The 114,938-nt window shown below is 67.1% G+C and carries 99 protein-coding genes, 1 tRNA gene, 1 rRNA gene and 1 pseudogene; 33 read left to right on the plus strand and 69 right to left on the minus strand.

Annotated elements, in window-relative coordinates:
* The 3 genes and pseudogenes from C9424_RS14355 to C9424_RS14370 form a co-directional block, all read left to right on the plus strand.
* A pseudogene (locus tag C9424_RS14355) lies at positions 1-260 on the plus strand (lipoyl synthase); the annotation flags it as partial.
* Between the two features lie 91 nt (positions 261-351).
* Positions 352-1,101, plus strand: a complete 750-nt coding sequence (locus C9424_RS14360; RefSeq protein WP_091255175.1) for a DUF4191 domain-containing protein — start codon at positions 352-354, stop codon at positions 1,099-1,101.
* A gap of 174 nt (positions 1,102-1,275) precedes the next feature.
* Positions 1,276-1,638 carry a DUF3817 domain-containing protein gene (locus tag C9424_RS14370; protein ID WP_116767485.1) on the plus strand — a complete coding sequence of 121 codons (363 nt, stop codon included), beginning with the start codon at positions 1,276-1,278 and terminating at the stop codon, positions 1,636-1,638.
* A gap of 202 nt (positions 1,639-1,840) precedes the next feature.
* On the opposite strand, the gene C9424_RS14375 is transcribed toward C9424_RS14370, so the two are convergent.
* Positions 1,841-2,278: an RDD family protein gene (locus tag C9424_RS14375; RefSeq protein WP_091255170.1), complete on the minus strand. Its 438-nt coding sequence runs from the start codon at positions 2,276-2,278 to the stop codon at positions 1,841-1,843.
* 283 nt (positions 2,279-2,561) lie between these two features.
* On the opposite strand from C9424_RS14375, the gene glnA (C9424_RS14380) reads away from it, so the two are divergent.
* The gene (glnA, locus tag C9424_RS14380; RefSeq protein WP_091255168.1) at positions 2,562-3,986 is read left to right on the plus strand and encodes a type I glutamate--ammonia ligase; all 1,425 of its coding nucleotides are present in this window, start codon (positions 2,562-2,564) and stop codon (positions 3,984-3,986) included.
* Positions 3,987-4,259: 273 nt separating this feature from the next.
* Positions 4,260-5,372: a sialate O-acetylesterase gene (locus tag C9424_RS14385; RefSeq protein WP_161958235.1), complete on the plus strand. Its 1,113-nt coding sequence runs from the start codon at positions 4,260-4,262 to the stop codon at positions 5,370-5,372.
* Between the two features lie 82 nt (positions 5,373-5,454).
* Here the strand turns inward: C9424_RS14385 and C9424_RS14390 are convergent, their stop codons facing one another.
* From C9424_RS14390 to glnA (C9424_RS14405), 4 genes are all read right to left on the minus strand, one after another.
* A complete protein-coding gene (locus C9424_RS14390) occupies positions 5,455-5,970 on the minus strand; it encodes a GNAT family N-acetyltransferase (RefSeq protein WP_116767487.1) in 516 nt (171 codons plus the stop codon).
* A 61-nt stretch (positions 5,971-6,031) separates the two neighbouring features.
* Positions 6,032-6,448, minus strand: coding sequence for a VOC family protein (locus tag C9424_RS14395; RefSeq protein WP_116767488.1), 417 nt, complete (start codon positions 6,446-6,448; stop codon positions 6,032-6,034).
* A gap of 77 nt (positions 6,449-6,525) precedes the next feature.
* Positions 6,526-9,537, minus strand: a complete 3,012-nt coding sequence (locus tag C9424_RS14400) for a bifunctional [glutamine synthetase] adenylyltransferase/[glutamine synthetase]-adenylyl-L-tyrosine phosphorylase (RefSeq protein ID WP_116767489.1) — start codon at positions 9,535-9,537, stop codon at positions 6,526-6,528.
* A gap of 9 nt (positions 9,538-9,546) precedes the next feature.
* Positions 9,547-10,887 carry a type I glutamate--ammonia ligase gene (gene glnA, locus C9424_RS14405; protein ID WP_018772372.1) on the minus strand — a complete coding sequence of 447 codons (1,341 nt, stop codon included), beginning with the start codon at positions 10,885-10,887 and terminating at the stop codon, positions 9,547-9,549.
* 263 nt (positions 10,888-11,150) lie between these two features.
* On the opposite strand from glnA (C9424_RS14405), the gene panB reads away from it, so the two are divergent.
* The 3 genes from panB (at position 11,151) to C9424_RS14420 (ending at position 13,449) form a co-directional block, all read left to right on the plus strand.
* Positions 11,151-12,077 (plus strand): 3-methyl-2-oxobutanoate hydroxymethyltransferase, encoded by a 927-nt coding sequence (panB, locus tag C9424_RS14410; protein ID WP_116767490.1) that lies wholly within the window; start codon positions 11,151-11,153, stop codon positions 12,075-12,077.
* A 170-nt stretch (positions 12,078-12,247) separates the two neighbouring features.
* Entirely contained in the window at positions 12,248-12,637 is a 390-nt protein-coding gene (locus C9424_RS14415) for an SHOCT domain-containing protein (RefSeq protein WP_116767491.1), read from the plus strand.
* 53 nt (positions 12,638-12,690) lie between these two features.
* The gene (locus tag C9424_RS14420; RefSeq protein WP_116767492.1) at positions 12,691-13,449 is read left to right on the plus strand and encodes an MBL fold metallo-hydrolase; all 759 of its coding nucleotides are present in this window, start codon (positions 12,691-12,693) and stop codon (positions 13,447-13,449) included.
* A 94-nt stretch (positions 13,450-13,543) separates the two neighbouring features.
* Here C9424_RS14420 and C9424_RS14425 read toward each other — a convergent pair whose 3' ends face one another.
* Positions 13,544-15,577, minus strand: a complete 2,034-nt coding sequence (locus C9424_RS14425) for a phage holin family protein (protein ID WP_116767493.1) — start codon at positions 15,575-15,577, stop codon at positions 13,544-13,546.
* A gap of 185 nt (positions 15,578-15,762) precedes the next feature.
* Positions 15,763-15,927 carry an SPOR domain-containing protein gene (locus C9424_RS14430; protein ID WP_116767494.1) on the minus strand — a complete coding sequence of 55 codons (165 nt, stop codon included), beginning with the start codon at positions 15,925-15,927 and terminating at the stop codon, positions 15,763-15,765.
* A gap of 180 nt (positions 15,928-16,107) precedes the next feature.
* On the opposite strand from C9424_RS14430, the gene map reads away from it, so the two are divergent.
* Both map and ppgK read left to right on the plus strand, forming a co-directional pair.
* On the plus strand, positions 16,108-16,986 hold the full coding sequence (gene map, locus C9424_RS14435) for a type I methionyl aminopeptidase (protein ID WP_116767495.1): 879 nt from the start codon (positions 16,108-16,110) through the stop codon (positions 16,984-16,986).
* A gap of 95 nt (positions 16,987-17,081) precedes the next feature.
* On the plus strand, positions 17,082-17,885 hold the full coding sequence (gene ppgK, locus C9424_RS14440) for a polyphosphate--glucose phosphotransferase (RefSeq protein WP_116767496.1): 804 nt from the start codon (positions 17,082-17,084) through the stop codon (positions 17,883-17,885).
* A gap of 199 nt (positions 17,886-18,084) precedes the next feature.
* Here ppgK and nrdR read toward each other — a convergent pair whose 3' ends face one another.
* The 3 genes from nrdR to C9424_RS14455 form a co-directional block, all read right to left on the minus strand.
* Positions 18,085-18,588, minus strand: a complete 504-nt coding sequence (gene nrdR, locus C9424_RS14445; protein WP_091255145.1) for a transcriptional regulator NrdR — start codon at positions 18,586-18,588, stop codon at positions 18,085-18,087.
* Between the two features lie 126 nt (positions 18,589-18,714).
* A complete protein-coding gene (gene hisD / locus C9424_RS14450) occupies positions 18,715-20,100 on the minus strand; it encodes a histidinol dehydrogenase (protein WP_116767497.1) in 1,386 nt (461 codons plus the stop codon).
* Positions 20,101-20,207: 107 nt separating this feature from the next.
* On the minus strand, positions 20,208-20,789 hold the full coding sequence (locus C9424_RS14455) for a hypothetical protein (protein WP_116767498.1): 582 nt from the start codon (positions 20,787-20,789) through the stop codon (positions 20,208-20,210).
* A gap of 196 nt (positions 20,790-20,985) precedes the next feature.
* Here C9424_RS14455 and C9424_RS14460 point away from each other — a divergent pair, with 196 nt between their 5' ends.
* The 5 genes from C9424_RS14460 to C9424_RS21935 all read left to right on the plus strand — a co-directional run bounded on the left by C9424_RS14460 (position 20,986) and on the right by C9424_RS21935 (position 23,868).
* Positions 20,986-21,444, plus strand: coding sequence for a flavin reductase family protein (locus C9424_RS14460; protein ID WP_202615888.1), 459 nt, complete (start codon positions 20,986-20,988; stop codon positions 21,442-21,444).
* Between the two features lie 126 nt (positions 21,445-21,570).
* A complete protein-coding gene (locus tag C9424_RS14465; RefSeq protein ID WP_116767500.1) occupies positions 21,571-22,287 on the plus strand; it encodes a DUF4397 domain-containing protein in 717 nt (238 codons plus the stop codon).
* Positions 22,288-22,467: 180 nt separating this feature from the next.
* Positions 22,468-23,040 carry an RNA polymerase sigma factor gene (locus tag C9424_RS14470; RefSeq protein ID WP_116767501.1) on the plus strand — a complete coding sequence of 191 codons (573 nt, stop codon included), beginning with the start codon at positions 22,468-22,470 and terminating at the stop codon, positions 23,038-23,040.
* A complete protein-coding gene (locus C9424_RS21930; RefSeq protein ID WP_237563472.1) occupies positions 23,027-23,335 on the plus strand; it encodes a hypothetical protein in 309 nt (102 codons plus the stop codon). Before C9424_RS14470 ends, C9424_RS21930 begins: the two co-directional genes overlap by 14 nt.
* Before the next feature lie 260 nt (positions 23,336-23,595).
* The gene (locus C9424_RS21935; protein ID WP_237563473.1) at positions 23,596-23,868 is read left to right on the plus strand and encodes an anti-sigma factor; all 273 of its coding nucleotides are present in this window, start codon (positions 23,596-23,598) and stop codon (positions 23,866-23,868) included.
* 95 nt (positions 23,869-23,963) lie between these two features.
* Here the strand turns inward: C9424_RS21935 and dnaE are convergent, their stop codons facing one another.
* The 23 genes from dnaE to dinB all read right to left on the minus strand — a co-directional run bounded on the left by dnaE (position 23,964) and on the right by dinB (position 52,065).
* On the minus strand, positions 23,964-27,521 hold the full coding sequence (gene dnaE, locus C9424_RS14480) for a DNA polymerase III subunit alpha (RefSeq protein ID WP_116767502.1): 3,558 nt from the start codon (positions 27,519-27,521) through the stop codon (positions 23,964-23,966).
* A 54-nt stretch (positions 27,522-27,575) separates the two neighbouring features.
* Positions 27,576-28,550 (minus strand): RluA family pseudouridine synthase, encoded by a 975-nt coding sequence (locus C9424_RS14485; protein WP_272914151.1) that lies wholly within the window; start codon positions 28,548-28,550, stop codon positions 27,576-27,578.
* Between the two features lie 7 nt (positions 28,551-28,557).
* The gene (lspA, locus tag C9424_RS14490) at positions 28,558-29,136 is read right to left on the minus strand and encodes a signal peptidase II (protein WP_116767503.1); all 579 of its coding nucleotides are present in this window, start codon (positions 29,134-29,136) and stop codon (positions 28,558-28,560) included.
* A gap of 182 nt (positions 29,137-29,318) precedes the next feature.
* Positions 29,319-30,023 carry a DivIVA domain-containing protein gene (locus C9424_RS14495; RefSeq protein WP_116767504.1) on the minus strand — a complete coding sequence of 235 codons (705 nt, stop codon included), beginning with the start codon at positions 30,021-30,023 and terminating at the stop codon, positions 29,319-29,321.
* 187 nt (positions 30,024-30,210) lie between these two features.
* Positions 30,211-30,498, minus strand: a complete 288-nt coding sequence (locus C9424_RS14500) for a YggT family protein (RefSeq protein ID WP_116767505.1) — start codon at positions 30,496-30,498, stop codon at positions 30,211-30,213.
* Between the two features lie 137 nt (positions 30,499-30,635).
* Positions 30,636-31,166, minus strand: coding sequence for a cell division protein SepF (locus C9424_RS14505; RefSeq protein WP_091255134.1), 531 nt, complete (start codon positions 31,164-31,166; stop codon positions 30,636-30,638).
* Between the two features lie 87 nt (positions 31,167-31,253).
* On the minus strand, positions 31,254-32,066 hold the full coding sequence (locus C9424_RS14510) for a YggS family pyridoxal phosphate-dependent enzyme (RefSeq protein ID WP_116767506.1): 813 nt from the start codon (positions 32,064-32,066) through the stop codon (positions 31,254-31,256).
* Positions 32,059-32,844 (minus strand): polyphenol oxidase family protein, encoded by a 786-nt coding sequence (locus C9424_RS14515; RefSeq protein ID WP_116767507.1) that lies wholly within the window; start codon positions 32,842-32,844, stop codon positions 32,059-32,061. The genes C9424_RS14510 and C9424_RS14515 overlap by 8 nt, the downstream gene beginning before the upstream one ends.
* A 114-nt stretch (positions 32,845-32,958) precedes the next feature.
* The gene (gene ftsZ / locus C9424_RS14520) at positions 32,959-34,176 is read right to left on the minus strand and encodes a cell division protein FtsZ (protein ID WP_091255129.1); all 1,218 of its coding nucleotides are present in this window, start codon (positions 34,174-34,176) and stop codon (positions 32,959-32,961) included.
* Positions 34,177-34,398: 222 nt separating this feature from the next.
* Positions 34,399-35,361, minus strand: coding sequence for a cell division protein FtsQ/DivIB (locus C9424_RS14525; protein ID WP_116767508.1), 963 nt, complete (start codon positions 35,359-35,361; stop codon positions 34,399-34,401).
* Entirely contained in the window at positions 35,354-36,754 is a 1,401-nt protein-coding gene (gene murC, locus C9424_RS14530) for a UDP-N-acetylmuramate--L-alanine ligase (protein WP_116767509.1), read from the minus strand. The genes C9424_RS14525 and murC overlap by 8 nt, the downstream gene beginning before the upstream one ends.
* A gap of 4 nt (positions 36,755-36,758) precedes the next feature.
* Entirely contained in the window at positions 36,759-37,928 is a 1,170-nt protein-coding gene (gene murG, locus C9424_RS14535) for an undecaprenyldiphospho-muramoylpentapeptide beta-N-acetylglucosaminyltransferase (protein WP_116767510.1), read from the minus strand.
* Positions 37,929-37,937: 9 nt separating this feature from the next.
* The gene (gene ftsW / locus C9424_RS14540) at positions 37,938-39,482 is read right to left on the minus strand and encodes a putative lipid II flippase FtsW (RefSeq protein WP_116767511.1); all 1,545 of its coding nucleotides are present in this window, start codon (positions 39,480-39,482) and stop codon (positions 37,938-37,940) included.
* Positions 39,483-39,484: 2 nt separating this feature from the next.
* The gene (murD, locus tag C9424_RS14545; RefSeq protein ID WP_116767512.1) at positions 39,485-41,086 is read right to left on the minus strand and encodes a UDP-N-acetylmuramoyl-L-alanine--D-glutamate ligase; all 1,602 of its coding nucleotides are present in this window, start codon (positions 41,084-41,086) and stop codon (positions 39,485-39,487) included.
* Positions 41,068-42,177, minus strand: a complete 1,110-nt coding sequence (gene mraY, locus C9424_RS14550) for a phospho-N-acetylmuramoyl-pentapeptide-transferase (RefSeq protein WP_116767513.1) — start codon at positions 42,175-42,177, stop codon at positions 41,068-41,070. The genes murD and mraY overlap by 19 nt, the downstream gene beginning before the upstream one ends.
* A complete protein-coding gene (locus C9424_RS14555) occupies positions 42,174-43,784 on the minus strand; it encodes a UDP-N-acetylmuramoyl-tripeptide--D-alanyl-D-alanine ligase (RefSeq protein WP_116767514.1) in 1,611 nt (536 codons plus the stop codon). The genes mraY and C9424_RS14555 overlap by 4 nt, the downstream gene beginning before the upstream one ends.
* A gap of 6 nt (positions 43,785-43,790) precedes the next feature.
* A complete protein-coding gene (locus tag C9424_RS14560; protein ID WP_116767515.1) occupies positions 43,791-45,464 on the minus strand; it encodes a UDP-N-acetylmuramoyl-L-alanyl-D-glutamate--2,6-diaminopimelate ligase in 1,674 nt (557 codons plus the stop codon).
* A gap of 132 nt (positions 45,465-45,596) precedes the next feature.
* The gene (locus C9424_RS14565) at positions 45,597-47,399 is read right to left on the minus strand and encodes a peptidoglycan D,D-transpeptidase FtsI family protein (protein WP_116767516.1); all 1,803 of its coding nucleotides are present in this window, start codon (positions 47,397-47,399) and stop codon (positions 45,597-45,599) included.
* Between the two features lie 41 nt (positions 47,400-47,440).
* Positions 47,441-48,151, minus strand: coding sequence for a hypothetical protein (locus tag C9424_RS14570; RefSeq protein ID WP_116767518.1), 711 nt, complete (start codon positions 48,149-48,151; stop codon positions 47,441-47,443).
* Entirely contained in the window at positions 48,148-49,146 is a 999-nt protein-coding gene (gene rsmH, locus C9424_RS14575) for a 16S rRNA (cytosine(1402)-N(4))-methyltransferase RsmH (protein ID WP_116767519.1), read from the minus strand. Before rsmH ends, C9424_RS14570 begins: the two co-directional genes overlap by 4 nt.
* A 209-nt stretch (positions 49,147-49,355) precedes the next feature.
* Positions 49,356-49,784 carry a division/cell wall cluster transcriptional repressor MraZ gene (mraZ, locus tag C9424_RS14580; protein ID WP_116767521.1) on the minus strand — a complete coding sequence of 143 codons (429 nt, stop codon included), beginning with the start codon at positions 49,782-49,784 and terminating at the stop codon, positions 49,356-49,358.
* A gap of 402 nt (positions 49,785-50,186) precedes the next feature.
* Entirely contained in the window at positions 50,187-50,552 is a 366-nt protein-coding gene (locus C9424_RS14585) for a DUF3040 domain-containing protein (protein ID WP_116767583.1), read from the minus strand.
* 292 nt (positions 50,553-50,844) lie between these two features.
* Complete coding sequence (dinB, locus tag C9424_RS14590) at positions 50,845-52,065, minus strand: DNA polymerase IV (protein WP_116767522.1); 1,221 nt, start codon at positions 52,063-52,065, stop codon at positions 50,845-50,847.
* Between the two features lie 139 nt (positions 52,066-52,204).
* On the opposite strand from dinB, the gene C9424_RS14595 reads away from it, so the two are divergent.
* Positions 52,205-52,738: a hypothetical protein gene (locus C9424_RS14595; protein ID WP_116767524.1), complete on the plus strand. Its 534-nt coding sequence runs from the start codon at positions 52,205-52,207 to the stop codon at positions 52,736-52,738.
* Entirely contained in the window at positions 52,735-53,829 is a 1,095-nt protein-coding gene (locus C9424_RS14600) for a polyprenyl synthetase family protein (RefSeq protein WP_116767526.1), read from the plus strand. Before C9424_RS14595 ends, C9424_RS14600 begins: the two co-directional genes overlap by 4 nt.
* A 205-nt stretch (positions 53,830-54,034) precedes the next feature.
* Here C9424_RS14600 and C9424_RS14605 read toward each other — a convergent pair whose 3' ends face one another.
* Complete coding sequence (locus C9424_RS14605; protein ID WP_091255100.1) at positions 54,035-54,388, minus strand: Rv2175c family DNA-binding protein; 354 nt, start codon at positions 54,386-54,388, stop codon at positions 54,035-54,037.
* Positions 54,389-54,800: 412 nt separating this feature from the next.
* Between C9424_RS14605 and C9424_RS14610 the strand changes: the two genes are divergently transcribed.
* Both C9424_RS14610 and C9424_RS14615 read left to right on the plus strand, forming a co-directional pair.
* Entirely contained in the window at positions 54,801-56,204 is a 1,404-nt protein-coding gene (locus C9424_RS14610; RefSeq protein WP_116767528.1) for a lytic transglycosylase domain-containing protein, read from the plus strand.
* A 106-nt stretch (positions 56,205-56,310) separates the two neighbouring features.
* Positions 56,311-58,479 (plus strand): Stk1 family PASTA domain-containing Ser/Thr kinase, encoded by a 2,169-nt coding sequence (locus C9424_RS14615; protein ID WP_116767529.1) that lies wholly within the window; start codon positions 56,311-56,313, stop codon positions 58,477-58,479.
* A gap of 125 nt (positions 58,480-58,604) precedes the next feature.
* Here C9424_RS14615 and C9424_RS14620 read toward each other — a convergent pair whose 3' ends face one another.
* Together C9424_RS14620 and C9424_RS14625 are read right to left on the minus strand one after the other, a co-directional pair.
* Positions 58,605-59,999, minus strand: a complete 1,395-nt coding sequence (locus tag C9424_RS14620; RefSeq protein WP_116767531.1) for a class II 3-deoxy-7-phosphoheptulonate synthase — start codon at positions 59,997-59,999, stop codon at positions 58,605-58,607.
* An 84-nt stretch (positions 60,000-60,083) separates the two neighbouring features.
* Positions 60,084-60,902, minus strand: coding sequence for a lysophospholipid acyltransferase family protein (locus tag C9424_RS14625; protein ID WP_116767532.1), 819 nt, complete (start codon positions 60,900-60,902; stop codon positions 60,084-60,086).
* A 113-nt stretch (positions 60,903-61,015) separates the two neighbouring features.
* On the opposite strand from C9424_RS14625, the gene C9424_RS14630 reads away from it, so the two are divergent.
* The 3 genes from C9424_RS14630 (at position 61,016) to C9424_RS14640 (ending at position 63,415) form a co-directional block, all read left to right on the plus strand.
* Positions 61,016-61,816, plus strand: a complete 801-nt coding sequence (locus C9424_RS14630; RefSeq protein WP_116767534.1) for an alpha/beta hydrolase — start codon at positions 61,016-61,018, stop codon at positions 61,814-61,816.
* Positions 61,813-62,616 carry an alpha/beta hydrolase gene (locus C9424_RS14635; RefSeq protein WP_116767536.1) on the plus strand — a complete coding sequence of 268 codons (804 nt, stop codon included), beginning with the start codon at positions 61,813-61,815 and terminating at the stop codon, positions 62,614-62,616. The genes C9424_RS14630 and C9424_RS14635 overlap by 4 nt, the downstream gene beginning before the upstream one ends.
* A 196-nt stretch (positions 62,617-62,812) precedes the next feature.
* Complete coding sequence (locus C9424_RS14640; RefSeq protein WP_202615884.1) at positions 62,813-63,415, plus strand: hypothetical protein; 603 nt, start codon at positions 62,813-62,815, stop codon at positions 63,413-63,415.
* Positions 63,416-63,465: 50 nt separating this feature from the next.
* Here the strand turns inward: C9424_RS14640 and C9424_RS14645 are convergent, their stop codons facing one another.
* Positions 63,466-64,557 carry an ROK family glucokinase gene (locus tag C9424_RS14645; RefSeq protein WP_091255093.1) on the minus strand — a complete coding sequence of 364 codons (1,092 nt, stop codon included), beginning with the start codon at positions 64,555-64,557 and terminating at the stop codon, positions 63,466-63,468.
* 210 nt (positions 64,558-64,767) lie between these two features.
* Between C9424_RS14645 and C9424_RS14650 the strand changes: the two genes are divergently transcribed.
* Positions 64,768-66,588: an AMP-dependent synthetase/ligase gene (locus C9424_RS14650; RefSeq protein WP_116767538.1), complete on the plus strand. Its 1,821-nt coding sequence runs from the start codon at positions 64,768-64,770 to the stop codon at positions 66,586-66,588.
* A gap of 68 nt (positions 66,589-66,656) precedes the next feature.
* Here the strand turns inward: C9424_RS14650 and C9424_RS14655 are convergent, their stop codons facing one another.
* A complete protein-coding gene (locus C9424_RS14655) occupies positions 66,657-70,052 on the minus strand; it encodes a pyruvate carboxylase (protein ID WP_116767539.1) in 3,396 nt (1,131 codons plus the stop codon).
* 321 nt (positions 70,053-70,373) lie between these two features.
* Here C9424_RS14655 and C9424_RS14660 point away from each other — a divergent pair, with 321 nt between their 5' ends.
* Positions 70,374-71,252: a ParA family protein gene (locus tag C9424_RS14660; protein WP_116767541.1), complete on the plus strand. Its 879-nt coding sequence runs from the start codon at positions 70,374-70,376 to the stop codon at positions 71,250-71,252.
* 99 nt (positions 71,253-71,351) lie between these two features.
* Here C9424_RS14660 and C9424_RS14665 read toward each other — a convergent pair whose 3' ends face one another.
* The 16 genes from C9424_RS14665 to C9424_RS14740 form a co-directional block, all read right to left on the minus strand.
* Positions 71,352-71,948 (minus strand): MerR family transcriptional regulator, encoded by a 597-nt coding sequence (locus C9424_RS14665; protein ID WP_090583557.1) that lies wholly within the window; start codon positions 71,946-71,948, stop codon positions 71,352-71,354.
* Positions 71,949-72,299: 351 nt separating this feature from the next.
* Positions 72,300-72,803, minus strand: coding sequence for a bifunctional nuclease family protein (locus C9424_RS14670; protein ID WP_091255089.1), 504 nt, complete (start codon positions 72,801-72,803; stop codon positions 72,300-72,302).
* Positions 72,803-73,525, minus strand: a complete 723-nt coding sequence (gene ftsR / locus C9424_RS14675; protein ID WP_026266235.1) for a transcriptional regulator FtsR — start codon at positions 73,523-73,525, stop codon at positions 72,803-72,805. Before ftsR ends, C9424_RS14670 begins: the two co-directional genes overlap by 1 nt.
* Positions 73,526-73,542: 17 nt before the next feature.
* Complete coding sequence (locus C9424_RS14680; protein WP_091255088.1) at positions 73,543-74,019, minus strand: FHA domain-containing protein; 477 nt, start codon at positions 74,017-74,019, stop codon at positions 73,543-73,545.
* 158 nt (positions 74,020-74,177) lie between these two features.
* Positions 74,178-74,564, minus strand: a complete 387-nt coding sequence (gcvH, locus tag C9424_RS14685; RefSeq protein ID WP_091255083.1) for a glycine cleavage system protein GcvH — start codon at positions 74,562-74,564, stop codon at positions 74,178-74,180.
* Between the two features lie 158 nt (positions 74,565-74,722).
* The gene (locus C9424_RS21690; protein WP_202615885.1) at positions 74,723-76,582 is read right to left on the minus strand and encodes a hypothetical protein; all 1,860 of its coding nucleotides are present in this window, start codon (positions 76,580-76,582) and stop codon (positions 74,723-74,725) included.
* A gap of 255 nt (positions 76,583-76,837) precedes the next feature.
* Positions 76,838-76,914 (minus strand) — tRNA-Pro (locus C9424_RS14695).
* A gap of 148 nt (positions 76,915-77,062) precedes the next feature.
* Entirely contained in the window at positions 77,063-78,613 is a 1,551-nt protein-coding gene (der, locus tag C9424_RS14700; RefSeq protein ID WP_116767542.1) for a ribosome biogenesis GTPase Der, read from the minus strand.
* Complete coding sequence (locus C9424_RS14705; protein WP_116767544.1) at positions 78,610-79,290, minus strand: lysophospholipid acyltransferase family protein; 681 nt, start codon at positions 79,288-79,290, stop codon at positions 78,610-78,612. Before C9424_RS14705 ends, der begins: the two co-directional genes overlap by 4 nt.
* A gap of 73 nt (positions 79,291-79,363) precedes the next feature.
* The gene (cmk, locus tag C9424_RS14710) at positions 79,364-80,137 is read right to left on the minus strand and encodes a (d)CMP kinase (RefSeq protein WP_237563474.1); all 774 of its coding nucleotides are present in this window, start codon (positions 80,135-80,137) and stop codon (positions 79,364-79,366) included.
* A complete protein-coding gene (locus C9424_RS14715; protein WP_116767546.1) occupies positions 80,137-81,246 on the minus strand; it encodes a prephenate dehydrogenase in 1,110 nt (369 codons plus the stop codon). Before C9424_RS14715 ends, cmk begins: the two co-directional genes overlap by 1 nt.
* Before the next feature lie 2 nt (positions 81,247-81,248).
* On the minus strand, positions 81,249-82,514 hold the full coding sequence (locus tag C9424_RS14720; RefSeq protein ID WP_116767547.1) for a pseudouridine synthase: 1,266 nt from the start codon (positions 82,512-82,514) through the stop codon (positions 81,249-81,251).
* Between the two features lie 117 nt (positions 82,515-82,631).
* A complete protein-coding gene (gene scpB / locus C9424_RS14725) occupies positions 82,632-83,366 on the minus strand; it encodes an SMC-Scp complex subunit ScpB (RefSeq protein WP_442862045.1) in 735 nt (244 codons plus the stop codon).
* Positions 83,363-84,259: a segregation and condensation protein A gene (locus tag C9424_RS14730; RefSeq protein WP_237563475.1), complete on the minus strand. Its 897-nt coding sequence runs from the start codon at positions 84,257-84,259 to the stop codon at positions 83,363-83,365. The genes scpB and C9424_RS14730 overlap by 4 nt, the downstream gene beginning before the upstream one ends.
* A 44-nt stretch (positions 84,260-84,303) precedes the next feature.
* Positions 84,304-85,203, minus strand: a complete 900-nt coding sequence (locus tag C9424_RS14735; RefSeq protein ID WP_018772307.1) for a ParA family protein — start codon at positions 85,201-85,203, stop codon at positions 84,304-84,306.
* A gap of 323 nt (positions 85,204-85,526) precedes the next feature.
* Positions 85,527-86,885: a cation:dicarboxylate symporter family transporter gene (locus C9424_RS14740; protein WP_116767548.1), complete on the minus strand. Its 1,359-nt coding sequence runs from the start codon at positions 86,883-86,885 to the stop codon at positions 85,527-85,529.
* Between the two features lie 136 nt (positions 86,886-87,021).
* On the opposite strand from C9424_RS14740, the gene C9424_RS14745 reads away from it, so the two are divergent.
* Together C9424_RS14745 and C9424_RS14750 are read left to right on the plus strand one after the other, a co-directional pair.
* Positions 87,022-88,719, plus strand: coding sequence for a sensor histidine kinase (locus C9424_RS14745; protein WP_116767549.1), 1,698 nt, complete (start codon positions 87,022-87,024; stop codon positions 88,717-88,719).
* Positions 88,716-89,447 (plus strand): response regulator, encoded by a 732-nt coding sequence (locus C9424_RS14750; RefSeq protein WP_116767550.1) that lies wholly within the window; start codon positions 88,716-88,718, stop codon positions 89,445-89,447. The genes C9424_RS14745 and C9424_RS14750 overlap by 4 nt, the downstream gene beginning before the upstream one ends.
* A gap of 156 nt (positions 89,448-89,603) precedes the next feature.
* Here the strand turns inward: C9424_RS14750 and C9424_RS14755 are convergent, their stop codons facing one another.
* Positions 89,604-91,502, minus strand: a complete 1,899-nt coding sequence (locus tag C9424_RS14755; RefSeq protein ID WP_116767551.1) for a propionyl-CoA synthetase — start codon at positions 91,500-91,502, stop codon at positions 89,604-89,606.
* 189 nt (positions 91,503-91,691) lie between these two features.
* Between C9424_RS14755 and C9424_RS14760 the strand changes: the two genes are divergently transcribed.
* From C9424_RS14760 to C9424_RS14775, 4 genes are all read left to right on the plus strand, one after another.
* A complete protein-coding gene (locus tag C9424_RS14760; protein WP_116767553.1) occupies positions 91,692-92,333 on the plus strand; it encodes a GntR family transcriptional regulator in 642 nt (213 codons plus the stop codon).
* Positions 92,334-92,343: 10 nt separating this feature from the next.
* A complete protein-coding gene (locus C9424_RS14765; protein ID WP_116767554.1) occupies positions 92,344-93,864 on the plus strand; it encodes an MmgE/PrpD family protein in 1,521 nt (506 codons plus the stop codon).
* Positions 93,864-94,766: a methylisocitrate lyase gene (gene prpB / locus C9424_RS14770; protein ID WP_091255778.1), complete on the plus strand. Its 903-nt coding sequence runs from the start codon at positions 93,864-93,866 to the stop codon at positions 94,764-94,766. The genes C9424_RS14765 and prpB overlap by 1 nt, the downstream gene beginning before the upstream one ends.
* Before the next feature lie 62 nt (positions 94,767-94,828).
* On the plus strand, positions 94,829-95,968 hold the full coding sequence (locus tag C9424_RS14775) for a bifunctional 2-methylcitrate synthase/citrate synthase (protein ID WP_116767556.1): 1,140 nt from the start codon (positions 94,829-94,831) through the stop codon (positions 95,966-95,968).
* A gap of 76 nt (positions 95,969-96,044) precedes the next feature.
* Here C9424_RS14775 and C9424_RS21695 read toward each other — a convergent pair whose 3' ends face one another.
* The 12 genes from C9424_RS21695 to C9424_RS14835 form a co-directional block, all read right to left on the minus strand.
* Positions 96,045-97,379: a hypothetical protein gene (locus C9424_RS21695; protein ID WP_202615886.1), complete on the minus strand. Its 1,335-nt coding sequence runs from the start codon at positions 97,377-97,379 to the stop codon at positions 96,045-96,047.
* Positions 97,372-97,881, minus strand: coding sequence for an RNA polymerase sigma factor (locus tag C9424_RS14785; protein ID WP_116767558.1), 510 nt, complete (start codon positions 97,879-97,881; stop codon positions 97,372-97,374). The genes C9424_RS21695 and C9424_RS14785 overlap by 8 nt, the downstream gene beginning before the upstream one ends.
* A 68-nt stretch (positions 97,882-97,949) precedes the next feature.
* On the minus strand, positions 97,950-98,438 hold the full coding sequence (locus C9424_RS14790) for an 8-oxo-dGTP diphosphatase (RefSeq protein WP_116767560.1): 489 nt from the start codon (positions 98,436-98,438) through the stop codon (positions 97,950-97,952).
* A gap of 67 nt (positions 98,439-98,505) precedes the next feature.
* On the minus strand, positions 98,506-99,525 hold the full coding sequence (xerD, locus tag C9424_RS14795; protein WP_272914152.1) for a site-specific tyrosine recombinase XerD: 1,020 nt from the start codon (positions 99,523-99,525) through the stop codon (positions 98,506-98,508).
* Positions 99,522-100,187 (minus strand): NUDIX domain-containing protein, encoded by a 666-nt coding sequence (locus C9424_RS14800; RefSeq protein ID WP_116767563.1) that lies wholly within the window; start codon positions 100,185-100,187, stop codon positions 99,522-99,524. The genes xerD and C9424_RS14800 overlap by 4 nt, the downstream gene beginning before the upstream one ends.
* Before the next feature lie 27 nt (positions 100,188-100,214).
* Positions 100,215-102,020 carry a CTP synthase gene (locus C9424_RS14805; RefSeq protein WP_116767565.1) on the minus strand — a complete coding sequence of 602 codons (1,806 nt, stop codon included), beginning with the start codon at positions 102,018-102,020 and terminating at the stop codon, positions 100,215-100,217.
* Positions 102,021-102,107: 87 nt separating this feature from the next.
* Entirely contained in the window at positions 102,108-103,844 is a 1,737-nt protein-coding gene (recN, locus tag C9424_RS14810; RefSeq protein WP_116767566.1) for a DNA repair protein RecN, read from the minus strand.
* Positions 103,845-103,847: 3 nt separating this feature from the next.
* Entirely contained in the window at positions 103,848-104,885 is a 1,038-nt protein-coding gene (locus C9424_RS14815) for an NAD kinase (protein WP_116767568.1), read from the minus strand.
* Between the two features lie 22 nt (positions 104,886-104,907).
* A complete protein-coding gene (locus C9424_RS14820) occupies positions 104,908-105,720 on the minus strand; it encodes a TlyA family RNA methyltransferase (RefSeq protein WP_237563476.1) in 813 nt (270 codons plus the stop codon).
* Complete coding sequence (locus tag C9424_RS14825) at positions 105,717-106,091, minus strand: hypothetical protein (RefSeq protein ID WP_116767572.1); 375 nt, start codon at positions 106,089-106,091, stop codon at positions 105,717-105,719. Before C9424_RS14825 ends, C9424_RS14820 begins: the two co-directional genes overlap by 4 nt.
* 9 nt (positions 106,092-106,100) lie before the next feature.
* Positions 106,101-107,090 carry an HAD-IIA family hydrolase gene (locus C9424_RS14830; RefSeq protein WP_116767574.1) on the minus strand — a complete coding sequence of 330 codons (990 nt, stop codon included), beginning with the start codon at positions 107,088-107,090 and terminating at the stop codon, positions 106,101-106,103.
* Positions 107,091-107,094: 4 nt separating this feature from the next.
* Positions 107,095-109,194, minus strand: coding sequence for a hypothetical protein (locus tag C9424_RS14835; RefSeq protein WP_116767590.1), 2,100 nt, complete (start codon positions 109,192-109,194; stop codon positions 107,095-107,097).
* Between the two features lie 359 nt (positions 109,195-109,553).
* Here C9424_RS14835 and C9424_RS14840 point away from each other — a divergent pair, with 359 nt between their 5' ends.
* Together C9424_RS14840 and C9424_RS14845 are read left to right on the plus strand one after the other, a co-directional pair.
* Positions 109,554-110,846 carry an MFS transporter gene (locus C9424_RS14840; RefSeq protein ID WP_202615887.1) on the plus strand — a complete coding sequence of 431 codons (1,293 nt, stop codon included), beginning with the start codon at positions 109,554-109,556 and terminating at the stop codon, positions 110,844-110,846.
* A gap of 3 nt (positions 110,847-110,849) precedes the next feature.
* Positions 110,850-113,246: an alpha-L-rhamnosidase gene (locus C9424_RS14845; protein WP_116767576.1), complete on the plus strand. Its 2,397-nt coding sequence runs from the start codon at positions 110,850-110,852 to the stop codon at positions 113,244-113,246.
* Positions 113,247-113,323: 77 nt separating this feature from the next.
* Here the strand turns inward: C9424_RS14845 and C9424_RS14850 are convergent, their stop codons facing one another.
* Positions 113,324-113,938, minus strand: a complete 615-nt coding sequence (locus C9424_RS14850) for a TetR/AcrR family transcriptional regulator (RefSeq protein ID WP_116767578.1) — start codon at positions 113,936-113,938, stop codon at positions 113,324-113,326.
* Positions 113,939-114,155: 217 nt separating this feature from the next.
* Between C9424_RS14850 and C9424_RS14855 the strand changes: the two genes are divergently transcribed.
* Entirely contained in the window at positions 114,156-114,737 is a 582-nt protein-coding gene (locus C9424_RS14855) for a dihydrofolate reductase family protein (RefSeq protein WP_116767580.1), read from the plus strand.
* A 130-nt stretch (positions 114,738-114,867) separates the two neighbouring features.
* Here the strand turns inward: C9424_RS14855 and rrf are convergent.
* Positions 114,868-114,938 (minus strand): 5S ribosomal RNA (rrf, locus tag C9424_RS22230); the annotation flags it as partial.

The raw sequence follows: 114,938 nt of genomic DNA on the forward strand, positions 1-114,938 counted from the left end.
TGCGCCCGTCCGAACGGCACCTGCCGGTGGACCGCTGGGTCAAGCCGCAGGAATTCGTGGACCTGCAGCAGGAAGCGGACGAGATCGGCTTCCTGGGCGTCATGTCCGGACCCCTGGTGCGCTCCTCGTACCGCGCCGGCCGGCTCTGGGCCACCGCGATGCGCAAGAAAGGCTGGGAAATCCCGGCCCAACTCGCCCACATCGAAAGCTCCGGCAGCACCCGCCAGGAAGCCAGCTCGTTGCTCGCGGCGCATTCCTGAATCCTGTTCCAGAACCCTTCCACTTAGGGGCCGGCACCGGATGATTCCGGCGTCCGGCCCTTAGCCATGAATCACGTAGAATTAAGGCACTATGGCGAATTCCCCTGACTCCAGCAGCTCCAGCCCGGCTTCCGATGCTCCGAAGCGCGGTCTTTTCTCCCGCAAGCCCAAGGAAGCAAAGGCCAAGAAGCCGAGCCGGCTGAAGCAGATCGGCGAGGTCTTCCAGATGACGCGCCGCCACGATCCCATGGTTCCGTGGCTCATGCTGCTGGCGTTCCTGGGCGTTGTCGCCGCCAGCCTCCTGGTCGGCTTCCTGCTCGATAACTGGATCACCGGCCTGATCATCGGCATCGCGCTGGGCGCCATTGCCGCAACCTTGATCCTGTCCCGCCGCGCCGAGCGCGCCGCGTTCGCGCAGATCGAGGGCCAGCCGGGCGCCTCAGGTGCCGCGCTGGGCACGCTCAAGCGCGGCTGGATCACCGAGGATCAGCCCGTTGCTGTCAACCCCCGCACGCAGGACGCCGTCTTCCGCGCCATCGGCCGTCCCGGCGTCGTGCTTGTCAGCGAAGGTCCCAGCAACCGGGTCAAGCCGCTGGTCGACGCCGAACGCAAGCGGCTCTCACGCATCCTGCCCAACGTCACAATCCACGTGATCGAAAGTGGCCGCGGCGAGGGCCAGGTGCCGCTCAGCCAGCTCGCCAAGAAGATGAACAAGCTCAAGGGCGAACTGACAAAGACTGAGGTCAGTGCCGTGTCCAAGCGTATTTCCTCGCTCGGCGGCCGCCTCCCCATCCCGAAGGGCATCGATCCTTACAAGGCCCGCCCGACCCGCGGACGCTAGGCCCTGCCCGCAGCCTCATAGGCAGCACTGCACGCCGGCTGTACAGGATCGCCCCGGTTCGCGCCCCCTTCAGGCCGCCAGCCGGGGCTTTTCCATGACCGCCCGACGGCGACCGGCCACGACGCCCGCACCACGACCGTCAGCACCAAGAACTTCAGGAACCAGGAGACCCGCATGAAACTTCCATCGACCGCCGCCATGATCCGCGTTTTCCGGTGGCTGGCGGTTGCCGAAGCGTTCAGCTGGGCCGCACTGCTGACGGGCATGGTCCTCAAGTGGGTGACGCGGACGACGGAACTGGGCGTGGAGGTTGCTGGTCCGATCCACGGGGCGTTCTTCATCGGCTATGCCATCGCGGTGTTGAGTCTGTGGGCGATGCTTCGCTGGCCGTTCAAGGTTGCCGTGCTCGCGGGCGTCTCCGCCGTCTTCCCCTTCGCGACGGTCTGGTTTGAACGCTGGGCCGGGCGCGGCGGCCACCTGGGGGTGCAGGTCGGCGAGGCTGCGCGGACGCCGGCCCAGGAGACGGCGGGCGTCTAGTTCCGCCCGGGACCTCGGGTTCTGTGCGCCCTGGCAACATCGCTGCGCCCATCTGACGCATATGACCGCTATCCCGGGACGTTTGACGGCCATTCGTGGAGAACCGCAGCCAAGAGGTGGCGGCCGACCGGCCATACGTCGCAAACGACGAGGGAACGCCCCGCACTGACAGCCTGGGACCGCCGTCGGACGCGGGCAGGAGCTACATCCGGACGAGCACGGTATTCATGGCTTTGTCGTGCAGTCCGCGCTGGTCCGGGTCGAAGATGACGGCCGGAATGACGAGGCACAGCAGAAGGGTGCGCACCAAGGCCGCGAGCGGGCCCGCCGGGCCGCCGCCCAAGCGCAGCACGTGGATGCTTACGATCCGGTGGCCGATGCTGTAGCCGAGGGTGCCGACGAGGAGGATCTGTTCGACGGCAAACACGGCCAGCGTGGCCCAGGAGTCGCCAGCGAAGGCGAAATTGCTGATCAGCAGCGCGATGCCCCAGTCGATGCAGATCGCCAAAATGCGGCGGCCCGCGCGGGCGATCGAGCCTGGCCCGGCCTCGGGCAGTCCAAGCCGTTCCCCCGGGTACTTGGAGATGCCGGATGTGTCCGGCCCGCTGAGCCATGAACCGATGTCTTTGCGATCTACCACCGTCCAAGCTTATCGGGTCAGGGCCGTCCACAGTGTGGGCGGCCCTGTGTCACACTGTGGAACTGGATAGGTCACACTGTGGACCGGCGACTAGCGTTTACCTGTCAGGGCGTTCTGTAACCTCCCCGAAACAATACGGACACTGCGGGGAAACCCCATGTCCTTAGGGTGGTAACAGTTGCTAGCGGTTCAGAAGCGGGGATGCTTTTTTGCCTTCCCGCTGTTGGACTGCCCTGGACCAATGTGCCTGACGGCCAGATCTTTCATATGCGTAAGGAGCATAATGTTCAAGACTGCGGACGAAGTCCTCAAGTTCATCAAAGACGAAGACATCAAATTCGTCGACATCCGCTTCACCGATCTTCCTGGCGTTCAGCAGCACTTCAACGTGCCCGCCAAGAGCGTTGATGCCGACTTCTTCGTCAATGGCCAGCTCTTCGACGGGTCTTCGATCCGCGGCTTCCAGGGCATCGCCGAGTCTGACATGCAGCTCATCCCGGACGTGACCACGGCATTCCTCGACACGTTCCGCATGGAAAAGACCCTTGCGCTGAACTTCTCGATCGTGAACCCCCGCACTGGCGATCCGTACCACCGCGACCCCCGCGGCGTGGCCGAGAAGGCCGAAGCCTACCTCGCCTCCACCGGCATCGCCGACACCGCCTTCTTCGCCCCCGAGGCCGAGTTCTTCGTCTTCGACAACGTCCAGTACCAGTCCTCCCCGCAGGGCAGCTTCTACAAGATCGACTCCGAGGAAGCTCACTGGAACACCGGCCGTGAGGAAGAGGGCGGCAACCTCGGCTACAAGACCCCGGTCAAGGGCGGCTACTTCCCCGTCTCCCCCACCGACAAGCAGGCCGACCTCCGCGACGCCATGTGTGTTGCGCTGGATGAGGCCGGCCTTGAGGTCGAGCGCAGCCACCACGAGGTCGGTTCCGCCGGCCAGGCTGAAATCAACTACAAGTTCACCACCCTGACCCACGCGGCTGATGACCTGCAGAAGTTCAAGTACGTCATCAAGAACACTGCCGACGCCTGGGGCAAGTCCGTGACCTTCATGCCCAAGCCGGTCTTCGGTGACAACGGCTCGGGCATGCACTGCCACCAGTCGCTGTGGACCGGTGGCGAGCCGCTGTTCTACGACGAGAAGGGCTACGCCGGCCTGTCCGACACGGCCCGCTGGTACATCGGTGGCCTGCTGAAGCACTCCTCCGCAGTGCTCGCCTTCACCAACCCGACGGTTAACTCCTACCGCCGCCTCGTCAAGGGCTTCGAGGCCCCGGTCAACATGGTCTACTCGCAGGGCAACCGCTCCGCCGGTATCCGCATCCCGATCACGGGCTCCAACCCGAAGGCCAAGCGCATCGAGTTCCGCGCTCCGGACCCCTCCTCCAACCCGTACCTGGCATTCGCTGCCCAGCTGATGGCCGGCATTGACGGCATCCGCAACCGGATCGAACCCCCGGCTCCGATCGACAAGGACCTCTACGAGCTCCCCGCCGAAGAAGCCAAGGACATCCCCAAGGCTCCGGGCACCCTCGAGGAAGCCCTGGAGGCACTGGCCGAGGACAACGAGTTCCTCCAGGCCGGCGGCGTCTTCACCCAGGACCTGATCGACACCTGGATCGAGTACAAGTACGAGAACGAGATCCGTCCGCTCTCGCTGCGCCCGAACCCGTACGAGTTCGAGCTCTACTACGGCGTCTAGCCAGATCACAGGGCTAGACAGCGTTTAGCCCGCAAGGGGTCCTCAAGACCCTGGACACATCAAAGGCCGGCACCAGGTTCACCACCTGGGGCCGGCCTTTTGTTGCGTGAGTTCTGCGGCTGTCCATAGTCCGCATGGCCGGGAGGTTCAAGGAAAGCCGAAGGTTCTTGGGCCACAATGGCCTTCCCGGCTGGCCCGGGTCGCGTCGCTGTTGCCGAACAGTGGCTAGTTGTCGGTGCTGGCCCTCCCTGCCTAGCGTGGGAAGTGAGATCCGTGAAAAGACTTACAACCTGGATTCAAGGACTACTGGTCGGCCTCACGGTTTCTGCCCTTATGCTCGCGGGCGTGACGCCGGCGCAGGCAGCGACCAAGGTCACCGTCCTGGATGTGTTCTTAGCTGTCGGGCAGTCAAATATGTCCGGCCGCGGCCTCCCCAGCGGCACCACAGATGATCCGGCGGACCCGAGGATATTCCAGTACGGCGCGAAGCTACGCACATTCCGGAATGCCACTATCCCCTTGGACATGCTCGACGTCGCCAAAGGCATCTCCCCCGCCACGACCTTTGCCCGCGGGTACGTGAAAAACCAGCCCGCCAACGTCGGAGTTCTCATCATCCCCGCGGCGCGCGGCGCCACTGCGTTTACCAACAGCGTGGGAACCCCGACCTGGAATGTGGGCACCGCCTCCGCCCCGGAATTCGACCTCCCCGCGCTGGCAGTCACACAGACCCGCGAAGGGATCGCGGCGGCCGTGGCGGCGGGCTACACCGTGAAGCTCAAGGGCATCCTCTGGCACCAAGGCGAAGGCAACTGGTGGATGTCGACCTCGGCATACAGTGCGAAGCTTGACGAGCTCATAGGGTACTTCCGATCCCAACTGGCCGCCCCTCAACTGCCCTTTGTGGTGGGGGGCCTGGCGCCGGAGGGAATCGCGGCCCAGCCGGGTTTAGCCAACGTTGACAAGTCACACAAGGGAACCCCCTCACGAGTCGCTTACACCGCGTTCGCACCGTCCATGGCCGGGGGTGTGAACGACGGTGACGCGTTCCATTTCTCCCGGACCGGCGACGAGTTCCTGGGGAGAACGTACCTCACCGCCTTTTGGCGGGCAGCCAAAATCACCTACGGCCCGGTACCGATCATCACCGGTACCGCGAAGGTCGGTTCCACCCTCACCGCCGTGCCCGGCGCTTGGGCCGTGTCCCCGGTTACCCTGAGCTACCAGTGGTACCACTCGGGGACTGCGGTCGTTGGCGCCACGGCTGCCACCTATGTGGTCCCCTCCGGCGATCTGGGACGGACCATCACCGTCAAGGTCACCGGCTCCAAGACCGGCTACACCACGACCTCCAGGACCTCCGCCGGCACCAAGGTGGCGCAGTAGCATCGTGCGGGGTGCCCACTCCCCAAATCAGCGCTTGAGATCAACTGACGCACCCGGCGTACCGGTCAAGGTGCGCTTCCGGTCAGAACGCCCGGTACATGATGCGTTGCGGGCCGGCGTCGCCGCCGTCGTAGCGGCCGCGGTCCTCGAAGCCGGCCTTGCGGTAGGCGGCGAGGCCGCCGGGGTTCCCTTCGTTGACGGAGAGCACGACGCCGGCCTGGCCGGTTCCGAGGCCGGCCGTCAGTTTGGCTGCCTCCCGCACGGCGGCCTCGGCTGCGAGGGTGCCCAGCCCCCGGCCCTGATGTTGCTGGCCAATCAGGAAGCCCCGCAGGAGCCAGACAGAGTCGTCGTCGGGCCAGCCCGCCAGGGTCGCGGCGCCCCGCTGGAGCGTGAGCACGCCCACGGCTGTTCCGTTGACGTCCACGGCGAACGGGTACCGGGACTCTTCTTCCAGCGCAATCAGCATCATCCGCAACGGGTCGCCAACAAACTTCCGCTGGCCTTCGCCGAGTTCCAGCAGCGCGATCTCCCCCAGCTTGACGGCCCGGGCGTCGTCATCGAGGTTCTTGATGGGCAGCAGCCACACGTGTTCAGCCATGTAGCCAGCGTACCCATGCCGGCAGCGCCTGCCGCCGCGAGCGGCCTGCGGCTGAAGTCAGCTACAGCGCGGCGTCCTTCGGCGGGCCGGCCGGATCCATCCAGAAGACCTCCCAGAGGTGGCCGTCCGGGTCCTGGAAGCTGTGCGTGTACATGAAGCCGTAGTCCTGGGCCTCCTCCGATGCCTTGCCTCCGGAGGTCAGCGCCGTCCGGATGACCGCATCCACGGCCTCACGGCTCTCCAAGGAAAAGGACATGATGACCTCGGCGGCGTCCGCCGTGGGGGCCACCGACTTGGAGGTGAAGGTCTTGAAGTAGGACTCGACGAGCAACATCACGTACGCGCCGTCGTTGACGATCATGCAGGTGGCGTTCTCATCGGTGAAGTCCGGGTTAAAGGAGAAACCCAGTGCGGTGAAGAACTCAACAGTGGTATCGAGATTCCGGACGGGGAGGTTCACAAACAGTTGCCTGGCCATCCGCCCAAGGTAGCACCGGGCGGCGGCATCTGTCAGTCCGGAGTGTGTCAGTGACTCGCGGGCCGCGCCGATCGGCGCTACTGGCCGTAGAAGGTCCGTTCGAAAACCGACCGTGCACGCCGGCTCAGCCGCAGGTAATCCTCTTCGAGTTCCGCGGCGTTGCCTTGCCCATAGCCGCACCACCGTGCCACGGCTTCGAGGTCGCGGCGGGAGGAGGGCAGCAGGTCCGAGGTCCGGCCGGTCCAGATGACATTGGCCGAACGGATCCGACTCGCCAGCCGCCACGCCCGGAGCAAAATCACGACGTCGCCGGCGTCGATCAGGTCCAGGGCCGCGGCCGCTTCGAGGGCCTCCACGGTGGAGGTGGTCCGCAGTTCCGGGTGTTTGCCGGCGTGCCGAAGCTGGAGCAGCTGGGCCAGCCATTCGACGTCGCTCAGGCCGCCGCGGCCCAGCTTCAGGTGGCGGGCCGGGTCGGCGCCGCGCGGCAGGCGCTCCGCCTCGACCCTGGCCTTGACCCGCCGGACCTCCCGCACGTCCTGGTCCGACAACGATTCCGGGTAGCGGATCGGATCGATCAGGGCGATGAAGTCCTCCGCCAGGGCGTCGTCGCCGGCCATCGGGCGCGCCCGCAGCAACGCCTGGGCCTCCCAGACGAGAGACCACCGGCGGTAGTACTCGGCATAGGACTCCAGGGAACGCACCATGGGCCCGCTCTTGCCCTCCGGGCGCAGGTCCGCGTCGACGGACAGCACGCGTTCGGCCAAGATCGCCGGTTTGAGCGGCTGGGTCAGCAAGCTTGAGAGCTTGCCCACGATCTGCGAGGCCTGCGCCTGCGCTTCCTCTTCCGGGACGCCGGGCAATCCCCGGTGTACGTACATGACGTCGGCGTCTGAGCCGTAGCCGATCTCCCGGCCGCCCTGCCGGCCCATCGCCACCACCAGCACGTGCGTCTTGAGCGGTTCCTCGGCGGTGATGATCGTCTCCGCCACGCGCAGCGCCCCCAGGACGGCTGCCCGGTCGGTGTCGGCGAGGGCTTCGCCCACCTGGTCCTGATCCAGCAGTCCGGCACTGTCCGCGATGGCGATGCGGAGGATTTCGCGGCGCCGGATCAGCCGGATCAGCCGCATGGCGCTCTCCGGGTCCGCGTGCCGGGACATCTTCGAGGCGATCTCGAGCCACTGGGATTCGAAGCTAAGCGGGACAAGCTCTTTGTCGGTACCGAGCCACGCCACAGACTCCGGCGAGACCTCCAGCAGGTCCGCGATCAACCGGGAGTTGGCGAGCACATGGCAGAGCCGCTCTGCCGCCGCCGTCGAATCGCGGAGCATGCCCAGGTACCAGTGCGTCGTGCCGAGCGCCTCGCTGACGCGCCGGAAGGCGAGCAGACCGCCGTCGGGATCCACGCCGTCGGCGAGCCAGTCCAGCAGGATCGGCAGCAGTTGGCGCTGGAGCGCCGCGCGGCGACTGACCCCGGCCGTGAGGGCCTCGATGTGCCGCATGGCGCCGCGGGGATCGAGGTAGCCCAGGGCCGCGAGCCGGCCTTGGGCGGCTTCCGGAGTGAGGCGGGCCTCTTCGCTGCTCAGCGTCGCAACCGTGTTGAGCAGGGGGCGGTAGAAGATGCGTTCGTGGAGTTCGCGGACGGAGCGCTTGGTCTTTCGCCACGCGCCTACGAGGGCGTCCGGTTTGGGCCGCTCGGTGGAGAACGGACCCAACACGGCCTTGGCAAGGGAGCGCAGGGACGCTTCATTGACCGGCATGAGGTGTGTCCGGCGCAGCTGGAAGAGCTGGATCCGGTGCTCGAGGAGTCGCAAGTAGCGGTAGTCGCGGTCGAATTCCGCGGCGTCCGAGCGGCCGATGTACCCGCCGGCGGACAGCGCGGCGATGGCGGACGTGGTGTCCCGGCAGCGCAACGATTCATCGGACTTGCCGTGCACAAGCTGCAGAAGCTGCACCGTGAATTCGACGTCGCGCAGTCCCCCGCGGCCCAGCTTGATCTGCCGCTGTTCTTCATCGGCCGGAATGTGCTCGGTGACGCGGCGGCGCATGGCACGGACGGATTCGACAAAGCCTTCCCGGCCGGCCGAGGACCAGATCAACGGCGTCACGGCGGCCTCATAGCGTGCCCCCAGCGCGGCGTCGCCGGCGATGGTCCGGGCCTTCAGCAGGGCCTGGAATTCCCAGCTCTCGGCCCAGCGCGCATAGTAGCTCTCGTGCGAGGCCAGGGTCCGGACCAGTGGGCCGGACTTGCCCTCGGGCCGCAGATTCGCGTCCACTTCCCACAGCCCTGGTTCGCGGCTCGTGGACATGATCGCCCGCGAAATACCCGAGGCGAGGGCCGTGCCGATCATGGTTGCCCGGACGTCCTCCAAAGTGCCGGAATCGATCACGTAGATGACGTCGACGTCGGAAATATAGTTCAGTTCGCGGGCGCCGCACTTGCCCATGCCGATCACGGCAAGCCCGACGTCGGCGACCTCCTTGGCGTCGAACTTCTCCGCCGCCTCGGCCCGGGACACGGCGAGGGCCGCCTCCAGGGCGGCGCCGGCAAGGTCCGCCAGTTCCGCACCGGCAGCCGGCATGAAATCGAGGGGATCGGCCGCGCACAGGTCCTTGATGGCGAGTTCCACGAGCCCGCGCCGGTATGCCGTCCGCAGGGCGGCGTAGGCTTCCTGCCCGCTGAGGGCCGCCACCGGCCGGGCAGACTTCGGATCCGCCCGCACTGACTGCAGCAGCCGGGCCCGGAGGGCTGCCGGGTCCGCGGCCAGCGGTTCCGGGCTGACACGGGCGGCGAAGGCGTCAAGGTGCTCGGGGTGGCGGATGAGAAATTCGCCCAGCGCCTCGGAGGCACCCAGCACCCGGTACAGCGGTTCGCTGGCTTCCGGATCCGCGACGGCGAGCTTGCGCAGCTGCGGGTGCTTCTCGATCAGCCGGACCAGGGACTGCAGGGCCGTGTCCGGGTTAGCCGCCAGCTGCAGCCCGGCAAAGAGGGCGTCCTGGTCGAGCCCCTCCAGTTCCCGGGCTGCCAGGAACCGTTCCCCCTTGTCGAGATCACTGAAGCCGGCGGCTATGAGGCGTCGTGCCAGGCTCACCGGGGCCGCCTACAGAATGCCGAGATTGCGCTGCAGCTCGTAGGGCGTGACCTGGAGGCGGTAGTCCTGCCATTCCGCACGCTTGTTGCGCAGGAAGTGCTCGAAGACCTGCTCGCCGAGGATCTGCGGCATGAGTTCGGAGTCTTCCATGGTCCGGATGGCGTCGTGCAGGCTCGCCGGCAGCGGATCGTGCCCCATGGCGCGGCGCTCGGCCGAGCTCAGCGACCAGATGTCGTCCTCCGCCGCGGCGGGGAGCTGGTAGCCCTCTTCGATGCCCTTGAGGCCGGCGCCGAGGAGCACGGCGTAGGCCAGGTAGGGGTTGGCGGCGGAGTCGATGCCACGGTATTCGATCCGCGCGGACTGGCCCTTGCCGGGCTTGTACAACGGGACGCGGACCAGCGCGGAGCGGTTGTTGTGGCCCCAGCTCAGGTAGCTCGGCGCCTCACCCCCGCCCCACAGCCGCTTGTAGGAGTTCACGAACTGGTTGGTGACGGCCGTGAATTCGGGCGCGTGCTTGAGGATGCCGGCAATGAACTGGCGCGCGGTCTCGGAGAGCTGGAACTCGGAACCGGCCTCGTAAAAGGCGTTCGTGTCGCCTTCGAAGAGCGAGAAGTGCGTGTGCATGCCAGAGCCCGGGTGGGCCGTGAACGGCTTGGGCATGAAGGTGGCATAGGTGCCCTGCTGCAACGCGACTTCCTTGATTACCGTCCGGAACGTCATGATGTTGTCCGCGGTCTGCAGGGCGTCCGCGTAGCGGAGGTCGATCTCGTTCTGGCCCGGGCCGGCCTCGTGATGGCTGAATTCCACCGAGATGCCCACGGATTCGAGCATGGTCACGGCGGTCCGGCGGAAGTCCTGGGCGACGCCGCCCGGGACATGGTCGAAGTACCCGCCCTCATCCACCGGGACGGGAGAGCCATCGGGGCCCGGTTCCTGGGACTTGAGCAGGTAGAACTCGATTTCGGGGTGGGTGTAGCAGGTGAAGCCCATGTCCGCGGCCTTGGCGAGGGTGCGCTTGAGGACGTTGCGCGGATCCGCGGCGGAGGGCTCGCCGTCGGGCGTCAGGATGTCGCAGAACATCCGCGAGGTCGCCTCCGTCTCACCGCGCCAGGGCAGGATCTGGAACGTGGCCGGATCAGGCTGGGCGAGCATGTCCGATTCAAAGACGCGGGCCAGGCCCTCGATCGAGGACCCGTCAAAGCCGAGTCCTTCTTCGAAGGCGCCTTCCACCTCGGCCGGGGCAAGAGCCACGGACTTGAGCGATCCCACGACGTCGGTAAACCACAGACGCACAAACCGCACATCGCGCTCTTCGATCGTCCGCAGGACAAACTCTTGCTGGCGGTCCATACTGGCCTCTTTCCGGTTCTTCCATCCGTGCCCCAGGCCCGCCTTTCATGGGCCCCGCGGCTGCTCACGGTTCACTTTACTAAGCATTGGCACCGATTGCTGAAGGCGGCCCTCCGCGTAACACACCGTTAACACAAAGTCGGAGAATTTCGCGCCGCCTGGCGGGAGTGCGCAGTCGCCACGGCGGCCCGTGTGACGTGATTCACCGGCGACGGCCGGTTGCCCGGTAGCTGTGGTGCCCGGTATCGCATTACGCTCGTGGCATGGCCACCAGCAACAGCTCCGATTCCAGCACGCCCGCAGAACTTCCCGCCCCTTACGGCAGCGGCCCGACGGCGGCTTCCGCGGGCGCCGCGGCCGGCGTTGCCGGGGCACCGGAGGTTTCGCGGAAGCCGGTGGCACGGATCCGCACCCACCATCTGCACCAGGCCAAGGCCAACGGCGAGCACTTCGCCATGCTCACCGCCTACGACCAGTACACCGCGGAGATCTTTGACCAGGCGGGCATCGAGGTCCTGCTGGTGGGCGATTCGGCCTCCAACAACGTCTTCGGCAACGAGACCAGCCTGCCCGTGACTGTGGACGAACTCCTGCCGCTGTGCCGGGCCGTGGCCCGCTCCGCGCGGCGCGCCCTGGTGGTCGCGGACCTGCCCTTCGGCAGCTACGAGGTCTCCGCCCAGCAGGCCGTCGCCACCGGCGTGCGGTTCCTCAAGGAAGGCCTGGCCCATGCCGTCAAGATTGAAGGCGGAAAGTTCTACGCCGACACCGTCCGCGCCATGGTCCAGGCGGGGATCCCGGTCATGGCCCACATCGGCTTCACCCCGCAGAGCGAGCACGCCCTCGGCGGCTACCGGGTCCAGGGCCGCGGCGACGACGCCGCACGCCTGATCGAGGACGCCGTCGCGCTGGCCGACGCCGGCGCGTTCTGCGTGCTCATGGAAATGGTCCCCGCCGCCACGGCGGCCGCCGTCGACGCCGCCGTCGACGTCCCCACCGTCGGCATCGGCGCCGGCAACGCCACCACCGGGCAGGTCCTGGTCTGGCAGGACATGGCGGGCCTGCGCGGCGGAAAGATGGCGAAATTCGTCAAGCAGTACGCCGACCTTCGGACCTCGCTCACCAACGCCGCCAAGGCCTACGGCGAGGACGTGCGCTCCGGCCACTTCCCCGGCCCCGAACACTCCTTCTAGGCGGCTGCAGCCGACACCTCATCCTTCGCAGGTGATGTGTCGCGTCTCCACTCCGGGCAGGCTGACCATTGAGGTCTGCATCAGACCTCAGTGGATGTTCCGCCGTTCCGGCCGTAGTCGTGCCGGAGGAGCTGCGTCAGGCTCCGGCGGACACGATGGGAGGAGTATCGATGGGCACCACTAGCTTCTGGGACATTCTGGTGTGGAGTTTCTGGTTCTTCATCTGGATCGCCGCACTGACGGTGTATTTCCGCTGCTTGTTTGATATGTTCGGCGACCACTCGCTCAGCGGCTGGGCCAAGGCCGGCTGGGCGATCTTGATGATCTTCTTGCCCTGGCTCGGCGCCTTCATCTACCTGATCGCCAGGGGGCGCAGCATGGCGGAGCGGCAGATGGCGCGAATGGCCGAGCAACAAGCTGCCCAGCAGGAGTACATCAAGCAGGCCGCAGGCACAACATCCACCCCGGCCGCCCAGATCGCAGATGCCAAGGCGCTGTTCGATTCCGGTGCCATCAACCAGACCGAGTTTGACTCCCTTAAGGCAAAGGCTCTGGCCTGAGGCGACCAGACCTAGCCTGATAACGCACTACGCCGGGGTGGGGGCCGATCCGTGTGAGAATCACCTGGCTGGGTCACTCCTCGGTGGTTCTGGATCTCGACGGGGTTCGGGTCCTGACGGATCCGTTGCTCCGCCCTCATGCCGGGTTGTTACGACGCCTGGCACCGCGGCCGGACCCGGTGTCGTGGAGCCACCCGGACGTGGTGCTGGTCTCGCACCTGCACCACGACCACGCCGAGTTGGGCTCCCTCCGCATGCTGCGCGGGGCAACGTTGATGAGCGCCCCGGCGAATGTCGCCTGGTTGCGTCGCCGGAGGCTGCCTGACACGGCTCCCTTGGGGGACGGCTGGACCCCGGTGGGCGCCGGTGTCGAGATTCGCCAGGTCCCCGCCGAGCACCGCAGCCGTCCCATGCCGCATCGTCCCAACGACGCCAACGGCCAGCTGGTTCGAGGGCCGTCCGGCAGTGTCTGGATAGCCGGTGACACCGGGCTATATCCGGAGATGGCCGCGATGTCCGCCATGGCGGGCGGGACGATCGACGTCGCCCTGTTGCCGGTCTGGGGGTGGGGACCGAGGCTCTCGGCGGGACACCTGTCTCCGGAGACTGCCGCCCGGGCCGTCGCTATGAGCGGCGCGAGATTCGCCGTGCCGGTCCACTGGGGAACGCTGCACCCTCCGTTGATCGCACACTTTGCCCGGAACTGGCTCGAACAGCCCGGGCTCCGGTTTGCGGCCGCCGTGGCGGAGCAGGCTCCCGACTGCACAGCGGTGGTCCTCGCCCCTGGCGAGTCCTGGGTGGAGCCCGTGTGAGCCGAGGACCCGAAACTGCGCCCACCCCCAACGGGGCGTCCTCAGCGATGCGGCATGTGCCACTCACCCAGTCCAGGTGCTTAATTCCAGTCGCTCAACCGCGGGACGCCGTCGTGGCACGCTGCCCACAGGACTCGAGCATCGCCACCAGCAACCGATGGAGTTCATCGGCACCTTCTATCCGCTCCGGCAGCGTCGCCATGAGATCGGCCGGGCCGAGCAGCACGGCCCGGTCCTGCCAACCGCCGAGGCCCCCGTGGGATCCGACGAGTCCTTCGAACGCCGCGACGTCGTCGGTCACGGGGCTGATCGTGCTGTTGACGTAGAGATCCGGTGCCTCGGGATGCTTCAACGCCCGTCGGAGCACCAGCGCCGCGTGCGGCCCGAAGGGTGCCAGCGGATCGGTGCCGTGCACTGCGCCGCTGGCCAGGTTGAGGCGCCCGCCGCTACCGATCGCCCATGCCCGGCCGTCTTCATCGACGCCGGCGACGAACCCGACGCCGGGATGGCCCGCCAGACCCGGGACCAGGGCCGGCCACCGACTCTCGAGGGCCTCGAGAGTCCATCGCCGGTCGCCCCGGACGTAAACCAAGCCCAGATTCCCCGAGCCCAGCACCACAACCGGCTCCTCGGCGGCGTCGCCGGGCGCCGAAGTCTGCTGTGCCTTGGTTAGAACCTCGTCGGCACGGCCGGCGAGCTTCCCGGTCATCCCCCGGGCCGAGATGTCGCCGGCGATGGAGTCCGCGCGCCCCAGCCCTTCGACCGAAGTGTCCACGCTCTGGACGTTGGCATGGATGAGGTCTGCACACAGGTCACCGAGCGTCTGGCCATACCGGTCGGCGAACGGGGTGCCCTGGGACTGGCCATGGTCCGAGAGCACGATCAGCCGGTAGCGGCGGGGAGCGGACCCGGCGAGCTGAGCCAACGATCCCAGCGTGCGGTCCAAGCCATCCAAGGCGGCGAGCGATTCGGGCCTGAACATGCCTGCGTGGTGCGCGATCTCGTCGTAGTCGACGTAGTCGACATAGATGCTCCTCGTGCCTCTCCGCAACTCCTCTGCCACCAACGCCGTGTTCAGGTCACGCAACAGACTGTTAGTGACTGCCCGCAGCAGGGCGAAGGTCCAGTCCCGATGCACTCGCGGGTCAAGGTCCCGCTTGACCTGTCGTCGGGCCTGCCAACGCTCCTTAAGAATCTCCCCGACCGTTCGTGTGAAGCTGCGCATAAACCCGCTCGGCGAGGTGAAAAACCAGGCGAACGCCCGGCGGGTCTGGGCGGAGCCGCGCCCGACCCCTACCCGGCTCATCGTCAATAGCGATCGGGGCGCGTCCCCGGTGAACAGGTTTGAAATGGAGACGCCGTCGTCGTAGAGCAGGCCCTTGCCGGTGCTGTGCCTCTCCTCGATCACCCGGGCGTCTGCCGGGCGGTTGGCCACCAGGACCCGGTTAAGCTCACGGTCGTACCACCGGAAGGCCGGGATCCCGTCCACGGTGCCGTGCAGAATGCCCAGCTGGCTGGCCGGCGTGGTGCACGGCAGCTGGGGCGTCCATTCGCGGAGCTGGTAATCCCCCGTCGCCAGCCAGCGCCGGATATTGGGCACCGCCCCGGACTGGACCGCCCATTGCAGCACCGGGAAGGGAACACCGTCGAGTTGGACGAACAAGATGCCGTCAACCTCCGGATCGGGCACGCTTTCCTGCCGGCGTGCCCTGCCGGCCAACGAGCTGATCAGGCCGTCATCTGTACCGGCTGTAGTAGCCCACGAGATGATCGTGCCCACGGCCGCGCTGATCCAGGTTGCCGCCAGGGCGGTCCCTGCGGTCGACTCGATGCCGGGAACCAGTCGGATGGCGACGTACATGATCAGGGCCTGGCCGACCAGCGCGGTAAGCAGCACCGCCAGCCAGCCCACCCGGGCGGAGATCTCCACCAAGGCCGGGCGGAGGACGAGGCCGACGATGCCGGCCACTGCTGCCACGGCGGCATAGGCCCACCAACTGTTTGCAGAGAACCCCGGCAGCAGCGCGCCGGTGACGATCAAGGCTACAGTCGATCCGCCCCAGGCAACGGCCAGCCTCGCCAGGTCGGCGATTCGGACGCCGCGGGTGCGGGTATCGCGCGTCGGCATTGTCCCAGTATGGCCGGACGGACCTGTCCGGCACTCATCCTCACGGGGTGAGAATGACGGTGAGAAGGATCAGTCCGCCAGCCGCGGCGTCCGGTCGGCGATTGCCGTGGGAGGCTCTCGGCGATTCAACCCGACGCGGCTGCGGAGAGGGCAGGGCACGGCTGCCGCGCACCCGCAGGGACGGGCTAGTCGTCCTCGCCCTTGTCCCACGCCTCGTTGCGCGCCTTGACCTTTTCGAGCGCGTGTTCGGCTTCCTCGCGGGTCTTGTACGGTCCGATCAGCTGGCTCCAGTCGGACATCGCGTCTTCCTCGATCTCGTGAGTGTTGACGTTGTACCAGTATTCGGGCATTGGTGCTCCTTCGTGCCCCGGATAGTCCCTGGGCTCTAGTCCCGGTTGAAGCTCCGGAAGATAGTCCGGCGTCGTTCAGTTTGTTCTCCGGGCTCCATATGTTTCCGGGCTGTGTTTTCTGGGCTGTGTTTTCTGGGCTGTGTTTTACGGGCTTCGCCCGACGGCTTATATGATCAATCTATGCCTTCTCTAGCCTCAACTGCACCCATCGGCACGCTTGTCCCGGGGACAGTGAGCCCGCAACTTCCAGTACCGCCGTCCATCCCGCGTCCGGAGTATGTGGGCAAGCCGGGTCCTGCAAAGTTCACGGGATCCGAGGTCAAGTCGCCGGAGACCATCGAGAAGATCCGGATCGCCGCCAAAATCGCGGCACAGGCCATCGTGGAGGTCGGCAAACACATCGCCCCCGGCGTCACCACCGACCAGCTGGACCGGGTGGGCCACGAGTTCCTCCTGGACCACAAGGCGTATCCCTCCACCCTCGGCTACCGGGGCTTTCCGAAGTCACTATGCTCCTCGCTCAATGAGGTCATCTGCCACGGGATCCCCGACAGCACGGTGGTCCAAGACGGCGACATCCTGAATATCGACATCACGGCGTTCATCGGCGGTGTGCACGGCGACACCAACTACACCTTCGTGGTCGGCGATGTCGACGAGGAATCCCGCCTCCTCGTCGAGCGCACCCAGGAATCGCTGAACCGCGCTATCCGGGCTGTAGCCCCGGGACGCGAAATCAACGTGATCGGCCGGACCATCGAGTCCTACGCAAAACGCTTCGGCTACGGCGTGGTCCGCGACTTCACCGGACACGGCGTCGGCGAGGCTTTCCACACGGGGCTGATCATTCCGCACTACGATGCCGCCCCCGCATACAACACCGTCATGGAAACGGGTATGGTGTTCACGATCGAGCCGATGCTGACCCTGGGCACCGTTGACTGGGACATGTGGGCCGACGACTGGACTGTTGTGACCCGCGACCACAAGCGCACCGCACAGTTCGAGCACACCCTGCTCGTCACGGAGTCCGGCGCCGAGATCCTCACATTGCCCTGACCCTGCTCCACACGGCATTTCCCCTGAAGATCCACATCTTCACCCGCCGGCCCTGGCCGGTCCCCTAGCCCGCCCCTGCCACGAACGGAATGATATTGGCCAAGAAGGACGAGAAGTCGAAGAAGAACGCCCCCCTGATCGGCATTGACATCGGCGGGACCGGTATCAAGGGCGGGATCGTGGACCTGAAGAAGGGCAAACTGATCGGCGACCGCGTGCGCTTCCCCACGCCGCAGCCCTCCACCCCCGAGTCCGTGGCCGAAGTCGTCGCGCAGGTCGTCGCGGAGCTCACCGCCCGTCCCGACGCGCCCGACGCCAGCAGCCCCGTGGGCGTCACATTCCCGGGCATCATCCAGCACGGTGTGGTTCACTCGGCCGCGAATGTGGACAAGTCGTGGCTGGAGGCCGACATCGACGCCATGCTCACGGCGCGTCTCGGGCGCCCCGTCGAGGTCATCAACGACGCCGACGCCGCCGGCCTCGCCGAGGCCCGCTTCGGTGCCGGCGAAGGGGTCGCTGGCACCGTGCTGGTGATCACTCTGGGCACCGGCATCGGTTCTGCCTTCATCTTCGACGGCAAGCTGGTTCCCAACGCCGAACTCGGTCACCTGGAGATCGACGGCTTTGACGCCGAGACCAAGGCATCCGCCGTGGCCCGTGAGCGTGACGGCCTCAGCTGGGAACAGTACAGCGTGCTGCTGCAGCGCTACTTCTCCCACGTAGAGTTCCTGTTCTCCCCCGAGCTCTTCATCGTCGGCGGCGGCATCTCCAAGCGTGCCGACGAGTATCTGCCGCACATGAAGCTGCGCACGCCGATCGTCCCGGCCGAGTTGAAGAATGACGCGGGCATCGTGGGCGCAGCCATCGAGATTGCGCTGAAGCACAAGCTCGCCAAGTAGCACATCGCCGGATAGCCAAAATGAGCTATCACTCCGGGTCGTTCTGAACGCTGGGAACGACCCGTAGTGATAGCTCATTTTTGGTGGAGCCGGTGGTGGCTGCGGCTTCCCCTCCGCTGCCACCACCGGAGTCTGTGGCGGGATATAGGACCTGGTGAGGGGGACGCCACCACCGGGCCAAGAATTTACGACGACAAATTTACGACGGCGCTTGGAGCGGGCTCTTCTTCGGGTTCTTGCCGTCCCTGCCCTTGGACTCGGCCTCATGGCGAAGCAGGGAAATCGCGGCTTCGAAATCCTCCAGCGATTCGAAGGCCTGGTAGACGCTGGCGAACCGCAGGTAGGCAACCTCGTCCAGGCGCTGCAGCGGTTCCAGGATTGCCAGCCCGACTTCGTGGGCTTCGATTTCGGCGGCGCCGGAGCCGCGGATTGCCTCCTCGACCTCCTGCGCCAGCATGGCGAGGTCGTCTTCGGTGACCGGACGGCCCTGACAGGCTTTGCGGACGCCGTTGATGACCTTGCTGCGGCTGAAGGGCTCGCCGACGCCGGAGCGTTTGATGACGGTCAGGCTGGTGGTTTCCACCGTGGTGAAGCGGCGGCCGCATTCGGGGCACTGCCGGCGGCGACGGATGGCGGAGCCGTCGTCGGCGATCCGGCTGTCCACCACGCGCGAATCAGGGTTACGGCAGAACGGGCAATACATGTCAATTCCTCCCCGGTCGCAAGCCTGAACGGAGCACAGCGCCGTGTGCCCCCGCGATCAGTTTACGACTAGATATAGCTGAATAACAAGCCTGTAATTACTACATGTAGTGGTCTGGGCGGGTGGTTACCTGGCGGCGAAGCGCGCCGTGACGGCCTCGCCGTGGGCCGGCAGGTCTTCCGCGCCGGAGAGGCTGACGATGTGCCCGCTGACCTGCTCCAGCGCGGAGCGGGAGTAGTTGATCACCTGGATGGCCCGCAGGAAAGTGGTTACGTTCAGGCCGGAGGAGAATGCCGCCGTGCCGCTGGTCGGCAGCACGTGGTTGGAGCCGGCACAGTAGTCTCCAAGGCTGACGGGGCTGTAGTCCCCCACGAAGATCGCCCCGGCGCTGCGGATCCGGGCCGCCACGCGGGCGGCATCCGCGGTCATGATTTCAAGGTGTTCCGCGGCGTACGCGTCGCAGGCGGCAATGCCCTGCTCCAGGTCCTCCACCAGGACGACGCCGGACTGTGGGCCGGAGAGGGCCTCGAGGACGCGGCTGGAGTGCTTGGTGGCAGCGGCCTGGCGTTCGAGTTCCACGCGGACTTCGGCCGCAAGGGCCTCGGAGTCGGTGAACAGGACCGATGCCGCCTTGGGGTCGTGTTCGGCCTGACTGATGAGGTCCGCCGCCACGAGGGCCGGACTGGCGGTCGAGTCGGCGAGGATCGCGATCTCGGTGGTGCCGGCCTCGGAATCGATCCCCACGACCCCCTTCACCAGCCGCTTGGCGGTGGCCACGAAAATGTTGCCCGGACCGGTCACGACGTCCACGGGATCGATCCCGGGAAGGTCACCGGCGTCGGAGGCCCCGGCGGGGATGCCATAGGCGAAGGTGGCGATGGCCTGCGCCCCGCCGATCGCGTAGACCTCCTCGATGCCCAGCAGGCACGCGGCCGCCAGGATCGTGGGGTGCGGGAGGCCGCCGAAGTTCTTTTGAGGCGGCGAGGCCAGCGCAATGGATTCGACGCCCGCTGCCAGGGCCGGGACGACGTTCATGATCACCGAAGACGGGTAGACCGCCAGCCCGCCGGGGACATAGAGCCCCACGCGCGCCACCGGCACCCAGTTCTGGCTGACGACGGCGCCTTCTCCGAGTTCGACGTCGACGTTCGCCGGGCGCTGGGCATCCGCGAAGCTGCGGGCCCGCCGGATGGATTCCTCGAGTGCCGCGCGCACGGCGGGGTCCAGACCTTCCAAAGCCGCGCGCAGCTCCTCGGCCGGGACACGGGGGTGGGCCTGTTCGACGCCGTCGAAGGACAGTGCCAGTTCCCGCAGTGCGGCGAAGCCCCGCGTGCGGACGGCGGAGATGATGTCCTGGACCTTGTCCTCGGCATCTGCCATGGTGCCGGACTGTGCCCGCGGTACGGCAGCGCGCAGCCCGGCGAGGGACAGGTGCTGGCCGCGCACGTCCACCGTGCGGAAGTTGAGGGCGGCGGGAATCGGGGTCACAGGGCTGTCAGGAGTTAGGCTCACCCGATCATTTTACGTGCCCCGCCGGGGCACTCCGACGCTGTGACGCGGCCCGGGCGCGCGGCCGCCGGCCTGAAGCCTGGCCGGGCGCCAGGCGCCAGGCGCAGGGTTTAGGAGCGGGCTTTGCCGCCGGAGCCCGGAAAGAGGCTGTTCAGGAAGATGGCCAGGGCGATCGCCGCCGGCCAGATAGCGAGGACCGCGTAGGAGCGCAGAGAAAAGGCGACGCTGGCGCTGGCCGAGGTATCGGCCGGGGCTCCCCACCACTGGGCGCTGAGCAGACCGGTTCCCCACGCGAGGAGCGAGCCGGCAGCGCCGGCCAGGACCACCAGGATTACGGTGCCGGGCGCCGGCTGTGCATGTTTGGAGCCTGCGACGAACGACCCGGCAATGCAGCCGGCGAGCAGGCACAGCCCTGCCAGCACGAGGTCCCGGGGCAGCCAGGTTGCCGTATTGGTGCCGGCGGCAAGGTCCGGGTTCCGGGTCAGCAGGTTCAGTCCCGACGGCGCCAGAAGCCACCAAAGCAGCCCCACCGGAATGCCGGCCGCGGCGATGACCGCCGCTTTCCGCCACGGGGTTCCGGCGTGTCCGGGCTGCTGTACGGCTTTCATCTCGGCGGGCAAGGTCAGGGGCCGGTCCGGGTGCGCGGGCTCCCCGGTGTGCTGAACGGGGCCGTCTACTGCGGGCTGTGTCATGCAACAAACGGTAACAAGGATTCCCCGGCCCGGCACATGACGCCGCGTGGCAGCACATGACGACGGGGGTAAACAAATCTCCCACTTGATCGGAGGCGGAATACGCTGGCAGTAGGAACCATGACACATACGTGCAGCAGGGAGTTGGATCGCAGTGGCCACAGATGACGGAATCTTCGAGGGGACATTCAAGGAAATGTTCCGCCGGCACGCGGCCGGCGTGGCGATTATCACCGCCAACTACAACGGCGTCCCCTTCGGATTCACCGCGACCTCCGTGGCTTCCCTGTCTGCCAAGCCGCCGCGCTTCACGTTCAACATGGCCAGGACGTCAAGTTCGTGGCCGGCCGTGGCGAACACGAGCTACATCGGGGTCCACATGCTCGGGCTGGAGAACCAGGAGCTCGCAGACCGCTTCGCCCGGGCCGGCAACCGGTTCGACGGGGACCACTGGGAGTTAGGACCCCACGAAGTGCCCGTGCTGAAGGGCGTCACCGGCTGGTTGATCGGGCAGGTCCAGATGCGGTTGTCGTTCGAGAACAACGCCGTGGTGGTGGTCGAAGTGGTGGAGGGTCAGGTCGGCGAAGACGGCGCTCCCCTGCTTTATCACTCCGGGGCCTACAGCCAGCCGGTTCCGCTCGACTACGAGATCTGACAGAGGCCGCGACGGGCCACGGCACATTAAAACTTCCCTAGTGGTGCATCCGGATACGGCCTTTGGCCGGTAGTAAGGGTGTAAGCACAACCACCGCCCCATGTGGGCCTCGATGAGGAGTTGGAAATGCGCAAGACACTTTCTGCAGCCACCGGAGCAATCACGCTACTGGCAGCACTGTCGCTGGCCGCCCCGGCCCAGGCCGCGACCTGGCACCACCGCGACGATGGAACAGCAAAACTGTCCGTCCTCCACGGCGTTCCGGGCCTTACCGTCGACGTCTGGGTCGACGGCAAGCTCACCCTGGATAACTTCACACCGGGCACATTGGCCGGGCCGTTGAACGTCCCGGACGGAGACCACAAGATTGCGATCACCGGTGGCGACGCCACCAGCGCCGACAACCCCGTGATAGGCCCGGTCACAGTGGACCTCGAAGCAGGTCGGGACTACACAGCGGTCGCACATCTGGCCGCTGACGGGACCCCCACGGCCACCCTTTTCACCAATGACACCTCCACCAGCCCGGATGGAAAGGGCAAGCTGACCGTCCGGCACGTCGCTGCGGCCCCCGCCGTCGATGTCCTGGCCGGTGGGACCGCGGTCATTGAGGGACTTACCAACCGGCATCAAAAGACCCTCACCCTCAAGGCCGGAAACGTCTCCGCGTCGGTCGCAGCAGAGGGAACCACTGACCCGCTGATCGGCCCCGCCGACGTCAAGGTCACCGAGGGAAAAAACACCATCGTCTACGCCTGGGGAAGCCTCGCGGACAACAACCTTGGGGTCGCCGTACAGGTAGTGGACTCCTCATCGCGCGGACACAAAGGCCACCACGAGTAATCCATCCGGAGCTCCAGCAGACGTCCTGTTCTGTCGCCAGGTGGGGTCACGTCGACCGTGGCCCCACCGGCACGCGTACCGTGACATCCTGGAGAGCTGACCCCGTTCGACCATGGCGGAGTCCCCCGGAGCGGCATAATGTGGTTCAACAAGGCCCATTGCCGCTCAAAGGAGCACCTGATGGAGGCTGCCGCATCGCATGATTGGGACGCCCATCTCGATCACGCATTTGCCGGCGGCGACGAACGCGTCCTCGCGGAGGCGTACCGAAGGTTTGGTCCGCTGGTCTACACGCTGGCGCTGAGATCCCTGGGAGAGCGTGCCGCTGCCGACGACGTCACCCAGGAGGTTTTCATTCGGGCCTGGAAATCACGGACCACTTTTCGCCCCGAGGCGGCACGGCTGCCGGCGTGGCTGATCGGGATTGCCCGCAACGCAATCTCCGACGCTTTGTCCGCCCGCTCCCGCCAGCGCCATCTCGAACAAGCGGCCATTCTCCTGGTGGCTGCCCCCGTTTCCCGCCCAGATGCTGGGGACGTCGAAGAGGTCGCCGACCGCCTGACGTTGGACGAAGAACTGGAGCACTTAGGGGATCCACAGCAGACAATAATGCGGCTGGCGTTCTATGAAGATCTGACTCACGACCAGATTTCGTCGCGTCTTAACCTGCCGCTCGGAACCGTCAAAAGCCACATCCGGCGCAGCCTCACCCGCTTACGCACCCGCCTGGAGGTGGAACATGGAACACCTTGACGCCGAACTTCTCAGTCTGCTGGCCCTTGGCGAGTCCCTCGGCACAGACACCGACGCCGACCACCTCGCCAGCTGCCTCGTGTGCAGCGAAACCCTCCGAGGCCTGCAACATGCGGTGCACATTGCCACCCTCGACACCGCAGGCATCGAACTCGAGAAACCCGGCAGCCAGAACTGGGCCGCCATCCATCAGGCCCTCGGCCTGTCGCCGACCCTCGCGACGGATCCCCTGACCCAGCCCAGCGCAGGGCCCCTGTCCCACCGAAGAAGCCAGCCCCGGCGGAAGCGCCCCTGAACCACGGCAGCGGCACAGAGTCGGCACCGACACCACTGCGGCCCAGCGCCAAAGACAGGTACGCCCGTCCCGGTCTCTGGATTACCGCGGTTGCCGCCGGAATCGTTCTCGGCACGGCCGCCGGATGGACCGCCGCCGGAGTTCTCGGACACAACGGCACTACTGCGCCCACCTCCACCCAGTCGGGTCCGACATCGACAGTCCTCGCCCAAACGTCCCTGACTCCACTGCCCGCGCACACCGGGAGCGGAGATGCCCTGGTGGAGCAACTCCCCGATGGAACCCGGCACCTGATCATCCGGCTCTCCAACGACCACATCACCGGATTCCGGGGAGTGTGGGTCGGCTCTGCCGACCTATCCAAGATGGTCAGCCTGGGTGTCCTCGACAATGAATCCGGCACCTTTACCATCCCCGCCGGCGTCGACCTTGCCCAATACCCCATCGTCGACGTGTCCAACCAGCCGTACAACGGGAACCCGGCCCATTCCGCCGACAGCATCGCCCGGGGAACCCTCAACCCGAAAAACTGATCCTCGCATACCATGCGTGAACCTTGGGGGTGGCGAGCGGCCCCAGGGTGTCCTGGACCTCTCAGCCTTGCCTAGTGGCCACCCGCACCTGCATTTCAGTTATCCAGGCACGTCGGGCCGAGCAGCACCTTAAGGTCGCCAAAGAGGGACGGACTTGGGTTCACGCGCAGGTGCACCGGCAGGCCCATGACCTCCACCCGGGTGTCACCTTGCAGGTGCAGCCGGACCTCGGAGTTTCCGCGGTGGGTGCGCAGGACGTCGCCCAGCTCAGTGACGACGGCCTCGGTGGCCTTGTGCGTGGCCATGGTGATCACCACCGGCCCGTTCTGGCTGTCGCTGAGGTCCGGCACGGACAGTTCCATGCAGTTCAAGGTGACGGCGCCGTCGTCGCGCCGTTGCAGGCGGCCCTTGACCACCACGATCAGGTCCTCCGCCAGCACCGAGGCGATGGGGCCGTAGACCTGGCCGAAGAACATGACCTCCATGGAACCGGCGAGGTCCTCGATTTCGGCGCGGGCGTAGGCGTTGCCGCTGGCCTTGGCGATCCGGCGGCTGAGCGAGGTGATCATGCCCGCGATGGTCACGATCGCGCCGTCCTGCGGGCCGTCTTCGGCGATGATCGAGGTGATCGACCGGTCCGCGTGCTGGCTCAGGAGCCCTTCGAGCCCCTGCAGCGGGTGGTCGGAGACATACAGGCCGAGCATGTCCCGCTCAAAGGCCAGTTTGTCCTTTTTCTCCCATTCGGGAAGATCGGGGATTTCCGTGCTGAGTGAGGCCTCCGGCTCCTGGTCCTCAAAACCGGCGAAGAGGTCAAACTGGCCGATCGCCTCGTTGCGCTTGAGGGTGATGACGGAGTCGATCGCTTCTTCGTGGATCATGGCCAGGGCGCGGCGATGGTGGCCCAGCGAGTCGAAGGCACCTGCTTTGATCAGGGATTCAATGGTGCGCTTGTTGCAGACCACCGCGGGGACCTTCATGAGGTAGTCCTTGAAGGACGTATACGCGCCTTCCTTCTCGCGCGCCGCCACCATGGCCTCGACGGCGTTCACGCCGACGTTGCGGATGGCGCCCATGCCGAAGCGGATGTCGTTGCCGACCGGGGTGAAGTTGAGCGCCGACTCGTTGACGTCCGGCGGTAGCACGGTGATGCCCATGCGGCGGCATTCGTTGAGGTAGATCGCCGACTTGTCCTTGTCGTCGCCCACGGACGTGAGCAGGGCGGCCATGTACTCCGGCGCGTAGTGCGCCTTCAGGTACGCGGTCCAGTACGAAATGACGCCGTAGGCGGCCGAGTGCGCCTTGTTGAAGGCGTAGTCGGAGAACGGCAGCAGGATGTCCCAGAGGGTCTTGACCGCGGCCATGGAATAGCCGTTGTCCTGCATGCCCTGGGAGAAACCGGCGAACTGCTTGTCCAGCTCGGATTTCTTCTTCTTGCCCATGGCGCGGCGCAGGATGTCGGCCTGGCCGAGGGTGTAGCCGGCGAGCTTTTGCGCCACGGCCATGACCTGCTCCTGGTACACGATCAGGCCGTACGTGCCGCCGAGAATTTCGGAGAGCGGCTCCTCGAGCTCCGGGTGGATCGGAATGACTTCCTGGATCTTGTTTTTGCGCAACGCGTAGTCGGTGTGCGCGTTCGCGCCCATGGGACCGGGCCGGTAGAGGGCCAGCACCGCGGAGATGTCTTCGAAGTTGTCAGGCTTCATCAGTTTGAGCAGGGACCGCATGGGTCCGCCGTCGAGCTGGAAGACGCCCAGCGTGTCGCCTCGGGCCAGCAGTTCGTAGGACTCCGTGTCGTCCAACGCCAGGGTTTCAAGGTCGAGATCGATGCCCCGGTTCATCTTGATGTTTTCCAGGGCGTCGGAAATGATCGTCAGGTTCCGCAGGCCCAGGAAGTCCATCTTGATCAGGCCGAGGCCTTCAGACGTCGGATAGTCGAACTGGGTGATGACCTGGCCGTCCTGGAAGCGGCGCATGATCGGAATCACGTCGATGATGGGGTCCGAGGACATGATGACACCGGCGGCGTGCACGCCCCATTGCCGCTTCAGTCCCTCAATGCCCAGTGCCGTCTCGAAAACCTTGGCGGCTTCAGGGTCGGTGCTGATCAGCTGCCGGAAGTCGCCGGCTTCGCTGTAACGCTTGGCCTCGGGGTTCTGAATGTCGGCCAGCGGAATGTCCTTGGCCATCACAGCCGGGGGCAGTGCCTTGGTCAGCTGCTCGCCCATGCTGAACGGGTAGCCCAGCACGCGCGAGGAGTCCTTGAGGGCCTGCTTGGTCTTGATGGTGCCGTAGGTGACGATCATCGCCACGCGTTCGTCGCCGTATTTCCGCGTGACGTAGTCGATCACTTCGGAACGGCGCCGGTCATCGAAGTCGACGTCGAAGTCAGGCATGGAAACGCGGTCAGGGTTGAGGAAGCGTTCGAAGATCAGGCCATGGTGCAGCGGATCGAGGTCGGTGATGCGCATGGCATACGCCACCATGGAGCCTGCGCCGGAGCCACGTCCGGGACCCACCCGGATGCCGTTGTTCTTGGCCCAGTTGATGAAGTCAGCCACCACGAGGAAGTAGCCCGGGAAGCCCATCGAGGTGATGACTTCCAGCTCATAGTCGGCCTGCTTGCGGACCTTGTCCGGGATGCCCTGGGGATAGCGGTACTGCAGTCCCTTGTCGACTTCCTTGACCAGCCAGGACGTTTCGTCCTCGCCCTCGGGGCAGGGGAAGCGTGGCATGTAGTTGGCGCCGGTGTTGAACGACACTTCGCAGCGCTCGGCGATCAGAAGCGTGTTGTCGCACGCCTCCGGGTGGTCGCGGAACAGCTCCCGCATTTCCTGCGGGGATTTCAGGTAGTAGCCGCTGCCGGAGAAGGCAAAGCGGGAACCGCCGTTGTCGTAGGTCGGCTCCAGGAGCGTGGAACCGGACTGGATCGCCAGCAGGGCCTCGTGCGCCTTCGCGTCGTGCTCGTGCGTGTAGTGGAGGTCGTTCGTGGCCACGAGCGGCAGGTTCAGTTCCTTGGCCAGGCGCAGCAGATCGCCAGTGACCCGCCGCTCGATGTCCAGGCCGTGGTCCATGAGCTCGCAGAAGTAGTTCTCAGCGCCGAAGATGTCGCGGAACTCGGCCGCGGCCTCCACGGCTTCCCGGTACTGCCCCAGCCGGAGCCTCGTCTGGACTTCGCCGGACGGGCAGCCGGTGGTGGCGATCAGGCCTTCGGAGTATGTGTTCAGCAGTTCCCGGTCCAGCCGCGGCCATTTGCCGAAGACCGAGTCCAGGGAAGCGATCGAGGAGGCCCGGAAGAGGTTCCGCATGCCCACGTTGTTGTAGCTCAGCAGGGTCATGTGCGTGTACGAGCCGCCGCCGGAAATGTCGTCCTTGCGCTGGTGCTCCTCGCCCCACCGCACGCGGCTCTTGTCCGTGCGGGCGGTCCCGGGAGTCACATACGCCTCGACGCCGATAATCGGCCTGATGCCCTTGTCCGTTGCCCGCTTCCAGAAGTCGAAGGCACCGAACAGGTAGCCGTGGTCCGTCGTGGCGAGGGCCGGCATGCCGAGCCGCTCGGTTTCGTCGAACAGTTCACCGAGCCGGGCGGCGCCGTCCAGCATCGAGTACTCGGTGTGGTTGTGGAGATGGACAAACGAGTCGTTGCTGGAAGTCACCGCACCATTCTAGTGCCGTGCCGCGGCAGCGGCGTGCAGCCGCGACGGCGGGGCTCAGGCCTGCCCGGATTCCAGGACCTCGAGGGCATACTTCAGATCCTGCGGGTACTCGCTGGTCACGGTGACCCGCTCCCCCGTCCGCGGGTGATCGAAGGACAGTGACCGGGCGTGCAGCCATTGCCGGGTCAGCCCCAGGGTGGCGGCCAGCCGCGGGTCCGCGCCGTAGGTGAGGTCACCGGCGCAGGGGTGGCGCAGCGCGGAGAAGTGCACGCGGATCTGGTGGGTGCGGCCCGTTTCGAGGTGCACCTCCACGAGCGAGGCCTTCCCGAAGGCTTCCAGGACCTCGTAGTGGGTAACGGAGTCACGGCCGTCCTCGATCACGGCGAACCGCCAGTCGTGGCCCGGGTGGCGGCCGATGGGGGCGTCAATGGTGCCCGCCAGCGGGTCCGGCAGGCCCTGGACGACGGCGTGGTACACCTTGTCCACGGTTCGTTCTTTGAAGGCCCGCTTAAGAACGGTGTACGCGTTTTCGGTCTTGGCCACCACCATGACGCCGGAGGTGCCGACGTCGAGCCGGTGGACGATCCCGGCGCGTTCGGGGGCGCCCGACGTCGAAATCCGGTAGCCGAGTCCGGCGAGGCCTCCCACCACCGTGGGACCTACCCAACCGGGCGAGGGGTGGGCTGCCACGCCGACCGGTTTGTCAATGACAACGAACTCGTCATCGTCCAGCAGGATCTTTAGGCCGTCCACTACTTCCTCCACGATTTCCAGGGGGTCCCGACGGTCCGGCACCACGACGTCGAGCACGGTGCCGGCGGTGAGCTTGAGGGACTTCCCGACCCTCTTGGCGTTGCTGCTGACATGGCCTTCCGCGATGAGGACAGCAGCCTGGGAGCGGGAGATGTCCATCATTTTGGACAAGCCGGCGTCCACCCGGGCGCCTGCGAGGTCCTCCGGGACGGTGAATTGCCGGTGCCCTGCAGGTGCAGAACCGGACTCCCCGGCCGGGTCCTCGGGGTTAGACATCTCGGGGTCAGACATCCTTGGCCACCGCTTCCTTCGTGTGGCGCGAACCGTCCAGCGAGATCCCGCGCAGCGTGAGCAGGCAGATGATCACGACGGCGGAAACGACGGCGGAGTCGGCGATGTTGAAGATCGCGAAGTTCGGCAGCTGGATGAAGTCCACCACATGGCCCATCGCGAAAGACGGCTCGCGGAAAAGCCGGTCCGTCAGGTTGCCGAGTGCACCGCCGAGCAGCAGCCCGAGCGCCAGCGCCCACCACAGCGAGCCAAGCTTACGAAGCTGCATCAGGATCGCGACGGACACCGCCGCCATGATGATCGTGAACACCCAGGTGACGTTTTCGCCGATCGAGAACGCCGCCCCGGAGTTGCGGATGTAGAACCAGTGCAGCAGCGGCGGAAACACGGGGATCCGCTCGCCCTCGGTCATGGTGGTGGTGACCCAGAGCTTGGTCAGCTGGTCAAACACGTACGCGAACACCGCGAAGGAAGCGAACAGGACAAACAGCTTCGCCCGGCGCCGCCGGGTAGGCACGGGCTGTATGGCCGCGGCAGGCTGTGTGGCGTCTGGTGATGGTGCGTCAGTCATAGGGCTTTCGTTCGGGAGCCAGTACGGAGACCGGGGTGTGGTGCCCGGCACGCCGGCACCGGAACCGGTGGCGGCACCGTGCGGGAATGAACCGTGCAGGAATGAAACAGTGCGGGAAAAAGGAAAAGCCGGCGGCCGAGGAGTCCCCAGCCACCGACTTTCAGAATACTTGGTTTTTTGCCTTAGCTGGCTTCGCCGACCTCAGCGGCGGCAACGGAGCCGCGGGCATCGAGGTCACGCAGCTGGCCTTCGATGTAGGCCTTCAGGCGTGAGCGGTAGTCACGCTCGAAGCCGCGCAGCTGCTCGACCTTGCGTTCCAGCACGGAGCGCTGCTGCTCGAGGGCACCAAGGATCTTGCGGGACTTTTCCTGAGCATCGTTGACGAGGCTGCTGGCCTCGATCTGTGCTTCAGCGATGATCTTGTCCCGCTGCTGCTCGCCGTCGGCGATGTGCTTGTCGTGCATCTGCTGTGCCATGGCGAGCAGGCCGGCGGCTGACTCGGAAGCCGGGGTGACCGCGGTGCGGGCCGGTTCGACTGCCTGGGCTGCCTGGGCGGCCTTGGCGGCCTGCTCGGCTTCCTTCTTCTTGGCGGCTTCAGCGGCCGCCTTTGCCTTGGCCTCAGCCTCAGCCTTGGCGGCGTCTTCCTTTTCGGCCTTGACGGGCGCCGGGACCTTTTCCACCACGGGGGCGGCGGCTGCGGAGCTGGCAGGCGTGCCGGCGCCGAGTTCGGCGAGCTTCTTGCGGAGCTCGTCGTTCTCCTGGTTCAGGCGCCGGAGTTCGACGACGATCTCGTCCAGGAAGTCATCTACCTCGTCCTGGTCGTAGCCTTCGCGGAACTTGGTCGGCTGAAAGCGCTTGTTGACAACGTCTTCTGGCGTCAAAGCCATCTGGTCACCTCGTTGGTCTAGTTAGTCAGTAGGCCTTCCGGCCGTCAAAACTACGGTACCTAAATATGGTCTGGTTCCTCTAATTCAACACCGCAGTGTCAAACCGGAGTTTCTAGCAGTTCGGGCCTTGGCCCGGGTCAGTCGCCTGCGTGGCCGCGGCGGCTGCTTATGCCGCGGTCGGCCGGGCCTACACCAGGCTCTTCACGATCCCCATCGCCAGGCTCACGACAACGAACAGCAGCAGGAACCCGATGTCGAGCGAAACACCGCCCAGCCGGAGCGGCGGGATGAGCCGGCGAAGGAGCCCGAGGGGCTTGTCCGTGACCGAATACACGGCATGGGCAGCAACGAGCGCCACACCGCGCGGCCGCCAGTTCCGGGCAAACATCTGTACCCAGTCGTAAACCAGGCGGATGATCAGGGCCACGAAGAAAAGCAACAGTGCGATATAGACGAGCCCGAAAACAATTCCCATGAGCTAACTCATATCTCCATGTTCATTCCGGATACCGCAGTGTCCTAAGGAAAGTACCGCTTCTATTTCAACACGAATAATTCCGCACGGATGCCAGGCGGGTGTCCCCGCCTGGCATCCGTGCGGAATTATCGTCTCTAGCTTTGGTTGAAGAAACTGGCCTGCGTCTCGCTGACCTTCTTGTCATCGCCAATGACTTCGATGTACGACGGCGAGAGCAGGAAGACCTTGTTCGTCACCCGTTCGATGCTGCCGCGCAGACCGAAAACAAGGCCGGCGGAGAAGTCCACGAGGCGCTTGGCATCGGCCTCGCCCATGTCGGTGACGTTCATGATGACGGGGATGCCGTCGCGGAAGCTTTCGCCGATGAGCTTGGCGTCGTTGTAAGACCGCGGATGGATCGTGGTGATCTGCCGGAGGCCGGTGGTCTCTTCGCGGCTCGATGCCGCACGCTTGATGGGTGTCACAGGTGCGCGATATTCCTCTTCAGCGGCGTAAGGCTCTTCCCGGGGGACCTCGCGGACGGGCGCGGGCGCACGTCGTTCCTCGCGGTCCTGCTCCATGGATTCGTCCTCATCCTTGTGCGGTGTGGGGTGCTCAGACTCGTAGTGTTCGTCGCCGTCGGCGAGCCCAAGATAGATCATTGTCTTGCGCAGAGCGCCAGCCATGCTCGACTCCTAATCTTGTCCGTAAGCGGGCCGCTTAATGACTAGACAGCCTTGGAATCCCCGCCGATACCTTCCAATACGTCGAACTTACCGCAGGCCCGGACGCGGACCGAGAATATCGGAGCCAATGCGCAGGTGTGTCGCCCCGAACCGGATCGCCTGCTCGAGGTCCTGGCTCATGCCGGCGGAAATTCCCGCGGCCTCCGGAAATTGTTCTCTCAGCCGCCCGGAAATGCCGGCCAGTTTCTCGAAGGCGGCGGCCGGGTCCGCACCGAGCGGGGCCACGGCCATGACGCCCGCGAGCCGGAGTCCAGCGGCTCCGGCCAGTTGTTCGGCCAGTGCGGGAACGTCGTCGGGGGCTGCGCCGCCGCGGTGCACGCCGGCGTCGTCCTCAAGACTGACTTGGATGAAGCAATCCAGGGGCGGCCGCCCTGTGCGATCGCTTTCGACCGCCATCGCTTTGGCCAGGGCCGTGGCGAGGCCGGCCCGGTCCACGGAGTGCACGGCCCCGGCGTATCTCACCACGGACTTGGCCTTGTTGCTTTGGAGCTGGCCGATGAAGTGCCAGTTCAGGCTGAGGTCTTCCAGTTGCGCTGCCTTTCCGGCGGCTTCCTGGTCCCGGTTTTCCCCGACGTCTGTGACCCCCAGCGACGCCAGCCGCCGGACGTCCTGCGCCGGGTGGAACTTGGTGACGACAATCAGACGGGGCGGCGTCGACTGGCGGCCCGCGGCCGCAACGGCGGCGTCGATCCTGCGGCGGACGGCAGAGAGGTTTGCCTCAAGCTGAAACAGTCGGGGACCTTCCAGCGCGTCCTCACGGTTCTCCCCCGGCCGCTCCCCCGATATTTCCCCCGGAGGACCAGCCAGCCCTGTGGGACGGCCCTCAACCGGCTCAGTCATGGCCCTGTGCTCTCTTTCCGTGTGTCGTGTCCGTCCACACCAGCCCGGCGAAGCGGCCGGTGCGGGGGTCTCGGCGGTAGGAAAACAGGTTCTCGTCCTCGAGGGTGCAGCCCCCGGAGTATTCCACCGCGACATCCGCCGCCTCCAGCTGGCTCCGGACGCCTGCCGGCAGGTCCAAGCCCGGCGTTCCGGTGGAGGTGGTGCACCACGTGGCGGGGACGGCCGCGGCAACGTCGGAGCGCAGACCGTCGGGGACCTCGTAGCAGCGGCCGCACACGGACGGGCCGATCCAGGCGCTGATACTGTCCGCGCCGAGCTCACGCAGGCGTGCGACGGCGGCCGGCACCACTCCGGCGGCCACACCGGGGCGCCCGGCGTGGACTACCCCGAGGACGGGGGCGCCGGCCGGACCGTCGCCGACCAGTACCACCGGCACGCAGTCCGCCACCATGACCGCCAGCGGCTCGGTCAGGGAGACCATCGCGTCGGCGGTGGGGGCGGCCGGTTTGTCCGCCGCGGTGTCCGATTTGCTGTCCGCTGCCGCGGGGCGGGCATCGCCCGTCGCGGTGCCGCCGCTGATGGTGGCGACGTCAGCGCCGTGGACCTGGTTCATGTACCGGAAGACGCGCCCGCCGAGTCCCGCGGCCGCTTCGAGCTCCTTGCGCCGGCGGCGGACCGCGCGGGGGTCGTCACCAACGTGAAGTGCCAGGTTCCCGGCTCGGGCGTCGGTGAAGGCCACCCAGACGCCGGGCCGGACTTCAGCCTGCCAGGAAAACAATCACACCACCGCCGTCAACATGTCAGGAATTCTTGCGTTCATACGTTCCACCGTAACCCGGCGAAAAGCAGCATGGCACCGCCGGACGGCAGTGCCATGCTGAAGCCGAACGACTTACTTGAGGAAGTCGGGGACATCCAGGTCATCGGAGTGGCGGCCGGACAGGTCCGGCTCCACGACGGCCGGGAGGTCGACGTCGAAGCCTGAATCGGCCGGTACCGCGGAGGGACGCTGCTGGCCCCAGCCGCCGTAGCCGGAAGCGCCCACAGTGGCGTGCAGCGGCTGGACCTGGGCGGAGGCGGGTGCCTGCGCCGGAGCCGGGGCCGCGGACGTGGGTCGCTGCGGCGCGGCCGGCAGGGACTGGTCCATGGACGGCGAGGTGGCCTTGACGTCGTCGAAGCCGGCGGCGATGACGGTGACGCGTGCCTCGTCGCCGAGGGCGTCATCGATCACGGCGCCGAAGATGATGTTGGCCTCGGGGTGGGCGACTTCCTGGACCAGACGTGCTGCTTCGTTGATTTCGAAGAGGCCGAGGTCCGAGCCGCCCTGGATGGACAGCAGGACGCCGTGCGCACCGTCGATCGATGCTTCGAGCAGCGGGGAGGCGATAGCGAGCTCCGCGGCCTTGACGGCCCGGTCTTCGCCGCGGGCCGAACCGATGCCCATGAGCGCGGAACCGGCGCCCTGCATGACGGACTTAACGTCCGCGAAGTCGAGGTTGATCAGGCCCGGGGTGGTGATGAGGTCGGTGATGCCCTGGACACCGGAGAGCAGGACCTGGTCGGCGGAGCGGAACGCGTCCAGGACGGAGACGTTGCGGTCGCTGATGGAGAGCAGACGGTCGTTCGGGATCACGATCAGGGTGTCGACTTCGTCGCGCAGGGCGTCGATCCCGGCTTCGGCGGAGCCGGCCCGGCGGCGGCCTTCGAACGTGAAGGGACGCGTCACGACGCCGATGGTCAGGGCGCCCAGGGAACGGGCAATCCGGGCTACGACGGGCGCGCCGCCGGTGCCGGTGCCGCCGCCCTCGCCGGCGGTGACGAAGACCATGTCTGCGCCCCGGATGACCTCTTCGATTTCATCGGCGTGGTCCTCCGCGGCCTGCCGGCCCACCTCAGGGTTCGCGCCAGCACCGAGTCCACGGGTCAGTTCACGCCCGACGTCGAGTTTGACGTCGGCATCGCTCATCAACAATGCCTGGGCATCGGTGTTGATGGCGATGAATTCGACGCCGCGAAGACCGACCTCGATCATGCGGTTGACTGCGTTCACGCCACCGCCGCCGATGCCGACGACCTTGATGACGGCCAAGTAATTCTGCGGAGCTGCCACGTTACGTGTCCCTTGTTCGTGTACTAATGCGAAAACTGATCGAGCGGTGCTTGAAGCTTTGAACCTTAACCTTCGAGTTGAAGGTTATAGTTATGTCAAGTAACTCATGTCTGTGACGGTATTTCCTATGCCGGGGACATTCAATAACCGGGGCCGCGTGTCGCGGTAATACCGGGCAAATAGCCCCTGTATGTAGTCCTGCCGGGTGGAAGCGATGGCTGGCTATCGCGTGACGGGGTGCCGGGGGACGCTGACATCGTAGACCTTCACGGGGTTCGCCGGGTCTGCCGGGACCTTCAGGAGGGCTGCAAGGACCCGTGCCTTCAGCTCCTTCTCCCCCGCGTTGCCCCAGACAATCGTCTGCCCGTCGACGAGTCTGAGCTCGACCGCGTCGGCGGAGGGGGCGGAGGCGTTGGAGAGCCGTGCGAGCACATCCGCCGGCAGCGCTCCCAGGACCGCGGTGATGGCCTGGAACAGGTCCTTGGGCAGGGTGCCGCTGCCGCCGTCGATCACCGGGAGCGAAACCGAGGTGGGATCTTTGGTGGTGCTGAGTTGGACGCCGTCCACGTCCACGAGCTGGAAGGTGTCGCCCTGCTTGACCAGGGCCACCGGAATGCGCTCGGTGACGTGCACCTGCAGGGTGGAGGGCGGCAAGGCCTTCACGCTGACGTCCTTGATCTGGACCAGCGGCTTCAGGAGTGCGACGACGTCGTCCTCGCTGATCTGCGGCAGTGGCTTGCCCTGGAGCGGCGCCAGGGCGGTCTGGACCTGATCCGCGCCCAACAGCCTGGTGCCCTCGACGGTGACCGTCCGCAGGGCAAGCACGGGCGAATAGATGGCGGCCGCGACGATCCCGGCGATGAGCACGGCGATGATGCCAATGGTGCTGAGCAGGATGCGTTTGCGCCGTTTGCCCTTGGGTTCCGGGAAGGACAGCACCTTGCCTGCGCCGATGCCCGGCATGCCCTGCGGGCTCTGGGGGGACTGTGGGTTCTGAGGATTCCGAGAATTCTGGGGGGTCTGCGGCTTCGGCGCGTATCCGCCCGCCGTGTCGCCGGCGCTCTTGGACGCCGAAATGACGTCCGTGCCGGCCCCGCCGGACGGCGGCCGGGAACCGGGTCCGGAGGCATTCGGCCCGGAGGCATTGGTCCCGCCCCGGTAGGTGGGGCGCCGCGTGCTAGCCACCGGCGGCCTCGACCGTCAGGGCATCGACGATCTGCGGCCCGTAGGCCGTGACGTCGCCCGCGCCGGCCGTGAGCACGATGTCTCCCGGCGCGGCGGCCGCCAGCACCGCCTGCACCGCTTCCGCGCCGGGACCGACGAGGCTGCCGCCGGAGCCCAGGTGTTCGGCGATCAGCCCGCTGGTGACGCCGGGAATGGGATCTTCCCGGGCCGGGTAGATGTCCAGGACCAAGGCCGTGTCCGCCGTGTTGAGCGCCTCGGCGAATTCGCGGGCGAATTCGCGGGTCCGGGAAAACAAGTGGGGCTGGAAGAGCACGTGGACTTTGTGCTGCCCGGCCACGGAGCGTGCGGCGGACAAGGCGGCGCGGACTTCCGTCGGGTGATGGGCGTAGTCGTCGTAGACGCGGATGCCGCGTCCCTCCCCTTTGAACTCGAAGCGGCGCGAGGCGCCGGAAAAGTGCGCGAGTGCCCCGGCAGCGGTTTCCGGTGCGACGCCGAGTTCGATCGCGACCGCGAACGCTGCGGCGGCGTTGAGCGCGTTGTGCCGGCCCGGAACCTGGAGTTCGACGCCGAAGGTGCCCGCCGCCGTCGTAATTCCGATCCGGCCCGGTCCGGTGTCGTGCAGCCGGACAGCGGCGTCCGCCCCCGTCCCGTACAGGACCACACGGGTGTTGCCGCGAGCCGCGGTGCGTTCGGCGAGGGCCCTGGCGCCGGGATCATCCGCGCAGGCCACGAGCACGCCGTCAGCGGGGAGCAGGGCCGTGAAGCTGTCGAAGGAGGCATAGACGGCGTCCGCGGTGCCGTAGAAGTCCAGGTGGTCCGGCTCGACGTTGGTCACCACGGCGATCGCCGGGCGGTAGTTCAGGAAGGAGCCGTCCGACTCGTCCGCCTCGGCCACGAAGATCCCGGAGGCGCCGTTTGCCGCGTTGACGCCGAGGGCCGGAACGTTCGCGCCAATGGCGAAGGACGGGTCGAGTCCCGCACCCTGCAGCAGCACGGTGATCATGGAGGTCGTGGTGGACTTTCCGTGGGTTCCGGCGACCGCAACCACGGTGTCGTCCGCCATGGTGGCGGCCAGGGCCTCGGAGCGGTGCAGCACGGGGAGCCCGGCGGCTCGGGCGGCGACGAGTTCGGGGTTGTCGGGCCGGATCGCGGAACCGGCCACCACTGTCTGGGCGTCGCCAAGGTTGCCGGGCGCGTAGCCGACGGCGATCCGGGCACCGGCGGCTGCGAGGTCCGTCATGACGGGGAGCGCCTTCGCGTCGGAGCCGCTCACCGGGATTCGGCGGGCCACCATGATGCGGGCGACGGCGGACATGCCGACGCCGCCGATGCCGATGAAGTGCACGCGGCCGAGCGATGCCAGGGAAGGCGTGCCGTGTTGGGGCTGGGTCATAGCTTTACCGCTTCCTGCTGTGCTGGTTCATGCCGTGCTGGTTCTTGCTGCGCTGGTTCTTGCTGTGCTGGTTCGACGTCGCGACCTCGAGGACGAGATCGGCCATGCGCCGGTCCGCGTCCCGTATGCCGAGGCTTTCGGAGCTGGCGGCCATCCCGGCCAGCCTGTCCTTGTCCAGCAGCAGGGGGATGATGTTGTCGCGGATCCAGTCAGCGGAGAATGCTTTGTCGTCCACGATCAAGGCGCCTCCGGCGGCGACGAGGCCCGCGGCGTTCAGTGCCTGCTCGCCGTTGCCGATGGGCAGGGGGACGAAGACGGCGGGAACTCCCACGGCGGCCACCTCGCTTACCGTGGCGGCGCCGGCCCGGGCCAGCAGCAGGTCCGCCGCGGCGTACACGGTTTCCATGCCGTCCACGTATTCGACCTGCCGGTAGCCGGCAGCCTCGAGCGGTTTGCCGTCGGCGTCGTGCACGGACTTGCCGCGGCCGGTGATGTGCAGGGTCTGCACGCCGGCCTCGGCGAGGGCCCCGACCGCCGCGGCGAGGGACCTGTTGATGCTCTGGGCGCCCGAGGAGCCGCCCGTGACGATCAGCGTCGGTTTGTCCGGGTCCAGTCCGAGCGCCTGCCGCGCCCCGGCTCGCGCAGCAGCGCGGTCCAGGCCCGAGATCTCCGGACGCATCGGCATGCCCACGTGGCGGGCGCGGCCGAGTTTGGTCGCGGCGAAGGCAACCGCCACGTGGCCTCCAAGGCGGGCACCGACCCGGTTCGCCAGGCCGGGGCGGGTGTTCGCCTCATGGACCACGATCGGGATCTTCCGGCGCCGGGCCGCAAGGTACATCGGCGTGCACACGTAGCCGCCGACGCCTACCAGGACGTCGGCCCCCGCCTCGTCCAGGATGGTGCCCGCCTGCTTCACGGCGCCGGCCATCCGGCCGGGAAGCCGGAGCAGGTCCACGGAGGGCCTGCGCGGGAGCGGGACCCGGCTGATCGTGGCCAGATCCAGCCCGGCGGCCGGGACCAGCCGTGCTTCCATCCCGCCGGGGGTGCCGACGGCCAGGAGCTGCACCCCCGGCCGGGACTGGCGGAGGGCGCCGGCGATGGCCAGCAGCGGGCTGATGTGACCGGCGGTTCCGCCGCCGGCAAGGACCACGGACAAGGGCGACTCGGTGTTCATGAAGGGCTGTTACGCTTTCGTGCGGTTTTTGGGGGCGGGTGTCTTGGGGGCCGGGTTCTTGGGAGAAGGGTTCCGGGGTGCACTCCGCGCCGGGTTCCCGGTGCTGCCCGGCTTGGCGTTCGCGGGTGATTTTCCGGCGGGCTTCGCGGCCGGACGCGCGGCGCCCTGGCTGGATGCCTTGGTGGCCGCCCGGGCAGCGCGGGCGCGCCGCACCGAATTTGCGAAGGCGGCCGGGCCGAACCTCAGCATCTTTTTAGGCTGCATGCCCGGGTCCATCTGGGCCCGGGCCAGGGACAGGACGACGCCGATGGCACACAGCGACATCAGCAGGGCCGAGCCGCCGTAGGAGATGAACGGCAACGGGACACCGATCACCGGCGCCAGCCCCGTGACCACGGCCATGTTGACGCTCGCCTGGCCCAGGAGCCAGACCATGATGGCGCCGGCCAGGACGCGGTGGAAAATATCGTGCTGTGCAACGACCACACGGTAGATGGCGGTGCCGAGGATCGCGAAGAGGACCAGGACGACGAGTGTCCCGACCAGTCCGAGTTCCTCGCCGATGATCGCGAAGATGAAGTCGTTGTGGGCTTCGGGAATCCAGCTGTACTTCTGCCGGCTCTGGCCGAGTCCGACGCCGAACCAGCCGCCGGAGGCGAGCCCGTACAGGCCGTTGGTCGACTGGTAGTTCAAGTCCGAGCCGTCGGCGCAGGTCTGGCCGGTCCATGACAGGATGCGGCACATGCGGTTCGGGTTGGTGACGGCAAGGATCGTCGTGAATACGGCCAGCGCCGCACCGGCAATCGCGAAGAGGTAGAGCCGGACGCCGGCGAAGAACAGCGCGGCCGCCACGATGATCATCACAATCATCGCCGTGCCGAGGTCGTTTCCGGCGAGGATGAGCCCCAGGATTACCGCAGCCCCGGGAACCGCGACGGGAATGAGCGCATGGCGCCACTCGTGGAGGAGCTTGGCTTTGCGGTCGAGCACCGTGGCCATCCAGAGCGCCAGCGCGAGTTTGGCGGCTTCGGAGGGCTGGAAGGTGAACGGGCCGACGTCGATCCAGTTCTGGTTGCCCAAGGCGCTGCGGCCCACCAGGAGGACCAGGCCCAGCAGGGCAACGGCCAGGAACATGACCGGCCACGCGAAGCGCCTGAGCCAGACGACGTTGACGCGAGAGAGGACAAACATCGCAAAAACGCCAATCGCGGCGAATCCGCCCTGCTTCAGGGCGGCGGAGTACGGTGACTCCCCCGCCGCGATGGCTTCGACGCTGGAGGCGGAAAGGACCATCATGATTCCGATCGCCGTCAGTGCCAGGGTGGAGCCGAGGATCAGGTAGTACGTGGACCCGTTGCGGGACTTGCCGTTGCCTTCCAGCGCAGACCAGAATCGGCGGTACCAGGCCCGCACCCTCGCTGCGGGAGTGCCTGCGGGCTTGCGGGACGGTGTCCCGGCGGGCACCGGGAGGGCGCTGCTACCGGCGGATTTGCCGCTGGCGGCGCCGCCTGCGGCGGGCCGGGCCGCCGTCGTACGTGTGGGCGTGCTGACCATTGTTACTCCTCGCTGGTCTGAGCCTGCCCTTCCACGAGCTCGCGGACAGCTTCGATGAAGGCATCGCCACGGTGAGCATAGGAAGAGAACTGATCCATGGAGGCAGCCGCCGGGGCCAGCAGCACAGTGTCACCGGAGGCGGCCAGCTGCGCCGCCGAGGCAACGGCCTGGGCCATCACAGTCTCGCTGAAAATCGGCGAAGGGCCTGCGTCGGCTTTGGCCGTTCCGGCAGTCTGCACGTCTTCAGTCTCACCCTTCGTCGGCCCGATCACGGGGACATCCGGCGCGTGTCGCTTCAGGGCGGACTGCAGATCGCTGGAGTCCGCACCGATCAGGACCACGGCTTTGAGCCGGTTGGCGTGCTCCTGGATCAGGGAGTCGTAGTTCACGCCCTTGGAAAGGCCTCCCGCGATCCACACCACGTTGTGGAATGCGGACAGCGACGCGGCGGCGGCGTGCGGGTTGGTGGCCTTGGAGTCATTGATCCAGAGCACACCCTCGTGGCGGGCCACGAGCTGGATCCGGTGGTCTCCCGGGAGGTAGTTCAGCAGGCCCTTGCGGACCGCCTGCGGCTCCACCCCGTAGGCGCGAACCAGGGCTGCCGCCGCCAGCGCGTTGGCCACCATGTGGCGCGGAGCCACCGGGCCGAGGTCGGCGGTGGAGGCAAGTTCGGCTGCACTGTCCTTGCGTTCGGCGATGAACGCACGGTCCACCAGGAGCCCTTCGACGACGCCGAGCATGCTGACGGCCGGCGTCAGCGTGGTGAAGCCCACGGCCCGGCAGCCCTCCACCACATCGGCGTCCTCGACCATGCGTTCGGTCTCGATCTGCTCGGCATTGTAGATGCAGGCCTTCTGCGTGTTCTCGTAGACCTTGGCTTTGTCCGCCAGGTAGGAGGCGTAGGAACCGTGCCAGTCCACGTGGTCTTCGGCGACGTTGAGGCACACGCTGGCCACCGGCGACACGGAGTGGCTCCAGTGCAGCTGGAAGCTGGAGAGTTCGACAGCAAAGACGTCGTAGTCCACGGGGTCGCGGAGCGCGTCCAGGATGGGGGTCCCGACGTTGCCGACGGCGATCGCCTTAAGCCCGGCAGCCTGGAGCATGGACTCGGTCAGGCCGACCGTGGTCGTCTTGCCGTTGGTGCCGGTGATGGTCAGCCAGTCGGCCGTCTTGCGGCCCTTGCGTTCGCGGAGCCGCCAGGCGAGTTCGACGTCGCCCCACACCGGGATGTGGGCGCGCGCCGCGGCGGCGAGCAGGGCCTGGTCCGGGCGCCAGCCTGGCGAGGTGACCACCAGGTCCGGCTTCTGCCCGTCGATCTTCGGAACGGACTCCACTGCCTCCTCGCCCAGCAGGACGTCGGCCGCGCCGACGATCCGCAGGGTGTCAGCCTGTGCCAGCGCCTTGGGGCTCGTGGCGGCGTCAACCACCACCACCCGGGCGCCGAGCTCGATCAGGGTGTCGGCGGCGGCGAAGCCGGAGACGCCGATCCCGGTGACCACGACGCGCAGGCCGGCCCAGTCGGAGTCCCAGGTGGTGAGCTCCTGCAGCCGGGGTGAAGTGGTGAGCGGGACGGGGATAGGACTGGTCACAGGAGCACCACCCATTCAGCGTAGAAGATGCCAAGGCCGGCTGCGACGAACAGGCCGCACAGGATCCAGAACCGGACCACCACGGTGACTTCGGCCCAGCCCTTGAGTTCGAAGTGGTGCTGCAGCGGTGCCATCTTGAAGAAGCGTTTGCCCTTGGTGAGTTTGAAGTAGCCCACCTGGATGATGACCGAGAGGGTAATGAGGACGAAGAGCCCGCCGATGAAGGCCAGCAGCAGCTCGGTCCGGGACAAGATGGCGAAGGCTGCGACGGCGCCGCCGATGGCCAAGGATCCGGTGTCGCCCATGAAGATCTTCGCCGGGGAGGTGTTCCACCAGAGGAATCCGACCATTGCCGCGCTGAGGATGGCTGCCAGCAGGGCCAGGTCCATGGGGTCGCGGACCGAGTAGCAGCCGCCGCCGGCCTGCCGCGGGGAGCCGCAGGCCTGGTTGCTCTGCCAGATGCCCATGAGCGTGTATGCCCCGAACACCATCACCGAGGCGCCGGCGGCCAGGCCGTCGAGGCCGTCGGTGAGGTTCACGCCGTTGGTCGCAGCGGTGACGATCAGGTTGGACCACAGGACGAAGAGGATGGCGCCGAGCACGGTTCCGGCGAAGGCCAGGTTGAGCCACGGGATGTCGCGAACCAGCGAGATCTGGGTGGAAGCCGGCGTCAGGCCGGCGGCATTCGGGAAGTTCAGCGCCAGGATGGCAAAAATAATGCCGACCGCCGCCTGGAGGATCAGCTTGGCCTTGGCGTTCAGTCCAAGGCTGCGCTGCTTGGTGATCTTGATGAAGTCATCCAGGAACCCGACCAGGCCCATGCCCACCATGAGGAACAGCAGCAGCAGCCCGGAAGCGCTCGGCCCCGGGGAGTGCGGGTTCATCATCCACATGACCAGGTGCGTCAGCCCGTAGCTGACGAGGACCGCCAGGACCACGACGGCGCCGCCCATGGTGGGCGTACCGCGCTTGGTGTGGTGCGAGGTGGGTCCGTCATCCCGGATGAATTGTCCGTAGCCCTTGCGGACCAGGAACCGGATAAACAGCGGGGTGCCCGCGAACGCGAGGAGCAGCGCCATTCCAGCGCCCATCAGCAGTGCAATCACAGCTGTGCCCTCCCTTCGGTGGCGGTTGCGGCAGGTCCCTCAGCAGGTCGCTCGGGAGAGGTCTTGGGGGCTTGTGGAGGTAATGCTATCCGATCCCCCAGGTGGCGCAGCCCGATGCCGTTCGAGGACTTGAACAGGACCAGGTCACCCGGTTGGAGCTCGGCCTGGAGAAGGTCGTAGGCCTCGTCCGCTGTCTCGGCGAAAACGCATTCATCGCCCCAGGAGCCTTCGTTGACGGCAGAGACATAGAGCGAGCGGGCCTCCCGGCCCACCACCACGAGACGGGAGATGTTGAGCCGCACCACCTGGGTGCCGACCGTCATGTGCTCGCGGATGGAGTCCGGGCCAAGCTCCAGCATGGCGCCGAGGACCGCCCAGGTGCGGCGGCCGCGGCCCAGTTCGGCCAGCGTCCGCAGCGCCGCGCGCATGGACTCCGGGTTCGCGTTGTAGGCGTCGTTGATGACGGTCACGCCGTCGGGGCGCTCCGTGCGTTCCATCCGCCACCGGCTGGCGGCGGTCTGGGCGCTGAGTGAGGCGGCGATCTGCGCGCCGGGAATGCCGGCGGCGTGCGCCGCGGCCGCGGCCGCGAGGAGGTTGGCGATGTGATGGGCACCAATCAGCTTGGCGCTGACGTGGTACCGGGTGATCCCCTGCCCTGTTGTGCCCTGCTGTGCTGGTTCCTGCTCTGCTGTTCCTTGCGGGGCGCTGTCGCCGGGCAGGTAGAGCTCAAACTCTGGGTGGCCTTCGGCATTCAGTTCGATGCCCTCGGCCCTGACCACATCGGATGGGGCCACGTCCGGCTGGCTGCCGTTGTCCTGGCCTATGTCGGCCGGGCGGGAAGTGTAGCCGAGCACACGGGCCCGGGTCCGGGCGGCCATCGCGGCGACGCGGGCGTCGTCGAGGTTCAGCACGGCTGTGCCTTCGGCAGGGAGCGCCTCCACGAGTTCGCCCTTGGCGACGGCGATGTTGTCGATGCCGCCGAATTCTCCGGCGTGCGCGGAGCCGACGCCGAGGACCACACCGATCTCCGGCCGGACCATGTCCGCGAGGTACCGGATGTGGCCGATGCCCGTGGCGCCCATCTCGATGACGAGGTAGCGGGTGCCGAAATCGGCCTTGAAAACGGTCAGGGGCACGCCCACTTCGCCGTTGTAGGACCCCTGCGGCGCAACGGTGGCGCCGCCGGCATCGGACGCGGCAAAGATGCCGGCCAGCAGGTCCTTCGTGGTGGTCTTGCCGGCCGATCCCGTGATGCCAATCACGGTGAACGCGGCGCCGGCGGCCGCGCGGTGGGCGCGGATCCGGCGGACGGATTCAGCGGCCAGGGCGCCCATCGCAAGGACAGCGTCCTCGACGACGACTGCCGGGTACATTGCCCCGGCGGCGTCGGCGACCTCGCGCTCCACGAGCGCAAGGACGGCGCCCCGGTCAAAGGCGGCGCCGACAAAGTCGTGCCCGTCGGCGCTCTCCCCGGGCTTGGCCACATAGAGGGAACCCGCCGTGGCCTCGCGGGAGTCGGTCACCACGGAGGCGGGGGTAAGGCCCGGTTCCGCGGCCAGCCGGCCGTTGGTTATGTCGGCGATTTCCGCCGCTGTAAGTGCAATCATCTCGGTTTAGGACTCTATCCGGTGGTCTTCAAGAACGGTGAATCCCCGGGCTGTCAAGGCGTTCCGGAGCTCCACCCGGTCATCCAGGGCCAGGTTGACGCCCTTGACCTCTTGCCAGACCTCGTGGCCCCGGCCGGCGACGAGGATGGTGTCCCCGGCTCCGGCGAGCTCCACGGCCTTCAGGATGGCGGCGTCGCGCGGGAAAACCTCCAGGACGGTGCAGTCCAGGCCTTCGCTGTCCTTGGCCGCCAGGGCGCCGGCGAGGACGTCCTGGCGGATGGCCGCCGCGTCCTCGTCGTGGGGGTCGTCGTCGCTGACAATCACGGTGTCGGCCAGCCGGGCCGCGATGGCCCCCATGGCGGGCCGCTTGCTTTGGTCGCGCTGCCCGGTGGCACCGAAGACGATGATCACTTTGGACCCGGGTGCCGGGGAGCGGACGGCCTCAAGGGCGCGTTCCAGGGCGTCGGGGTTGTGGGCGAAGTCCACCACGGCTGCCGGGGCCGTGGACACGAGCTGCATCCGGCCGGGAACGGCCACCGTGAAGGGATCGCCGGCGTCGAGGGCGGCCTGCACGGCGGCGGGCTCGTGGCCGCCCGCGAGCACCATGACGGTGGCCAGGGCTGCGTTGGCGACGTTGAAGCTTCCCGGCAGGCCGGTGTGGACGCGCAGCTCGGCGCCGTCGCGGTGGCGGAGGATGAAGTCGGAGCCGAGTCCCCGCGGCGTGCTCCGGACCACGGTCCAATCGGCGGTCCAGCCGGTGTCCGCGGGACCGCTGGCAGTACCGCCGGTCGGGGCAGTGCTGGTGGCGAGGGTCGTCACGGGGATGCCTGCGGCGGCAGCAAGCCTGCGGCCCCAATCATCGTCCACGGTCACGACGGCGGCGCGGGCGCGTTCCGGGGTGAACAGCTGGGCCTTGGTCTGGAAGTACTCCTCCATGGTCCCGTGCAGGTCCAGATGGTCCTGGGTGAGGTTGGTGAACCCGGCGACGTCGAAGACCACGGCGTCCACGCGGTGGAAGGAGATCGCGTGCGAGGACACTTCCATGGACGCGGCATCGAGCCCGCGCTCACGCATCAGGGCGAGCAGGGCGTGCACATCCGTGGATTCCGGGGTGGTGAGCAGGCTCGGGATCGGCTCGCCGCCAGCCAGGATCTCGATCGTCCCGATCAGTCCGGTCCGCTTGCCCAGTGCCCGCAGGAGGGCATTGATGAAGTACGTCGTGGTGGTCTTGCCGTTGGTGCCCGTCACCCCGAAGAGGGCCGGGGCGCCGGCGCCGTCGGGCCGGCTCCGGTAGATCAGCGCCGACAGCCGGCCGACCACGTTGCGCGGCTCGGCGGCGAGCAGCACGGGAACGGGGATGTCGTTGGAGAGCGCCAGCAGGCGCGCCCCGGCGTCGTCCGTCAGCACCGCCACGGCACCGGCGTCGACGGCGTCAGCCACAAAGTCGGCGCCGTGCCGCGTGGCGCCTGGCAGGGCCACGTACAGGTCGCCGGGGCGGACCGCCCGGGAGTTCAGGGAGATCCCGGTGACCGGGACGGCGCTGGATGCCCCGGGAACGACGACGCCGATCGACTCACCGATGGCTGCCAGCGGCACTGCCGCAACAGCAGCGGGCCGGAAGCCCGGGGTGGCGTCGTGGCCGGACGGCGCGGAAGCGTCGGGGGCGGTGAGCTCAGACAAGTGGATCTCCGTTGTGGTGCTAGTGGATCGGGCGCTTTTGGATCGGGCGCTGCGCACGGAGACGAACTCCGGCCCGCAGGCACTGGGGTGTGGCGCCGGACGGGGACGTCCGGGTGCCGGGTGGAACAGGGGCTACTTGGCGTACTGCGGCAGCCGGGCGGGTTCGCCGGTGGAGGGCTGGACGTTGAACGTGCGCAGCGTCTGGCTCATCACCGAACGGAACACCGGTCCGTTGGTGATTCCGTAGATGCTTCCCTTGGGTCGTTGCAGGACCACCTCCACAATAAACCGCGGATCGTCCATGGGCGCCATTCCGATGATGGAGGCGGTGAAGCCGCAAAAGCCCGATTTGCCGTCGTCGCAGGGCGATTCAGACGTACCCGTTTTGGCGCCCACCCGGTACCCGTCGATGGCGGCTTCCTTGATCTCGCCTTCGGTCACGGCGCTTTCCAGGATGTCGCGGACCTGCTTTGCGGTGTCCTTCGAGACGACCTGCTGCGGGTCCTTGGCAGGGACTTTTTCCTCGGTCCCGTCCGGGTCGATGTAGCTGTCGATCAGCCTCGGCTGGAGCATCACGCCGTCGTTGGCGATGCTTTGATAGGCCCGGACGGTCTGGAGGGTGGATTGGGCGACGCCCTGGCCGAAGAGGACGGTGTACTCCTGGCGGCCGTCCCACTGGTCGGCCGGGGTCAGGATGCCCTTGGACTCCGCCGGCAGGCCGATGTCCGGCGCCTCTCCGATACCGAACTTCCGCAGCCAGTCATAGCGCTGGTCCTTGCTCAGGCGCTGGCCCACCATGACGGTGCCGGTATTCATGGAATATCCCACGATTCCTGCCAGTGTGCGTTGCTCGGTGCCGTGCTCGAACGCGTCGCTGAAGGTTTGCCCGTCCACGGTGTAGGTCGGCGGAATCGTGAAGGTATCCAGCGGGCTGGACTTGCCTTCCTGTATCACGGCCGCGGCGGTGATCATCTTCTCCACGGAACCGGGCTCGTACGCGGCGGTGACGGCCCGGACGCCGCGGTCCTGGGGACCGACCTTGCCGGGGTCGTTGGGATCCGGGGCGTCGGTGTCCGCCATGGCAATGATGTTGCCGGTCTTGACGTCGGAGACAACGATGACGCCCCACTCGGCGCCGAGTTTGTCCTTCTGGCTTTGGATCGCCTGCTGGGAGAAGTACTGCAGGTCCGAGTTCAGCGTGAGCTTGATGTCCTTGCCGTTGACCGCGGGCGTCAACTGGTCCACGCCGACGGGGATACGCAGGCCGTCCGCCCCGATTTCGAAGACGCGCTTGCCGGGCGTGCCTTTGAGGATGTCGTCCTGGGTCTGCTCGAGCCCGGCCTGTCCGGTGGTGCCGTCCTGGAGAAACCCGACGATCCCGCCGGCCACGGAGCCGTTGGGGTAGACCCGCTTGCTGGTGCCTTCGGTGACAATGCCGGGAATCTGCAGCTTCGATATCTTGTCTTCGACATCGGGTTTCAAGTCCTTGGCCACGATGTAGTAGCGCTTAGTGCCGGTGAGGGCATCGCGCAGGGCATCGCGGTCCATGCCGAGCACTGACGCGAGTTCGGAGATGCCCTGATCCCGGGTGACTGTAACGAGTTCGTCCTTGCCGTTGACCGTTTGGAGCCGGCGGAAGGAATCGGTCTTGGTGTTGACGGTCTGGTCCACCACGATGTTGTAGCGGATGACGCTACTGGCCAGGACCGTGCCGGACGAATCGAGGATGCTGCCGCGCTCGGCGGGCAGCTCAACGGAGGTGAGCCGGTTATTGAGGGCAGCCTCTGCCATGCCCCCGACGTCCAGCCCCTGGACCATGAACAGCTTCCCGCCGACCACCAGCAGCAGCGTCAGCATGATGCCGAGTCCCACGCGGAGCCGCCGGGTGGCGTTTGGGGCTTTCGCCTTGCTTGCCTTGCCGGAGTTCTGCGCCACGTTGAATCCTTGCTGCTTGCCTTGCTGGTGGTCAGTGAACGTTACTGTCCGGGAACCTTCTGCGCGGGGGCCGGAACCGAACCTCCGTGGAGTTCCGCGGCCGGAGCCGGTGCGGCGGGTGCGGCCGCCCCGGCCGCCGGTGCCTGAGCTGTGCCAGCCGGGACTCCGTCGGCCGTCTTGGTGTCAGCCGGGACTCCGTCCGTCGTTTTGGTGTCGGCCGGTTTGCGCTGGGCGAGCGGTTCCTTGTCCGAGACCGGCGGAACGACCGTGAGCTGCCCGGCGACAGCCGGCGCGGCGATGACGGCGCCGGTGGCATCGCCCTTGACGGCCGGCTTGGCCTTGCCGGTGACGCTGAGGGTAGAGAGGTCGATCTGGCCCTTCGCAAGGGAAGCAACCATGCCCAGCTCGGTGGCTTTGGCCGCGAGGTTTTGCGGGGCGTCGAAGTTCTGCACCTGCTGCGTCAGGTCCTGGTTCTGCTTCGTCAGGGTGGTCTGCTCACCGCGGAGCTGGACCAGCTGGTACTGGGCGGAGGAGACGGAGATATTCAGGACCAGCACGGCCATGAGGGCAATCGCCAGGAAGCCGAAGCAGAGGACCACGAACGGCGCGCGGCGCTTGCGGGGTGAGGAGCGGACCACCGACAGCGGAGTGCGCGACTTCCGGGTCTGGTCTTGGCCGGGTCGGAGGCCCGGCAGGGCGCGGGCGGTGGCGCCCTGGGCAACGGGGTAGCTGTTGACGGCGGCGTTGCTCATGCTGCTCTCCTGGCTTTGATGCGTTCGACGGCGCGCAACCGGGCGGAAGCTGCGCGTGGGTTTTCAGCGATTTCAGCGGGGGTGGGCACCTCGGTGCCCTTCGTGAGGGTCTTTAGTTCGGCTTTGTGCTCTTCGAGCTCAACCGGGAAGCCAAGCGGGGCAGAGGACTTCGAACCGGATTGGAAGAACCCCTTGACGATCTTGTCCTCCAGCGAGTGGTAGGACATGACGACGACCCTGCCACCCAGGGCGATGGCGTTGATGGCAGCCGGGATGGCGCGCTCCAGGACATCCAGTTCCTCGTTGACCTCGATCCGGAGCGCCTGGAAGGTGCGCTTTGCGGGGTGGCCTCCGGTCTTGGCTGCACCGGAAGGCACCACGGACCGGATCTGCTCGACGAGTTCACCGGTGGTGGTGAAGGGCTTCTCGGCGCGTGCGGCCACGATCCTGTTCGCGATGCGGCCGGCAAACTTCTCTTCGCCCCATTTCCGGATGATCCGGACGAGGTCTTCTTCGCTGTAGTTGTTGACGACGTCAGCGGCGGTCTGGCCGCGGCTGGTGTCCATCCGCATGTCCAGGGGTGCGTCGAACGAGTAGGCGAAACCCCGCTCCCGCTCGTCCAGTTGCAGGGAAGAGACGCCCAGGTCCATGAGCACGCCGTGGACCTCGTCGAAGCCCAGCTCCTCAAGGACGTCAGGGATTTCGTCGTATACGGCGTGAACGAGGTCGGTCCGGTCCGCGAAGGGCGCCAAGCGCTCCCCCGCCAAGGCCAGGGCTTCCTCGTCACGGTCAATGCCGATCAGGTGGAGGTCCGGGAAGCGCTGAAGGAGGGCCTCGGAGTGGCCGCCCATGCCAAGAGTCGCATCGATGACCACAGGGGTCTCGCCGCGGCTCCGGGCAGCTTCGATGCCGGGGGCCAACAAATTGATGCACCGGTCCTTGAGGACCGGCACATGGCGTTCGGACGTAGGCTTCGCCTGGTCGGGATCAGTCATACCTTCGTCCTTTCGTTGACCTTCGCGGTTGCGCGTTGCAGGTTGCTCGTTGCCAATTGCGGCTCTTACGCAACGTTCCTTGGTCCAGATCCCCATCCGCGCCTACCCTGCGCCGGCCTGGCTCCGGGGAAGTGAGCCAGGACAACAACCGGATGGGCGGCTGGAGATCTCGATCAAGGAACGTTGTGAACTGTAGGTCTATTGGGGGTTCAGAGAATCCCCGGGATGGCGTCGTCGGTTTCCGAGAAGGCGGTTTCCTTTTCGGCCAGGTACTCACTCCATGCCTGGGCGTCCCAGATCTCCGCACGGGATCCTGCGCCGATGACGGCGAGTTCCCGGCCAAGACCTGCATACTCCCGGAGCGCCGGCGGAATCGTCACGCGCCCCTGCTTGTCAGGTACCTCGTCCGAGGCTCCAGAGAGGAAAACACGGATGTAGTCACGTGCCTGCTTGGAGGAAATTGGAGCCTCCCGCATCTGCTCGTGAACCCGGCCGAATTCCGCCTCACTGAAGACGTAGATGCAACGTTCCTGGCCCCTTGTGAGAACCAGCCCGCCGGCAAGTTCCTCACGGAACTTCGCGGGGAGGATAATTCGACCTTTTTCGTCCAGACGTGGCGAATGTGTGCCGAGAAACACGGCCCACCGCCTGTCTGTTCTAGGAAGCCCAACGTCCCCTGTGCTGCCACTACCCTCTTACGTCCTCCACATTACTCCACATCGCTCCACAGTCAACGACACGCCCGGGATGTTTGCACAAATATGCGGATGTTTATCCCCTTTCTTCCCAGCATTTGCAGGGAAACAAGATTGGTGGGGGAAAGTGGAGGGATTTTGCTTGGAGTACCTCAGCCGGCGTTGGAGATTAAGGCCACAGGCCTGGCTCCGGCCCGAAACAATTCCGGGGAGCCCGTTTTGCATCCCGGCCACAGGGAAATTGCCGCTTTAAATGGCGAAAGACCCGCCGAAGCGGGTCTTTCGCCGTCCGCCCGCAGACCGGTGGCGGAAAGTGGAGGGCCTACGCAGCCCTCACGGAGCAGTTCAGGATTCTCCCCGGTGCCGTTCGTCCCAGCGCTGTTCGAGATTGCTCATGAACGAACTCCTGGGTTTGCCCTGCTTACCGGCGCTCCTGCCCTTGCCAACACCCGTACTGCGCATCGTGGCGTAGTACACACCGGCGCCCATGACCACAAACCCCACTACGCCGACGAGGATGATTTGCGTCCAGACTCCCGTCAGCAACAACAGGACGCCCGCGAGAGTCGCGAGCACTCCGATGACGAGGTGACGGGTGGACCAAGAGCGGCCGGAGACTGATCCCATCGAACTGGCGAATTTGGGATCGTCCTCATTCAGCTGCTTCTCAAGTTGCTCAAGCAACTTCTGTTCGTGCTCCGAGAGCGGCATCACGACCTCCTCAAGTCTGCCAACGTCGGGACTTGACGTGGCCATTGCCCTAAACCCCTAACGCCCGGGATTCCGAAGTGGTTCCCGTTCACCGCCATTGGTGAAAGGGGCGACTCAAAAGTCCCGTGCCAGCCTCAGGCGGCGAGGTCGTCACCCCAACGATCGATCCAGTCGTCCTAAACCCTAGGTATTAATAAGGATAGATTGTTGCGGCCCGTTCTGAAAGACAGTCTTAAGGCCCTGTCTGCGCTCTCAAGGCCATGGGCGTTGGTGCCGCGACGGGCCGGATGGCTCATTCGGTCGAGCCCCCGGGATCAAGGAGCCGCGCGGGTAGAACCGACTTATTCCCGAATTTGCGGGTGACCGCGTCGAGGGCTTGTTCGGCGGCGCGCCAGTTGTCGTCGCGGCGGTCCAGGCTGAGCTGCAGGGGCGCGTGGGCGGCCTCTTCCAGCTGTTCCGCCCGGATGCCGATGAGCCGGACTGTCATGGGCCGCTCGCCTACCGATTGCAGGAGCTGCACCGCCACGGCGTAGAGCAGCTGGGCGCTGTCGATCGGGGTGTTCACGGTGCGGCTGCGGGTAATGGTGGAAAAATCCGCGTAGCGCAGCTTCAGCGCCACGGTGCGGGCGTGCATGCCGGCGCCACGGAGGCGTTCCGCCGTCCGGTGCGAAAGCCGCAGCAGTTCGCGGTGGAGCAGGACGTCGTCGGCGGTGTCCGTGACGAACGTCTCTTCAGCCCCGATGCTCTTTTCCAGCCGGACCGGTGTCACGGGCCGCGGATCGATGCCCCAGGAGAGCCGGTAAACATGCTCTCCCGAGGCTCCCAGCAGTTTCCGCAGCGTGGGCAGGGGTGCCGCCGCGACGTCGGCCACGGTCCGGATACCCTTCCGGGCAAGGACCTCGACGGTCTTGCCGCCGACTCCCCAGAGCGCACTGACCGGAAGGCTGTGCAGGTACGGGACGGTGTCTTCGGGCCTGATCAGCATCAGCCCGTCCGGTTTGCAGCGGGTGGAAGCGATTTTGGCCACAAACTTGCTGGCGGCGATGCCCACCGAGGCCGTGATTCCCAATTCCCGGGACACACGGGCGCGGATCAGTTCGCCGATCTCCCGCGGCGGGCCGAGGCGACGGATGGCTCCCCCGACGTCCAGGAACGCCTCGTCCACGCTGAGCGGCTCCACGAGGTCGGTGATGGAACCGAAGATGGCCATGATCTGGCCGGACACCTCGTAGTAGAGCTTGTGGCGGGGCTCGATGATGACCGCCGAGGGGCACATGCGTGCCGCAACCGCCATGGGCATCGCTGACCTGACGCCGAACGCCCGGGCTTCATAGGAGGCGGAGAGCACCACGGACCGGTCCGCCGGATAGCCGACAATCACGGGCTTTCCCTTCAGCCCGGGACGGCTGCGCAGCTCCACCGAGACGAAGAATGCGTCCATGTCAACGTGCATGATGCTGCTGCGCCGGAGGTCGCGCAGTGATTCGTCGCTGAGACGCGCCTGGGGCCGCATATTGGCGTGCACAGTTGGCTGCACTCCGCCCCTTGCTCCCTGGTGTTTGTCTGCGTCCGGCCCCACGTCTTCAATCCTATGCCCGGGGACTGACTAAACTGGAGGCTGATTCCGCGTCGACACCAGGAGGAAAGTCCCTGTGAAGGTATTTGGACAGCACAAACGTGCCACGGCGGCCCTCGCGGCGGCGGGCACGTTACTGGCCTTGGCCGCATGCACGCCGGCCAGCACCGGGACTCCGGCGGCGTCGTCGACGTCGACGTCGAGCTCTGCGGCATCGCCGCAATCCTCCACTACGGCTCCGCCCAGCCCCTCCGCGGAGCCTGGCACCTCAGCCACCGTCGGCGCGCTGGTTCCCGGCTTCCCGCAGACGCTCCTGCCGCTCATGCCCGCAGCCAAGGTGGTGTCCAGCAGCTTCGACAAGACCACCGTGCCGGCCACCGTGGCACTCGTCGGAAGCATTACGGCGCCGGCCGCCGACGTCTTGGCCTTCTACACCAAGGGGCTGGAGGCGCAGGGCTTCAAGGCCGTTCCCGGTGAAACCGTGGGCACGCTGCCTTCCAAGGACTTCCTTCGCGGCGACAACGAGACCGTGAACATCTCCGTCATGGAAACCGGTGGCGTGTCCACGTTCACCATTGGCGCGAACGTCGCTGCCGAGTCCGTCAAGTGACCCTCGCCGAACAGCTGCGACTCGAGCAGACGGCCTTCGTGGCCGCCGTCGCCGGCAAGCTCACGGATTTCCTGACCAGCCGCCAGGCGGTCATGTCCTCGATCTCGCAGGACATCGATCCGCTCATGGGCTCGATCTCCAACCTGGTCACCGGCGGCAAGCGCCTCCGGGCCCTCATGTGTTATTGGGGTTGGCGCGGCGCCGGCGGGGAGGCTGGCGCGGCCGAGGTAGTGACGGCGGGCTCGGCCCTGGAGTTGTTCCAGGCCGCGGCCCTGATCCACGATGACATCATTGACCGCTCCGATACCCGGCGTGGCGGCCCCAGCGTCCACCGCCGATTCAGCGAACTGCACGAGACCCAGGGCTGGGCGCTGGACAGTGAGCGGTTCGGCCATGCCGCCGCCATCCTGACCGGCGATCTCTGCCTGTCCTTCAGCGAGGAATCGTTCACGGAAATCGGGCACCGCGCCGCGTCCGGTAGCCCCGCGCGGCTGATCTTCAACCTCATGCGCGCCGAAGTGATGGCCGGGCAGTATCTGGACATCCTCGAAGAGGTCGCCGGGCCGCGGCGGGACCGCGCCGGTGCGGTCAGCCGGGCCCAGTCCATCATTCGGTTCAAGTCGGCCAAGTACTCCACTGAGCACCCGCTCGCGCTGGGGGGCGCCCTTGCCGGTGCCGGCGACGAGCTGCTGCGCGGCTATTCAGCTTTTGCCCTGCCGCTCGGCGAAGCGTTCCAGTTGCGCGACGACGTCCTTGGCGTCTTCGGCGACCCTGTCACCACCGGCAAACCTGCCGGTGACGATCTGCGCGAGGGCAAGCGCACGGTCCTGGTCGCGTTCGCCCTGGACCAGGCCTCGCCGGCCGAATCAGAGTTCATCGATGCCAAGCTCGGTAACCCCGAGCTCAGCGATGCCGACATTGCGGAGATCCGGCGGATCATCGTGGACTGCGGTGCGCTCCAGGCCACGGAAGTACTCATTGAGGAGTTCGGGAGGGCGGCCTTTGCCGCCCTGGACCTCCTGCCGCTGGAGGAGCTGCCCAAGACCGCGCTCCGCAAGCTGGCGGAAGCCACGGTCAGCCGCGCCGCCTGACCCGAGTCCCCGCCCCCGGACCCCGGGCCGGGAAGACGCGAAACGGGCCGTGCACAACGACATACGCTGCACACGGCCCGCAACTGCCAAAACACGACGCGTTAAATACGCGTTAATTACGTGTTAAACAGGACTGGCAGTCATGAAGACGACCGGACCTCGTTGAGGCTGCCGGTGCGATCAGTTCATGACTGCCAGGGTGCTCCTACCAGGCCAGGGACTGTGCCCGGCGGCGGATCTCTGTCTTGCGGCCTTCACGGAGGGCATCGATCGGCCGGCCCCGCAGGGATTCGTCCGGAGTGAAGAGCCAGCTGATCAGTTCCTCGTCCGAGTATCCGGCGTCCGAGAGGACAACGATGGTGCCCTTCAGGCTCTCCACTGCGTGGCCGTCCTGGATGAAAGCCGCCGGTACGGACCGGATGCGCCGGTCGCCGATTCTCACGGCCGCCAGCGCACGCTCGTCCAGAAGTGCATGGACCTTGGTAATAGATACGTTCAGAAGCTGTGCGACATCGGGCAGGGGCAGCCATTCGCCCACGAGGCTTTCTACATTACTCACGGATAAAGATTGCCACGGCGGGGGCCCCGCCGCCTAGTCGGGGTCCGGGTAAATGCCAGCCCGTCATAGCCAACCGGCCACGCCGGGAATGCTGCTCCGCTCCACCCGAAGTCCCGCCGGGACTCTCCGGAACTCCGCCGGGACTGCCCGGGCGCTCCCGCAGCACCAACAGGATCCGTAGGAGGGACTGACAAGGGGCTCCCCTGGGTCTCCGACGCAACTCCGTGCGGAGGCCGACGTGCCGACACGGCGAAAATCGCTTTGCGGAATATCAAACAGTTCTTGTGCTAATTGCCAATTCATGAGACATTCACATAGATCACATTTGTAACAGAAATAACTTTTGTCACACTGGTAACACCAGTTGTACCGGCCTGACCGCAGCGTTGCCGCTGAGAAGAGGATCTTTCCAATGACAACCTCACGTGCGCCACAGCACCACCCGAGGCCCAGCCTGCCGCTGATCGCGGCGACGACGGCGGCGCTTCCCGCCGTCGTGCTTTCCTCCCTGGCGATCGCCCAGCCTGCGGCTGCCGAACCCCGTGCGCGTGCCGTCCCGGCAACCCTCGCGGCCGCCATGCGTGCACAGGCGAAAGCTGAGGTGGCCACGTCCCTCAAGGCGTCAGTGATTCCCGCCGCTTCCGTGCCGGTCACGCTGCCCAGCGCCCTGCGGCCGGCGCAGTCGGCGGTTCCCGCCCAGTACACGATCGCCCGCGGCGACACCATCAGCGCCGTTGCCGGCCGCTACGGCCTGGACACCTACGCCGTGCTCAAGCTGAATAACCTGCAGGCCAACACCATCATCTACCCCGGGCAGAAGATCAAGCTCACGGGTTCTACGGCGGCCACACCGACCGTTTCAAAGCCGGCCGCTTCCGCCTCAGTGACGTCGGCCCAGGCCAGCGTCTACGTCGTGAAGTCCGGCGACACCCTGAGCGCAATCGCCGCCCGCCACGGCGTTGGGCTGTCCGAGGTCTTCAAGTGGAACGGGCTCGGCATGGGCTCCGTCATCTATCCCGGCCAGAAGGTCAAGGTTAGCGGCGGTTCCAGCACGCAGGCGCCGTCCGCTCCCGCGGCACCGGCCCCGGCAGCCCCGTCGAAGCCCGCAACGGCGCCCGCCAGCTCCGGTTCCTACACCATCAAGTCCGGCGACACCCTCTCCGGCATCGCGGCTCGCAACGGCGTCCGGCTCTCCGACGTCCTGTCCGCCAACCGGCTGACCATGTCGAGCATTATCTACCCGGGCCAGAAGCTTGTCATCCCGGGCGCGTCCACCCTCTCCCCGGCCTCGACGACGCCTGCCGCGACCCAGCCTGCCGCAACGACGCCGCTCGTGCCCAGCACGTTCCTCGGGTTCACCTACCCGGCTGCGGTGGTCAGCTCGGCCAACCAGAACAAGGCGCTGCTCAACGCTTCCCCCGTCCCCACCCGCGAACAGATGAAGTCGATCGTGGCGGATACGGCACGGCGCATGGGCGTCGACGCCAGCCTGGCCCTCGCCTTTGCGTACCAGGAATCAGGCTTCAACCAGCGCGCAGTGTCCCCTGCCAACGCGCTCGGCACCATGCAGGTCATCCCGTCCTCGGGCGAGTGGGCCTCGGAGCTGGTGGGCCGCAAGCTGAACCTGCTGGATCCGTACGACAACGCCACGGCAGGCGTTGCGATCATCCGTCAGCTGGTGCGCACCAGCTCTGATCTGGACAATGCGATCGCCGGTTACTACCAGGGCCAGTACTCGGTCAGCCAGAACGGCATGTACGAGGACACCAAGGCCTATGTCGCCGCCATCAACGCCAACCGGACGCTGTTCAGCTAAACAACAGGGTTCCGCTAAATACAGGCTCCCGCACGGCGGACCTCTTCGCTACGGGCCCGGATCGCATGTTGGTCCGGGCCCGTTTCTGTCCACCGACTAGGATTGTATGGTGCAGGAATACGTGTCGGACGCTCTCGTCGGGAACCTGGTGGACAACCGCTACCGGGTTCAATCCAAGCTCGCCCGCGGCGGGATGTCCACCGTGTACCTCGCCACGGACCAGCGCCTCGAGCGCGATGTCGCCCTGAAGGTGCTCCATCCCCACCTGGCCGACGATCCGCAGTTCCTGGACCGGCTGGGACGCGAAGCCAAAGCCGCAGCCCGGCTCTCCCATCCCCATGTGGTGGGCGTCCTGGACCAGGGCGAAGACGGCCCCCTTGCCTACCTCGTCATGGAGTACATCAAGGGCCACACCCTGCGGGACGTCCTCAACGAGAAGGGCGCCCTCTCACCGCGGCTGGCCCTGGCGCTGATCGACCCTGTGGTCGAGGGGCTGGGCGCCGCGCACGCCGCCGGCATGATCCACCGCGACATCAAGCCGGAAAACGTCCTGATCGCCGACGACGGGCGGATCAAGCTCGGCGACTTCGGCCTGGCACGCGCCATTTCGACTTCCACCAGCACCGGCGCCTTGATCGGGACTGTCGCCTACCTCTCCCCCGAGCTCGTGCTGGGCAAACAGGCGGACGCCCGCAGCGATATCTACTCCGTCGGGATCATGCTCTACGAAATGGTCACCGGCCGGCAGCCGTTCGACGGCGAGGTGCCCATCCAGGTCGCCTACCAGCACGTCAATTCCACCGTGGAGGCACCGTCCGTTCAGGTGCCGGGGCTGGCCGCAGAGATCGACGAACTCGTCCGGTGGTGCACGGACCGGGACCCGGACAAGCGCCCCGTCGACGGGAACGCGCTGTTGTCCGAACTCCGGCACATCAGGACCAACCTCAGCGACGCCGAACTCGACCTCCAACCGCCGGCAGCAGTCCGCAGCCCGCTGCCGGCCGTCGCCGCCCCGCCGAGCCGCCCGCCAGCCGGTGCCGTCCCGGCGTCGGCCGTGCAGGACACTGCCTACGTGAGGCCCCCCAACGACATGCCCACCGAGGTGTACGGCGGCCTCCAACAGCCCACGGAGATGATCTCCCGCGGCGGCAACCCGACCACCGTGATGACCAACGGACCGAGGCGTCCCGCCTACGGGCCGTTGTCCACCCCGGAAGACTTGTCCACTCCGGAAGACGGGGCTTATCAGGGCGCCGCAGGGTACGACGAACCCGGCGACGTCGGCACCGCCACCAGCAAGCGCGCCCAGCGCAAACTGGACCGGGACGAGGAAAAGGCGCGCCAGCGCGCCGCGGCCACGCCCACCAAGACCCTTCATGAGGGAAACCGACGACGCCGCGGGCTGGTCTGGATTGTCCTCCTTGTGGTCGCGGCGCTCCTCGCCGCCGTCGCCGGCTGGTTCTTCGGCATGGGCCCCGGCTCGCCCGGAACGATTCCCCCGGTGGCCAACAAAACTGTGGCGGAGGCCCAGGACCTGCTCCGCACGGCCGGGTTCCAATCCACCGTCAAGGACGTGTTCGACGACAACGTCTCGCCGGGCCTGGTGGTCGGCTCCGAGCCCAAGGCAGGCGAGGTCATCCGGAAATTCCAGCCAGTGTCACTTGCCGTGTCCAAGGGCCCGGAACTGTTCCCGCTGCCGGACCTTACGGGGAAGACCCTGGACGACGCCAAGACCGCCCTCAACGGCGCCGAAATGGCCTTGGGCCCGGTCACCGAGACGTTCGATGAGACGGCGCCGGCCGGGACTGTCCTGGCCCAGGCGCCGCGCAGCGGCAATCCCGTCAGGCACGGGACTCCGGTGGGCCTGACGGTCTCGAAGGGCCCGCAGCCCATTCCGGTTCCGGATGTCCGCGGCCAGGAGCAGGGTGCCGCTGTGAAGGCCCTTGAAGCCGCCGGGCTGAAAGCCGTCGTGGCCCCGGATCCGGTGAATGACCGCACCGTCCCGAAGGGGGCGGTGGTGGCCCAGGATCCTGCCTCCGGCAACCTGACCAAGGGCGGATCCGTGACGCTGACGATTTCCAAGGGACCGAAGCTCGTCCAGGTACCGAGCTTCATCGGGAAGCAGGCCTCGGACGCCCAGAAAGCCCTGGAGGACCTCGGCTTCAAAGTCCAGATCGACAACATCCTGGGCGGGTTCTTCGGAACGGTCCGTGATCAGCGTCCGGTGGACACAGCCGTCCCCGAAGGCTCGGTCATCACGCTCACCGTGGTCTGACCCGATTCGGCAGCCCCCTCGGAGCAGCCCCCGCACACGAAAAAGCTCCGCCCGGCTGGACCAGCCGGGCGGAGCTTTTGTGACAGGACTTTGGTTTCTGTCAGGACTTTAGACAGTGCAGCGGGTCAGCGCTTGGAGAGCGCACCGGCCACGAGGAACGCCATTTCGAGCGACTGCATGTGGTTCAGGCGCGGATCGCAGACCGATTCGTAGCGGTCCAGGAAGGCTTCCTGGTCGATCGGGTCGGCCCCGCCAAGGCATTCGGCGACGTCGTCGCCCGTCATCTCCACGTGCAGGCCGCCGGGAACGGTGCCGAGCGCGTGGTGGACCTCGAAGAATCCGCGGACTTCGTCGATGACGTCGTCGAAATTGCGGGTCTTGTAGCCGTTGGGCGAGGTGACCGTGTTGCCGTGCATGGGGTCGGTGACCCACAGGACCTGTGCGCCGGAGGCGGTGACGCGCTCGACGATCGGCGGCAGTTTCTCGCGGATGTTGCCGGCGCCCATGCGGGTGATGAAGGTGAGCCGGCCGGGCTCGCGCTCCGGGTCCAGCTTGTCGATCAGGCGCAGGGCGTCGTCGCCGGTGGTCGACGGGCCGAGCTTCACGCCGATGGGGTTGCGGACGCGGGAGAGGAAGTCGACGTGCGCGTGGTCCAGTTCGCGGGTGCGCTCCCCGATCCACAGGAAGTGCGCCGAGGTGTCGTAGGGCAGCCCGGTGCGCGAATCGATGCGGGTCAGGGCGCGCTCGTAGTCCAGCAGGAGGGCCTCGTGGCTCGCGTAGAACTCCACGCGCTTGAGTGCCTCGAAGTCGGCGCCGCAGGAGGCCATGAACTTGATGGCACGGTCGATGTCCCGGGCCAGCGACTCGTAACGGGCGTGCGCCGGATTTTCGGTGAAGCCCTTGTTCCACTGGTGCACCAGGCGAAGGTCCGCGAAGCCGCCCTGCGTGAACGCACGGATCAGGTTCAGGGTGGAGGCGGAGGTGTGGTACGCCTTGAGCATCCGGCTGGCATCATGCGCGCGGGACTCAGGGGTGAAGTCGTAGCCGTTGACGATGTCTCCACGGTAGGCCGGCAGGGTGACGCCGTCGCGTGTTTCGTCGTTGGAGGAGCGGGGCTTGGCGAACTGGCCCGCCATGCGGCCCATCTTGATGACCGGCATGGCCGCACCGTACGTGAGGACAACGGCCATCTGCAGGATGGTCCGGACGCGGGCACTGATCTTGTCCGCCGTCGCAGCCTCGAAGGTCTCGGCGCAGTCGCCGCCCTGGAGCAGGAACGCCCTGCCCTGCGCGGCGGCGGCGAGGCGTTCGCGCAGGATGTCCACTTCGCCCGCGAACACGAGGGGCGGGAGGACGGAAAGTTCCTTGACGGACGCTTCGAAGACAGCCGGGTCCGACCACGTGGGCTGCTGCGAGGCCGGGAGTTCCCGCCAGTTGTCCAGTCCGGGATAGTTGGCGGCTCCGCTCTGGGCGGTGCTGGTCAGCGGGGAAACTGGTTTCTCAGATAGCTCGGTCACTATCTAAGGATAGTTGTCCCGTGGCTGTTCGGCGGTCCCGCCTGTCATTGACAGCCCGGTTTCCGTCATATGGCAACCGGACGGGACTCAGGAACCCCCGGGAACCTCCGGACCGTCCTCGCCTGCCACCGTCGGCTCGACGTCGTCCGGAGATGATTCCTGCACTGATTCTGAGGCTGCCGCATGGCCTGCAGCTGGCGCTTGGTCCGGGACCACGTCCTGCGCTTTGCCCGCCATACGGAGTTTCACGACGGCGGCGTACTCGTCCACATATTCCTGGCCGGACAGCCGCATGAGTTCATACATGATTTCGTCGGTCACCGAGCGCTGGATCAGCCGGTCATCCTCCATCCCGTAGTAGCGGCTGAAGTCGAGCGGTTCGCCGAAGATCATGCCGATACGGCGGATGTTGGGCACGCGCTTGCCGATCGGCTGGACTTTGTCTGTTCCGATCATCGCCACCGGAATTACCGGGACCCGGGCTTGCAGCGCGAGGCGGGCGACGCCCACTTTGCCGCGGTACAGCCGCGCGTCGGGGCTCCGCGTCCCCTCGGGATAGATGCCCAGGAGCGAGCCGTTCTTGAGCACGTCCATGCCGGCATCCAGGGACTGCGCGGATGCGACGCCCCCGGACCGGTCCATAGGGAGCTGGTTGGTGAGCCGGAAGAAGGCCGCGGTGAGCCTGCCCTTGATCCCGGTGCCGGTGAAGTATTCGGATTTCGCGAGGAACACTACCGGCCGCGGCACCATGACCGGCATGAAGATGGAGTCGGAGAACGAGAGGTGGTTCGAGGCCAGGATCGCGGCGCCCTCGGCCGGGACGTTGTCGAGGCCCTTGACCCAGGGCCGGAACAGCAGCTTCAACACCGGTCCCAGGACAAACGTCTTCATGAACCAATAAAACACTCGGTAACCTCTCCGGAAGGCGTCTGGCGGGCCTCCCGAATCCGGTTCGGCCAGGACTTCAATGGACACCTTACTCTAGTGAGTTTTGTCGCCAAGGGTGACACGATGGGCTCATGAGCGAAAGCAGCACGTCCACGGCGCCAGCCGCTTTCAGCTACCCCGGCCACGGCCCCAACGCCCGGATCGGCGTGGCCATCTGCCATGGATTCACCGGAAGCCCCCTCAGCGTCCTGCCGTGGGCCCGGCACCTCGCCGCCCAGGGGTTCGCGGTCTCGGTCCCGCTGCTGCCCGGCCACGGCACCCACTGGCGGGACCTCGCCCGGAAGGGCTGGCAGGACTGGTACACGAGCTTCGAAACCGCCTACCTTGACCTGGCCGCCCGAACCAGTGACTGCTACGTCGCCGGGCTGTCCATGGGCGGCACCATCGCCCTGCGCACGGCGGCCCGCCACAGCGTCGCCGGTGTGGCGGCGGTCAACCCCGGCCTGAGCTTCTACGACCGCAGGGTCAGGATTGTCGGACTGCTCAAGTACTTCCAGCGGACCACGACGCCGATCCAGGAGGAGAATCCCGCGGCATCCACCACCGACGACGGCGACTACTCCCTGACGCCGCTGGCGGCGGTCCACCAGCTCCGCCGGCTTTTCTCCGCGACGTTCCGGGACCTGCCGTCCGTCCAGGCACCGACCTTGGTCTTCAAGTCGGACACCGACGCCGTCGTCCCGCCGTCGTCCTTGGAACTGCTGCGCAGGCGCCTGGGGTCCCGGGACCTCAGGGTCGTCCGCCTCCCGCACAGCGGGCATGTTGCGACCCTGGACGCCGATGCGCCGCTAATCTTTGAAGAATCAGTCCGATTCTTTCTTCTGCACGCCCGTTCCACCACGCCGCCCACCGCCCCCTCGGAGACTCCATGAGCATCCTCCCGAACCACTCGCCGTTCAGCAGCCCGTTCACTGGAGCCGGCCCCCGGACCGGCGTCGTGGTGTCCCACGGCTTCACCGGCAGCCCGCACAGCGTGCGGGAGTGGGCGCTGTCCTTGGCAGATGCCGGATTCGCAGTCCGGATGCCGCTGCTGCCGGGGCACGGAACGAGCTGGCAGGAGCTGGCCCGGACCCGCTGGCAGGACTGGCACGCGGCCCTGGACGCCGCCTACCTTGAGCTGGCGGAGGAATGCGACGTCGTGGTCGTGGCGGGACTGTCCATGGGTGGCGCGCTGGCGCTGCGGATTGCCGCCACACGCCCCGTGGCAGGAGTTGTAGCAGTCAATCCCGGCCTGGTCATCGATGACCCGCGAGCCCCGCTGGCCGGCGTCTTGAAATACGTCCTCAAGAGCACCCCCGCAATCGCCAACGACATCCTCAAACCGGACACCGATGAAGGCGCGTACCCGCGGACGCCGGTGGCCGCCGCGCACGAGCTCAACAAGATGTTCAAGGACACCGTGCGACTCCTGCCGCGCATCACCGCTCCCGTCCGGGTCTACCGTTCCACGGTGGACCATGTGGTGTCCGAATCCAGCATGGCAGCCCTGCGCCATGGACTGACCAACGCCCAGCTTGAGGTTATCCGGCTGGAAAACAGCTACCACGTGGCCACCATGGACAACGATGCCCCCGAGATCTTCCGTGGCACGGCCGAGTTCGTCCGGTCCGTGACACCCCCGGCCGGTCCGGACGCCGCCCGCGCCAGCCGGAAGGACACGGCCAATGACTAAACCGGACCCCAGTATGCCGGACCCGGAGACCCCAGACCCCGAGACCCCTGCTCCGGACCCTGCAGACCCCGGTTCCCCCGGCGGTCGAGCTTCGAAGGAAAGCGGTGCATCGGGTTCAGGTGGTGCAGTGGGCGAACGTGACCCCGCGGGCGCCCATTCCGCCGGTCCCCTGCCGCCGCACGGGTCCGATGCCCATGTGACCCAGCCCCCAGAGTCGCCGGACTCCCCCGCCGCAGGCGCACTGTCCGCCGACGACGACGCCGTGTGGCTGGACCTCGTCGCCCGGCTTGAAGGGGTCGGGGAAGGCGCGCCCGAGAGCTTCGGAGGCGACACGCATGACGGCGGCGGACCGTCCTCCGGCGGAACGGACGGCACCGGCGGCAGCCCCGGCACCGGGGCCAGGACATTCCGTGATTTTGACCCGCTGGGCCTCGCCGGCACCGCGCCGATCGAGCTCTCCGCCGCGGAACGGCTCGCGCCTGCCCCCGGCCAGCCGACGGGCGGCATCGAGGTGCCGGAGGCCGCGTCCGGCCCCCGCGACTATGAGCCCGAGGACGACGACGGCGCGTTTGTCCCGGAGGAGCCGCCCAGCCTGGCCGGGTCTGATCCAATGACGGTCCTGGCGTGGCTTGGCGCCGTGGGCGGCCCGATTGCGCTCGTGCTCTCGGCGATGTTCTGGCGTTCGGCCCCGATGCTGGCGATCCTTGGCATGGTGGTCGCGTTCGCGGCCTCGGTGGTGTTCCTGATCATGAAGCTGCCGGGCGAAAAGGACGAACACGACGACGGGGCGCGCGTCTAGCCTGCGCGGTCAGTTATTGCCGGTGCCTTCACGCCGGTGCCTTCACTGCGTTAGGTGTGCATCCGGCTGCTGACCCTGGAGAGGTCCGCGGCGCCGATGAGCCCGGCGTTGGGTCCGAGGGCCGCGAGGTCGATCTCCGCGGCGGGCCGGAAACCGCGGCCCGTGAGGTTCCGCGCGAAGGCCTTCCGGGCTGGGCCGACGAGGAGCTCACCGGCGTCGCACAGTCCGCCGCCGATCACGAATTTTCCGGGATCCAGGGCCGCGGCAAGGTTTGCCAGGCCCAGGCCCAGCCACTCCCCGACGTCCTCGATGAGTTCGCGCGACGTCGGATCGCCGGCCTTGGCCAGCTCCGTGACGATCGCGCCCGTGATGCGTGAGACGTCCCCGTCCACGGCCTTGAGCAGCTCCTGGGCAACCGGTGAATTCGCGGCGGCCAGCTCCCGCGCCTCGCGGCCCAGCGCATTGCCTGAGGCGTATTGCTCCCAGCAGCCCCGGTTGCCGCACTCGCAGCGGTGGCCGCCTGGCATGATGATCTGGTGGCCGAACTCCCCCGCCACACCGAACCGGCCGCGTTCGAGCCGCCCGTCCATCACCATGGCACCGCCGATCCCCGTGCCCAGGGTGATGCAGACCAGCCGGTTCTGCCCCTGACCGGCGCCGAAACGCCATTCCGCCCAGGCGGCGGCGTCGGCGTCGTTGGTCAGCAGGACGGGACGCCGCAGCAGCCGCTGCAGGTTGTCTCGCAGTGGTTCGTTGCGCCAGGCCAGATGCGGACTGAAGAGAACCGTCGCGCCGTCGAGGTCCATCCAGCCGGCGGCGCCGATTCCGACCGACCAGATCCGGTGCCCGGCGCCGAGTTCTTCGACAAGTTCGACAATGACCTGTTCCACCGCGCGCGGGTCGTTGCCCGGGGTGGAGCGTTTCGCCTGGCTGAGGATCCGGCCCTCGGCATCGACGACGCCGGCAGCAACCTTGGTGCCTCCGATGTCGACGCCGATTGCCAGGCCCTTGCGGCCCAGCCGCAGCTGCGAACGGAAGTCGTGGGTGGCCGCAGTGGCCGCCGCTCCGGCCAGGGCCTTGCTGCGCCAGGCGGCGGTCCGGCGGCGCAGGCCGGGCTGCCGGCCGGGTGTTGGTGTCTGCATGATTCCCCATTCTATTCGCCGGCGCCGGCGCAGCCGCGGAGGCCGGGCGCCCCACCCCGGCTCCGATCTCCCCGACGCTCCTGACTGGCGGAATGACGGACCCGACCGTAAAGTTACTCGCCAGTAGGTGTCGCAGAACACACCTTCGCGGGACCGCATACTAGGCTTAGGCCTACCCGTTGCGGGCCTATGGATACCAAAGGAGCTGTCGTGCGAGAAATCATTGTCCCGCCCCTGGTGAACGTCGATCCGGACACCAACGTCACCGAACTCGTGGTGCGCCAGGCGGCCAAGGCCTCGAACCCTGCGCTGTTCTCGCGGCTCGACGCAGCGGGCCAGTGGCAGGATGTCCGCGCCACGGATTTCCTGGCCGACGTCTCAGCCCTCGCCAAGGGCCTCATGGCCAGCGGCGTGGCTGCCGGCGACCGGGTGGGCATCATGTCCCGCACACGCTACGAATGGGCCCTGATCGACTTCGCCATCTGGTTCGCCGGCGCCGTCTCCGTCCCGATCTACGAGACCTCTTCCCCCTCACAGGTGGCCTGGAACCTCGGCGACTCCGGTGCCGTGGCCGCCTTCGGCGAATCCGCGCACCACGAGGACATCATCCGGCAGGCGGCCACCTCCGAAGGCCTTGCCGCCCTGCAGCACGTCTGGCAGCTCGAGGGCGACGGCCTGGACGAAGTCCGTGCCGCCGGTACCGGGATCAGCGACGCCGAGCTCGAGGAGCGGCGCCGCCAGGCGTCCCTGAACGACGTCGCCACGATCATCTACACCTCCGGCACCACGGGCCGGCCCAAAGGCTGCGAGCTGACCCACGGCAACTTCGTGGAACTGTCCGAGAACGCCCTGGCCACGTCGCTGGGCACGATCGTCCACGAGCAGGCCAGGACCATCATGTTCCTGCCACTGGCCCACGTCTTCGCCCGCTTCATCTCCGTGCTCGCCGTTGCCGCGGGCGTCACGGTGGCGCACACGCCGGACATCAAGAACCTGCTGCCGGACCTGCAGAGCTACAAGCCGACCTTCATCCTCGCCGTCCCGCGCGTCTTCGAAAAGGTCTACAACTCAGCCCTGACCAAGGCCGAGGACGGCGGCAAGGGCGCCATCTTCCACCGCGCCGCGGACACCGCGATCGAATACTCCCGGGCCCGGCAGGCCGGCAAGGTGGGCCTTGTCCTCAAGCTCAAGCACTCCGTGTTCGACAAGCTCGTGTATGCCAAGCTCCGGAACGCCATGGGCGGCCAGGTCTCGCATGCGGTGTCCGGCGGCGGCCCGCTCGGCGAACGCCTGGGCCACTTCTTCCAGGGCATCGGCCTGCAGATCCTGGAAGGCTACGGGCTGACCGAAACAACCGCGCCGGTCACCGTGAACACCCCGGACCTGATCAAGATCGGCACCGTGGGTGCTCCTATTCCGGGGAACGCCGTCAGGATCGCGGACGACGGCGAGATCCTCGCCAAGGGCGTGTGCGTCATGCGCGGCTACTACAAGCGCGATGACCTGTCCGCCGACGCTTTCCACGACGGCTGGTTCCGCACCGGGGACATCGGCCAGTTGGATGAACAGGGGTTCCTGACCATCACGGGGCGCAAGAAGGAAATCATCGTCACAGCCGGCGGCAAGAACGTGGTCCCGGCCCTGCTGGAGGACCAGATCCGGGCTGACGCCCTGGTCTCCCAGGTGCTGGTGGTGGGCGACAACCGCCCGTTCATCGGCGCCTTGGTCACGCTCGATGAGGAAGCCCTCCCCGGCTGGCTGGGGCGCCACGGGCTCCCGGCGTCGACCTCGCTCGCTGACGCGGCCGAGAACCCGGCCGTCAAGGCCGCGGTCCAGGAGCTCATCAACCACGCCAACCAGTCGGTGTCCCAGGCCGAGGCGATCAAGTCCTTCCGGATCGTGCCGGCCGACTTCACCGAAGCCTCCGGCCATCTGACCCCCTCCATGAAGGTCAAGCGGGCCCAGGTGCTCAAGGACTTCGAGACCGTGATCGAGGAAATGTATAACGCCAAGCGCCCCACCCTCGCCTAGGCAGCTCCCGCGCCACAAAAACGAAGGGTCCTTCCAGCTCCTGCCGGAAGGACCCTTCGTTGTTACCGCTATTCGACGACGAGCAGCAGGTCCCCGCCCTGGACCTGCTCCACCGCGCCGACGGCGAGGCGCGAGACGGTGCCGCCCACCGGCGTCGTGATGGAGGCTTCCATCTTCATGGCCTCGATCGTGGCAACGGTGTCGCCGGCTTTGACCGTGTCGCCGGCCTTGACGGTCAGCGTGACGGCGCCGGCGAACGGCGCAGCCACCTGGCCCGGCTGCGTGGTGTCGGCGCGTTCGGCGGCCTTGACGTTGCTCACCACGGAACGGTCGCGGACCACGACGGGCCGGGACTGGCCGTTGAGCGTGCACATGACGGTGCGCATGCCCTTTTCGTCGGGCTCGGAGACGGCCTCAAGGGAGGCGATCAGCCGGACGCCCTTCTCGAGCTCGATTTCGTGTTCCGCACCGCGTTGCAGCCCGAAGAGGTAGTCGCGGGTATCCAGCACCGAAAGGTTTCCGTAGGACTCAACACTCTTCAGGTAGTCCTTGGTGGGACCGGCGAAGAGCAGGCGGTTGAGCGTGCGCTGTCGGGTCTTGGAGTCGCCCTGCAGCGCGGCGCTATCCTCGGCGCTGAGCTCGACGTCGCGGACCTTCACGGTGCGGCCCTGCAGGGCCTTCGTGCGGAAGGGCTCCGGCCAGCCGCCCGGCGGGTCGCCGAGTTCGCCGGAGAGGAAGCCGATCACGGAATCCGGGACATCGTACTTCTGCGGGTTCTCGTTGAAGTCCGCGGGATCGGCGTTGAGGCCCACGAGGTGCAGGGCGAGGTCGCCCACCACCTTGGAGGACGGCGTCACCTTGACCAGGCGGCCCAGGATGCGGTCCGCCGCGGTGTACATGTCCTCGATCGCCTCGAAACGCTCGCCAAGGCCCAGTGCCATCGCCTGCTGGCGCAGGTTGGACAACTGCCCGCCGGGGATCTCGTGCTGGTAGACCCGGCCGGTGGGGCCCGGCAGTCCGGATTCGAACGGTGCGTAGACCCGGCGGACGGCTTCCCAGTACGGCTCCAGGGCGCACACGTTCGCCAGGCTCAGGCCGGTGTCGCGCGGCGTGTGGGCCAGTGCGGCGACGAGGGCGGAGGCCGAGGGCTGGCTGGTGGTGCCGGCAAGCGACGCCGATGCCACGTCCACGGCGTCCACTCCGGCGTCCACGGCCGCGAGCAGCGTGGCCAGCTGGCCGCCTGCGGTGTCGTGAGTGTGCAGGTGGACCGGGAGGTCGAACCGTTCCCGCAAGGCCGTCACAAGGCGCGCCGCGGCGGCAGGGCGCAGAAGTCCGGCCATGTCCTTGATCGCGAGGATGTGTGCCCCGGCGTCGACGATTTTCTGCGCCAGCTCCAGGTAGTAGTCCAGGGTGTAGAGGGTCTCCTCCGGGTCCAGCATGTCCGCGGTGTAGCAGAGGGCGACCTCGGCGACGGCGGTGCCGGTCTCGCGGACGGCGCGGATTGCCGGGGCCATCTGGTTGACGTCGTTGAGGGCGTCGAAGATCCGGAAGATGTCGATGCCCGTGGCGGCGGCCTCGTTGACGAACGCCACCGTGACCTCTTCCGGGTACGGCGTGTAGCCCACGGTGTTGCGGCCGCGGAGCAGCATCTGCAGGCAGAGGTTCGGCAGTGCCTTGCGCAGGGCCGCGAGCCGGTCCCACGGGTCTTCGCCGAGGAAGCGCAGGGCGACGTCGTAGGTCGCACCGCCCCAGGCCTCGACCGACAACAGCTCCGGGAGCAGCTTGGACACGGCCGGTCCGGCCGCGACGAGGTCGCGGGTGCGCACCCGGGTGGCGAGCAGGGACTGGTGCGCGTCGCGGAAGGTGGTGTCCGTGACGGCAACGGCGTCCTGGGCGCGCAGGGACCTGGCGAAGCCTTCCGGGCCCAGCTCCAGGAGCCGCTGGCGAGACCCCGGCCGGGCTGCGGCGTCACCGAGGGCCGGAAGCTTGTCCGCCGGATTCGTGTGGACCGTCAGTTCGCCGTTGGGCTTGTTGACCGTGACGTCCGCGAGCCAGGTCAGCAGCTTGGTGCCGCGGTCAGCGGAGACCCGCGCCTTCAGCAGCTGGGGCCTTTCGTCGATGAACGAGGTGGCCACATCCCCGGCGACGAAGTCGGGATCGTCCAGGACGGCCTGCAGGAAGGAGATGTTGGTGGACACGCCGCGGATGCGGAATTCGGCAAGGGCGCGGCGGGCGCGGGCGACGGCGGCAGGGTAGTCGCGGCCGCGGCAGGTCAGCTTGACCAGCATGGAGTCGAAGTGCGGGCTGATCTCGGCGCCCGAGTAGACGGTGCCGCCGTCGAGCCGGACACCGGCACCGCCGGCAGAACGGTAGCCGGTGATCTTGCCGACGTCGGGCCGGAAACCGTTGGCCGGGTCCTCGGTGGTGATGCGGCACTGCAGCGCCGCGCCCTTGAGCTGGACGGTGTCCTGTGAGAGGCCCAGGTCCGCGAGGGTCTCGCCGGCGGCGATGCGCAGCTGTGCCTGAACGAGGTCGACGTCGGTAACCTCCTCCGTGACCGTGTGCTCGACCTGGATGCGCGGGTTCATTTCGATGAACACGTGCTGGCCGGCGCGCTCCCCGACGGTGTCGACGAGGAATTCGACCGTGCCGGCGTTGACGTAGTTCAGTGCCTTCGCGAACTTCACGGCGTCGCGGTACAGCGCCTGCCGGATCCCTTCGTCGAGGTTCGGGGCCGGTGCGATCTCAACGACCTTCTGGTGGCGGCGCTGGATGGAACAGTCGCGCTCGAAGAGGTGCATGATGTTGCCCTCGGCATCGGCCAGGATCTGGACCTCGATGTGGCGGGGGCGCAGGACGGCCTGCTCGAGAAACATGGTGGGGTCGCCGAACGCGGCATCGGCTTCGCGCATGGCGGCCTGCAGGGCCTCCGGGAGAGCGTCGCGGGTGTCGACGCGGCGCATGCCGCGCCCGCCACCGCCGGCGACGGCCTTGGCGAAGATCGGGAAGCCGATTTCATCCGCGGCGGCGATCAGTTCGTCCAGGTCTTTCGAGGGCTGGCTCGACTTGAGCACGGGGACACCGGCCTTGCGGGCGGCCTCGAGGGCGGCCACCTTGTTGCCTGCAAGTTCCAGGACTTCCGCCGGCGGCCCGACGAACGTGATGCCGGCCTCCTTGGCGGCCCGGGCCAGGCGCGGGTTCTCGGAGAGGAAGCCGTAGCCGGGGTAAATGGCGTCCGCACCGGACTCCTTGGCTACGCGCACCACCTCGTCAACGTCAAGGTACGCCCGGACCGGGTGCCCCTCCTCGCCGATCAGATACGCCTCGTCGGCCTTCTGGCGGTGAATCGAGTTACGGTCCTCGTTGGGAAACACGGCGACAGTCTTGGCACCCAGCTCGTAGCCCGCGCGGAAAGCGCGAATCGCGATTTCCCCGCGGTTGGCCACCAGAATCTTAGAAAACATACTTCTCCTGCTTCATCGCGGGCGTATCGGTAAGTGCTCACAGTGTCTAAGACCCGTGCGGGCAAACACAAATCATTGTGGCCACCGTCACAGCATTATCCGTCACGGACGCGGCGTTGGGCAGGGCCTGCGGCTTTTCGCTTGTCTCCCGCCCCGGCCGGTTTGCGGGGTTCTGCGTCCTCGTCGCCGGATGAAACGGGTTTCGTCGGAGCATCAACATATGATGAGTGGGTGCGTGTCGCATGCACGCCCCGGCTCCGGAGAACGCGGGAGCCGGCACCACCCCGTCTCGGCAACCGGCGTTAGGTATTGGTTTTTCAAGTGCAAGTAGTGAGCATCAGCAGCCTCAAAGGCGGTGTCGGCAAGACATCCGTGACCACCGGACTGGCGTCGGCGGCATTGGCCGCAGGCATCCCGACCCTCGTCGTCGACCTTGACCCGCACGCTGACGCCAGCACGGCCTTGGGCGTCAGCCCGGACGATCAGCTCGATATCGGCAGGATGCTGCGCTCTCCGCGACGCGCGCGCCTGGCGGACAACGTGGTTCCCAGCGGCTGGGTGGAACATGCCAGAATCAACGGCAGTTCCGCCGGCGCTCTGCAGGCCGGCGCTGCACGGGCCGCCTCCTCACCCTCCGTTCTGGATGTCGCCGTGGGCTCGGCCTACACCGGTATATACGACCGGCCCGACCTCGGCCGCCGCGACCTCCGCAGGCTCTCCGCTGTCCTGGCCGGCGCCGAGAACTATGAGCTCATTCTGGTGGACTGCCCGCCGTCGCTGAACGGCCTCACCCGGATGGCGTGGTCAGCGAGCGACAAGGTCACCCTGGTGGCCGAACCCGGGCTCTTTTCTGTGGCCGGCACGGAGCGCACCATGCGCGCCATCCAACTGTTCCGGCAGGAATTCGCTCCCAAGCTGTCCCCCGCCGGCATCGTGGCCAACCGGGTGCGCAGCGGCTCGGCCGAGCACGCCTTCCGGCTATCGGAGATGGAGTCCATGTTCGGCGAGCTGCTGCTGACTCCGCACATCCCGGAGCAGGCCAACTGGCAGCAGATCCAGGGCGCCGCCCACTCGATCCACCACTGGCCCGGAGACTCGGCCAAGAACGCGGCGGGGCTCTTCGATACCCTGTTGCAGAACCTCCTGCACCCCAATGGCCTGGCCACCGCCGGCTCCGTCCGCGACCGCAGCCAGCGCTGAACACGGCGACGACGCTCCCGAACAAAGAACCACAGCAGACAGAACTGAGGCCGCCTTCCCAGAGGGAAGGCGGCCTCAGTTCTGTTCTGTAAGAGTTCGCTAGCCGATCTTTCGCGCCGCGCGGCGCTTGCTCAGTTCGTCGTCGGGAAAGGATTGGTCCGCGGCGTGTTCGCTGGGAAGGGCAGCGAGGCTGCCTTCAACCTCGCGCCAAACACGGCCGACGGCGATGCCGAACACCCCCTGGCCGCCCTGGACAAGATCAATCACTTCGTCGGCCGAGGTGCACTCGTAGACACTTGCGCCGTCGCTCATGAGCGTGATTTGTGCAAGGTCCTCGACACCGCGTTCACGGAGGTGCTCGACGGCGGTGCGGATCTGCTGCAGTGAGACGCCGGTGTCCAGAAGCCGCTTGACGACCTTGAGGACCAGAATGTCGCGGAAGCCGTAGAGTCGCTGCGAACCGGAGCCGGCCGCGCCGCGAACGGCGGGCTCAACAAGTCCCGTGCGTGCCCAGTAGTCGAGCTGGCGGTAGGTGATGCCGGCCGCCTTGCAGGCGGTGGGGCCGCGGTAGCCCGCGTCTTCGTCCAGAACGGGAAGATCCTCGGTGAACAGCAGGCCTTGGGCACCGCTGGCGGGCACAGCAACGCCAGCCGTCGCGGTCTGCTTGAGCTCGCCTGCTTCGCCTTTCGGACTCACGTGGACCCTCCTTGTCGTGAGTTCCCCTGAGTAAGTTGCATCGGCAGCAATGTATGTGAATAGCTGCATGACACAGGATGATGATTCCATCCGTGTAATTCAGCCGGGGCTGCACTTTCCAGTGTGACTTGCGCGGCTACCGTATGCAATGGGAACTTGTACCTCCGACGTTAGGCCTGCCGGGGCCCAAGGTCAAAGACGTTAGGGGTATTCCGCGGGCGTGTCGAAAGTTTCATTCTCGGCTTTAACCTTTACGGTCTTCCCATCGGCCCCAGACGTCTCAAAAACCCCATTCGTCACAGGCGTTTCAGCAGTCCCAGCCGCCTCACTGGCCCCTGCTGCGGCGGGCGTTCAGCCGCCGAAGTCTTCGGGTTCGACGTCGTCGAGGAATTCGCGGAAGCGCCGCAGTTCCCCTTCCTCATCCACGGCGGGACCGGGATGCGTGTCCTCGCCCTCGTCGTGTTCGGTGATCCGGACGCCGGCCTCGTCCATGACGGCGTCGGCGCACCAGATCCGGCACTTGGCGCGCAGGGCCAGGGCCAACGCATCCGAGGCGCGGGAGCTCACGGTGGTTCCGTTCTCGAACTGCAGCTGTCCGTAGAAGATGTTGTCCTCCACCGCCACGATGTTGACGCTGACAATGGTGTGTCCCAAGGCTTCGACGACGTCCACCAGGAGGTCGTGGGTCATCGGCCGGGGCGGGACAACCCCCTGCTGGGCCAGGGCGATGGCACTGGCTTCCGGGGTCCCGATCCAGATCGGCACGTGGCGCTCACCATGGATTTCCTTGAGCAGGACAAGCGGCTGGTTGGACGGCAGCTCAATCCGCACGCCCACAATCTCCACCTCAATCATCAGATGTCCATCCTTGAGATGCGGTCGTGGACCAGCGCCTGGTGCAGTGACAGGCAGAGGTCGCTGATTTCCCGGGCTGCCTCGGCGGCCCGGGCGTGGGAGGCTGCGTCTTTGCGCGAGGTCAGGGTGGCCACTGCGCGTTCCACCAGCCCGAATTCACGGTCGGCGGCCGCCTGGAAGGGGCGGAGGTGCCGGGGCTCCAGGCCGTGGCTCTCCAGCTGGACGCAGGCCCGCGCCACTTGCAGGGCGTGCTCGTCGAACTTGCCGTTGACGTGCCCGATCAGCCCGTAGCTCAGGAGCGATTCCAGGAGCGGGACGCTCGCCCCGGATTCGGCCCGGAGCTGTTCCTCGCTGAGCCGGCGGGCACGGCTCTGGAGCTCGCTGGCGAGTTCTTCGGAGACGATCCGCGGGGAGAGCGTGACGCCGGCCGGCAGGTTCTCCGGCCGTTCGCCGCGGTCGATCGCGTCCAGGTAGTCCTTGATGACCTTCAGCGGCAGGTACTGGTCGCGCTGAAGAGACAGGACGAAACGCAGCCGTTCGACGTCGTTCTCGGAATACTGCCGGTAGCCGGCAGGCGTCCGTTGCGGGTTGATGAGCCCCTTTTCCTCAAGGAACCGGATTTTTGACGCCGTCATGCTGGGGAAGTCATCGCTCAGCTGAGCCAGGACTTCCCCGATGTTCAGAACCTGGGGTCCGCGCCGATCCGCATGTGCCGTGGCCACAGGCAGCTACCCCGGAATCAGACGTTGCCTGCTGCGCGGGCAGGGCTCAGGTAGAAGGTGAGGCGGAACTTTCCGATCTGGACCTCGTTGCCGGACTTCAGTTCCACGGCGTCGACGCGGTCGTGGTTCACGTAGGTGCCGTTGAGGCTACCGGTGTCCACTACCTCAAAGCTGCGCGCGGTGCGGCGGAACTCAACGTGCCTGCGGGACACGGTGACGTCGTCGAGGAAGATGTCGGCGTCCGGGTGGCGGCCCGCCGTCGTGACGTCGGAGTCCAGCAGGAAGCGCGCTCCGGCGTTGGGGCCGCTGTGGGCCACGAGCAGGGCCGATCCGAAGGGCAGGGCTTCGACCGCGGCCCGCTCCTCTGCGGAGAGCTTCGGGGTGAAGGTGGGTTCGTCGCGCACTGGAGTGAGGTTGATCGACGTGGTCTCCGAAGCTTTCACTCCACCCGTGCCGTAACCGTCACCGGTGTCGTTCCGTTCGTGCCCAAACATTGAGTCCTCCTCATTCGTTGCAGGTGTCCCCCCTGCAAACAACGCATGCCGTCCGGGAAAGCCTCGCAGTCCCGGTAATCAGCCTTTCGGCGGGGCGGGGCTGTGTCTTGTCATGCCAACAACACTCCCCCGCGACCCGGCCCGAACGACCTATGTCTTTAGCCTACCTGCTGTTCATACTCGGATGCACTGAGCAGCGACTCAACCGCGTCGGCCTCCGCGAGCTTGATTTCGATCAGCCAGCCCTCTCCGTAGGGATCGGAGTTGATGAGGGCGGAATCGGTGTCCAGGGACTCGTTCCGGGCCACGACCTCACCCGTCACCGGGGCGTAGATGTCGCTGACGCTCTTGGTGGATTCGACCTCGCCGACGACGTCGTTGGCCTTGATGGTTGTCCCGACTTCGGGCATCTGGGCGTACACGACATCCCCGAGGGCGTCCTGGGCAAAATCGGTGATGCCCACGCGCACAACCCCGTCGGCGTTGGGGGCCGAAACCCATTCGTGTTCTGCGGTGTAGGACAGTTCTTCGGGAATGATGCTCATGACGGGCCTTTCGTCGGGTCAATCACCTGTGGCGGCGGCAGCAGTTTGTTCTATCCGCCGCTGAAAGTATAGGCCGATCCGGAAGTGTCCGGGCAACAGAAAACCCCGCCGTTACCGGTCATGTCCGGGAACGGCGGGGCAACTGTTTGTATGCGCTTCTAGGGGAGGAAGTACCCCGCGAGGTCGGCGATGAGCTGGGCGGATCCGGAGGACCGGTTGAACAGTGACACTTTGCCGTCCGGGCCGAGCGCCACCGAGACCAGGTTCGGCACGGTCTGTCCGGCGGAGAAGTTCAGGTTGGACGCATTCGGCAGCCCGGAACCGTTCGGGTAGGCGGTGATGAAGCCGAAGGACGTGGGCGAGGTGACGGTGAGGTTGAACACGGCTGCCAGGGCACCGGTGGTGACGCCGTTGGCGCCTGCGACCTGGACGGATACCGCTGTATTGGCTGCGACGGGTGCGGTGTTCCGGGTGTCCAGGATCCGGGTGGGGCCGGCCGCCTTGAAGGCGCCCGTCGCGGTCGGTGTGCCGGGCAGGTAGTAGCCGGCGACGTCGGCGATCAGCTGGGACGTGCCCGAGGAACTGTTGAACAGCGTCACCTTGCCGTCGGACCCGACCGGGACCGTGACCAGGTTCGGGACCGTCTGACCGGCGGAAAAGTTCAGGTTGGACGCATTGGGCCGGGCCGCACCGGACGCGTACGCGGTCACGAAGCCCAGGGACTTCGCCTGGGTCACCGTCAGGTTGAACACCACGGCCGCGACCGAGGCGGGGATTCCGTTGGCTCCCGCGACCTGGAAGGAGACTGCGGAATTCGCGCCGACTGCCGAGGAGTTCCGGGTGTCCAGGAGCCGGGCCGGCGAGAGGCTCTTGAAGGAACCGGCCGTCGCCGGCGTTCCGGTGACGTAATAGCCCGTCACGTCAGCGATCAGCTGGGAGGACCCGGAGGAACTGTTGAACAGGGCGACCTTGCCGTCGGCTCCCACCGGGACGGTGACCAGGTTCGGTACCGTCTGGCCGGCAGAGAAGTTCAGGTTGGACGCATTGGGCCGCGCGGCGCCGGAGGCGTAGGCCGTGATGAAGCCGACGGACCGGGGCTGGGTCACCGTCAGGTTGAACACCACCGCCGAAACCGATGCAGGGATCCCGTTGACCCCCGCGACCTGGAACGACACCGCGGAATTCGCACCCACCGGTGAGCTGTTCCGGGTGTCCAGGGCCCTGGTCGGGGGCACCGGGGTGTAAGTCCCGGGAAGCTGCGGGGTGGTCGCCCCCGCTGTGCCTGCCTTGATGACCACATCATCGATGTAACTGTCGCCGGACTGCTGCAGGTGCTCGGCGCCCAGCTGTATCCGGGTGACCGCACTAAAGCCCGTGGCGACAGTCTTGCTCGAGTAGAGCGGCAGGTCATCGAACCACACCTGCACGGTGGAGGACCCTCCGTTGGCCACCACGTGCATGACCAGGTGGTGCCATGTACCCAGTTGAACGTTGGGCGACAGCGTCTGGTACGAGAATACCCCGGCCTGGGTAGGGGACGTCACCCGCAGCACCAGGTCGCCGTTGTCGTTGCTACGGAACACATCCAGCATTCTGGTGCTGCCATTGAAGAACCTGAAATAGGGGACATCGTTGCCCGCCAGGCCGGCCCGGGTGATGTTGAACCAGCCGTCCGTGTAAACCTCGTCGCTGCCGGACGGCAGCGGGGCCGAGAAATTGGCCAGGGACGTCGCATCGGTGGTCACGTGCAGGTACGCCGAACAGAGTCCGGAGTGCTGCTGGGCGGAGGAGACGCCAGCCGTGCCGGTCCCGCCCGTGACGGGCGTTCCGAACCCTTCGGCGGTGATGCTGCCGGACTCGAAGTTGGCGGCCACCACGGTCTTTCCCGGGTACTGGTTGGTGGGCGCCGGCGTCCCGGGCTGGCAGGTAACCGCGGAAGCTGGACTCGCGCCAACGACCAGTCCCAGAACCAAGACATTCAGCGCGGCCATCACGCCGGCCCGCAACAGTGTGTTCATTCGTCTACCCGCCCAGCCGAGGTATTCATGTCGGGTGAAAGACCCGATCCTTCGTCTGCAGTTGCCGGCGGCCCGGGATGCGGCCTGACCGCCGCCCCGATGGCGCTGTTCCTGCGATGCTGAGTGCAGGTTACCGAGCCTCACCTTTGGGAAAACTTGCCTGAATACGGACTGGACACGGGCTGGACACGGAACTAGTCCGGGAAGCAGAAAACCCCGCCATTCCTTTGTCAGGAATGGCGGGGTTCTTTCTGTTGGTCGGGCTGACAGGATTTGAACCTGCGACCCCTTGACCCCCAGTCAAGTGCGCTACCAAGCTGCGCTACAGCCCGCTGGTTCCACCGTTCTCCGCCCGGAAGGCGTCCTGGTTTATCTCCAGGATTTCTTCCAAGCAGTCCGGCCGAACCACCTCCAAAAGCTTACACGATCCCGGAGGGTGCCTGTGACAATTTCGCGCTGTCACGGCAAGGTGTGTCGGAATTAACGTTTCTTGCCACGCTTTTCGCGTACACGCATGTTGACTTCGATCGGCGTGCCCTCGAAACCGAAGGTTTCGCGGAGCCGTCGGGTGATGAAGCGGCGGTATCCGGGATCCAGGAATCCGGTGGTGAAGAGCACGAACTTCGGCGGCCGGCTGGAAGCCTGCGTGCCGAACAGGATGCGGGGCTGCTTGCCGCCGCGGACCGGGTGCGGGTGTGCTGCCACGAGTTCGCCGAGGAACGCGTTGAGGCGACCGGTGGGGATGCGCTTGTCCCAGCTTTCCAGGGCGGTGTCCAGGGCCGGGACCAGCCGGTCCTTGTGCCAGCCGGTCTTGGCGGAGATGTTGACGCGCGGGGCCCAGGCCACGTGCGCGAGGTCCTGGTCGATTTCGCGTTCGAGGTACCGGCGGCGCTCATCGTCGAGGAGGTCCCACTTGTTGAAGGCGAGCACCAGGGCGCGGCCGGATTCGATGGCGAGCTGCAGGATGCGCACATCCTGCTCGCTGAGCACCTCATCCACGGCCAGGAGCACGACGGCGACCTCGGCCTTTTCAAGCGCGCTCTGCGTCCGCAGGGAGGCGTAGAAGTCGGCACCCTGGGCCATGTGCTGGCGCCGCCGGATGCCGGCGGTGTCCACGAACCTCCACGTGCGTCCGCCGAGTTCGATGAACTCATCGACCGGGTCGCGGGTGGTGCCGGCGGTGTTATCCACCACCACACGCTCGGAACCGGCGAGCTTGTTCAGCAGGGAAGACTTGCCGACGTTCGGGCGGCCGATGAGGGCGACGCGGCGGGGTCCGCCGGAGCGCTCAAGGCCTTCGATCGTGGAGAACTCCGGGAGCGTGTCCATGACGTGGTCCAGGAGGTCGGCCACGCCGCGGCCGTGCAGGGCCGAGACGGGGTACGGTTCGCCGAAGCCCAGGCCCCAGAGGGTTGCGGAGTCGGCTTCCTGCGCGAAGTCGTCGACCTTGTTGGCCACCATGATGACCGGCTTCTTCGACTTGCGCAGCATCTTCATGACGCCTTCGTCGGTGGCGGTTGCGCCCACGGCGGAGTCGACGACGAACAGGACGGCGTCCGCGAGTTCCACAGCCATCTCGGCCTGCTCTGCCACACGGGCGTGGATGCCGCGGGCGTCGTGTTCCCATCCGCCGGTGTCCACCACGGTGAAGTTGCGGCCGTTCCAGTGCGCCGAGTACATGACGCGGTCGCGGGTGACGCCGGGGGTGTCCTCGACGACCGCCTCGCGGCGGCCCAGGATCCTGTTGACCAGGGTGGACTTGCCGACGTTGGGCCGGCCGATGATGGCCAGGACAGGATCGAGCTTGACCGGACCGTCAAAGTCCTCGTCGTCGAAGTGGCCGCTCAGCAGGGCGGCATCGTCCTCGTCCAGCTCGTAGTCGTCCAAGCCGGCCCGCAGGGAGGCGGCGCGGAGCTCCGCCTCATCGTCGTCCAGGGCGGCGAGGTGCTCAGCCACCTGGTCGGTGCCGGTGGGCGTGTATTCGTCTTCGCCGGCGCCGAAATTGCCGGAGGTTTGAGTCGTATCGCTCATTGCACTTTCCTTAGGTGGTGATCTGCCGGCGTCCCGGCTACTGCTTCATGACGTTGGTGCGGGGATTCCGCGTGGGGCAAGGGCTGCCCGGTTCTTTGGATCGAGTCCTGGACATGGCGGGCCAGCGCGGCCCGGATTTCGGTTCCCGCCCTGTCCATTGAAACACGCCCGGTCTCACCGGGTCTGCGGCTGACGTTGATGGCCCCGCCGAAGCTGACATGCAGCCGGCGGCGGGGTGCGGGAACACTGTCCAGGTGTTCGCCGCCAATCCTTGTGCCCAGGATGGACACGGGCACAACGGTGGCGCCGGAGCTGAGCGCCAGCCAGGCGACGCCGTTGTTGATCGCGGCCGCCGCACCGCTCCCCCGCGTGCCTTCGGGCAGAATCCCTACGCACCGTCCGGCGTCGAGCAGGCTCCGGGCCGCGGTCAGCGCCGCACGGCCGCCTCGGCGGTCGACGGGCAGCTGGCCCGACGCCGTGAGCACCCGGCCGAGGAACCCGGTGAACATCTCCTGCTTGACGAGGATGTGCATGGCCCGGGGCGAGGCGCCGAACATGACGGGCCCGTCGAGGAAACTGATGTGGTTGCCGGCGAAAATCACAGGTCCGGTGGCCGGGACGTTGGACCGGCCCGTCACCGAGGTGCGGTAGACGATGTGGTCCAGGAGCCAGCCCACGGGCCGACTCCACGCCGTCGTCCAGCGGCCGGGCAGGGAGGCCTGCAGTGTCGCCGGCGTTCCGGTGCGCCCGTCAGTCAACGTGGGCGGCCCTGTGCTGGACGCTGTTTGGCTGGACGACGCTTGGCTTGACGGCCGGGTGGTTGATGACGGTGTCCACGATGTCGAGGGCGGCCTGAACCGTCTCGTCAAAGTCCAGGTCCGAGGAATCCAGGGTGACGACGCCGTCGGCGGCCGTGGTGAAGTTCACCACGGTGGAATCCTTGGCGTCGCGGCGGGTGACCTGGGCCGCCAGCTGCTCGGCATTCTGGCTCCCGCCCAGCTGGATGCCGCGGCGGCGCAGCCGCGCTTCTTCGCTGGCGGTGAGCAGCATCCGCACCTCGGCCCCGGGCGCGACGACGGTGGTGATGTCCCGGCCCTCCACCACCATGCGGCGGTGGTGCTTTTCGATCAGTTCGCGCTGCCGGCGGATCAGCTCCGTGCGCGCGCCCAGGGTGGTGGCGACGGCGCTGACAGCGGCGGAAATGGCGGGCTCGCGGATGGCGAGCGTGACGTCGTCACCGCCGACGCGGACATATTCTTCCTGCGGGCTCGTGCTGACCTCCAGCGGCAGGGCCTTGGACGCGGCCTCCACGGCGGCGCGGTCCTCCAGGTCCGTGCCGTTCTGCAGGCAGAACCATGTCAGGGCGCGGTACATCGCACCGGTGTCGAGGTAGGCCAGCTTGAGCCGTCGGGCCACCTCTTTGCTGACGCTGGACTTGCCGGAGCCGGAGGGGCCGTCGATGGCGACCACAAGGCTTTTTCCGGGGCGGACCACGGTCACTGTCTCGATGAGTTCCTGGGTCATTACTGGAGTACCCGCCATCCACGGTCGTTAAGGGCTTCTATCAGGAGGTCGTGCTTGTTCGGCAGGACGGAAATTTCCACCATGCCCACGTTTTGTCCCGAGGAGTGGTCGAGACGCAGGTCCTCGACGTTGACGCCGATCTCGCCGATCTCCGTCAGGAGCTTCGCGATCTGGCCCGGCGTGTCGTCCACCAGGACCGTCAGCCACGAGTAGGCCTGCGGGGGTCCGCCGTGCTTGCCCGGAATCCGGGACTGGCCGGCGTTGCCTTCGCTGATCAGCTGGGCAAGGTCCAGCCGGGCACCGGGGGCGGTCGGTGCCTCCAGCGTGGCGATCAGCCGGTTGAGGTCCTCGCGGACCCCGTGCAGGATCGCAACCACCTTGTCCGCGTTCGCACCCAGGATCTGGACCCAGAGCGTTGGATCGCTCGCGGCGATCCGGGAGACGTCCCGCAGGCCGTTTCCGGCCAGAGACAGCGCGTGCAGGGGGGTGCCCTGCAGTCGGCTGGCCACGAGCGAGGACATCACTTGCGGCAGGTGGGACACCAGCGCCACGGCTTCGTCGTGTTCGTCGGCGGCGAATTCGGACACGACGGCGCCAAGGTCGACGGCCAGCGCACGCGCCACCTGCAGGGACTCCGGCAGCGTTTCTTCCCCCGGGCACACAACCCACGGCATGGATGTGAACAGCTCGCCGCGGGCTGCGACGGGGCCGGATTTCTCGCGGCCGGCCATCGGGTGGGTACCCACGTAGCGGCCCAGGTCGGCTCCGCGACCGCGGAGGTCGGCCAGGATACTTGCCTTCACGCTCGCGATGTCCACCACGACGGCGTCCGGGTAGTCCTGCAGCGCTTTGGCCACGACGTCGGCCGTGACGTCCGGCGGCGCAGCTACCACGACGAGCTCCGGCTGTTCCCCGTCAAGGCGCGCCAACGGCAGGCCGGCGCCGATGTCGACGGCGACGGCCTGGTTGGTGGGCGAAGGGTCCGAGAGGAACACGGCAACGCCGCGCCCCCGCAGCCCCAGCCCGATGCTGGTGCCCAGGAGCCCGGCGCCCAGAACGACCACCGGACCGTTGAGGTGTCCGCGGCCGTGCATGCGAAAGGCGGACATGCCTACAGCCCCACAGATGCCAGTAGGTGGCCGACTTCCTGCTTGCCGAGGTTGCGAATGCTGCCCTGGCGCTGGTCGCCCAGCCCGATGGGACCAACCTTGACGCGGACCAGGCGCAGCACGGGGAAGCCGACAGCGTCGAACATGCGCCGGACGATCCGGTTCTTGCCCGAGTGCAGCACGACCTCAATCAGCACGTGGCCCGGAGTCGAGTCCACGAGCTTGAAGGAATCCACCGAGGCGATGCCGTCTTCGAGCTCGACGCCAGCTTTGAGTTCGGCGCCAATGCCCTGCGGGAACGGACCGCGGACCTGCACGAGGTAGGTCTTGGGCACTTCGTAGGAGGGGTGCGTCAGGCGGTTGGCGAGTTCGCCGTCGTTCGTCAAGAGCAGCAGCCCTTCGGTGGCGACGTCGAGACGGCCCACGTGGAAGAGGCGTTCGCCATGGTGGTTGCGCACGAAGTCGCTGACGCAGGGGCGGCCGTCCGGGTCCTCCATGGTGGAGACAACGCCCTTGGGCTTGTTGAAGACCATGTAGACCATGTTCTCGTCCAGCTGGATTCGCAGGCCGTCGACGTGGATCACGGCGGTCTTCGGGTCAACGCGCATGCCGAGCTCGGTGACGACGTGGCCGTCGACCTCGACGCGGCCTTCGGCGATCATTTCCTCGCAGACACGCCGCGAGGCGACGCCGGCGGAGGCCATGACCTTCTGCAGGCGGATGCCGTCGGCGTCGTGCAGCTCAGACTGAGGCACCTCGCGGCGCGGTCCGCGGTTGCGGGCGGGCTTACGCACCGGTCCGAGGTTCTGGCCGAAACGTTCGCTGCCGAAGGCGCGGGGGCCGGCAGCCCTGGCGGCGCCGGTGCGCGGCTTGGGCTTGAGCGCACCGGGAGTGCCGGGCTCCTTGCCGAAACCGGGCTTCCTGGCTCCGGGCTTGCGGGCCGCGCCCGTGCCGGTCGGACCTTTCGACTTCCAGTCACCGGAGGCCGGCCGGGACGCCGGGGCGCCGGGAGCCTGCAGGTCCGGATCGATGAAGGCCTCTTCGCGAGGCTTGGGGTGCTTGAAGGGGCGGTCGCCGCCACCCTTGGAGAAGTCACGGCCTCCCTTGCCGCCGGCTGCGCGCGGGGCGCCGCCCTGGACCGGGCCGCGGCCGGTGCCGCCCTGGCCGGTCTTGCCTTGACCGGCGCTGCTGCGTCCGGCACTGCTTTGTCCGGCGCTGTTGCGTCCCGAACTGTTACGTGGTGAACCCTGGCGTCCCGCCTGTGTCATGACCCGTCCTTACGTTGGTGGCCTGCGGCCGCTGTCTCCCGACAACACCCGCCGGCCGGGCAAATTGTTCTGCCCGGTGGATACTCGTGTGCAGGCGTTTGCCTGCACTGATACTGCTTACATTCTTCCTGCGTCGTAAAACTCCTCGATGCCTTCCAAGCCTGGAAGGTGGGGGGAAAGCTGCGGCAATTCAGCCGTCGAGCCGATTCCCATCCGCTCAAGGAAATACGATGTCGTCCGGTACAGGATTGCTCCGGACTCGGGATCGGTTCCCGAATCCTCGATCAGCCCACGCTGCGTCAGCGTCCGCACGACAGAGTCAACATTGACTCCTCGAATTGCAGACACCCGCGCCCTTGAAACGGGCTGGCGGTAAGCGATGACGGCGAGCGTTTCGAGCGCCGCCTGCGTCAGCCTGGCTGTTTGGCCCTCCAGCACGAACCCGCCCACGATCTCGGCGAACTCCGCACGGGAATAGATCCGCCAGCCTCCGGCGATATTCCGCAATTCAAAACCCCGGGGGGCGGCATTGTTGCCGTCAGTATTGCCAGTGTTGCTACTGGTCTGGCTGGCGACGACCGCATCCGGGGCATTAACAGTATAGCCGTTATACTCCCGCTGCAGTTCAGCCAGCAGGGAGTCGACGACGTCGACCGTCAGGTTCAGTCCGGCCGCCAGGGCCGTGGGGGTGGCCGGCTCGTCGATCACCATCAGGACAGCTTCGAGGGCCGCGCGGGCGCCGCCGGGCAGGCTGGCGAGGTCGGGTCCCGTGTCCGGCCCTGCTTCGGGCCCCGCGTCCGGTCCGGCGTCTTCGGCTTCGCCCCGCGGCGCCTCAGGGAGTCGTTCGTTCACGGCTGGTCCTCATATTCTTCACTCAGATTTTCGCTGCTCCACCCGTGGGAATCGGCCGTCCAGTGCACGGTCAGGTCCCCGAGCGGCAGCAGCTGGTCAAAGCCCACTGCGCGGTCGCGGAACAGCTCCAGCAGCGCCAGGAACCGCGCCACCACCACCAGGGTGGATTCGGCGTCGGCGATCAGCGCCCGGAACGTCAGCGGCGTGCCCAGCCGCAGCCTGTTTCCCAGCAGCTCGGCCTGTTCCTTGACGCTCACGGGCGTGCCGTGCAGGTGCGCCAGGCCCACTTCAGTGGGGGCCGCTTCCTTGGGCTTGAGGGCGGCTTCGGCCAAACCGGCGAACTGCTCCGGGGTGTGCCGCCAAAGCAATTCCGGCAACAGGGCCGCGAAGTGCCCCTCCAGGGCTACCTGCCGGGGGAAGCGCCGGGCTTCGAGCTCGAGGGTCGAGCCGATCATGCCGGCCACCTGCTTGAAGGCCTTGTACTGCAGCAGCCGCGCGAACAAGAGGTCGCGGGCCTCCAACAGGGCGATGTCCTCCTCGTCCTCGACCTCGCCCGCGGGCAGCAGCCGGGCCGCCTTGAGGTCCAGGAGGGTGGCCGCAATCACCAGGAATTCGCTGGCCTCATCGAGGGCCCACTCCTCCCCCAGCCGCTGCAGGCCCCTGATGTACTTGATGAATTCGTCAGTGACGGTGGACAGCGCCACCTCGGTGATGTCCAGCTGATGCTTGGAGATCAGGCCGAGCAGGAGGTCGAAGGGACCGGTAAAGTTAACGAGGCGCACTTCGAATCCGGGCTTCTTCCCGGCGGGGCCGTCCGGGCCTTCCGGCGTTGCCGGGACCTCAGCAACTTCCGGAACCGCAGCAACTGCCGGATCCGCGGGTTGCACGGGCATGTCGAGCTCCGCCGGCGGAGAGAAGGCGCCTGCCATGTTCCTGGCTAGGGCGCGCCGCCGCGCGAAATCAACTCTTTGGCCAGGCGGCGGTAGGCGTCTGCACCGACGTGGTTGCCCGCGTAGGTGGTGATGGGTTCGGCCGCCACCGTGGCGTCGGCAAACTTGATGGAGCGCTTGATGACGGTTTCGAAAACCTTGTCGCCGAAGGCCTCGACGAGGCGGGCGATCACCTCGCGTCCGTGCAGGGTCCGGGCGTCGTACATCGTGGCGAGGACGCCATCCACCTGCAGTCGCGGGTTGAGCCGGTCCTGGACTTTGTCGATGGTTTCCACGAGCAGCGCGACGGCGCGCAGGGCAAAAAATTCGCAGATCAGCGGAATGATGACGCCGTGGGCGGCGGTGAGCGCGTTGACGGTCAGGAGCCCGAGCGAGGGCTGGCAGTCGATCAGGACGACGTCGTAGTCGTCCTCCACCTTCTTCAGTGCACGGTCCAGGACCTGCTCGCGGGCGACCTCGTTGACCAGCTGCACTTCGGCGGCGGAGAGGTCGATGTTGGCCGGCAGCAGATCCACGTTCTCCACACCGGTCTTCTGGATGGCGTCGCGGATGTCCACCTTGCGGTCCATCAGCACGTTGTAGACGGTGAGGTCGAGCTCGTGCGGGTTGGTGCCCAGGCCTGCGGACAGGGCACCCTGCGGATCGAAGTCCACCAGGAGCACGCGGCGGCCGTATTCGGCCAGGGCGGCGGCGAGGTTGATGGTGGACGTGGTTTTACCCACTCCGCCCTTCTGGTTCACCATGGCGATAACCCGCGCAGGGCCGTGGGAGGACAGCGGCGCGGGCTCCGGAAAGTCGCGTTGGGGGCGCCCGGTGGGGCCCATGACGGCGTCTTCCAGATCGAGTTCGGTGCCTTCCAGAGTTGCTGAACCCTGTTCGCTGCTCACGTATCTATCCACACTTTCGATGACGGTGATTGTCGTGCTCGGTATTGCTCGCCAAGCTCCCGGACTAGGCTCCGGAGCCGAGCGTGTTTCCTCCCAAGGTTACAGCGCCCGACACGGTATTCGGCGGACCTTGACAACCGCCGTCATCTGAGCCTTGACCTTCCGGTAGAAGTCGAAGGTTACTGCCGGAAATGGAATGGCAGCGTCGAGCGGGACGCCGGGCCGCCGTGGCGGGACCCCCGGTCCGCAGCGGTAAAGAAACTGCCCGGACGCTGGTGGGCGTCCGGGCAGTATTCCGTGATTGGCGGGTCAGGCGTACCCGGCTACGCGTAGGCCGGGGCGGTCGGGACCGGCTCGGCCTGCGGCTCCGGGGCCGGGCCGTGGCCGGCGATCATGGTCTCTTCGTCGAACGGCTCGGCACCGGCAAGCACGCGGTCCACCCGGCCGCCGTCGATCTCCTTGACCCAGGTGCCGATCAGCACGGTGGCCACGGCGTTGCCGGTGAAGTTGGTCAGTGCCCGGGCCTCGGACATGAATCGGTCGATGCCCACGATCATGCCCACGCCGCCCAGCAGCTGCGGGGCATGTGCCTGCAGTCCGGCGGCCAGGGTGGCGAGACCGGCACCGGTGACACCGGCGGCGCCCTTCGAGGCGATGATCATGAAGATCAGCAGCGAAATCTGGGCGCCCAGGTCCAGGGGCGTGCCCATGGCGTTGGCGACGAAGAGCGATGCCATGGTCAGGTAGATGGCCGTGCCGTCCAGGTTGAAGGAGTAGCCGGTGGGAACCGTCACGCCCACGACCGGCTTGGACACACCGAGGTGTTCCATCTTCGCGATCAGGCGGGGCAGCGCAGCTTCCGAGGATGAGGTGGAGAAGATCAGCAGGTACTCACGGGCCAGGTACTTCATGAGCCGGAAGATGTTGACGCCTGCGACCACCTTGAGCAGGCCACCGAGGATCACCACGATGAACAGTGCGCAGGTGATGTAGAAGGCGGCCATGAGCGTGAACATGCTGAAGATGGCCTGCACGCCGGTGGCACCGACGACGGAGGCGATCGCACCGAAGGCGCCGACCGGGGCCAGCCACATGATCATGATGAGGATGCGGAACACCAGGGCCTGTCCGTAGCCGACGGCTTTGAGGATCGGGGCTCCCTGCGGGCCCATCTTCTGCAGGGCGAAGCCCACCAGGATCGCGGCGAGGAGGGTCGGCAGGACGGGGATGTCGCCCGGGATGATGCCTAGCAGGAAGTCGACGGTGCTGTCGACGGCCGCCTTCTTGTTCGGATCGTAGGGGGCGAGGTTGAGGCCCGCGCCCGGATGGATCAGGTTGCCGACGACCAGGCCGATGGCCAGGGCGAAGGTGGACATCACCATGAAGTAGATGAGGGCCAAGCCGCCGACCTTGCCGACGGTGGCGGCCTTGGCGATCGAGCCGATGCCCAGGACGATGGTGCAGAAGATCACCGGGCCGATCATCATCTTGATGAGTTTGATGAAACCGTCACCCAGCGGCTTGAGGGATTTGGCGGCCTCGGGGAACAGCAGCCCGACGAGGGCACCTGCGATCACGGCGACGATGACTGCAATGTACAGGTAGTGGGACTTATCGAGCCCCTTGCGCTTCTTGGCCGGCGTTGCCGCCGGTGCTACTGACTCTCCTCGTTGAGAGGCCATGGTGTTCTCCTTGGATAGGCTGGACTTTCGCGCGGTCCCGGCTGTGGTCCTCGCGGCCGTTCGTGTGTGTAACCCATCATTGATGACGGGGTGACGCACATCACCCTTGCGTTCATATTGGTCATGGAAGGTGTTGATGATCCACCGCTGGAGCATCGCGCGGAGGCTGTTTGTGGCCCAACTGCTGTTCATCGTGGCGCTGACGGCGATCGTGGGAACGGCCACCTTCGTCGACGCCCGCGATCATGCCTACGACGAGGCCGGACGCCGGATGGAAGGCATTGCCACCGCGGTGGCGGACGCTCCCTTCGTCGTGCAGGCGGCGAGCGCCGCCGACCCGTCCGCCCTACTCCAGCCGTATGCCTTGAAGGTCATGAACGATGCCGACGCGGATTTCATCACGATCATGGCGCCGGACCGGACCCGGTGGACGCATCCCCGGGACGAGGAACTGGGCAAGCCCTATATCGGGTCGATCGATGAGGCCCTCAGCGGACGGGTGTTCACGGAGGTCGTGGCCGGCACCCTCGGCCCGTCGGTGCGCACCATCGCCCCGGTCAAGGATGCCGACGGCAAGGTCCGGGCGCTCGTGGCCGCGGGCGTGACCGTCCGGACGGTGGATGTGGCGGTCTCCAGCAGGCTGCCGGCGCTGCTGGCCATTGCCCTGGCGCTGCTGGTGGTCGGTTCTGTGGCGTCGTGGCTCCTGGGGCGGTACCTGCGCCGGGTGACCCGCGGCTGGGGTCCCGAGGAATTGGGCCAGCTCTTCGCCTACTACGAATCGGTGCTGCATTCGGTGCGTGAGGGCGTGATCCTGATCGATCCCAAGGGCAAAGTGGTGATGTACAACGACCAGGCCGCCGAGCTGCTGGGGCTGCCTAAGCAGTCTTCCGACGGCCATCCCGCTGCCGGCACCGCAGGACGCGGGCGCCAGACGGCGCCGTCCCTCTCGGATATGCCGCTTGCACCCAGCCTCAAGGAACTCTTCGAATCAGGACGGACCGCCCTCGATGAGATCCACCTGACCGGATCCCGGGTCCTGGTGGTAAACCAGGGGCCGGCGGTTGGCCCTGCATCGGCCGCGGGCCGCCAGCGGAGAGCGGCTGCCGGCGCCCCCGTCCACGGCGCCCACGTCTACGGGACGGTGGCAACCATCCGGGACCGGACCGAAATTGAATCCCTCGGCAGCGAACTGGAAACGATGCGTACGCTCTCAGACGCCCTGCGCGCCCAGACCCACGAGCACGCCAACCGGCTCCACACGATCGTCTCCCTGATGGAACTGGGGCGGGCCCCCGAGGCACTCGACTTCGCCACGAAGGACCTGGAACTGAGCCAGCGCCTGACCGATGACCTGGTGGGTTCCATCGAGGAACCGGTACTCGGCGCCCTGATCATGGGCAAGGCGGCCGAAGCGCACGAACGCGGCGTCGAACTGACCCTCAACACCAGCGGATCCACGGCCGTGACAGGGCTCGCCGTGCAGGACCTCGTGGCTATCCTGGGGAACCTGCTGGACAACGCGATCGACGCCGCGGCCGAGGCACCGCCTCCCAGGCTCGTGGAGCTGTCCGTCGTGACCACCGGGGCCGCCCTCGAGATCACGGTGGAGGACAGCGGACCGGGAATTGACCCCGCGGCCGTGGACGACGTCTTCCGGCACGGCTTCAGCACAAAGACGCCGGGACCCTTCGGGCGGGGCCTGGGCCTGGCCCTGGTCCGCCAGGCCGTGCATCGACTGGGCGGTACCATGACAATCACCAGCCCCGCCGGAGCTCTATTCCGCGTCACGCTGCCGGTTACAACACCGCCGGTCACAACAGAGGAACAGCCATGAGCGACATCCGGGTGCTCGTCGTCGAAGACGAGCCCATCGCCGCCGCGGCGCACGCCGCCTACATCGAGCGGCTTGACGGTTTCACCTTGGCCGGCACCGCGCCCGACGGGCAGTCCGCCCTGCGCCTGCTCACGGACTTTGCGGCGGCGGGCAACCCGGTGGAGCTGGTGCTGCTGGACATGAACCTCCCGGACCTGCACGGGCTGGACATCGCACGCCGCATGCGGGCGGCCGGACTCTTCGCGGACATCATCGCCATCACCGCCGTGCGGGAATTGAACATCGTCCGCAGCGCGGTGGCCACGGGCGTGGTCCAGTACCTGATCAAGCCCTTCACCTACGCCACGTTCGCGGACAAACTCGCCAGCTACCGGCTGTTCCGGGAACAGCTCGCCGGCCCCCGGACGGGAAAGCCCGGGGCCGGCGCCTCCCAAAGTGATGTGGACCAGGCATTTGCGAGCCTGCGGGCCCCTTCCGAAGTGTCGCTGCCCAAGGGCTTGTCCGTCTCCACGCTGGAATCCGTCAAGGACTTCATCGAGCGGCAGTCCGGGGCGGTGTCAGCCAGCGAGGTCATGGCGGCACTCGGCATGTCCAGAGTCACCGCGCGGCGCTACCTCGAGTACCTTGCCGACGCCGGCACAGTTTCCCGCGCCGCACGCTACGGCACTCCCGGCCGCCCGGAGAACGAATACCGCTGGAACCGTCCGCCGGCAGCGGCGCGGCCATAACCAGCACTGCCCCGCGGCCGCTCCCCCACCGGGCATCACGCAGCGCAGAGTTTCGGGATGACTATTTCGGCACGACGGCGGATTCCCGCCGTCGTGCCTTACGAAGGGCCTGCGGAGGAGCCCAAAAGCCTGCCCTGCGTGATGCGGGCTCGCCCGTCAGTCGGCAGCGGCGGGGCGCAGAGTTCCCAGCAGCCGATCAATCACGCCGGCGTCCTCGATCGTGGACGGCACCACGTACTCGTCGCCGTCGGCGATCTGGCGCATGGTCTTGCGCAGGATCTTTCCCGAGCGGGTCTTGGGCAGGGCCTCCACCACGGTGACGTGCTTGAAGTCGGCCACGGCGCCGATGTCCCGCCGGACCAGGGCGATGAGGTCCTTGACCAGGATCTCTTCCGGGATGTCCACCCCGGATTTGAGCACCACGTAGCCGCTGGGCCGCTGGCCCTTGAGCGGGTCGGCGAGGCCGATCACGGCGCATTCCGCGACGGCGGGGTGCTGGCCGATCACCTGTTCCATGGCGCCGGTGGAGAGCCGGTGTCCGGCGACGTTGATGATGTCATCGGTGCGGCCCATGACAAAGAGATAGCCGTCTTCGTCCCGGTAGCCGGAGTCGCCCGTGGCGTAGTAGCCCTCGAATGCCTGGAGGTAGGAGGAAATGTAGCGTTCGTCGTTGCGCCAGAGCGTAGTCAGGGTGCCCGGCGGGAGCGGCAACTCCAGGACGATGTTTCCTTCCGTGCCGGCCTCGACGTCCTCGCCCCCGCCGTCGACGACGTTGAGCCTGAAGCCGGGCATCGGGACGCTGGGCGATCCTGCCTTGATCGGCAGCCCGCCCAGGCCGCGCGGGTTGGCACAGATGGCCCAGCCCGTCTCGGTCTGCCACCAATGGTCCACCACGGGGACGCCGAGGACCCGGGAGGCCCAGTGGAAGGTGTCGGTGTCCAGCCTCTCGCCGGCGGCGAAGAGCGTGCGCAGGCTGGAGATGTCGTAGTTCTTGAGCAGCTGCGCCTCGGGGTCGGCTTTCCGGATGGCCCGCAGAGCGGTGGGCGCGGTGAACAGCACGTTGACCTTGTGGTCCTGGATCACCCGCCAGAATGCGCCGGCGTCGGGGGTCCCCACCGGTTTTCCCTCGTACAGCACCGTGGTGGCGCCGGCCAGGAGCGGCCCGTACACGATGTAGGAGTGCCCCACCACCCAGCCGACGTCCGAGGCCGTCCACATGACGTCGCCGGGTGCGACGTCGTAGATGTTCGCCATGGTCCAGCTCAGGGCCACGGCATGGCCGCCGTTGTCCCGCACCACGCCCTTCGGCGCGCCCGTGGTGCCCGAGGTGTAGAGGATGTAGAGGGGATCAGACGCCTTCACATCGACAGGCGCGGCGGGCTCGGCGGAAGCCATCTCGGTGTCCCAGTCGAGCCACCCGGGGCGGTCGGTCACCGACGCTGCGAAGCCCTCCCTGGCCTTGACCAGCACCGGGGTGTCCGGGGCGCCGGCGATGCCGAGGGCCTCCGCGACGGCGGGCAGGTATTCAATCCGGCGCGTGGGTTCGATACCGCCCGACGCCGTCACCACGGCCGCGGGGGCGGCGTCCCGGATGCGGGCGGCGAGCTCTTTCGGGGCAAAGCCGCCGAATACCACGGAGTGCACGGCGCCGAGCCGGGCCGTGGCCAGCATCGCGATGGCGGCCTCGGGGATCATCGGCATGTAGATCACCACACGGTCGCCCTTGCCGACCCCGCTGCGGCGCAGGACACCGGCGAACCGGGCCACAAGCTCCGTCAGTTCGGCATAGCTGAAGCGTTTCTGCGTGCCGAGCATGGCGGAGTCGTAGATCAGGGCGTCCTGTGCGCCCCTGCCCTCCGCCACGTGCCGGTCGAGCGCGTTGTAGGACGTGTTCAGGACGCCATCCGGAAACCAGTCGTAGAGCGGCGCCCTGCTGGCATCGAGGGCCTGTTGGGGCCGGGTGGACCAGGAGATCCCCCGGGCAGCGTCCAGCCAGAACTCTGCGGGCTGTTCGAGGCTACGTTTGTAGGCGTCCCGGTAGCTCTTGGTGACCATGAGATACATCCTGTCCACGACGGTGTGATGCAGCCCATAGTAAACCGTGGCGGACGGCCACCACAAGGCTTATGTATACAAGAACGACTGATTTCTGCGCTTTATCCGCCGACTACTGGGCAAAGTGCCCTTGCGTGTATACACTGGTTTGTGGCCACCCCCAAAGGGCCCAGCAGCGAAGGAGGCAGGATGCGAGCCAGCGATAGGGCTTACGCGGCATTGCGCGACGACATCATCGAATGGCGCCTCCTGCCCGGCACAGTCCTCGCGGAGGTGGAACAGTCGGAGCGTCTGGGCATCTCGCGAACCCCGCTGCGCGAGGCCCTGAGCCGGCTCACGGCCGAAGGGCTGACGACGACGGCGGGCGGCCGCGGCGTCGTCGTGACCGATATTTCGCTGGACGACATCGACGAACTGTTCGAATTGCGCGAAACCCTCGAAGGGAAGGCTGCCGCCCTGGCCGCCGAGCGCGGCGACCGGGCCACCTTCGACCAGCTCCGGCGCGAGCTGATCGAAGCCCCGGAACTGATCGGCGGCGAGGACCCGGCCCTGCATGAGTACTACGAGCTCGTCGGGCGGCTGGACGCGGCCATCGACGCCGCGATCTCCAACGCCTACCTCGTCCAGGCCATGCGCAGCCTCCGCGTCCACCTCGTGCGCGTCCGGCGTCTGGCCGCCGACGACGCCGCCCGGCTCACCGCCGCCGCTGCCGAGCACGCCGCGATCGCCGAGGCAATCGCCGCCGGCAACCCGCGGCTGGCCGAGGCCGCCACCACGCTTCACCTGCACCGCAGCCTTTCCCACGTCAAAGCCACGCACACACCTCACTAGAAGGAGCACCATGGTCAAGGAACACCACGTCCGCGTTTACAAGAGCGAGGAAAACCTGCCCCGCGAGGACCAGCTTGCCTACAAGATCGCCAAGGTCGCCGCGGATCCCGTGGACGTCACCGCTGACGTCACCGACATGGTGATCAACCGCGTCATCGACAACGCCTCGGTGGCGATCGCCTCGCTGAACCGTGCCCCCATCGTCGCGGCCCGGGCCCAGGCCCTCACCCACGGCCCGACCACCGGCGGCAAGGGATCGAAGGTCTTCGGCATCGAAGAGCGCGTAGCCCCGGAGTGGGCCGCCTGGGCCAACGGCGTCGCGGTCCGTGAGCTCGACTACCACGACACCTTCCTGGCCGCGGATTACTCCCACCCGGGCGATAACATTCCGCCGATCCTCGCCGTCGCCCAGCACGTCGGCTCCAGTGGACATGATTTGATCCGCGGAATCGCCACCGGCTACGAAATCCAGGTCAACCTGGTCAAGGCCATCTGCCTGCACAAGCACAAGATCGACCACGTGGCCCACCTCGGCCCCTCCGCGGCGGCCGGCATCGGCACCCTGCTGGGTCTCGACGTCGAGACCATCTTCCAGTCCGTCGGCCAGGCCCTGCACACCACCACCGCCACCCGGCAGTCCCGCAAGGGCGAAATCTCCACCTGGAAGGCGCACGCCCCCGCGTTCGCCGGCAAGATGGCCGTCGAATCCGCGGACCGTGCCATGCGCGGCCAGACCTCCCCCGTGCCGATCTACGAGGGCGAAGACGGCGTGATCGCCTGGATGCTCGATGGCCCGGACGCCTCGTACATGGTGCCTCTGCCCGAGGCCGGCGAGGCCAAGCGCGCCATCCTGGACACCTACACCAAGGAGCACTCGGCCGAGTACCAGGCGCAGGCGTGGATCGACCTGGCGCGCAAGCTGCACGGCGAGCACCCCGAGGTCACGGACCCGGCCAACGTCGACTCCGTGCTGATCAAGACCAGCCACCACACGCACTATGTGATCGGCTCCGGCGCCAACGACCCGCAGAAGTACAGCCCCACGGCCAGCCGCGAAACCCTGGACCACTCCATCCCGTACATCTTCACCGTCGCCCTGCAGGACGGCGCGTGGCACCACGTCGATTCCTATGCCCCGGAACGCGCCGCCCGCCCGGACACTGTGGAACTCTGGCACAAGGTCACCACGGTCGAGGACCCGGAATGGACCCGCCGCTACCACTCCCTGGACATCGCCGAGAAGGCGTTCGGCGGCACCGTGGTCATCACGCTCAAGGACGGCACCGTCATCACGGAGTCGATCGCCGTCGCCGACGCCCACCCGCTGGGTGCCCGGCCCTTCGCGCGGGAGCAGTACGTCAACAAGTTCCGCACCCTCGCCGCCGGCCTCGTGGCCGACGAGGAGATCGAGCGCTTCCTCGCCGCCGCCGCGCGGCTTCCGGAGCTCGCCGCCGGTGAGCTTGACCAGCTGAACATCCAGGCGGCCGACGGCGTGATCGACCTCGCCGCCGCCCCGAAGGGACTCTTCTAATGCTGTACTCGAAGACCACGCCGGAGCAGAAGCGGATCCGGTTCCGGGAGCTCCTGGCCTCCGGCACCATCCAGCAGTTCCCGGGCGCGTTCAACCCGCTCTCGGCCCGGCTGATCGAGGAAAAGGGCTTCGCCGGCGTCTACATTTCCGGCGCCGTCCTGGCCAACGACCTCGGCCTGCCGGACATCGGACTGACCACGCTCACCGAGGTCGCCACCCGGGCCGGGCAGATCGCCCGGATGACCGACCTGCCGTCCATCGTGGACGCCGACACGGGCTTCGGCGAGCCGATGAACGTGGCACGGTCCGTCCAGGAACTCGAGAACGCCGGCCTGGCCGGCTGCCACATCGAGGACCAGTTCAATCCGAAGCGCTGCGGCCACCTCGACGGCAAGAACGTGGTGGACCTCGAGACCGCGACCAAGCGGATCCGCGCCGCGGCCGACGCCCGCCGCGACCCGAACTTCCTGATCATGGCCCGGACTGACATCCGGGCCACCGACGGTCTCCAGGCCGCCCAGGACCGGGCCAAGGCCCTCGTAGAGGCCGGGGCCGACGCGATCTTCCCGGAGGCCATGAAGGACCTGAGCGAATTCCAGGCGATCCGCGACGCCGTCGACGTCCCGATCCTGGCCAACATGACCGAATTCGGCCAGAGCGCCCTGTTCACGGTGGACGAGCTCGCTGGGGTCGGCGTCAACATGGTGATCTATCCGGTCACCCTTCTCCGTAGTGCCATGGGGGCTGCGGAGCGTACTCTGGAATCGATTAAGGCCGACGGAACCCAAGAGGCACAGGTTGGGAGCATGCTGACCCGTGCGCGTTTGTACGATCTCGTTGATTATGAGGCTTACAACCGATTCGATACCGGAGTCTTTAATTTCCATATCCCAGGTCAGTAAGCCCCGCATGGAACCGCCGGCACGTGCCGGTATACAGGCGTTAGGAACAAAGGAGTTTCAGCATGGCTGAACAGGACATTAAGAAGGGCCTCGCCGGCGTCGTGGTGGACTACACCGCGGTCTCCAAGGTCAACCCGGACACCAACTCGCTGCTCTACCGCGGCTACCCCGTCCAGGAACTGGCAGCCAAGTGCAGCTTCGAGGAAGTCGCCTACCTGCTCTGGAACGGCGAACTGCCCACCGCGGAGCAGCTGGCCGAGTTCACCGCACGGGAACGCGCCGGCCGTCCCATCGATCCGGTCGTGAAACAAGTGGTGGACGCGCTGCCCACCACGTCGCACCCGATGGACGTCTGCCGCACGGCAGCCTCCGTCATGGGCGCACGGCACCCGCTCGCCGAGGACTCCTCGCGCGAGGCCAACATGGCCAAGGCGATCGACCTCTTCGCGGCGATGCCGGCGATTGTGGCCTACGACCAGCGCCGCCGGCACGGTCAGGACGTCGTGGCGCCCCGCGACGACCTGGGCTACTCGGCAAACTTCCTCTGGATGGCCTTCGGCGAGGAACCGGTCCAGGAAGTCGTGGACGCCTTCAACGTCTCGATGATCCTCTACGCCGAGCACTCGTTCAACGCCTCGACCTTCACGGCCCGCGTGATCACCTCAACGCTCTCGGACCTGCACTCGGCCGTCACCGGGGCGATCGGAGCGCTCAAGGGCCCGCTGCACGGCGGCGCCAACGAGGCCGTCATGCACACCTTCGACGAGATCGGTATCCGGCAGGAGGAGTCGCTGGACGAGGCCCACGCACGGGCCAAAGCCTGGATGGAGGATGCCCTGGCTCACAAGCGGAAGGTCATGGGCTTCGGCCACCGTGTCTACAAGCACGGCGACTCGCGGGTGCCCACCATGAAGGCGGCCCTGGACAAGATGATCGCGCACTACGGCCGCCCGGAGCTGCTGGGCCTGTACAACGGGCTGGAAACGGCGATGGACGAGGCCAAGGCGATCAAGCCGAACCTGGACTACCCGGCCGGCCCGACCTACCACCTCATGGGCTTCGACACCCCCACCTTCACTCCCTTGTTCGTCGCCAGCCGCATCACGGGCTGGACGGCGCACATCATGGAGCAGCTGGAATCGAACTCCCTGATCCGCCCGCTGAGCGAGTACAACGGCGTCGAGGAACGGCACCTGCCGTAACTTTCGAACGACGCACGACGGCGGGCCGGTCACCTTTCAGGTGGCCGGCCCGCTTCGTTGTGCCTGCGGACTGGGCCTAGCCGACCTTAGTGACGGTCAGCGAGGTGATGACCGTCTTGAGGTCCTTGTAGGCCTGGGTGCGGGTGAAGGCTGCAGCCTCCTCCATGGTCTTGAATTTGTAGAGGCCCCACGCGGGGCCGCCAAGCGGACGGCGATCCGTAAAGCTGTACGTCTTCAGGGCCCCGGGTCCGCCCACCGCGAAATCAAGCACACAACCGATCCCGTCCTGTCCGGCAATGCGGTTCGTAACTCCTATTCCAGCCTGGACGGGGCCACCGTCATCGGCTGCCGATGTCATGGCGACGAAGACGAACCGCGGTGTGCCCTGTGCCGGGGCGGCCGGGTCGAACGGCAGCTCCGGCATACTCTGGCTGTCAAGAACCTTGTAGGGTGCATTGTTGCGGCAGGCACTAGTGCTCCAGTCAGTGGTGTCGCCGTCAGCCAGCCGAGCCACGACCCGGCCGGTGGAGTCTTTGAGGGCAGTTCCGGGGCCGTTTGACATGGATATGCTCTCGGATGGGTCGGCCAGGCTCCACGTCGCCGGATAGTCAAAGCTGACTCGGTAGCCCGTGGACAACTCTTCATACGTTTTGATCCCGCGGGCGGCAAGGCTTCCCGGCTCAGGTGCCCCGACCAGCGCCTTTCGGAGGTCGACGGGAATGCCCTTGTCCGCAAATTCCCTGTCCATGGACTGTTCGGCGGTCAATCCGTCGTTGTTCGCTGCCGCCTGCTCCCAGCCGGGCACGTTCGCCCATGGTTGGGCAGCGTCGAAGACGTATTTGCGGTCAGCTAGCCTGGCCATCCAGAACCAGCTGCCGGCGTCGGCCTGGCCGCCTGAGGCCTGGACGCTCAAGGCCATCCAGTCTCCCGCGCAGGCCGCAACCCTTGCGGTGGGCAACTGGTCAGCGAACCAGCTCTGAACGCCGGCCACGCTGTCCTTCGTACAGGCGACAGGTCCGGCAGCGGCCGGCAGGCTCGCCGCTGCCGTGGCCGTCGGGGTGGGCGTTGGCGTTGCGCTGGCAGAGGCCGACGCTGAGACCGTCGGCGACGCGGGCACCGTCGGTGTGACGGTACTTGCCGGTGCCGGGGCCGTGGTGAGTGCGCCCAGGTTCGTCGCCACGAGCACTCCCGCGGTGACGGCGGCCGCGGCGAGCGTCAGAACACCTGCGAGCCTGGCCCGACGGTGCTTCCGGTCCGCCAGGGAGACGACATTGCGCGGCAGGCTGTCGCTGAACTCCCTCGGCTCGGTGAGCATCCGACGCAAGGCTGCCTCGCCGTCGGGCACCGACGGATCGTTGCGCACGGGGTCCGTCGCGGAAATCATGTTCTTGATCGGATCCATCTCAGGCACCCATCTTCTGTGTCATCGTTGCGGCGCCGGACGGCATCTGCTTGCGAAAGGCCGCCCGGGCCCGGTGCAGCCGGACCTTGGCGGCGGACTCATTGCAGCCCAGCACGCCGGCGATTTCGGTGATGCTTAGCTCGTCCCAGTAGGCCAGTTGGAGGATGTCCCGGTCCTTCTCCCGCAGCGCCGCCATGGCGTCCTGCACTGCGACATTCTCCGAGTCATCGCCGAACCGCACCACGGCTGCGGAACGCAGCTTGTCCTGAAGCGCCTCCTGCCGGTCACGGCTCCGGTACGCATTCCCGGTCAGGTTGCGGGCCACCGTCAGGAGCCACGCGATATCTGTCCGCGGTGCGCCGTCCCACTTCTGCCACACCACCCGGAAGACGTCCGCGGCAAGTTCCTCCGCCAGCTCCGCTGATTCCACCCGCCGGCGTACAAACGTGTACACCCGCGGGTAGCTGTCTTTATGAATGGCGATGAACGCCAATTCGCGCTCCGAAAGCACGCATCCCCCAAATGAGAAGTTTCCTGAACTGCTGGATACCTGTCTTGTTTCCGGCCGCCGGGCAGGGGTTACACTCCCCGCAAAGAATATTCTGCGGACGCCACCGTCTCGTTGTCGTCGTTGAGGGTGATGATCGCCTCGACGATGTTCTCGGAAAGCGCCAACGGGAGCCAGTGTTCGGCGTCCTGCCACATGCGCTCCAGCGGCAGGGCGGCCACCCGGAACCATTCCGGGATGATCTCCTGGCTTTCTATCGGATCGCCGGACCAGCGGCGGGTGGTAAACAGGCTCGTGGACATATTCCATTCCGGCCGGGCGGGAAAGACGAATTCGATCAGCCCGGCGACCCGGAGATCGTGCTCTTCGACCACGATTCCGGATTCTTCGAAGACTTCGCGGCAGGCAGCCTCGGCGTGCGACTCCCCCGGTTCCACGTGCCCGCCCAGCCCTACGATTTTCCCGACGCCGAACCCGGTCTTCTTGGTACCGAGCAGGACGTGCGTCCCGGCGGCTTCGTCGCGTAGCAGGAAGCACAGAGTGACAGCTGTCGAATTCATGGATCAACATTAGCGCCCGGCCCCGGTGGCTGGGGCCGCCCCGCCGCGGTTGGCCCGGGTGGCCGTCCTAGCCCAGGGCGCGCGGGTGCGCGGCGGCGTAGATCTCCCGCAGCGTATCGGCCGTCACCTGGGTGTAGACCTGCGTGGTGGTCACCGACGCGTGCCCCAGCAGCTCCTGGACCACGCGGACGTCGGCACCGCCCTCCAGCAGGTGGGTGGCGAAGGAGTGCCGCAGGGTGTGCGGTGACACGTCCTTGGTGATGTTGGCCTTGTCCGCGGCCGACTTAAGGATGGTCCAGGCGCTTTGCCGGCTGATCCTGCCGCCGCGGGCGTTCAGGAATAGCGCCGGGGTGCCCTTGCCCTTGGCGGCCAGCAGGGGCCGGCCGCGGACGAGGTAGGCGTCGAGAGCTCGTGCCCCGAATGATCCCAGCGGGACGAGGCGTTCCTTGGACCCCTTGCCGAAGAGCCTCACGATCGCGGGACCCTCGCTGTCACCGGCCCTGCGCGAGGCGTGCAAGGAGATGTCGTCGACGTCAAGGCCCACGGCCTCGCTGATGCGGGCTCCGGTGGAGTAGAGGAACTCGAGCAGGGCACGGTCACGCAGTCCGGTGGCCGTATCCGTGCCGACGGCCTCGAGGATCCTCGTGACCTCCCCGACGCTGATCGCCTTGGGCAGGCGCTTGCCGGGCATCGGCGGGTGGACGTCGCTGGCCGGGTCGGTGGGCGTGATGCCTTCCAGCGCCCAGAATTTGTGCAGACCGCGCACTGCCACGACGGTGCGTGCCGCGGACCGGACGCCGAGGGAGGACCCTCCGTCGGACCCGTCGGACAAGGCCTGGACGAAGCCGGTGACATCATGCCGGGTGACGTCCGCCGGGCGCTGGCGGCCCGAACGGGCGAGGTAGCTCGCGTAGCGGACAAGGTCCCGCCGGTACGCGGCGAGGGTGTTCGCCGCCAGTCCGCGTTCGACCCCCATGTGCTGCAGGTAGTCAGTGATGGCGCGGTCAATCTCCGTCTGCGGCCGAACCGTCGGCGCCGGGGAGCGCGGTTCCAGCGTCTGCGGGCCGGCGATCAGCGCGTCGGTCATCGGCGCTGGCTGGGATGGGCCGGCCAAGGCGCGTGGGCCGGGCGGAGGCTTGCGAAGTTGTCGGCGCGGGCGGCGGCCGCCGCAAGGACGCCAACGACGGCGGACGGGTTGTGGAGGCGGCCGTCCAGCACTGCCTGCACGGCCTCGTCCAGCGGCGTCCAGTGCAGTTCGATTTCGGCTTCCTCCTCGGTACGGACGTGCCGCTCGTGTCCCGGCACCTCCCTCAGGCCGCGGGCCAGGTAGATGCGGATGGCCTCGCTGGAGGACCCCGGGGAGTTGAAGAAGTCTGCCAGCACGTTCCAGCGGTCCGCCACCAGGTCCGCCTCCTCGGCGAGCTCGCGGGCGGCGCCGACGACAAAGTCCTCGCCTTCGACGTCGAGCAGCCCTGCGGGAATCTCCCAGAGATCCATGCCGACGGGGTGCCGGTACTGCCGGAGCAGCAGGACGTCGCCGGCGTCGTTCATCGGGAGAACGGCTACCGCACCGGGATGGTCGATGTAGTCCCGGACGAGGGTGTCGCCGTCGTCGTTGAGCTGGAAGCTGTCACTGACGACGTCCCAGATCCTGCCTTCGTACACCTTCTGGGAAGACAAAAGACGGCGCGGGCTCGGTTCGTCCGAAACCTGCCGTGCAGCATTGGGGGTCTCAGACATACCGGGCATCGCGCCGTCCTTTGATTCAGTTGGAAATTACTTGGACACTGCTGCCGACGAGGGCTTGGCGGCAGCGGCCGGGGCGGTAGCCGGGGCTTCTGCCGTGGCGCTGGCGCCGGTACTTGCCGCCGGTGCAGCGTCGGCGGCGTGCTGGTGATCCAAGGCCGCCTTGACTAGGCCCGCGAAGAGCGGGTGCGGGCGCGTGGGCCGCGAGCTGAGCTCGGGGTGCGCCTGCGTGGCCACGTAGTACGGGTGGACGTCGCGGGGAAGTTCCACGAACTCGACCAGCTTGCCGTCGGGCGACGTACCTGAGAATGAAAGCCCCTTGGCGGCAATCTGATCCCGGTACTTGTTGTTGACCTCGTAGCGGTGCCGGTGCCGTTCGCTGACCTTGGTGGCGCCGTAGGTTTCGGCAACAACGGAGCCTTCATCGAGCTTGGCTTCGTAGAGGCCCAGGCGCATGGTGCCGCCGAGGTCGCCCTTGCCGTCAACGATGTCCAGCTGTTCTTCCATCGTGGCGATGACCGGGTACTTGGAGTCAGGCTCGAACTCGGAGGAGGATGCGCCTTCGAGTCCGACCACGTTGCGGGCGTACTCGATCACCATGCACTGCAGGCCCAGGCAGAGGCCCAGGACCGGGAGCTTGGTTTCGCGGGCGTACTTCAGGGCGCCCAGCTTGCCTTCGAGGCCGCGGATGCCGAAGCCGCCCGGCACGCAGATGGCGTCGACACCGGCGAGGGACTGCGCGGCGCCCTCGCGGGTTTCGCATTCGTCCGAGGGGACCCAGCGGATCTTGACCTTGGTGTCGTTGGCGAAGCCGCCGGCGCGCAGGGCCTCCGTGACGGACAGGTAGGCGTCCGGCAGGTCGATGTACTTGCCGACGAGCGCGATCTCAACCTCGTGCTTCGGGTTGTGGACGGCGTCGAGCAGCTTGTCCCAGCTGGTCCAGTCCACGTCCTTGAACGGCAGGTCCAGGGCACGGACGATGTAGGAGTCCAAGCCCTGGGAGTGCAGGGTCTTGGGGATGTCGTAGATGCTGGGCGCGTCCGGGCAGCCGATCACGGCGTCGATGTCGACGTCGCACATGCGGCCGATCTTCTCGCGCATCGGCTGCGGGACGTCGCGGTCCGAACGGATCACGATTGCCTCGGGCTGGATGCCGATGGAGCGCAGCGCGGCAACGGAGTGCTGCGTCGGCTTGGTCTTGAGCTCCTGGGACGGCCCGATGTACGGCACGAGCGATACGTGGAGGAAGAACACATTGTTGCGCCCGATGTCCTGGCGGACCTGGCGGGCGGATTCGAGGAACGGCTGGGACTCGATGTCGCCCACGGTTCCGCCGATTTCGGTGATGATGACGTCGGGGGCGTTCTTGCCCTCGGCGGGCAGCCGCATGCGCCGCTTGATCTCATCGGTGATGTGCGGGATGACCTGGACGGTGTCGCCGAGGTATTCGCCGCGGCGTTCCTTGGCGATGACAGTCGAGTAGACCTGGCCGGTTGTGACGTTGGCCGAGCCTTCGAGGTTTTCATCGAGGAAGCGCTCGTAGTGGCCGATGTCCAGGTCCGTTTCGGCGCCGTCGTCAGTGACGAAGACTTCGCCGTGCTGGAAGGGGTTCATCGTGCCCGGATCCACGTTCAGATAGGGATCGAGCTTTTGCATTGTTACAGACAGACCGCGAGCCCGCAGGAGGTGGCCGAGGCTCGAAGCCGTCAGTCCCTTACCGAGCGAGGACGCTACACCACCGGTGACGAAGATGTGTTTGGTCGTCTTGGACGAGCCCGGAAACCGGGAATTTACACGAGAGTTTGATCGCTGCACCACGGGGTTTGAGCTTATCATCAATTCGGCCTTCCACGGGTTCTTTGGCGGGATCCCGATGTGATTGTTGTCCTAGCGGCGGTCGTTGCTGCGGTACTGGCGGGCCCCTCAGATCTGCGGGAGGAGCTTGGCGTCGTCCAGCAGTTCCTGGGCGTGGGCCTGGGCCGATTCCGAGTCCTCCTGGCCGGCGAGCATGCGGGCCAGCTCGCGGACGCGCTCGGCCTCGTCCAGCAGTTGAACGTCGCTGGAGGTGAAGCCGGTGGCGGTGGCGCCGTCGGCGCCCCGGACGGAGGTCTTCGTGACCCGGATGTGCTGGTTCGCGAAGGCGGCCACCTGCGGCAGGTGGGTCACCACGAGGACCTGGACGTGCCGGGCCAGCATCGCCAGCCGGCGCCCAATCTCGACGGCGGCGCGGCCGCCCACGCCAGCGTCGACCTCGTCGAAGACGAACGTCGGGACGGGGTCGACGGCGGCCAGCACCACCTCGATGGCGAGCATGACGCGGGAGAGTTCACCACCCGAGGCCCCCTTGCCCAGCGGCCGGGCCGGGGCCCCGGAGTGCGGCTGGAGCAGGAAGGAGATCTCGTCTGCGCCGAACGGTCCCAGCTGCTCTGTTGGTTCCACATTGATGACCAGGGTGGCGTCGGCCATGGCCAGCGCCGTCAGCTCCGCGCTGACCCGGGCAGAGAGGTCCTTCGCGGCCTTGGTGCGCGCCTTGCTGATCGCGGCGGCCTGCTTCCGGAGCCCGGCTTCGGCGCGGGTGACCTCGGCATCCAGCGCCTCGATCCGGGTGGAGTCGTCCTGCAGTTCGTCGTACCGGGCGCGGGCTTGCTCGGCCCAGACCAGAACCTCGTCGATGCTCGGCGCGTACTTCCGGACCAGCTTGGCCAGCACCGCCCGGCGGTCCTCGATCTCGGCGAGCCGCTCCGGCCCCTCGGTGTCCAGGGCGGCCTGGTAGCTGGCGAGCTCGGTGGCGATGTCGTTGAGCAGGAAACCGACCTCGGCCAGGCGTGCCGCGGCCGAGCCCAGCTCCTCGTCGTGTTCGGCCACGTGCTCCAGGGTGCGCTTGGCGGCATCCACCAAGGTGGTGGCGTCGGCGTCTTCGCCGAAGTCCTCGGCGATGAGCGCCTGGTGGGCGGTGCTGGCCGCAATCCGCAGTTCCTCGACGTTGGCCAGCTTCACGGCCTCGGCCTTCAGGGCCTCGTCCTCCCCCGGCTGCGGGTCGACGCCGTCGATCTCGGCGAGGGCAGCCTGCAGCGACTCGGCCTCGCGGAGGCGCTCCCGGGCGGCACTGCGCAAGGCATCCAGCTCACCCTGGCTGGCGTGCCAGTGGGCGTAGAGCTCCTGATAGGTAGCCAGTGTCTTGGCGAGGCTGTCGCCGGCGAACTTGTCCAAAGCGCCGCGTTGCGCCACCGGGCTCTTGAGTCGGATCTGGTCCGATTGTCCGTGCACCACCACCAGCGTTTCGCCGATTTCGGCGAGCACGCCGACCGGCGCGGCGCGTCCGCCCACGTATGCGCGGCTGCGGCCGTCGGCGCCGACGCTGCGGGCCAGCAACAGCTCCGCGCCGCCGTCGAACTCCTCGATCTCCGCGCCCGCCTCGCGGGCCCGCGCGATGGCGGCGTGTCCGGCGTCGAGCTTCAGCACGGCCTCCGCGGAGGCGCTCTTCGCGCCGCTGCGGACGGCGCCGGCGTCTGACCTGGCGCCGAGGAGCAGGCCGACGGCGGTGACCACCATGGTTTTGCCGGCGCCGGTCTCACCGGTCACCACGCTGAGGCCCGGGCCCAGCGGCAAGATGGCGTCGGTGATGACGCCGAGGTCGCGGATTCTCAGTTCTTCAAGCATGGTTCACTTCTCGGTTGAGGGATCTGGCGATGGATCGGGTGCGTCGCCGTGCCCTGCGTGGCGCGGCGAGGGCAGCGGCGGCATGGGACGGGGTGTGCGGATAATCGGGACGGGTCCGGTGTGGATGGCCTCCGCCTGAGGCATGGGACCGCGCCAGCCCTGGATCGGCAGCTCGAATTTGCGGACCAGCCTGCCGGAGAAGGGGGTCTGGTGGGTCCTGGCCAGCCGCACCGGTGTGGCGGAGCGGGTTACTTCGACGCGCGCGCCGGGCGGCAGGTCCACGGAGCGGCGGCCGTCGCACCACAGCACGCCCTGGGCGTCGGTCCGGTTCAGGATCTCGACGGCGAGCCTGGACCGGGGCGAGACCACAAGCGGTTTGGCGAAGAGGGCGTGGGCGCTGATGGGCACGATCAGCAGGGCCTCGACCTCGGGCCATACCACGGGGCCGCCGGCGGAAAACGCGTACGCCGTGGAGCCGGTGGGAGTGGCCAGGACGACGCCGTCGCAGCCGAAAGAGGTCAGGGGGCGTTCGTCGACTTCCGTGACCACCTCGAGCATCCGTTCCCGGTTGCCCTTTTCGATCGCCGCCTCGTTGAGGGCCCAGGTGTGCCAGATCTTCTGGCCGCGGACCCAGACCTGCACGTCGATCGTCATCCGCTCCTCCACCGTGTATTCACGGCTCGCGATCCATTCGACGGTCTGGGCGAGGTCGGCCCGCTCGCTTTCGGCCAGGAAACCCACGTGGCCGAGGTTCACGCCGAGCAGCGGGACGTCGACTTCGCGGACGAGCTCGGCGGCCCGGAGGATGGTGCCGTCCCCGCCCAGCACCATGACGAGTTCGACGTCGGGCAGCTTCACGTGGTCGTGGAGGACCTCGACGGGGTGGTCGAGCCGGCCGAAGAAGCGGACCATGTCCCCGAGTTCGGTCTTCTGCATCACGGGGATCAGGCCGGAGCCATGCAGCTGGGCGCACGCCTCCCAGGCAGCCTTGAGGGACTCCTCGCGCCCTGTGTGGGCAAGGATGAGGACACGCCTGCTCATCGGGTTCCGCCTTCTGGTGGTACTAGTGGTTCGGCCAGATTGTTCCGAGCAACGCAGCAACGGCTGCGTCCCGCTCCTCGATCTTAGGCGGGACTTCGGACATCGCGCGTTTTATCCACAGGAAGTACTCGACATTGCCGTCCTGGCCCGGCAGCGGGCTTTGGGCGAGGCCTTTGAGGTCCAAGCCCGCGTCCACCGCTGCGGCGGCCACCTTGCCGACGGCGAGCCGGCGTTCCCGCTCCGAGGTGACCACGCCGGTCCGGCCCAGGCGATCCTTGCCGATCTCGAATTGCGGCTTGACCATGAGGACGAGGTCGCCGCCGGGTTCGGTGCAGGCTGCCAGAGGCGCCACTACGAGGGTCAGCGAGATGAAGGACAGGTCCGCCACGGTCAAGGCAGCCGGTCCGCCGATCTCCGCGGGCGTCATGTAGCGCACGTTGAGGCCTTCATGGACGGAGACCCGGGCGTCGTTCCGGATTTCCGGAACCAGTTGGCCGTGCCCGACGTCGACGGCGACCACGTGGGCGGCTCCGCGCCGGAGCAGCACATCCGTGAACCCGCCGGTGGAGGCGCCGGCGTCGAGGCACCGCTTGCCCGCGACGTCGACGGCGGGAAAGGCGTCCAGGGCGCCGGCCAGTTTGTGCCCTGCGCGGCTGACGTAGCCGTCCTCGGCGGAGGCAGCAACGTCCAGCGCGGCGTCCTCCGGAATCTGCAGGGAGGCCTTGGCGAGGACCTCGCCGCCGGAGCTCACCTTGCCCTCGGCAATCAGGCGGGCGGCGTGGGTGCGGGACCTCGCCAGCCCGCGGCTGACGAGGGCCTGGTCAAGCCGGCTCACGATCCCCCGTCCCCCGCGCCATGGATGCGGCGCGCTATGCCGGCGCCGGAAGCCACGTCTTCGTTCAGGGCCTCCAGCAGGGCATCGTGCATGCCGGCATAGGCCTCGCCGTGCTCGGAGACCGGCGTCAGCCGTACGGCGGCGAGCCGGTCCAGCACGGCGCTGACAGCCGGGTCCTGGATCTGCGCCTGCCGCCCTTGTGTTTGGTGGGGCGGCAGCGCGGGCCAGTCGACGTCGGCCGCGAGTGCCGGCGCTTCCCCAGCGGCGTCACTCGCCGTTCCGGGCCCGGAGTCGCGGTCCGGCGCGTCATGCGGCGCCTGGGCAGGCTCCACGTTTGGCGCCGGGTGTGGCTGCTGGTTCTGCTCGGTCATGGGTCCAGTCTAGTGATCGAGCCACTCGAGGACCGGAGCCAGCGCGCTGGTCGTCTCGGGGTTCGCGGCCCACCAGGCCGAACAGGCGGCACGCCATGAATCGAGGTCAGCGGGGTCGCCGGTGATGTGGACGGACTGGCCACGGACGATCGCCGAGGCGATGCCGCTGCGGAACCGCCCGGCGTCGTGCTCCACAGCAGGGTACGGAGCGTACAGGCCGGTCAGGTCATTGATGAGGAAATCGGGGCGCTCCCTGGACCGTGCGGCGAGGATCGATTCCTTGGTGTCCACGCCGGTCAGGACAGCCACGGTGGCGAATCCGGCGTTGTTGCCGCCCAGGATGTCGGTGTCCAGGCGGTCGCCGACGACTAGCGGCCGGTCCGCCGCCAGCCGCTTGGCGGCGGTATGGAACAACGGCGCCTCGGGCTTGCCGGCCACGATCGGGGCCTTGCCGGTCGCGGCGGCCACGGCCGCCACGAGGGTCCCGTTACCCGGGGCCATTCCGCGCGCCTGGGGAATGGACATGTCAGTGTTGGTCGCCACCCACAGTGCACCGCCAGCGACGACGTACGACGCCTCGGCAAGATCCTTCCATCCGAGGTCCGGGCTGAAGCCTTGGACGACGGCTACGGGGTTTTCCGCCGCGCTGCGGACGGGAACCAGGCCCACCAGCTCAATCTCCTGGGCCAGTGCGGCGCTGCCCGTGATGAGCACGTGCGCTCCGGCCGGCAGCAGCGATGCCAGCAGGGCTGCCGCCGCTTGTGAGGAGCTCACCACCTGGTGGTCCTCGGCGGGGGCGCCGAGCTCGCGCAGGTGTTGCGCCACCTGCGCGGGAGAGCGGGACGCGTTGTTGGTGACGTAGCCGAGTCCGACGCCGACACCGGCCAGCCGGCGCAGCGACTCCACCGCCCCCGGAATGGCGTGGGGTCCTGCATAGACCACACCGTCCAGGTCGGAAAGGAGCGCATCGAAGGTGGAGATCAGTGCGGGTCCGGTCATGCGACTAGTCCTCCACCCGCTCGCGCTGGGCCGTCTCGGAGTCTTCGACGACTTCCTGATCCGCGTTGGCGTCGGATTCGTCGTGGGTTTCTTCGTCGGTTTCGTCGTCGGATTCGTCGTCGGATTCATCGAGGACGTCGGCTTCGAGGGAATCCTGGTCCGACTCGGCGTCGTCGGACTCGAAGTGGCCGGCTTCGGCGTCGTCGAGGCCTTCGTCGATCGGGTTCAGGGCGGTCTCCGCCGCAGCGGCGCCCGTGACTTCCGCGGCTACAGCGGCGCCGGCGACCCGGGGTGCACGCTCGTCGGCCCCGGCGTGCGCGGCTGCGACCTCCTGGGCTTCCTGGGCGCGGAGCCGGCGCTGGCGCTCTTCCTCACGCGCTTCTTCTTCCTCGTCCCAGCCGAGGTCGATGATGTCAGGTTCCTCTTCCGCCCCGAGGCCCAGCGCGTTTTCGGCCACGACGGCCTGCCGCTGCCACTTGGCGGCCTCGGCCGCGCGGCCGGCGGCCGTCAGGGCTTCGGCGTAGGCACGGAACAGACGAGGGCTGTAGGAAAAGGCACGGTTGATGTCCAGCTGCGCGATCTCCAGCTCGGATACCGCGGCATCGAGCTGCCCGAGGTCGGTGCGGGCACCGGCGGCGACGATAGCCAGTTCCACCTTGCCCGGGGCGTCGAGGTCCTTGGCTTCTTCGGACCGGGCCATATCCAGGGCACGGTCCGGCCGTCCAAGGCCCCGCTCGCAGTCGGCCATGACCGGCAGGTGCATGTTGGAGCCGCTGATTCGCCGGTAGGTCCGGAATTCCCGCAGGGCTTCACCATAGTGTCCGGCGGCGTAGGCGGTCAGGCCGACAGCTTCGCGGACGGACGCAAGGCGGCCGCCACGGCGGCTGGCTGCGAGGGCATGCTGGAAGGCAAGTTCCGGCTCCTCGTCCAGGAGCCGTCCCGCCATGACCAGGTGGCGGGCCACCCATTCGGCGCTGGTACCTTCGAGGGTCTTGATCTGGTGCTGCGTGGCGCGGTCCAGTTCCTTGCCCGTGACGTCCTCGTCGATCTGCGGTGATCGCTCACGGTCGGGACGGTTGGCGCTGCGGAGATCGGCGGCGTTCGGGACGCGCACGGGACGGTCCTCGGGGCGGTCACGGCCGTACTGGCGCGGACCCGAGTCGCCGCGGTCGAAGCTGCGTGCCGGACGGTCTTCACGGGTGCCGAAGGGCTTGCGGTTGTCGCCTCCGGAATACGGCTTGCGGTCACGATCGCCGCCACCGAAGCTGCGGCCCGCTCCGCCTTCACGCGGGGCACGATCACCATATGGCTTACGGTCGCCGCCAGCGTACGGCTTGCGGTCGCCGCCGCCGTAGCTGCGCTGATCGCCACCCTCACGCGGGGTACGATCACCATACGGCTTACGGTCGCCGCCGGCATAAGGCTTGCGGTCGCCGCCGCTGAAGCTACGGCCCGCTCCGCCTTCACGCGGAGCACGATCACCATACGGCTTACGGTCGCCGCTACCGGCATAAGGCTTGCGGTCACCGCCGCCATAGCTGCGCTGCTCGCCACCCTCACGCGGGGCGCGATCGCCATACGGCTTACGGTCACCGCCGCCGGCATAAGGCTTGCGGTCACCGCCGCCGTAGCTGCGCTGCTCGCCGCCCTCACGCGGAGCACGATCACCATACGGCTTACGGTCACCGCCGCCGGCGTAAGGCTTGCGGTCACCGCCGCCGTAGCTGCGCTGCTCGCCGCCCTCACGCGGAGCACGATCACCATACGGCTTACGGTCACCGCCGCCGGCGTAAGGCTTGCGGTCACCGCCGGCATAGGGCTTGCGGTCACCGCCGCCGTAGCTACGGCCCGCTCCGCCTTCACGCGGAGCACGATCACCATACGGCTTACGGTCGCCGCCGCCGGCATAAGGCTTGCGGTCACCGCCGCCATAGCTGCGCTGCTCGCCACCTTCACGCGGAGCACGATCGCCATACGGCTTACGGTCATCCCTGGCGCGGAAGCCGCGAGGATCGCCGCCGGAGTTGCTCGTGCCGCGGTACGGGGCCCCGCCAGTGTTGTCGCGGGCTTTGCCGCCGCGGTTTCCGTCGTTGTGCTCAGCCATGCTGGAATCCTCCTGTTGCGAGCTGACCACTGGCGCAATCGCAGCCGCTCTGTTCCGTGTTTCGTTTCCTACGCAACCCGAAATCAAGCGCTTCGAAGTCCGTACATCTCCCCCAATTCTAGGCGAGCAACCCGTCACGGACTAACGGCATCGCACCAATAGGGCCCCGCGGTGGCAGGACTCACAGCAGCCTGCCGTGCAGTTCCGTCCCGGGTTGCCGGGTTCATCACCTCACGAGAAAAAACAGTGAATCCTTGGTTTTTTATGTCATACTTTCGCTAATGTTCTTGCCGAAAGAGCCCAGCGACCGTCGGCGCCGTCTGGCAACCGGCTGAACCCACACAGACAAAGGAGTCCCTGTGACCACCAGCATTGGCGCGGACGCGCCGGCAGCTACTGCCTCAACTCCCGTAGCCGGGCACCCCGCGCTCCCCCTGAAGCGGCCCGGGCTATTCGCCGTGACCCTGATCCTGACGGCTGCCGCCATCTACTTCGCGTTCCTCACGCCGTCGATCGTGAGCCTCTCCATTCGGATCTTCGGGGTCGATCCGACAGGCAAGGCGTTGGGCCTCTCCACTGTCATATTGATCGGCGCGCTGATTTCCGTCGTCATGTTGCCGCTGTTCGGCAGCCTGTCTGACCGCACCCGAGGGCGCTTCGGCCGACGCCGCCCGTGGCTCGTCGGCGGGTCGCTGACCGTGCTTGCCGGCGCCATCGTCGTCGGGACTGCATCCAATGTCGCCATAGTGGCCACAGGCTGGGCGCTTTCACAGCTTGGCTTCAGCGCGGTCATCGCCGCCTTCCTGGCCTTGGTGCCCGACTTCATACCCGAACACCTGCGCGCCCGGACGTCCGCCGGGATCGGAGTCGTGACGGGCCTCGTTGTCCTCGGCGGCATCGCCTTCGCCAGCGCAAACGTTGCAAATCCAGTCACCATGATGGTCGCCCCGGCCGCCGTTGCCGTGCTCTTCGTGCTGGGTCTGTCGATGGTGATTGCCAAAGCTGATGTCATTCCTGCTGACGCGGCGTCGCCTCCCCGCTATTCCGTCCGCGAGTTCGCGGGGAGCTTTTTCATCAACCCGTTGCATCACCCGAGCTTCGCCTGGAACTGGATCAGCCGGCTCCTGTTTGGAATCGCCATGGTCGGCCTCCAGACCTACTCCACCTATTTCCTGACTGACGTGACCGGGCTGTCGCTTCAGGACGCAACGGCCCGCTACACATTCGTCACCTTGATCACCACCCCCATCGGCTTCGTATTCACGGTTGCCGCCGGATTTCTGTCGGACAAGATGAACCGCCGCAAGATCTTCGTCGTCGGGGCAGCGGTGATCGCTGCCGCGGGCATCCTCATCGCCGCCCTGCTGCAGAGCGCGGACGGATTTCTGGTCGCGTACATCGTGTTCTCGATCGGCCTGGCTTTTTATCTGACGGTCGACGTGGCAATCGCGGCCTCGGTCGTCCCGGATTCTGCCCAAACAGCCAAGGCCATGGCGGTGTACCAGGTCTCGACGACGGCGCCCGCCATTGTGGTGCCGCTTCTTGGCGTGCTCGTGCTCACGTCAGCCGCCGCCTACGTCCCGTTCTTCTGCATCCTCGGCGCGATCGCACTGCTGTCTGCCGTCACCATCCTCTTTGTAAAGGTCCGCTGAACCATGCCGCACTCTTCTCCTGAACCCGCGTTCACAGAGCTCCTGGACGGCGCGGCATGGATCCGCCCCTGCGAACCTGTCGACCCGGGCCCCGGTTCCCGGCCGGCGTATGTTGTGCGCCTCGACGTCGAGTTGCCCGCCGACGTGGCAGCGGCAACTCTCGCTGCGACAGCCCATGGCATCATCGAGGTCTTCCTCAATGGCCGGAGGGTCGGGGACGAAGAACTCGTTCCCGGGTTCACCGCCTACCGCAAGCGGCTGCAGGTGTTCGAATGGGACGTTGCCGGCTACCTTCACGGTGGCACCAACCGCGTCGAGGTGCTTCTAAGTGACGGATGGTTCCGCGGACGGCACGGCTTCGAACGCCGTGCCGATGGATTCGGCATCGAAACCGCCCTGCTGCTCGGACTCAAAGGGTCCTCCGGTTCCGGCGAAGCGTTCCATGTCGTGTCGGACGGCACCTGGAGTTCGGCTCCGAGCCACATCATTCGGGCTGACCTGATGGACGGCCAGTCCGTCGACTTCCGCCGGCTCGACGGCGACGGCGGCGTCGACGGACCGTGGTCAGCGGTCAGCATTGGAACCGGCGCCCTCTACGACAACAGGTCACGGCTGATCCCTACAAGCGCGGAGCCTGTGCGCCGGATCGACACGCTCCCGCCCGTGGGCGTGTCGTCGCCCCGGCCGGGCACCGCCGTCGTCGATTTCGGGCAGAACCTCAACGGATGGGTGCGCCTGACCTCATTGGGCCCGCGCGACACCCACCTCGTGCTGACCCACGGGGAAGTGCTCGCCGGATCAGGCCTGGTTTCCACGGAGAACTTGCGGTCCTTCATCTTCGCTACCGGCGACCTCCTGCCGGCGGGACAGATTGACGAAGTCATCTCCTCCGGCCGCCCTGGTGAAACCTTCGAGCCCCGGCACACGACGCATGGATTCCGGTATGTCCAGATCGACGGCCTGCCGGGGGCCCTCGATCCCGAGGACATCCGCGCCGTCGTCGTGCACACGGATTTGTTGCCGACCGGCTCGTTCTCCTGCAGTGACGCCGCCCTCAACGCGCTTCACACGGCAGGGGTCTGGAGCTTCCGGGGAAACGCCTGCGAAATTCCTACCGACTGCCCTCAGCGGGAGCGCTCCGGGTTCACCGGCGACTGGCAGGTATTTGTCGGCACCGCAGCCCTCCTGTACGACGTCCAGGCGTTCTCGGACAAGTGGCTCGCCGATCTCGCCGCCGATCAATGGGCCGATGGCCGGGTTCCCACCATCACGCCCAACCCCGCCGGCGGCAAACCCTCGGGCGTTCTCTTCGAGGACCTCTCGGCGGGGTCGGCCGGATGGGGCGACGCCGCCGTCGTCGTCCCCTGGGAACTGTGGCGCGCCTACGGCGACGAGGGCATCCTGCGCCGCCAACTGCCCTCAATGCAGGCCTGGGTCGACTACGCCGCCCGTTCCGCGGCGGCCAACAGGCACCCCGCCCGGGCAGAGCGCCGGCCTGTCCCCGCCGCCTGGGAGACGTTCCTCTGGGACTCCGGATTCCACTTCGGAGAATGGCTCGAACCCGGCGTACCTCCCGCTCCGAATCCCGCCACCGACCACAGCATTGTGGCGACCGCGTTCCTGCACCGGTCAGCCGCACTCCTCGCCGCTTCAGCCAAGGTGCTGGGCGAAGATGAACTTGAGGCAAAATACAGCACTGTCGCAGTCGGAGCCCGCGAGGCATGGCAACGCGAGTTCCTCACCGGTCACGGGCGCCTCTCGATCGAGACGCAGGCCCACTATGCCCGCGGCCTAGCCTTCGAATTGTTCCCTGCCGGGGACCGCGAGGCCGCCGCGGGCCGACTTGCCGAGCTGATTGAGCAGAACAGCGGACGCCTGGGTACCGGGTTCCTCAGCACCGGGCAACTGTTGCCCGCCCTTGCCGATCACGGCAAAGCCGAGGAAGCCTACGCCGTCCTGCTTTCCAGGGGCACCCCTTCCTGGCTCGGCATGCTCGACAACGGCGCCACCACGGTCTGGGAGTGGTGGGACGGCGTCGACCGAGGCGAGGTCCGGGGTTCGCTCAACCATTACAGCAAAGCCGCCGTCCTGTCCTTCCTGTACACGCATGTGGCAGGCATTCGGCTCTCCGAACACCCCACTGCCGACGAGGCAGCCTACCGCCAGGTCACGATCGCACCGGTCCCCGGCGGCGGACTCGACTGGGCACAGGCATCACTGCAAACCTCTCAGGGCTTGCTGTCCTCAGCATGGCGCATCGTCGACGGCGACTTCGTCCTCGACGTCTCGCTCCCGCCAGGAACCCGTGCCCGCGTCGAATTGCCGAACGGGACAGTCCTGGCGGCAGAAGGCGGCCAGCGGACCTTCAGCGTTCCGCTTCACCAAAGTGTCCGTGCCTAACAAAGTCCGCGCCTAGCAAAGGACGAGCATGAACAGCTTCACAAATCCCGTCCTAGGCAACTCACAGCCTCAACAAATCACACAGCCCGGAGGCGTTCCTTGAGGCTTTCGGAGAATTCAGCGACGCCGGCGACGATGTCGACTTTGCCGTTGGACAGGACCCATTGAACCTGCAGTCCATCACTGACTGCTATGCACTCCCTGGCCACGAGCTCCAGATCCACGTCATGGCGAATCTCGCCCTTGTCGACGGCTTTCTGCCACCGGGCGACCAGTGATGCCACTACGCCGTCGTACTGCGCCGCAAGCCTGGCGTGGGCGGGGCTGCGCGTATCTGCGGCCTCTGAAATGGACAGCACGAAGAGTTCAATCAGGCCCGGCTGCTCGGTGAAGCGACGGGTGGCTTCCACCATTTCGTCGAGGGCGTCCAGCCCGTAATCCGAGCCGGGCAGGGATTCCCACCAGGACGCCGTCTCCATGAGGCGCCGCTCGGCCACTGCCTGAAGCAGCACGTTCTTACTCGGGAAGTGGTGGGCCAGGCCGCTCTCACTGATGCCCACGGCTTCCGCGATGGCCGACATGGGGGTCGCGTAGTAGCCGTCCGCACCGAACATCTGCGTCGCCACGTCGATGATCTTTTCGCGACGCCGGACCCCGGTCGGATAACTGCCGCCGCTCGCCTTCAGTCCCATGCGTTTCACCGTAACGCAAGGTGGCAAAAACAAGGAATCAACGGTCCGGCTCCGGGCCTGGGCAGTACTTTCTGGGGTCTTCAAGGTTCGTGGCCGTGGATGTCGACGATCGTGAACCTCGACATCGGGCGCCGTGTGAACACCCTTCAGCAGGTCCACCCGCCACGAACCGCGAAGAGCCGCTAATCTGGGGGCACCCAAAACAGAGGAGAGACCCATGGGCACGGTGGTCATGTACAGCTCGGTGTCGGTGGACGGCTTCATCGCGGACGAGAACGACCAGCCCGGACCCCTGTTCGACTGGTTGTCCAGCGGTGAGGTGCCGTTGGACGAGAGCGGCGAGTTGAAGGTGTCGCAGACGTCCTACGACTACACCCGGCCGTACTGGGACCAGATCGGGGCGACCGTCGTCGGCCGCCACGTCTTCGACATGACGGACGGCTGGGACGGGAAGCCTCCGGGCGGGGTCGACCATGTGGTCGTCGTGACGCACCGGCCGGAGCCTGAGGGCTGGGACTCCGAAGCGCCGTTTCACTTCGTCGACGGCGTCGAGGCAGCCGTGGCCAAGGCGCAGAAGCTTGCGGGTGACCGCATGGTCGAGGTCGCCGCCGGCGACGTCGGTGGCCAGGTGCTTGCCGCGGGCCTGGTCGACGAGGTGCGCATGGACGTCGTACCCGTCGTGTTCGGGTCCGGCAAGCGCTACTTCGGGTCGGTCCACGCGCAGCACCTGTTGGAGGATCCTGACGTGGTGATTCAGGGCAACCGGGTGCTTCACCTGCGCTATCGGGTGCGCCGTTGACCGATCTGAGCGGGTACGCGAAGAAGTCCACTGCGAACGGTGACACACGATCGGGCCTCCGCTCGCGGGCTGCGGTTAAATGCGGGAGGACCCCCAACCTGTGGTTGGGGGTCCTCGACCTGTAATGATGTTCCGGCGGTGACCTACTCTCCCACACCCTCCCGGGTGCAGTACCATCGGCGCTGTGGGTCTTAGCTTCCG

The sequence above is a fragment of the Arthrobacter sp. H-02-3 genome (genome assembly GCF_003097355.1).
Classification (GTDB): Bacteria; Actinomycetota; Actinomycetes; order Actinomycetales; family Micrococcaceae; genus Arthrobacter; species Arthrobacter humicola.

Excerpts from the sequence above, each read along its gene's own strand:
- der (WP_116767542.1), bottom strand. The coding sequence starts at position 78,613 with ATGAGCGATACGACTCAAACCTCCGGCAATTTCGGCGCCGGCGAAGAC.
- C9424_RS14825 (WP_116767572.1), bottom strand. The coding sequence starts at position 106,091 with ATGACCGAGCAGAACCAGCAGCCACACCCGGCGCCAAACGTGGAGCCT.
- C9424_RS14485 (WP_272914151.1), bottom strand. The coding sequence starts at position 28,550 with ATGTCTAACCCCGAGGACCCGGCCGGGGAGTCCGGTTCTGCACCTGCA.
- C9424_RS14500 (WP_116767505.1), bottom strand. The coding sequence starts at position 30,498 with ATGGGAATTGTTTTCGGGCTCGTCTATATCGCACTGTTGCTTTTCTTC.
- C9424_RS14455 (WP_116767498.1), bottom strand. The coding sequence starts at position 20,789 with ATGACACAGCCCGCAGTAGACGGCCCCGTTCAGCACACCGGGGAGCCC.
- C9424_RS14655 (WP_116767539.1), bottom strand. The coding sequence starts at position 70,052 with ATGTTTTCTAAGATTCTGGTGGCCAACCGCGGGGAAATCGCGATTCGC.
- C9424_RS14835 (WP_116767590.1), bottom strand. The coding sequence starts at position 109,194 with ATGGCTGAGCACAACGACGGAAACCGCGGCGGCAAAGCCCGCGACAAC.
- C9424_RS14585 (WP_116767583.1), bottom strand. The coding sequence starts at position 50,552 with ATGCCGCTCTCGGAGCACGAACAGAAGTTGCTTGAGCAACTTGAGAAG.
- nrdR (WP_091255145.1), bottom strand. The coding sequence starts at position 18,588 with ATGTATTGCCCGTTCTGCCGTAACCCTGATTCGCGCGTGGTGGACAGC.
- rsmH (WP_116767519.1), bottom strand. The coding sequence starts at position 49,146 with ATGACTGATCCCGACCAGGCGAAGCCTACGTCCGAACGCCATGTGCCG.
- C9424_RS14855 (WP_116767580.1), top strand. The coding sequence starts at position 114,156 with ATGGGCACGGTGGTCATGTACAGCTCGGTGTCGGTGGACGGCTTCATC.
- C9424_RS14415 (WP_116767491.1), top strand. The coding sequence starts at position 12,248 with ATGGGCACCACTAGCTTCTGGGACATTCTGGTGTGGAGTTTCTGGTTC.
- C9424_RS14370 (WP_116767485.1), top strand. The coding sequence starts at position 1,276 with ATGAAACTTCCATCGACCGCCGCCATGATCCGCGTTTTCCGGTGGCTG.
- murG (WP_116767510.1), bottom strand. The coding sequence starts at position 37,928 with ATGAACACCGAGTCGCCCTTGTCCGTGGTCCTTGCCGGCGGCGGAACC.
- C9424_RS21690 (WP_202615885.1), bottom strand. The coding sequence starts at position 76,582 with ATGAACACACTGTTGCGGGCCGGCGTGATGGCCGCGCTGAATGTCTTG.
- C9424_RS14765 (WP_116767554.1), top strand. The coding sequence starts at position 92,344 with ATGGTCAAGGAACACCACGTCCGCGTTTACAAGAGCGAGGAAAACCTG.
- C9424_RS14555 (WP_116767514.1), bottom strand. The coding sequence starts at position 43,784 with ATGATTGCACTTACAGCGGCGGAAATCGCCGACATAACCAACGGCCGG.
- C9424_RS14470 (WP_116767501.1), top strand. The coding sequence starts at position 22,468 with ATGGAGGCTGCCGCATCGCATGATTGGGACGCCCATCTCGATCACGCA.
- C9424_RS14680 (WP_091255088.1), bottom strand. The coding sequence starts at position 74,019 with ATGTTTGGGCACGAACGGAACGACACCGGTGACGGTTACGGCACGGGT.
- C9424_RS14630 (WP_116767534.1), top strand. The coding sequence starts at position 61,016 with ATGAGCGAAAGCAGCACGTCCACGGCGCCAGCCGCTTTCAGCTACCCC.
- C9424_RS14720 (WP_116767547.1), bottom strand. The coding sequence starts at position 82,514 with ATGACACAGGCGGGACGCCAGGGTTCACCACGTAACAGTTCGGGACGC.
- C9424_RS14390 (WP_116767487.1), bottom strand. The coding sequence starts at position 5,970 with ATGGCTGAACACGTGTGGCTGCTGCCCATCAAGAACCTCGATGACGAC.
- C9424_RS14730 (WP_237563475.1), bottom strand. The coding sequence starts at position 84,259 with ATGCCCGTGCAACCCGCGGATCCGGCAGTTGCTGCGGTTCCGGAAGTT.
- C9424_RS14610 (WP_116767528.1), top strand. The coding sequence starts at position 54,801 with ATGACAACCTCACGTGCGCCACAGCACCACCCGAGGCCCAGCCTGCCG.
- C9424_RS14460 (WP_202615888.1), top strand. The coding sequence starts at position 20,986 with ATGTTCCGCCGGCACGCGGCCGGCGTGGCGATTATCACCGCCAACTAC.
- glnA (WP_091255168.1), top strand. The coding sequence starts at position 2,562 with ATGTTCAAGACTGCGGACGAAGTCCTCAAGTTCATCAAAGACGAAGAC.
- C9424_RS14395 (WP_116767488.1), bottom strand. The coding sequence starts at position 6,448 with ATGGCCAGGCAACTGTTTGTGAACCTCCCCGTCCGGAATCTCGATACC.
- C9424_RS14750 (WP_116767550.1), top strand. The coding sequence starts at position 88,716 with ATGAGCGACATCCGGGTGCTCGTCGTCGAAGACGAGCCCATCGCCGCC.
- xerD (WP_272914152.1), bottom strand. The coding sequence starts at position 99,525 with ATGACCGACGCGCTGATCGCCGGCCCGCAGACGCTGGAACCGCGCTCC.
- C9424_RS14570 (WP_116767518.1), bottom strand. The coding sequence starts at position 48,151 with ATGAGCAACGCCGCCGTCAACAGCTACCCCGTTGCCCAGGGCGCCACC.
- C9424_RS14745 (WP_116767549.1), top strand. The coding sequence starts at position 87,022 with ATGATCCACCGCTGGAGCATCGCGCGGAGGCTGTTTGTGGCCCAACTG.
- murC (WP_116767509.1), bottom strand. The coding sequence starts at position 36,754 with ATGACCCAGCCCCAACACGGCACGCCTTCCCTGGCATCGCTCGGCCGC.
- gcvH (WP_091255083.1), bottom strand. The coding sequence starts at position 74,564 with ATGAGCATCATTCCCGAAGAACTGTCCTACACCGCAGAACACGAATGG.
- C9424_RS14715 (WP_116767546.1), bottom strand. The coding sequence starts at position 81,246 with ATGTCCGCCTTTCGCATGCACGGCCGCGGACACCTCAACGGTCCGGTG.
- C9424_RS14805 (WP_116767565.1), bottom strand. The coding sequence starts at position 102,020 with ATGATAAGCTCAAACCCCGTGGTGCAGCGATCAAACTCTCGTGTAAAT.
- murD (WP_116767512.1), bottom strand. The coding sequence starts at position 41,086 with ATGGGTGGTGCTCCTGTGACCAGTCCTATCCCCGTCCCGCTCACCACT.
- C9424_RS14760 (WP_116767553.1), top strand. The coding sequence starts at position 91,692 with ATGCGAGCCAGCGATAGGGCTTACGCGGCATTGCGCGACGACATCATC.
- C9424_RS14755 (WP_116767551.1), bottom strand. The coding sequence starts at position 91,502 with ATGGTCACCAAGAGCTACCGGGACGCCTACAAACGTAGCCTCGAACAG.
- C9424_RS14425 (WP_116767493.1), bottom strand. The coding sequence starts at position 15,577 with ATGCCGACGCGCGATACCCGCACCCGCGGCGTCCGAATCGCCGACCTG.
- C9424_RS14430 (WP_116767494.1), bottom strand. The coding sequence starts at position 15,927 with ATGCCCGAATACTGGTACAACGTCAACACTCACGAGATCGAGGAAGAC.
- map (WP_116767495.1), top strand. The coding sequence starts at position 16,108 with ATGCCTTCTCTAGCCTCAACTGCACCCATCGGCACGCTTGTCCCGGGG.
- C9424_RS14510 (WP_116767506.1), bottom strand. The coding sequence starts at position 32,066 with ATGACTGAGCCGGTTGAGGGCCGTCCCACAGGGCTGGCTGGTCCTCCG.
- C9424_RS21930 (WP_237563472.1), top strand. The coding sequence starts at position 23,027 with ATGGAACACCTTGACGCCGAACTTCTCAGTCTGCTGGCCCTTGGCGAG.
- C9424_RS14850 (WP_116767578.1), bottom strand. The coding sequence starts at position 113,938 with ATGGGACTGAAGGCGAGCGGCGGCAGTTATCCGACCGGGGTCCGGCGT.
- C9424_RS14360 (WP_091255175.1), top strand. The coding sequence starts at position 352 with ATGGCGAATTCCCCTGACTCCAGCAGCTCCAGCCCGGCTTCCGATGCT.
- C9424_RS14845 (WP_116767576.1), top strand. The coding sequence starts at position 110,850 with ATGCCGCACTCTTCTCCTGAACCCGCGTTCACAGAGCTCCTGGACGGC.
- C9424_RS14830 (WP_116767574.1), bottom strand. The coding sequence starts at position 107,090 with ATGACCGGACCCGCACTGATCTCCACCTTCGATGCGCTCCTTTCCGAC.
- C9424_RS14505 (WP_091255134.1), bottom strand. The coding sequence starts at position 31,166 with ATGGCTGGCGCTCTGCGCAAGACAATGATCTATCTTGGGCTCGCCGAC.
- C9424_RS14635 (WP_116767536.1), top strand. The coding sequence starts at position 61,813 with ATGAGCATCCTCCCGAACCACTCGCCGTTCAGCAGCCCGTTCACTGGA.
- prpB (WP_091255778.1), top strand. The coding sequence starts at position 93,864 with ATGCTGTACTCGAAGACCACGCCGGAGCAGAAGCGGATCCGGTTCCGG.
- glnA (WP_018772372.1), bottom strand. The coding sequence starts at position 10,887 with ATGGACCGCCAGCAAGAGTTTGTCCTGCGGACGATCGAAGAGCGCGAT.
- cmk (WP_237563474.1), bottom strand. The coding sequence starts at position 80,137 with ATGACCCAGGAACTCATCGAGACAGTGACCGTGGTCCGCCCCGGAAAA.
- C9424_RS14815 (WP_116767568.1), bottom strand. The coding sequence starts at position 104,885 with ATGAGCAGGCGTGTCCTCATCCTTGCCCACACAGGGCGCGAGGAGTCC.
- C9424_RS14800 (WP_116767563.1), bottom strand. The coding sequence starts at position 100,187 with ATGCCCGGTATGTCTGAGACCCCCAATGCTGCACGGCAGGTTTCGGAC.
- panB (WP_116767490.1), top strand. The coding sequence starts at position 11,151 with ATGGCCACCAGCAACAGCTCCGATTCCAGCACGCCCGCAGAACTTCCC.
- C9424_RS14670 (WP_091255089.1), bottom strand. The coding sequence starts at position 72,803 with ATGATTGAGGTGGAGATTGTGGGCGTGCGGATTGAGCTGCCGTCCAAC.
- C9424_RS14495 (WP_116767504.1), bottom strand. The coding sequence starts at position 30,023 with ATGGCTTTGACGCCAGAAGACGTTGTCAACAAGCGCTTTCAGCCGACC.
- lspA (WP_116767503.1), bottom strand. The coding sequence starts at position 29,136 with ATGACTGACGCACCATCACCAGACGCCACACAGCCTGCCGCGGCCATA.
- C9424_RS14645 (WP_091255093.1), bottom strand. The coding sequence starts at position 64,557 with ATGCAGACACCAACACCCGGCCGGCAGCCCGGCCTGCGCCGCCGGACC.
- C9424_RS14790 (WP_116767560.1), bottom strand. The coding sequence starts at position 98,438 with ATGAATTCGACAGCTGTCACTCTGTGCTTCCTGCTACGCGACGAAGCC.
- C9424_RS14740 (WP_116767548.1), bottom strand. The coding sequence starts at position 86,885 with ATGGCCTCTCAACGAGGAGAGTCAGTAGCACCGGCGGCAACGCCGGCC.
- recN (WP_116767566.1), bottom strand. The coding sequence starts at position 103,844 with ATGCTTGAAGAACTGAGAATCCGCGACCTCGGCGTCATCACCGACGCC.
- C9424_RS14615 (WP_116767529.1), top strand. The coding sequence starts at position 56,311 with ATGGTGCAGGAATACGTGTCGGACGCTCTCGTCGGGAACCTGGTGGAC.
- C9424_RS14465 (WP_116767500.1), top strand. The coding sequence starts at position 21,571 with ATGCGCAAGACACTTTCTGCAGCCACCGGAGCAATCACGCTACTGGCA.
- C9424_RS14775 (WP_116767556.1), top strand. The coding sequence starts at position 94,829 with ATGGCTGAACAGGACATTAAGAAGGGCCTCGCCGGCGTCGTGGTGGAC.
- dinB (WP_116767522.1), bottom strand. The coding sequence starts at position 52,065 with ATGCGGCCCCAGGCGCGTCTCAGCGACGAATCACTGCGCGACCTCCGG.
- ftsW (WP_116767511.1), bottom strand. The coding sequence starts at position 39,482 with ATGGTCAGCACGCCCACACGTACGACGGCGGCCCGGCCCGCCGCAGGC.